General features: G+C 62.5%; 111 protein-coding genes, 3 tRNA genes, 1 pseudogene and 1 riboswitch (2 of these 116 only partly in view). Of the genes and pseudogenes, 57 read left to right on the top strand and 58 right to left on the bottom strand.

Annotation, left to right across the window (positions count from 1 at the left end; all coding sequences use genetic code 11):
* Window positions 1–1,750 carry the 5' portion of an acyl-CoA dehydrogenase C-terminal domain-containing protein gene (locus A3AY_RS0102265; protein ID WP_018324054.1) on the bottom strand. 47 nt of this gene lie to the left of the window's left edge, so the window shows 1,750 of its 1,797 coding nt (coding positions 1–1,750); its start codon is at window positions 1,748–1,750; its stop codon lies off the left edge, out of view.
* 410 nt (window positions 1,751–2,160) lie between these two features.
* On the opposite strand from A3AY_RS0102265, the gene A3AY_RS0102255 reads away from it, so the two are divergent.
* From A3AY_RS0102255 to A3AY_RS0102235, 5 genes are all read left to right on the top strand, one after another.
* Window positions 2,161–6,108, top strand: coding sequence for a peptidoglycan-binding protein (locus tag A3AY_RS0102255; protein WP_018324053.1), 3,948 nt, complete (start codon window positions 2,161–2,163; stop codon window positions 6,106–6,108).
* Between the two features lie 302 nt (window positions 6,109–6,410).
* Complete coding sequence (locus A3AY_RS0102250) at window positions 6,411–7,337, top strand: sulfite exporter TauE/SafE family protein (protein ID WP_026203031.1); 927 nt, start codon at window positions 6,411–6,413, stop codon at window positions 7,335–7,337.
* Window positions 7,337–8,125, top strand: a complete 789-nt coding sequence (locus A3AY_RS0102245) for a TIGR02186 family protein (RefSeq protein WP_018324051.1) — start codon at window positions 7,337–7,339, stop codon at window positions 8,123–8,125. The genes A3AY_RS0102250 and A3AY_RS0102245 overlap by 1 nt, the downstream gene beginning before the upstream one ends.
* Before the next feature lie 85 nt (window positions 8,126–8,210).
* On the top strand, window positions 8,211–8,447 hold the full coding sequence (locus A3AY_RS0102240) for an Lrp/AsnC ligand binding domain-containing protein (protein ID WP_018324050.1): 237 nt from the start codon (window positions 8,211–8,213) through the stop codon (window positions 8,445–8,447).
* 273 nt (window positions 8,448–8,720) lie between these two features.
* Window positions 8,721–9,284 carry a dihydrofolate reductase family protein gene (locus tag A3AY_RS0102235; RefSeq protein ID WP_018324049.1) on the top strand — a complete coding sequence of 188 codons (564 nt, stop codon included), beginning with the start codon at window positions 8,721–8,723 and terminating at the stop codon, window positions 9,282–9,284.
* Window positions 9,285–9,361: 77 nt separating this feature from the next.
* Here the strand turns inward: A3AY_RS0102235 and pdeM are convergent, their stop codons facing one another.
* Both pdeM and A3AY_RS0102225 read right to left on the bottom strand, forming a co-directional pair.
* Window positions 9,362–10,087: a ligase-associated DNA damage response endonuclease PdeM gene (pdeM, locus tag A3AY_RS0102230; RefSeq protein ID WP_018324048.1), complete on the bottom strand. Its 726-nt coding sequence runs from the start codon at window positions 10,085–10,087 to the stop codon at window positions 9,362–9,364.
* 61 nt (window positions 10,088–10,148) lie between these two features.
* Complete coding sequence (locus A3AY_RS0102225) at window positions 10,149–12,689, bottom strand: ligase-associated DNA damage response DEXH box helicase (RefSeq protein WP_018324047.1); 2,541 nt, start codon at window positions 12,687–12,689, stop codon at window positions 10,149–10,151.
* A 176-nt stretch (window positions 12,690–12,865) separates the two neighbouring features.
* Here A3AY_RS0102225 and A3AY_RS0102220 point away from each other — a divergent pair, with 176 nt between their 5' ends.
* Window positions 12,866–13,069, top strand: a complete 204-nt coding sequence (locus tag A3AY_RS0102220; protein WP_018324046.1) for a hypothetical protein — start codon at window positions 12,866–12,868, stop codon at window positions 13,067–13,069.
* Between the two features lie 33 nt (window positions 13,070–13,102).
* Here A3AY_RS0102220 and A3AY_RS0102215 read toward each other — a convergent pair whose 3' ends face one another.
* Entirely contained in the window at window positions 13,103–13,744 is a 642-nt protein-coding gene (locus tag A3AY_RS0102215; RefSeq protein ID WP_018324045.1) for a YitT family protein, read from the bottom strand.
* A gap of 143 nt (window positions 13,745–13,887) precedes the next feature.
* Here A3AY_RS0102215 and A3AY_RS0102210 point away from each other — a divergent pair, with 143 nt between their 5' ends.
* The gene (locus A3AY_RS0102210; RefSeq protein WP_018324044.1) at window positions 13,888–14,388 is read left to right on the top strand and encodes an RrF2 family transcriptional regulator; all 501 of its coding nucleotides are present in this window, start codon (window positions 13,888–13,890) and stop codon (window positions 14,386–14,388) included.
* A 22-nt stretch (window positions 14,389–14,410) separates the two neighbouring features.
* Entirely contained in the window at window positions 14,411–14,872 is a 462-nt protein-coding gene (locus tag A3AY_RS0102205; RefSeq protein WP_018324043.1) for a carboxymuconolactone decarboxylase family protein, read from the top strand.
* A 189-nt stretch (window positions 14,873–15,061) separates the two neighbouring features.
* Here A3AY_RS0102205 and A3AY_RS0102200 read toward each other — a convergent pair whose 3' ends face one another.
* Entirely contained in the window at window positions 15,062–16,066 is a 1,005-nt protein-coding gene (locus A3AY_RS0102200) for a Tim44 domain-containing protein (RefSeq protein ID WP_026203029.1), read from the bottom strand.
* Between the two features lie 194 nt (window positions 16,067–16,260).
* Here A3AY_RS0102200 and A3AY_RS37325 point away from each other — a divergent pair.
* Window positions 16,261–16,359, top strand: a pseudogene (locus tag A3AY_RS37325) (manganese-binding transcriptional regulator MntR); the annotation flags it as partial.
* A 14-nt stretch (window positions 16,360–16,373) separates the two neighbouring features.
* On the opposite strand, the gene A3AY_RS0102195 reads toward A3AY_RS37325, so the two are convergent.
* Both A3AY_RS0102195 and A3AY_RS38865 read right to left on the bottom strand, forming a co-directional pair.
* Window positions 16,374–17,252, bottom strand: a complete 879-nt coding sequence (locus A3AY_RS0102195) for a DMT family transporter (RefSeq protein WP_018324041.1) — start codon at window positions 17,250–17,252, stop codon at window positions 16,374–16,376.
* A 196-nt stretch (window positions 17,253–17,448) separates the two neighbouring features.
* Window positions 17,449–17,649: a hypothetical protein gene (locus tag A3AY_RS38865; RefSeq protein WP_154663238.1), complete on the bottom strand. Its 201-nt coding sequence runs from the start codon at window positions 17,647–17,649 to the stop codon at window positions 17,449–17,451.
* Here A3AY_RS38865 and A3AY_RS0102190 point away from each other — a divergent pair.
* From A3AY_RS0102190 to A3AY_RS0102180, 3 genes are read left to right on the top strand one after another with little or no spacing between them, the layout of a single operon-like run.
* Window positions 17,640–18,305, top strand: a complete 666-nt coding sequence (locus A3AY_RS0102190) for a S24 family peptidase (protein ID WP_018324040.1) — start codon at window positions 17,640–17,642, stop codon at window positions 18,303–18,305. The genes A3AY_RS38865 and A3AY_RS0102190 overlap by 10 nt on opposite strands.
* Window positions 18,306–18,318: 13 nt before the next feature.
* Window positions 18,319–19,155 carry a thermonuclease family protein gene (locus tag A3AY_RS34365; protein WP_018324039.1) on the top strand — a complete coding sequence of 279 codons (837 nt, stop codon included), beginning with the start codon at window positions 18,319–18,321 and terminating at the stop codon, window positions 19,153–19,155.
* 52 nt (window positions 19,156–19,207) lie between these two features.
* A complete protein-coding gene (locus A3AY_RS0102180; protein WP_018324038.1) occupies window positions 19,208–19,618 on the top strand; it encodes a tellurite resistance TerB family protein in 411 nt (136 codons plus the stop codon).
* An 18-nt stretch (window positions 19,619–19,636) separates the two neighbouring features.
* On the opposite strand, the gene A3AY_RS0102175 is transcribed toward A3AY_RS0102180, so the two are convergent.
* Window positions 19,637–20,515, bottom strand: coding sequence for a transporter substrate-binding domain-containing protein (locus tag A3AY_RS0102175; protein WP_018324037.1), 879 nt, complete (start codon window positions 20,513–20,515; stop codon window positions 19,637–19,639).
* Between the two features lie 83 nt (window positions 20,516–20,598).
* On the opposite strand from A3AY_RS0102175, the gene A3AY_RS0102170 reads away from it, so the two are divergent.
* Together A3AY_RS0102170 and A3AY_RS0102165 are read left to right on the top strand one after the other, a co-directional pair.
* Window positions 20,599–22,494: a glycosyltransferase family 2 protein gene (locus A3AY_RS0102170; protein WP_234913015.1), complete on the top strand. Its 1,896-nt coding sequence runs from the start codon at window positions 20,599–20,601 to the stop codon at window positions 22,492–22,494.
* A gap of 132 nt (window positions 22,495–22,626) precedes the next feature.
* Window positions 22,627–22,896: a hypothetical protein gene (locus tag A3AY_RS0102165; RefSeq protein ID WP_018324035.1), complete on the top strand. Its 270-nt coding sequence runs from the start codon at window positions 22,627–22,629 to the stop codon at window positions 22,894–22,896.
* Window positions 22,897–22,992: 96 nt separating this feature from the next.
* Here the strand turns inward: A3AY_RS0102165 and A3AY_RS0102160 are convergent.
* A tRNA-Gly gene (locus tag A3AY_RS0102160) sits at window positions 22,993–23,066 on the bottom strand.
* A gap of 67 nt (window positions 23,067–23,133) precedes the next feature.
* Window positions 23,134–24,231 carry a 2'-deoxycytidine 5'-triphosphate deaminase gene (locus tag A3AY_RS0102155; protein ID WP_018324034.1) on the bottom strand — a complete coding sequence of 366 codons (1,098 nt, stop codon included), beginning with the start codon at window positions 24,229–24,231 and terminating at the stop codon, window positions 23,134–23,136.
* 107 nt (window positions 24,232–24,338) lie between these two features.
* A riboswitch (SAM riboswitch) is annotated at window positions 24,339–24,417 on the top strand.
* 45 nt (window positions 24,418–24,462) lie between these two features.
* Here A3AY_RS0102155 and A3AY_RS0102150 point away from each other — a divergent pair.
* Window positions 24,463–25,647: an O-succinylhomoserine sulfhydrylase gene (locus A3AY_RS0102150; protein ID WP_018324033.1), complete on the top strand. Its 1,185-nt coding sequence runs from the start codon at window positions 24,463–24,465 to the stop codon at window positions 25,645–25,647.
* A gap of 50 nt (window positions 25,648–25,697) precedes the next feature.
* Here A3AY_RS0102150 and A3AY_RS0102145 read toward each other — a convergent pair whose 3' ends face one another.
* Window positions 25,698–26,294 (bottom strand): CDP-alcohol phosphatidyltransferase family protein, encoded by a 597-nt coding sequence (locus A3AY_RS0102145; RefSeq protein ID WP_018324032.1) that lies wholly within the window; start codon window positions 26,292–26,294, stop codon window positions 25,698–25,700.
* Window positions 26,295–26,389: 95 nt separating this feature from the next.
* Here A3AY_RS0102145 and apaG point away from each other — a divergent pair, with 95 nt between their 5' ends.
* Window positions 26,390–26,782, top strand: coding sequence for a Co2+/Mg2+ efflux protein ApaG (gene apaG, locus A3AY_RS0102140; protein WP_018324031.1), 393 nt, complete (start codon window positions 26,390–26,392; stop codon window positions 26,780–26,782).
* Window positions 26,783–26,894: 112 nt separating this feature from the next.
* On the opposite strand, the gene A3AY_RS0102135 is transcribed toward apaG, so the two are convergent.
* The 3 genes from A3AY_RS0102135 to A3AY_RS0102125 form a co-directional block, all read right to left on the bottom strand.
* The gene (locus A3AY_RS0102135) at window positions 26,895–27,884 is read right to left on the bottom strand and encodes an Hsp33 family molecular chaperone (protein ID WP_018324030.1); all 990 of its coding nucleotides are present in this window, start codon (window positions 27,882–27,884) and stop codon (window positions 26,895–26,897) included.
* 283 nt (window positions 27,885–28,167) lie between these two features.
* Entirely contained in the window at window positions 28,168–29,079 is a 912-nt protein-coding gene (gene argF, locus A3AY_RS0102130) for an ornithine carbamoyltransferase (protein ID WP_018324029.1), read from the bottom strand.
* Between the two features lie 46 nt (window positions 29,080–29,125).
* A complete protein-coding gene (locus A3AY_RS0102125) occupies window positions 29,126–30,325 on the bottom strand; it encodes an aspartate aminotransferase family protein (RefSeq protein ID WP_018324028.1) in 1,200 nt (399 codons plus the stop codon).
* A gap of 429 nt (window positions 30,326–30,754) precedes the next feature.
* Here A3AY_RS0102125 and A3AY_RS0102120 point away from each other — a divergent pair, with 429 nt between their 5' ends.
* A complete protein-coding gene (locus A3AY_RS0102120) occupies window positions 30,755–31,279 on the top strand; it encodes a GcrA family cell cycle regulator (RefSeq protein WP_018324026.1) in 525 nt (174 codons plus the stop codon).
* Between the two features lie 69 nt (window positions 31,280–31,348).
* Here A3AY_RS0102120 and phoB read toward each other — a convergent pair whose 3' ends face one another.
* The 7 genes from phoB to phoR form a co-directional block, all read right to left on the bottom strand.
* A complete protein-coding gene (gene phoB / locus A3AY_RS0102115) occupies window positions 31,349–32,032 on the bottom strand; it encodes a phosphate regulon transcriptional regulator PhoB (protein WP_018324025.1) in 684 nt (227 codons plus the stop codon).
* 105 nt (window positions 32,033–32,137) lie between these two features.
* Entirely contained in the window at window positions 32,138–32,848 is a 711-nt protein-coding gene (gene phoU / locus A3AY_RS0102110) for a phosphate signaling complex protein PhoU (RefSeq protein WP_018324024.1), read from the bottom strand.
* 75 nt (window positions 32,849–32,923) lie between these two features.
* Entirely contained in the window at window positions 32,924–33,739 is an 816-nt protein-coding gene (gene pstB, locus A3AY_RS0102105; RefSeq protein WP_018324023.1) for a phosphate ABC transporter ATP-binding protein PstB, read from the bottom strand.
* Between the two features lie 12 nt (window positions 33,740–33,751).
* Window positions 33,752–35,074, bottom strand: a complete 1,323-nt coding sequence (gene pstA / locus A3AY_RS0102100) for a phosphate ABC transporter permease PstA (protein ID WP_018324022.1) — start codon at window positions 35,072–35,074, stop codon at window positions 33,752–33,754.
* Window positions 35,071–36,555 (bottom strand): phosphate ABC transporter permease subunit PstC, encoded by a 1,485-nt coding sequence (gene pstC / locus A3AY_RS0102095; protein WP_026203025.1) that lies wholly within the window; start codon window positions 36,553–36,555, stop codon window positions 35,071–35,073. Before pstC ends, pstA begins: the two co-directional genes overlap by 4 nt.
* Window positions 36,556–36,656: 101 nt before the next feature.
* Window positions 36,657–37,691, bottom strand: coding sequence for a substrate-binding domain-containing protein (locus A3AY_RS0102090; protein WP_018324020.1), 1,035 nt, complete (start codon window positions 37,689–37,691; stop codon window positions 36,657–36,659).
* Window positions 37,692–37,885: 194 nt separating this feature from the next.
* Entirely contained in the window at window positions 37,886–39,145 is a 1,260-nt protein-coding gene (gene phoR, locus A3AY_RS0102085) for a phosphate regulon sensor histidine kinase PhoR (protein ID WP_026203024.1), read from the bottom strand.
* 106 nt (window positions 39,146–39,251) lie between these two features.
* On the opposite strand from phoR, the gene ppk2 reads away from it, so the two are divergent.
* Window positions 39,252–40,154: a polyphosphate kinase 2 gene (gene ppk2 / locus A3AY_RS0102080; protein ID WP_040668060.1), complete on the top strand. Its 903-nt coding sequence runs from the start codon at window positions 39,252–39,254 to the stop codon at window positions 40,152–40,154.
* A 31-nt stretch (window positions 40,155–40,185) separates the two neighbouring features.
* Here ppk2 and A3AY_RS0102075 read toward each other — a convergent pair whose 3' ends face one another.
* Complete coding sequence (locus tag A3AY_RS0102075; protein WP_018324017.1) at window positions 40,186–41,331, bottom strand: hypothetical protein; 1,146 nt, start codon at window positions 41,329–41,331, stop codon at window positions 40,186–40,188.
* Window positions 41,331–41,483 (bottom strand): hypothetical protein, encoded by a 153-nt coding sequence (locus tag A3AY_RS38860; RefSeq protein WP_154663237.1) that lies wholly within the window; start codon window positions 41,481–41,483, stop codon window positions 41,331–41,333. The genes A3AY_RS0102075 and A3AY_RS38860 overlap by 1 nt, the downstream gene beginning before the upstream one ends.
* Window positions 41,484–41,720: 237 nt before the next feature.
* Here A3AY_RS38860 and A3AY_RS0102065 point away from each other — a divergent pair, with 237 nt between their 5' ends.
* The 4 genes from A3AY_RS0102065 (at window position 41,721) to A3AY_RS0102050 (ending at window position 43,614) form a co-directional block, all read left to right on the top strand.
* Window positions 41,721–42,680 carry an NAD(P)H-dependent flavin oxidoreductase gene (locus tag A3AY_RS0102065; protein WP_018324015.1) on the top strand — a complete coding sequence of 320 codons (960 nt, stop codon included), beginning with the start codon at window positions 41,721–41,723 and terminating at the stop codon, window positions 42,678–42,680.
* A 124-nt stretch (window positions 42,681–42,804) separates the two neighbouring features.
* Window positions 42,805–42,880 (top strand) — tRNA-Thr (locus A3AY_RS0102060).
* 190 nt (window positions 42,881–43,070) lie between these two features.
* A complete protein-coding gene (locus tag A3AY_RS39585; protein WP_018324014.1) occupies window positions 43,071–43,232 on the top strand; it encodes a hypothetical protein in 162 nt (53 codons plus the stop codon).
* 193 nt (window positions 43,233–43,425) lie between these two features.
* Window positions 43,426–43,614, top strand: a complete 189-nt coding sequence (locus tag A3AY_RS0102050; protein ID WP_018324013.1) for a hypothetical protein — start codon at window positions 43,426–43,428, stop codon at window positions 43,612–43,614.
* A 42-nt stretch (window positions 43,615–43,656) separates the two neighbouring features.
* Here A3AY_RS0102050 and A3AY_RS0102045 read toward each other — a convergent pair whose 3' ends face one another.
* From A3AY_RS0102045 to A3AY_RS0102035, 3 genes are all read right to left on the bottom strand, one after another.
* A complete protein-coding gene (locus A3AY_RS0102045) occupies window positions 43,657–44,484 on the bottom strand; it encodes a bifunctional allantoicase/(S)-ureidoglycine aminohydrolase (protein WP_018324012.1) in 828 nt (275 codons plus the stop codon).
* A 192-nt stretch (window positions 44,485–44,676) separates the two neighbouring features.
* Complete coding sequence (locus tag A3AY_RS0102040) at window positions 44,677–45,831, bottom strand: AI-2E family transporter (RefSeq protein ID WP_018324011.1); 1,155 nt, start codon at window positions 45,829–45,831, stop codon at window positions 44,677–44,679.
* Window positions 45,832–45,986: 155 nt separating this feature from the next.
* A complete protein-coding gene (locus tag A3AY_RS0102035) occupies window positions 45,987–47,198 on the bottom strand; it encodes an MFS transporter (RefSeq protein ID WP_018324010.1) in 1,212 nt (403 codons plus the stop codon).
* A 400-nt stretch (window positions 47,199–47,598) separates the two neighbouring features.
* On the opposite strand from A3AY_RS0102035, the gene A3AY_RS0102030 reads away from it, so the two are divergent.
* From A3AY_RS0102030 to A3AY_RS0102020, 3 genes are all read left to right on the top strand, one after another.
* On the top strand, window positions 47,599–49,299 hold the full coding sequence (locus A3AY_RS0102030; protein WP_018324008.1) for a long-chain fatty acid--CoA ligase: 1,701 nt from the start codon (window positions 47,599–47,601) through the stop codon (window positions 49,297–49,299).
* A gap of 123 nt (window positions 49,300–49,422) precedes the next feature.
* The gene (gene pgi / locus A3AY_RS0102025) at window positions 49,423–51,063 is read left to right on the top strand and encodes a glucose-6-phosphate isomerase (RefSeq protein WP_018324007.1); all 1,641 of its coding nucleotides are present in this window, start codon (window positions 49,423–49,425) and stop codon (window positions 51,061–51,063) included.
* Window positions 51,064–51,205: 142 nt separating this feature from the next.
* Complete coding sequence (locus A3AY_RS0102020) at window positions 51,206–51,448, top strand: DUF6894 family protein (protein ID WP_018324006.1); 243 nt, start codon at window positions 51,206–51,208, stop codon at window positions 51,446–51,448.
* A gap of 52 nt (window positions 51,449–51,500) precedes the next feature.
* Here A3AY_RS0102020 and A3AY_RS0102015 read toward each other — a convergent pair whose 3' ends face one another.
* Window positions 51,501–52,388 carry a LysR family transcriptional regulator gene (locus A3AY_RS0102015; protein WP_026203021.1) on the bottom strand — a complete coding sequence of 296 codons (888 nt, stop codon included), beginning with the start codon at window positions 52,386–52,388 and terminating at the stop codon, window positions 51,501–51,503.
* Between the two features lie 129 nt (window positions 52,389–52,517).
* On the opposite strand from A3AY_RS0102015, the gene A3AY_RS0102010 reads away from it, so the two are divergent.
* Entirely contained in the window at window positions 52,518–52,871 is a 354-nt protein-coding gene (locus tag A3AY_RS0102010) for an antibiotic biosynthesis monooxygenase (RefSeq protein ID WP_018324004.1), read from the top strand.
* 198 nt (window positions 52,872–53,069) lie between these two features.
* Window positions 53,070–54,116, top strand: a complete 1,047-nt coding sequence (locus A3AY_RS0102005) for a glycosyltransferase family 4 protein (protein ID WP_018324003.1) — start codon at window positions 53,070–53,072, stop codon at window positions 54,114–54,116.
* Window positions 54,117–54,232: 116 nt separating this feature from the next.
* Here A3AY_RS0102005 and A3AY_RS0102000 read toward each other — a convergent pair whose 3' ends face one another.
* The 7 genes from A3AY_RS0102000 to A3AY_RS0101965 form a co-directional block, all read right to left on the bottom strand.
* The gene (locus A3AY_RS0102000; protein WP_018324002.1) at window positions 54,233–55,159 is read right to left on the bottom strand and encodes a carbohydrate kinase family protein; all 927 of its coding nucleotides are present in this window, start codon (window positions 55,157–55,159) and stop codon (window positions 54,233–54,235) included.
* Between the two features lie 73 nt (window positions 55,160–55,232).
* Window positions 55,233–55,931: an orotate phosphoribosyltransferase gene (locus tag A3AY_RS0101995; RefSeq protein WP_018324001.1), complete on the bottom strand. Its 699-nt coding sequence runs from the start codon at window positions 55,929–55,931 to the stop codon at window positions 55,233–55,235.
* A gap of 182 nt (window positions 55,932–56,113) precedes the next feature.
* Complete coding sequence (gene pyrC / locus A3AY_RS0101985) at window positions 56,114–57,157, bottom strand: dihydroorotase (protein WP_026203020.1); 1,044 nt, start codon at window positions 57,155–57,157, stop codon at window positions 56,114–56,116.
* A 124-nt stretch (window positions 57,158–57,281) separates the two neighbouring features.
* The gene (locus A3AY_RS0101980) at window positions 57,282–57,911 is read right to left on the bottom strand and encodes a nucleoside triphosphate hydrolase (RefSeq protein WP_026203019.1); all 630 of its coding nucleotides are present in this window, start codon (window positions 57,909–57,911) and stop codon (window positions 57,282–57,284) included.
* Between the two features lie 2 nt (window positions 57,912–57,913).
* Window positions 57,914–58,696 carry an ATP-binding cassette domain-containing protein gene (locus tag A3AY_RS0101975; RefSeq protein WP_018323997.1) on the bottom strand — a complete coding sequence of 261 codons (783 nt, stop codon included), beginning with the start codon at window positions 58,694–58,696 and terminating at the stop codon, window positions 57,914–57,916.
* Window positions 58,696–59,778, bottom strand: a complete 1,083-nt coding sequence (locus A3AY_RS0101970) for an ABC transporter permease (protein ID WP_018323996.1) — start codon at window positions 59,776–59,778, stop codon at window positions 58,696–58,698. The genes A3AY_RS0101975 and A3AY_RS0101970 overlap by 1 nt, the downstream gene beginning before the upstream one ends.
* A 195-nt stretch (window positions 59,779–59,973) precedes the next feature.
* Complete coding sequence (locus tag A3AY_RS0101965) at window positions 59,974–60,999, bottom strand: sugar ABC transporter substrate-binding protein (RefSeq protein ID WP_018323995.1); 1,026 nt, start codon at window positions 60,997–60,999, stop codon at window positions 59,974–59,976.
* A 304-nt stretch (window positions 61,000–61,303) separates the two neighbouring features.
* Between A3AY_RS0101965 and A3AY_RS0101960 the strand changes: the two genes are divergently transcribed.
* Together A3AY_RS0101960 and A3AY_RS0101955 are read left to right on the top strand one after the other, a co-directional pair.
* Window positions 61,304–62,536: an ROK family transcriptional regulator gene (locus A3AY_RS0101960; protein WP_018323994.1), complete on the top strand. Its 1,233-nt coding sequence runs from the start codon at window positions 61,304–61,306 to the stop codon at window positions 62,534–62,536.
* A complete protein-coding gene (locus A3AY_RS0101955) occupies window positions 62,536–62,964 on the top strand; it encodes an RbsD/FucU family protein (RefSeq protein WP_018323993.1) in 429 nt (142 codons plus the stop codon). The genes A3AY_RS0101960 and A3AY_RS0101955 overlap by 1 nt, the downstream gene beginning before the upstream one ends.
* A 72-nt stretch (window positions 62,965–63,036) precedes the next feature.
* On the opposite strand, the gene A3AY_RS0101950 is transcribed toward A3AY_RS0101955, so the two are convergent.
* Window positions 63,037–63,435, bottom strand: coding sequence for a DoxX family protein (locus A3AY_RS0101950; RefSeq protein WP_018323992.1), 399 nt, complete (start codon window positions 63,433–63,435; stop codon window positions 63,037–63,039).
* A 279-nt stretch (window positions 63,436–63,714) separates the two neighbouring features.
* On the opposite strand from A3AY_RS0101950, the gene A3AY_RS0101945 reads away from it, so the two are divergent.
* Together A3AY_RS0101945 and A3AY_RS0101940 are read left to right on the top strand one after the other, a co-directional pair.
* Window positions 63,715–64,419 carry a Crp/Fnr family transcriptional regulator gene (locus tag A3AY_RS0101945; protein ID WP_018323991.1) on the top strand — a complete coding sequence of 235 codons (705 nt, stop codon included), beginning with the start codon at window positions 63,715–63,717 and terminating at the stop codon, window positions 64,417–64,419.
* A gap of 4 nt (window positions 64,420–64,423) precedes the next feature.
* Window positions 64,424–66,280: a CHASE2 domain-containing protein gene (locus A3AY_RS0101940; RefSeq protein WP_018323990.1), complete on the top strand. Its 1,857-nt coding sequence runs from the start codon at window positions 64,424–64,426 to the stop codon at window positions 66,278–66,280.
* A 9-nt stretch (window positions 66,281–66,289) separates the two neighbouring features.
* Here A3AY_RS0101940 and A3AY_RS0101935 read toward each other — a convergent pair whose 3' ends face one another.
* The gene (locus A3AY_RS0101935) at window positions 66,290–66,910 is read right to left on the bottom strand and encodes a FecR family protein (RefSeq protein WP_026203016.1); all 621 of its coding nucleotides are present in this window, start codon (window positions 66,908–66,910) and stop codon (window positions 66,290–66,292) included.
* A 219-nt stretch (window positions 66,911–67,129) separates the two neighbouring features.
* Between A3AY_RS0101935 and A3AY_RS37320 the strand changes: the two genes are divergently transcribed.
* On the top strand, window positions 67,130–68,020 hold the full coding sequence (locus tag A3AY_RS37320; protein WP_018323988.1) for a tetratricopeptide repeat protein: 891 nt from the start codon (window positions 67,130–67,132) through the stop codon (window positions 68,018–68,020).
* 135 nt (window positions 68,021–68,155) lie between these two features.
* On the opposite strand, the gene A3AY_RS0101920 is transcribed toward A3AY_RS37320, so the two are convergent.
* Genes A3AY_RS0101920 through pxpB form a run of 3 tightly spaced genes read right to left on the bottom strand, consistent with a single transcriptional unit; the run spans window position 68,156 to window position 70,852 of the window.
* Window positions 68,156–69,190: a proline racemase family protein gene (locus A3AY_RS0101920; RefSeq protein ID WP_018323986.1), complete on the bottom strand. Its 1,035-nt coding sequence runs from the start codon at window positions 69,188–69,190 to the stop codon at window positions 68,156–68,158.
* A gap of 22 nt (window positions 69,191–69,212) precedes the next feature.
* On the bottom strand, window positions 69,213–70,190 hold the full coding sequence (locus A3AY_RS0101915; RefSeq protein ID WP_018323985.1) for a 5-oxoprolinase subunit C family protein: 978 nt from the start codon (window positions 70,188–70,190) through the stop codon (window positions 69,213–69,215).
* Window positions 70,187–70,852, bottom strand: a complete 666-nt coding sequence (pxpB, locus tag A3AY_RS0101910; RefSeq protein ID WP_040667987.1) for a 5-oxoprolinase subunit PxpB — start codon at window positions 70,850–70,852, stop codon at window positions 70,187–70,189. Before pxpB ends, A3AY_RS0101915 begins: the two co-directional genes overlap by 4 nt.
* A 217-nt stretch (window positions 70,853–71,069) precedes the next feature.
* Here pxpB and A3AY_RS0101905 point away from each other — a divergent pair, with 217 nt between their 5' ends.
* The 4 genes from A3AY_RS0101905 (at window position 71,070) to spdA (ending at window position 73,611) form a co-directional block, all read left to right on the top strand.
* Complete coding sequence (locus tag A3AY_RS0101905) at window positions 71,070–71,843, top strand: LamB/YcsF family protein (protein WP_018323983.1); 774 nt, start codon at window positions 71,070–71,072, stop codon at window positions 71,841–71,843.
* A 23-nt stretch (window positions 71,844–71,866) separates the two neighbouring features.
* The gene (locus tag A3AY_RS0101900) at window positions 71,867–72,310 is read left to right on the top strand and encodes an acetyl-CoA carboxylase biotin carboxyl carrier protein (RefSeq protein WP_018323982.1); all 444 of its coding nucleotides are present in this window, start codon (window positions 71,867–71,869) and stop codon (window positions 72,308–72,310) included.
* 4 nt (window positions 72,311–72,314) lie between these two features.
* The gene (locus A3AY_RS0101895; protein ID WP_018323981.1) at window positions 72,315–72,710 is read left to right on the top strand and encodes a hypothetical protein; all 396 of its coding nucleotides are present in this window, start codon (window positions 72,315–72,317) and stop codon (window positions 72,708–72,710) included.
* Window positions 72,711–72,804: 94 nt separating this feature from the next.
* The gene (gene spdA / locus A3AY_RS0101890) at window positions 72,805–73,611 is read left to right on the top strand and encodes a 2', 3'cyclic nucleotide phosphodiesterase SpdA (RefSeq protein WP_018323980.1); all 807 of its coding nucleotides are present in this window, start codon (window positions 72,805–72,807) and stop codon (window positions 73,609–73,611) included.
* Between the two features lie 59 nt (window positions 73,612–73,670).
* Here the strand turns inward: spdA and A3AY_RS0101885 are convergent, their stop codons facing one another.
* Window positions 73,671–74,039, bottom strand: a complete 369-nt coding sequence (locus A3AY_RS0101885; RefSeq protein ID WP_018323979.1) for an HVO_A0114 family putative DNA-binding protein — start codon at window positions 74,037–74,039, stop codon at window positions 73,671–73,673.
* A complete protein-coding gene (locus A3AY_RS0101880; RefSeq protein ID WP_018323978.1) occupies window positions 74,036–74,326 on the bottom strand; it encodes a toxin-antitoxin system TumE family protein in 291 nt (96 codons plus the stop codon). Before A3AY_RS0101880 ends, A3AY_RS0101885 begins: the two co-directional genes overlap by 4 nt.
* Window positions 74,327–74,484: 158 nt before the next feature.
* Between A3AY_RS0101880 and A3AY_RS0101875 the strand changes: the two genes are divergently transcribed.
* The 6 genes from A3AY_RS0101875 (at window position 74,485) to A3AY_RS0101850 (ending at window position 82,115) form a co-directional block, all read left to right on the top strand.
* Entirely contained in the window at window positions 74,485–74,799 is a 315-nt protein-coding gene (locus A3AY_RS0101875; RefSeq protein ID WP_018323977.1) for a YkgJ family cysteine cluster protein, read from the top strand.
* 176 nt (window positions 74,800–74,975) lie between these two features.
* Entirely contained in the window at window positions 74,976–78,671 is a 3,696-nt protein-coding gene (putA, locus tag A3AY_RS0101870) for a trifunctional transcriptional regulator/proline dehydrogenase/L-glutamate gamma-semialdehyde dehydrogenase (RefSeq protein ID WP_018323976.1), read from the top strand.
* Between the two features lie 252 nt (window positions 78,672–78,923).
* Window positions 78,924–79,508 (top strand): IMPACT family protein, encoded by a 585-nt coding sequence (locus A3AY_RS0101865; protein WP_018323975.1) that lies wholly within the window; start codon window positions 78,924–78,926, stop codon window positions 79,506–79,508.
* A 191-nt stretch (window positions 79,509–79,699) separates the two neighbouring features.
* Complete coding sequence (locus A3AY_RS0101860) at window positions 79,700–80,686, top strand: aldo/keto reductase (protein ID WP_018323974.1); 987 nt, start codon at window positions 79,700–79,702, stop codon at window positions 80,684–80,686.
* 58 nt (window positions 80,687–80,744) lie between these two features.
* Window positions 80,745–81,173 (top strand): DUF1810 domain-containing protein, encoded by a 429-nt coding sequence (locus A3AY_RS0101855; RefSeq protein ID WP_040668054.1) that lies wholly within the window; start codon window positions 80,745–80,747, stop codon window positions 81,171–81,173.
* Between the two features lie 33 nt (window positions 81,174–81,206).
* Window positions 81,207–82,115, top strand: a complete 909-nt coding sequence (locus A3AY_RS0101850) for an SDR family oxidoreductase (RefSeq protein ID WP_018323972.1) — start codon at window positions 81,207–81,209, stop codon at window positions 82,113–82,115.
* Window positions 82,116–82,162: 47 nt separating this feature from the next.
* On the opposite strand, the gene glf is transcribed toward A3AY_RS0101850, so the two are convergent.
* Window positions 82,163–83,320 (bottom strand): UDP-galactopyranose mutase, encoded by a 1,158-nt coding sequence (gene glf / locus A3AY_RS0101845; RefSeq protein ID WP_018323971.1) that lies wholly within the window; start codon window positions 83,318–83,320, stop codon window positions 82,163–82,165.
* A 13-nt stretch (window positions 83,321–83,333) separates the two neighbouring features.
* Complete coding sequence (locus tag A3AY_RS0101840; protein WP_018323970.1) at window positions 83,334–85,379, bottom strand: O-linked N-acetylglucosamine transferase, SPINDLY family protein; 2,046 nt, start codon at window positions 85,377–85,379, stop codon at window positions 83,334–83,336.
* 143 nt (window positions 85,380–85,522) lie between these two features.
* Between A3AY_RS0101840 and A3AY_RS38855 the strand changes: the two genes are divergently transcribed.
* Window positions 85,523–85,849, top strand: coding sequence for a hypothetical protein (locus A3AY_RS38855; protein ID WP_154663236.1), 327 nt, complete (start codon window positions 85,523–85,525; stop codon window positions 85,847–85,849).
* Here the strand turns inward: A3AY_RS38855 and A3AY_RS0101835 are convergent.
* The 3 genes from A3AY_RS0101835 to A3AY_RS0101825 all read right to left on the bottom strand — a co-directional run bounded on the left by A3AY_RS0101835 (window position 85,820) and on the right by A3AY_RS0101825 (window position 89,871).
* Window positions 85,820–85,896 (bottom strand) — tRNA-Arg (locus A3AY_RS0101835). The genes A3AY_RS38855 and A3AY_RS0101835 overlap by 30 nt on opposite strands.
* Before the next feature lie 196 nt (window positions 85,897–86,092).
* Window positions 86,093–87,574: a sensor histidine kinase gene (locus tag A3AY_RS0101830; RefSeq protein ID WP_018323969.1), complete on the bottom strand. Its 1,482-nt coding sequence runs from the start codon at window positions 87,572–87,574 to the stop codon at window positions 86,093–86,095.
* A 290-nt stretch (window positions 87,575–87,864) separates the two neighbouring features.
* On the bottom strand, window positions 87,865–89,871 hold the full coding sequence (locus tag A3AY_RS0101825) for a methyl-accepting chemotaxis protein (protein ID WP_018323968.1): 2,007 nt from the start codon (window positions 89,869–89,871) through the stop codon (window positions 87,865–87,867).
* A gap of 418 nt (window positions 89,872–90,289) precedes the next feature.
* Here A3AY_RS0101825 and rpmH point away from each other — a divergent pair, with 418 nt between their 5' ends.
* From rpmH to A3AY_RS0101795, 6 genes are all read left to right on the top strand, one after another.
* Window positions 90,290–90,427 (top strand): 50S ribosomal protein L34, encoded by a 138-nt coding sequence (gene rpmH, locus A3AY_RS0101820; protein ID WP_018323967.1) that lies wholly within the window; start codon window positions 90,290–90,292, stop codon window positions 90,425–90,427.
* A gap of 32 nt (window positions 90,428–90,459) precedes the next feature.
* Window positions 90,460–90,858: a ribonuclease P protein component gene (rnpA, locus tag A3AY_RS0101815; RefSeq protein ID WP_018323966.1), complete on the top strand. Its 399-nt coding sequence runs from the start codon at window positions 90,460–90,462 to the stop codon at window positions 90,856–90,858.
* Window positions 90,848–92,644, top strand: coding sequence for a membrane protein insertase YidC (gene yidC, locus A3AY_RS0101810; protein ID WP_018323965.1), 1,797 nt, complete (start codon window positions 90,848–90,850; stop codon window positions 92,642–92,644). Before rnpA ends, yidC begins: the two co-directional genes overlap by 11 nt.
* A 293-nt stretch (window positions 92,645–92,937) precedes the next feature.
* Complete coding sequence (locus A3AY_RS0101805) at window positions 92,938–93,852, top strand: DMT family transporter (protein WP_018323964.1); 915 nt, start codon at window positions 92,938–92,940, stop codon at window positions 93,850–93,852.
* Window positions 93,853–93,934: 82 nt separating this feature from the next.
* A complete protein-coding gene (gene yihA / locus A3AY_RS0101800; protein ID WP_018323963.1) occupies window positions 93,935–94,588 on the top strand; it encodes a ribosome biogenesis GTP-binding protein YihA/YsxC in 654 nt (217 codons plus the stop codon).
* 100 nt (window positions 94,589–94,688) lie between these two features.
* Window positions 94,689–95,228 carry a DUF1269 domain-containing protein gene (locus A3AY_RS0101795; RefSeq protein WP_018323962.1) on the top strand — a complete coding sequence of 180 codons (540 nt, stop codon included), beginning with the start codon at window positions 94,689–94,691 and terminating at the stop codon, window positions 95,226–95,228.
* A 7-nt stretch (window positions 95,229–95,235) separates the two neighbouring features.
* On the opposite strand, the gene msrB is transcribed toward A3AY_RS0101795, so the two are convergent.
* The 4 genes from msrB to A3AY_RS0101775 all read right to left on the bottom strand — a co-directional run bounded on the left by msrB (window position 95,236) and on the right by A3AY_RS0101775 (window position 98,088).
* Entirely contained in the window at window positions 95,236–95,736 is a 501-nt protein-coding gene (gene msrB, locus A3AY_RS0101790; RefSeq protein ID WP_018323961.1) for a peptide-methionine (R)-S-oxide reductase MsrB, read from the bottom strand.
* A 290-nt stretch (window positions 95,737–96,026) separates the two neighbouring features.
* Window positions 96,027–96,584, bottom strand: a complete 558-nt coding sequence (locus A3AY_RS0101785; RefSeq protein ID WP_018323960.1) for a fasciclin domain-containing protein — start codon at window positions 96,582–96,584, stop codon at window positions 96,027–96,029.
* Window positions 96,585–96,832: 248 nt separating this feature from the next.
* Complete coding sequence (locus tag A3AY_RS0101780) at window positions 96,833–97,552, bottom strand: anti-sigma factor (protein WP_018323959.1); 720 nt, start codon at window positions 97,550–97,552, stop codon at window positions 96,833–96,835.
* On the bottom strand, window positions 97,549–98,088 hold the full coding sequence (locus A3AY_RS0101775; protein ID WP_018323958.1) for a sigma-70 family RNA polymerase sigma factor: 540 nt from the start codon (window positions 98,086–98,088) through the stop codon (window positions 97,549–97,551). The genes A3AY_RS0101780 and A3AY_RS0101775 overlap by 4 nt, the downstream gene beginning before the upstream one ends.
* Window positions 98,089–98,272: 184 nt before the next feature.
* On the opposite strand from A3AY_RS0101775, the gene argB reads away from it, so the two are divergent.
* On the top strand, window positions 98,273–99,160 hold the full coding sequence (gene argB / locus A3AY_RS0101770) for an acetylglutamate kinase (protein WP_018323957.1): 888 nt from the start codon (window positions 98,273–98,275) through the stop codon (window positions 99,158–99,160).
* Window positions 99,161–99,374: 214 nt separating this feature from the next.
* Here the strand turns inward: argB and A3AY_RS0101765 are convergent, their stop codons facing one another.
* The 3 genes from A3AY_RS0101765 to A3AY_RS34355 form a co-directional block, all read right to left on the bottom strand.
* Window positions 99,375–100,145 (bottom strand): isocitrate lyase/PEP mutase family protein, encoded by a 771-nt coding sequence (locus A3AY_RS0101765; RefSeq protein WP_018323956.1) that lies wholly within the window; start codon window positions 100,143–100,145, stop codon window positions 99,375–99,377.
* Between the two features lie 94 nt (window positions 100,146–100,239).
* Window positions 100,240–101,154, bottom strand: a complete 915-nt coding sequence (locus A3AY_RS0101760) for an EamA family transporter (protein WP_018323955.1) — start codon at window positions 101,152–101,154, stop codon at window positions 100,240–100,242.
* 61 nt (window positions 101,155–101,215) lie between these two features.
* Complete coding sequence (locus A3AY_RS34355) at window positions 101,216–102,007, bottom strand: sterol desaturase family protein (RefSeq protein WP_018323954.1); 792 nt, start codon at window positions 102,005–102,007, stop codon at window positions 101,216–101,218.
* A gap of 134 nt (window positions 102,008–102,141) precedes the next feature.
* On the opposite strand from A3AY_RS34355, the gene A3AY_RS0101750 reads away from it, so the two are divergent.
* Both A3AY_RS0101750 and A3AY_RS0101745 read left to right on the top strand, forming a co-directional pair.
* Entirely contained in the window at window positions 102,142–102,855 is a 714-nt protein-coding gene (locus A3AY_RS0101750) for a pyrimidine 5'-nucleotidase (RefSeq protein ID WP_018323953.1), read from the top strand.
* Window positions 102,856–102,993: 138 nt separating this feature from the next.
* Entirely contained in the window at window positions 102,994–103,515 is a 522-nt protein-coding gene (locus A3AY_RS0101745; RefSeq protein ID WP_162709226.1) for a CREC-EF hand family protein, read from the top strand.
* Here A3AY_RS0101745 and A3AY_RS34350 read toward each other — a convergent pair.
* Both A3AY_RS34350 and A3AY_RS0101735 read right to left on the bottom strand, forming a co-directional pair.
* A complete protein-coding gene (locus tag A3AY_RS34350; RefSeq protein WP_018323951.1) occupies window positions 103,499–103,750 on the bottom strand; it encodes a hypothetical protein in 252 nt (83 codons plus the stop codon). The two genes, A3AY_RS0101745 and A3AY_RS34350, sit on opposite strands and share 17 nt — an antisense overlap.
* Window positions 103,751–103,816: 66 nt before the next feature.
* Complete coding sequence (locus A3AY_RS0101735; protein WP_018323950.1) at window positions 103,817–104,716, bottom strand: LOG family protein; 900 nt, start codon at window positions 104,714–104,716, stop codon at window positions 103,817–103,819.
* A 205-nt stretch (window positions 104,717–104,921) separates the two neighbouring features.
* On the opposite strand from A3AY_RS0101735, the gene dapD reads away from it, so the two are divergent.
* Both dapD and A3AY_RS0101720 read left to right on the top strand, forming a co-directional pair.
* The gene (gene dapD / locus A3AY_RS0101725; protein WP_018323948.1) at window positions 104,922–105,782 is read left to right on the top strand and encodes a 2,3,4,5-tetrahydropyridine-2,6-dicarboxylate N-succinyltransferase; all 861 of its coding nucleotides are present in this window, start codon (window positions 104,922–104,924) and stop codon (window positions 105,780–105,782) included.
* Window positions 105,783–105,785: 3 nt separating this feature from the next.
* Window positions 105,786–106,145: a DUF805 domain-containing protein gene (locus tag A3AY_RS0101720; RefSeq protein WP_018323947.1), complete on the top strand. Its 360-nt coding sequence runs from the start codon at window positions 105,786–105,788 to the stop codon at window positions 106,143–106,145.
* Window positions 106,146–106,162: 17 nt separating this feature from the next.
* Here A3AY_RS0101720 and A3AY_RS0101715 read toward each other — a convergent pair whose 3' ends face one another.
* From A3AY_RS0101715 to A3AY_RS0101705, 3 genes are all read right to left on the bottom strand, one after another.
* Window positions 106,163–107,311: a GAF domain-containing sensor histidine kinase gene (locus tag A3AY_RS0101715; protein WP_018323946.1), complete on the bottom strand. Its 1,149-nt coding sequence runs from the start codon at window positions 107,309–107,311 to the stop codon at window positions 106,163–106,165.
* A gap of 155 nt (window positions 107,312–107,466) precedes the next feature.
* A complete protein-coding gene (locus A3AY_RS0101710; protein ID WP_018323945.1) occupies window positions 107,467–108,792 on the bottom strand; it encodes a sensor histidine kinase in 1,326 nt (441 codons plus the stop codon).
* 26 nt (window positions 108,793–108,818) lie between these two features.
* Entirely contained in the window at window positions 108,819–109,481 is a 663-nt protein-coding gene (locus A3AY_RS0101705) for a response regulator transcription factor (RefSeq protein WP_026203014.1), read from the bottom strand.
* Between the two features lie 284 nt (window positions 109,482–109,765).
* On the opposite strand from A3AY_RS0101705, the gene A3AY_RS38850 reads away from it, so the two are divergent.
* From A3AY_RS38850 to dapE, 3 genes are all read left to right on the top strand, one after another.
* Window positions 109,766–109,924, top strand: coding sequence for a hypothetical protein (locus tag A3AY_RS38850; RefSeq protein ID WP_018323943.1), 159 nt, complete (start codon window positions 109,766–109,768; stop codon window positions 109,922–109,924).
* A gap of 305 nt (window positions 109,925–110,229) precedes the next feature.
* Window positions 110,230–111,336 (top strand): cyclic nucleotide-gated ion channel, encoded by a 1,107-nt coding sequence (locus A3AY_RS0101695; protein WP_018323942.1) that lies wholly within the window; start codon window positions 110,230–110,232, stop codon window positions 111,334–111,336.
* Between the two features lie 852 nt (window positions 111,337–112,188).
* Window positions 112,189–112,430, top strand: partial view of a succinyl-diaminopimelate desuccinylase gene (gene dapE / locus A3AY_RS0101690; RefSeq protein WP_018323941.1) — the 5' portion only. 952 nt of this gene lie beyond the right edge of the window; only the first 242 of its 1,194 coding nucleotides appear in the window; it begins with the start codon at window positions 112,189–112,191; its stop codon lies off the right edge, out of view.

The following is a 112,430-nucleotide window of genomic DNA, read 5'->3' as shown; positions in this document are numbered from 1 at the left end:
CGATGCGGGCCTTGCGCAGGGCGGTTTCCGGCATGATGCGCTCCATGAAGAATTTGGCCGTGACGAGCTTGTTCTTCAGGTAGGCTTCGCGGGCCGTGTCGCCGGCGGCGAGTTTCTCCTGCGCGGTCTTGGCGATCTTCGCCCACATGTAGCCGAGAACGACGAGGCCGAAGAGGTGCATGTAGTCGGTCGAGCCGGCGCCGGCATTGTCGGGCTTGGCCATGGCATTGCCCATGAACCACATGGTCGCCGCCTGCAGGTCGTTCAAGCCCTTCTTCAGGCCCTTGGTGTAGGTTACGAGTCTCTCGTCGGCGCGGTTTTCCTCGCAGAAATCGCCGATTTCCTTGAACAGCGCGGTGATCGCCCGGCCGCCGTTCAGCGCCAGCTTGCGGCCGACGAGGTCGAGCGCCTGGATGCCGTTGGCGCCTTCGTAGATCATGGCGATGCGGGCATCGCGAACGTACTGGCTCATGCCGTGTTCTTCGATATAGCCGTGGCCGCCGAAGACCTGCTGGGCCATGACGGCATGGTCGAAGCCCTTGTCGGTCAAGACGCCCTTGAGGATCGGCGTCATCAGGCCGAGGATGTCGTCGGCGGTCTGGCGATCCTTTTCGTTGTCGCTGCGATGGGCGATGTCGGATTTCAGCGCCGTCCACAGCGTGAAGGCACGGCCGGCCTCATTGAAGGCCTTGATGGTCATCAGGACGCGGCGGATGTCGGGGTGGACGATGATCGGGTCGGCCTTCTTCTCCGGTGCCTTGGCGCCCGACAGCGCGCGGCCCTGGATGCGGTCGCGGGCATAGTCGGCGGCATTCTGGTAGGCGACCTCAGCGATCGACAGGCCCTGCATGCCGACGCCGAGGCGGGCCTCGTTCATCATCACGAACATGGCGTTCAGGCCCTTGTTCTCCGCGCCGATGAGATAGCCGGTCGCCTCGTCATAGTTCATGACGCAGGTCGAGTTGCCGTGAATGCCCATCTTGTGCTCGATCGCACCGCAGGAGACGCTGTTGCGGCCACCGACGGAGCCGTCGGCTTCGACATGGAATTTCGGTACGATGAACAGCGAGATGCCCTTCACCCCCTCCGGCGCACCCTCGATGCGGGCAAGCACGAGGTGGACGATGTTGTCCGACATGTCATGTTCGCCGGCGGAGATGAAGATCTTCTGGCCGGAAATCTTGTAGGAACCGTCGTCCTGCGGCACAGCCTTGGTGCGCAGCAGCCCGAGGTCGGTGCCGCAATGGGGCTCGGTGAGGTTCATCGTGCCGGTCCACTCGCCCGTCACCATCTTTGGCAGATAGGTCTGTTTCTGGTCGTCGGTGCCATGCACGAGGATCGCGGCGATCGCGCCCTGGGTCAGGCCGGGATACATGGTCAGCGCCATGTTGGCCGAGGACATATATTCGCCGACGGCGGTGTGCAGCGTGTAGGGCAGGCCCTGGCCGCCGAATTCCTCCGGTACCGCAAGGCCAAGCCAGCCGCCCTCGCGGTAAAGATCGAAAGCCTGCTTGAAGCCCTTCGGCGTCGTCACCGTCGCGTCGTCGTTGCGCTTGCAGCCTTCCTGGTCGCCGGAGAGGTTGACCGGAAACAGCACTTCCTCGGCGAGTTTCGCGGCTTCGCCGACGATCGCCTCGATCATGTCCGGCGTCGCATCGGCAAAACCGGGAAGGTTGTTGTAGCGCTCGATGCCAAGGACGTCGTTGAGAATGAAAAGCGTGTCTTCTACCGGGGCCTTATAGCTGGGCATGTCTCGTGTTCCTCACCTGTAACCGTGTCGCGGGGCAAGCCTCTCCTGGGCGCGCGCACCATGTCATTTTCAGCATGCTACAAAACTTTGACGTTTGCGTAAACGTCAAAGTTGATGAAAGCGACAACTTTGCCCTCGAACCTGCCGATGGCCGGAATCGGCATGTGTCGAAATCGCCCGTGCGGAATCCTCCCGGGGTCAGCATGCGCCGAAATCGTTAAAAAAATTTCAGCCTGGTTAACGGCTTATTTACTACGTTTGCCGAAAGTGGTGCTGAGATGGTCAAAGCTGCAACAGTCCTGTCTTCGCGTCGTTGCCGCCTTGTCCGAGTTCGGTACCGGAGTATCCGAAGGGGACATGCCCTCCTGAAGCCGGATTCCGATCAAGGCCGATGAAAGAGGCGAAGAACGATGAACGGATCGCGATCAAATTCCCCACGTCCTGGCGCCCAGCCCCATGGCGACAGGTCGTCCCTTGACGCGCTGAACCGCACGATCGAGGGGCTGGAAGCGCGGATCGAAGGCTTGATGGGAACCGCCGCGCGTGATCCGCGCAGCCGAACTGATACTGCGCCGGCCCGTCACGACCCGATCGCGGAGATCATGCAGCGCCAGCGCACGCTGTCGGCAACCCGCGAGCGCGACATTCTCCGCGACCGCGGAGCGCAAACGCGCGGCTATGACGACCGCCGTGAAGCCCAATCCCCGATCTCATCGGAACGCGACGTGCCGGTTGCGCCGCATTTCAGCGAAGGACTGCGCAGCGAGCAGTTTCGCCGCGAGCCATTGCGGAGCGAACCATTGCGGAGCGAACCATTGCGGAGCGAACCATTGCGCAGCGAACCCAGGCGTTCGGAGCGCCAGGACACGCCGCGCCAGGAATTCCCGCGCCGGGAACCGACGCGAAGCGAGCCGCAGCGCCCGGATCCGGCCACGGCGGAGATTGCACAGGCGCTGGTCGGCCTGCGCCAGGAATTGAAAAGGGACATCGCCGACGGGCTTTCCCGCGAAATGAGTGCGCTGCGCGCCGAAATCCGTGGCATCGCCACCGATGTGGCGCAGGACCAATCGATGGCGGGGGATATCCGCAGCGACCTGCAGAAGCTTTCCGACAGCATCAGCCAGCTCGGCCGGCAGGCCTCCCCCTCGCAGGCCGACGCCCTCAAGGTCGAGTTCGACGAACTGCGCGCCATGATCGACGGCCTTGCCCGAGAAGACAGCGTGCGCCGCATGGAAAGCCGCTGGACCGGCGTCGAAGACCGGATGAATGCCTTCGATTCGAACCGCGACGATGAACTTGTGGCGCTCGCCTACCGGCTCGACGACATCAAGTCGCAGATCGGCGCGATGAACAGCAGTCCGGCGCTGCATGCGCTGGAGGACAAGCTGGTGTCGGTTGCCCAGGCGATCGAGATGATCGGCCGTCATATGCAGCCGGACGACCGCCGCCTCGCCTCGCAATTTGCCGATCTCGATGCGCGTCTCGATGAAATCAGCCGTGCCATCGTTGCAAGTGGCCGCACCGTCGCCCCAGACAGTGCCGGCGTCAACCGCGTCGAAGGTCGTCTTGCCGACCTTTCGCGGCAGATCGACAGCCTGCAGCACCCATCCGACAACGGCATCGGGATCCGCATCGAGGCGCTGGCCGCGCGCGTCGAGGAACTGGCGAACGAGGAAGCCGCAGTGCGCCTCGAAGAACGGCTCGACCAGCTGTCGCTGATGCTGGAGGGCTCGCAGAAGGTCTCCGCCCAGCCGGACCTGACGGGCTATCTCGCCGATATTTCCCGCAAGATCGACGCGCTCGACCAGGGTACCGTCAACGAAGCGCTCGCAGAGCGTCTCGACGATCTCGCCCGCCGCATCGACCAGTTGGACGCGTCATCCGCGGGCTATGGCGGCGAAGACCGTTTCGCCCGGCTTGAAGGCCAGCTTTCGGATATCGCCATCCGCCTCGAGGAAACCCATGCGGCTCCCTACGACGACAGCGAGATCCTGCGCAGCCTGCAGGACCAGATCGCCAATCTGTCGAGCCTCGTCAGCCAGCCGCGAGACATGGCCCCGGTGACCGTCCCTGCCGAATTCGAAGGCCGGATGAGTGCGCTCGAGGACTATCTGGCGACCAGCGACGAATACATCATCGAGGCCGCCCGCCAGGCGGCCGAGGCCGTCATGGAGGCCTATGCCAAGAGTGGCGCCGCCCACACGGCGTCGGGCGGAATGGACATGGCGGCAATCTCGGCGCTCGCCGACGATCTCAAGGTTCTCGAAGACATGAGCCGTTCGAGCGAGGAGCGCACCGCACGCACCTTCGACGCGCTGCACGAGACGCTTGTCCATATCGCCGAGAAGCTGGAACGGCTGGAAGAACGCGGGTTTGAACTTCAAGAACCCCCTCGCGCCTTCGGGACACGAGGGCAGGACAGCCAGCCGCAAATGCCGAAGGCGGCGCAACCGGTTTTCGCGACGGAGGACGAGCCTTTCACCGAGGCTGACTTTGGCCACCGGTACGAGGAACTGAAGCGCGACATGCAAGGGCTCGCCGCGGAAGCCGAGCCGGCGATCCTGTCGCGTGAAGAGGTCGCGGAGGCTGTTCAGATCGTTGCGGAACAGGCCAGCGTGCACCAGGATGACGTGAAGGCGGCGGCACCGGCCGCAAAGACCGGCCTTCTCGCCGGCCTTACCAAGCGGTTTGCCGGCAAGCGCAGAGAACCGGCGCGCGCGGCGGAACGCCAGATGGTCGACCCGACACCGTCGATCGACGCCGCAGAGGTGATCGAGCCGGACATGGCCAATCAATTGCTGGAGCCAGGCTCCGGCGTGCCGGATGTCAAGAAGATCCTGGAGCGCGTGCGGGCCGGGCAGGCCGGTCGCAATGAGCAGCCGGGCGAAGTGGACAAGTCCGATTTCATCGCCGCCGCGCGCCGCGCAGCCCAGCTCGCCGCCGAAGAGGCCGAGGCGCTGAACCGCGGCAAGAGCGGTGCTGCTGCCTCTCCAATCGGCGGCACCCTTTCCCGTCATCGCCGCCCCATCCTGATGGCGGTCGGCGCCGTGCTCCTGGCGATCATGTCCTATCCGCTGGTCAACACGCTGATCGGCGGCGATCGGGCACCGATGGAAGCGCCGGTCGCCGCCATCGAGCAGCCGGCAACGAGCGAGCAGGCAGACACCGCCAGCCTCGCGACGGTACCGCAGGTGAGCGAAGCCGGCTCGGACGGCGCCGACGGCGATGCCGTGCCGCTGGACACGCTGCAGCCGCAGACCGACAAGAACACGGCCGCACATAAGGCGGCAACCGAGCCGCAGATGGCGGAGCCGGATACCGCCACACCGCAGACCACCCTGCCGGAGACGAAGCTGCCGGATACCATCCAGGCAAAGCCGGAGACGGCTGCCGCGGCTTCGCAGATGCCTGCTACTTCGGCAGCGGCGACGTCCGCGGAGGCGACCACCGCAAAGGTAGAGACTTCCCCGGCTGAGACCGTGGCGGCACCCGCAGGCACGGCGATCGTCGTTGCCGCCGAGGTGAAGCCGGAGGCGCTTTCCGAAGCCGCCAGCAAGGGCGATCCGCTGGCGTTCTTCGAGGTCGGCGCTGTCTATACCGAGGGGCGCGGCGTCAAGATCGACCTGGCCGAGGCGGCGAAGTGGTACCAGCGCGCCGCCGACGCGGGTGTCGTTCCGGCCGAATACCGGCTGGCAAGCCTTTATGAAAAGGGCACCGGCGTTGCCCGCGACCTGCCCAAGGCGCGCACGCTCTACCAGCGGGCCGCCGAAAAAGGCAATGCCAGCGCCATGCACAATCTGGCGGTCATGCTGGCGAGCAGCGGCGATGCGGCTCCGGACTTTGCCGGCGCCGGAAAATGGTTCGCCATGGCGGCCGATCGGGGCATCCGCGACAGCCAGTTCAACCTGGCCATCCTCTATGCGCGCGGCAACGGCGTGAAGCAGGATCTGGAAGAGTCCTACAAGTGGTTCGCCATTGCTGCCCGTGACGGCGATAGCGATGCCGGCCAGAAGCGTGACGAGGTGGCCAAGGCCCTGAGCGCGGACCAGCTGAAGAGCGCCAAGGCGAAATTCGAGGCCTGGAAGCAGACGCCGCTCGACGCCGAGGCCAACTCGGTCGATGTGCCCGATGCCTGGGTCGGCAAGGGCGTGAAGACCGCCTCGATCGACATGAAGAAGGCGCTGCGCAACATCCAGGCCATCCTCAACAACAACGGGTTCGATGCTGGAAAGCCGGACGGCGAGATGGGCAAGAAGACCATCGCCGCCATCAAGGCCTTCCAGAAATCGCTCGGCCAGGAACCGACCGGCGAGATCACCGATGCGCTGGTAAAGGAACTGCTGAAGCGAAACGGCTGACGTTGCCTACCCCATACGGACAGAGGGGCGCCGCTTTGACCGGCAGAGTTTCCAGAACGGCGTCTGTGGCCGCAATAATGCCGCAGACCAACCGGACAAGGAGGCCTGCAACGGGTTAGGTCTAAGACCTTGCAGAAGGTTGACAGGTCCAGCCCCGGGGCGCATGACGGAAAGACGTTGAATTCGCAATTTCGAATTGGTTTTCAGGCCTGTTCCATTCCAAATCTCCCGTGGTGAATCACTTGCCACTCTGACGTTTTCGCCCGCCATGCGGGCTATAGGCATATTTAGAGGTCCTGGCCGTGACGGTGTATCTGCCCATCGCAGAGTTGTCGGTGAACATTCTGATCATCCTCGGCATGGGCGCGGCCGTCGGCTTCCTGTCCGGCATGTTCGGCGTCGGCGGTGGCTTCCTGATCACGCCGCTCTTGATCTTCTACAATATCCCGCCCGTCGTCGCGGTCGCCACCGGTGCAAACCAGGTCGTCGCCTCCTCGATTTCCGGCGCCATTACCCATTTTCGGCGCGGCACCATCGACATCAAGCTCGGGACGGTGCTGCTCTGCGGCGGTCTGGCCGGCGCCACCCTCGGTGTCTGGCTTTTTTCGCTCCTGAGGCGCATAGGCCAGCTCGATCTGGTCATTTCGCTCGCCTATGTGATCTTGCTGGGCACCGTCGGCACCCTGATGCTCTGGGAAAGCATCATCGCCCTGCGCCGTGCTTCGAAAAACGAGACGGTGACGCTGCGCAAGCCGGGCCAGCACAACTGGATCCACGGGCTGCCGCTGAAGATGCGGTTCAAGAAATCCAAGATCTATCTCAGTGTCATCCCGGTCGCCACGCTCGGCTTCTGCATCGGCATCCTGACCTCGGTGATGGGGGTTGGCGGCGGGTTTATCATGGTGCCGGCGATGATCTATCTGCTGCGCATCCCCACCAATGTCGTCGTCGGCACCTCGCTGTTCCAGATCATCTTCGTTTCCGCCTATACGGTGATCGTCCAGGCAACCGCCAACTACACGGTCGATATCGTGCTCGCCTTCGTGCTGATGATCGCCGGCGTGATCGGTGCGCAATACGGCGTGCGCGTCGGCCAGAAGCTGCGCGGCGAGCAGTTGCGGGCCCTGCTCGCGCTCCTGGTTCTTGCGGTCGGCATTCGCCTTGCCATCGAACTCGTCATCCCGCCGAAGGAAATCTATTCGATCGTTTCAGCGGGGCGCGGCTTCTGATGCGGATCCTCGGTCGAATTTTCCTTTTGGGACTGTTTTTTGCCGCGCCGCTCACGGCGCACGCGGAGCCTATGGATTTCACCGAGAAGCTCGACATCGGCATCTCAACCGACGAGATTTCGATCACCTCGGATTTTCGAGGCGCGGATCTGACGATCTTCGGCGCCATCGACGGCTTCAATGCCAATCTCCTGGCGCAGGGAAAATACAATATCGTCGTGGCCCTCGAGGGACCGAAGGAAAACACCACGGTGCGCAAGAAGCAGCGCGTCTTCGGCATCTGGATCAACACCAATTCGATGACCTTCGAACTGGTGCCGGAATCCTATTCGCTGTCGAGCACGCGCGACATTGACACGATCGCGCCACCCGGCGGCATGAACAACATGGGGATCGGCGTCAATCACATGCCGCTGACCCCGATCGGCTATATCGGCGACGGAAGCAATCTCACCGAGTTCCGCGACGCCTTCCGGCGCCTGAGGGAAACGACGGGTGTCTACCAGCGCGATCCGGGCGGCGTGCAGTTCATCAGCTCCAGCCTTTTCAAGGCTTCGGTGCGGCTGCCGGCGGACGTGCCGAACGGCGTGCACATCGTGCGCGCCTATCTCTTCCGCGACGGCGTTTTCGTTGCCGCCAAAGCCTTGCCGTTGCGCGTCGTCAAGACGGGCCTCGAGCAGGCGATTACCCGCGCCGCGCATGAATCGCCACTTTTCTACGGCATTACGGCCGTGCTTCTCGCCGTCGTCACCGGCTGGCTGGCAAGCATCGTCTTCCGCCGTGATTGACACGGGTTTGCCGCAGCGGAAAAACAGGCTATTGCGGTCGAGAAGCATCGAAAGGCCACCAGTTGGCCGATGAATGGAGTGTCCCATGAAGCCGATTTTCGTCCAGCTGCAATGTGCACCCGGCAAGACCTACGAGGTCGCCGACGCGATCTACAAGAAAGAGATCGTTTCGGAGATGTATTCGACCAGCGGCGATTACGACCTGTTGATCAAGGTGTATGTCGAGGAAGGCGAGGACATCGGCAAGTTCATCAACGACAACATCGCCACCGTCCCGGGCATTAGCCGGTCGCTGACGACACTGACGTTCAACGCGTTCTGACCGGCGGCGGTCCGGCCGCGCCCCACGTTTTCGGCATGTTCTCTTCGGAATGATCTGCACCGTTGCATGCAGGCACTCGCGCGCACGCTACATAGGATGCCGGCGCGCAATTTTCCTATTTGCAAACGTATGGCACCGCCCGCTTTGAAGCACTCAAACCGTGCGTGCGGTTGCGCGATGTGCCGAGTGGAAAAACTGCTTGCATATCACAATCGGATTTCCTAATCTCAAACCAGTTGCAAAACGATATTGGTCGCTGGAGGAGAAAGTGTGATGGGCAAGGTTGTCGTCTGGAATCTGATGTCGCTCGACGGCTATTTCGAAGGTGCAAGGAAGTGGGACCTGGATTTCCACCTGCTTGTCTGGGGCCCGGAGCTGGAAGCGCTGAGCAAGGAGATCGGCGGCAAGGCCGAGGCGCTGGTTTTTGGCCGCGTGACCTACGAGGGCATGAAGGCCTATTGGACGACCACGGAGGATGAGACCGAGATCAAGACCTTCATGAACGCACTGCCGAAGCTCGTTGGGTCGCGCACCCTGGAAACCGCGGACTGGAACAACAGCCGCGTCGTCACCGACGTCCCCGCCGAACTCAAGCGGCTGAAACAGGCTTCGGACAAGAACATCTACATTTTCGGCAGTGCCGAACTTGTAGCCTCGCTCTTGCCGGATGGCGTGATCGACGAAATCATGGTCTGCGTCGTGCCGGTTCTGCTCGGCCAGGGAACGCCGCTCTTCAAGCTTGCCGACGAGCGCACGTCGCTCAAGCTGCTCGAATCCCGCCCGCTGCAGTCCGGTGGCGTTATCCTGCGGTATCAGACGGAGAAATCTGCGGCTTGAAAGAGTCTATCTTGTCCTGGTGACACGCGCCTGATGCCTTGCTTCGAGCCGCGAAAAGGCGTCTTCTAAAAGGCGGCTCACCCCACCAAATTTGCAAACTTCACCGAATAGATCCGATCCCGCCCGAGCATATGGGCGACGAGGCTCTGGCGCTCGAACAGGCCGTGCATGGCCTTGTGGCGCAGGTCGAGACCGCCGGTGGTAACGCCGAAGGCCGGCATGATCAGGCGCCTGCCATCGGTGGCGAAACAGGCGCGGCGGACCCGCTTTTCCCGACGCGTGACGGTCGCCGCCGGATGGAGATGGCCGGCGATCTCGCCAGCCGAAGCATCCTTTGCCGGCTCATGACGGAAGACCAGACCGGCATAATAGAGTTCGTCGGCAGACGCGCCGGGCAGGCCGACCGTGCCATCGGGATCATGGTTGCCGTTGATCCAGATCCATTCGCGGCCGCGCGCCATCGTCTCGATCATCTGACGGAAAACCTCCGGCATCAGGGCCGAGCCGACGCGGTCGTGGAAATTGTCGCCGAGGCTGATCACCGTCTTCGGGTTGTGACGGCAGATGACGGCGTCAAGGATACGCAGCGTCGCCAGTGTGTCATAAGGCGGCAAGAGCATGCCGCGCCGGGCAAAGGCCGAGCCTTTTTCCAGATGCAGGTCGGAAACGACGAGGATGTCGAAATCGGGCAGGTAGAGACCGCCGAGCGGGTCGCAGATTGCGGCCACGCCGTTGATGACGGTGCGGGCGGACAGCGCCGGATTGTCCGGCAGGGCGGCGATGGCGTGGGCTATGCGGTGCATGTGGTTCCGGCTTGTCGGTTACAGTCAATGCCTTTCTAGGGTCTGCAGTGACCTTTGCGCGTCAACTGACGCGCGGCACTGTCGCCACCACCTCGCCAAACAGTTCGTCAGCGGCTTCGGCAAGCAGGAAATCCTGCGCGTCGCCGCCGACCGCTTCCCTGCCGATTTCGAGCATGACCGGCACGGCCAGCGGCGAAATCTGCGTCAGCGGGCGATGGGTGATGTGGCCCTTGATTCGCGACAGCATATCGCCAAGCCGCTCGATTTCCAAAAGTCCGGTGGAGGCGTCGTTGCGGGTGGCTTCGAGCAGGATGTGGTCGGGCTCATGGCTGCGCAAAACGTCGTAGATGAGGTCGGCCGACACCGTCACCTGCCGTCCGCTCTTTTCCTTGCCCGGATGGCGCTGGTCGATCAGGCCGGCGATGACCGCGCAGCTGCGGAAGGTGCGCTTCAGGAGGAAGCTCTCATTGAGCCAGGCCTCAAGGTCGTCGCCGAGCATGTCCTCGTCGAACAGGTGCGCAAGCGACGGACGCTTGTTCCGGAAGGCCGCACCGAGGTCCTCCAACCCCCAGACACCCAGCGAATAGTCGGTAGCGACGAAGCCGAGCGGCTTCAGCCCAGCCCGGTCGAGCCGCCGCGTCAGGAGCATGCCGAGCGTCTGATGCGCGAGCCGCCCCTCGAAGGCGTAGATCACCATGTAATGGCGACTGCCGCGCGGAAAGGTCTCGATCAGCAGTTCGTCCTCCTTCGGCAGCATGGAGAGATCCTTCTGCAGCGACAGCCAGTCGCGCACCTGGTCCGGCAGGCTCGCATGGCGGGCCGGGTCGGCCAGCATCTTGCGGACCTGCTGGGCGAGGTAGGTGGTGAGCGGAAACTTGCCTCCGGCGTATGAAGGAACCTTGGGGTCGAGCGTATAGCCCTGAGATACCAGACATTCGTTTTCACGGATGCCTTCGAAGCGCAGCACCTTGCCGGAAAACAGGAAGGTGTCGCCGGGCGACAGCATTTCGAGAAAATATTCCTCTACCTTGCCGAGCGGCATGCCGCCGCGCCCGAGCGCGCCGCGGGCGTTGCGCCTGACCATGCGGACATTGAGCATCGGCGATTCGATGATGGTGCCGACGTTGAGACGATATTGCTGGACGATCAGCGGGTTGGAAACCCGCCACAGGCCTTCCTTGGTTTTGCGGATCTTGGCGTATCGTTCGTAGCTGCGCAGCGCATAGCCGCCGGTGGCGACGAAATCGACGACGCGCTCGAAGGCTTCCCAGGTGAGATCGGCGTAAGGCGAGGCGCTGGTGATTTCCGTGTAGAGCGCGAGGGGATCGAACGGAGCGGCGCAGGCCATCCCGAGCACGTGCTGGGCAAGCACGTCGAGAGCCCCCTTGCCGACCGGCGGGGTGTCCTGTGCGCCGATATAATTGGCGTCGAGGGCTGCCTGGCACTCCATCACCTCGAAGCGGTTGGCCGGCACCAGGATCGCGCGGCTCGGCTCGTCCATGCGGTGGTTGGCGCGGCCGATACGCTGGGCAAGGCGCGAGGCGCCCTTCGGCGCGCCGACATGGATGACCATGTCGACGTCGCCCCAGTCGATGCCGAGATCGAGCGTCGAGGTGGCGACGACGGCGCGCAGCCGGTTTTCCGCCATCGCCGCCTCGACCCTGCGCCGTTGGGCGACGTCGAGCGAACCGTGATGAAGGGCGATCGGCAGATTATCATCGTTGATCGTCCAGAGTTCCTGGAACACCCGCTCCGCCTGGCTGCGGGTGTTGACGAAGAGCAGAGTGGTCTTCGTTTCACCGATCGCGCGGTAGATGTCGCCGATGGCGTAGGCTGCGGAATGGCCGGCCCAGGGGACGTGCTCCTCGGTGCGCAGGATCGAAATCTGTGGCCGGGCGCCGCCGGTCACGGTGATCAGCCCGGCGTGATTGTTTTCGCCCGCTTTCTGGGCGCTAAGCCACCGTTGCAGGTCCATCGGATCGGCGACTGTGGCGGAAAGGCCGATAGCCTGCAGCCCGGGCGCGAGCTTCCGGAGACGCGCAAGCCCAAGCGACAGGAGATGGCCGCGCTTGGAGGTGACGAGCGAGTGCAGCTCGTCGAGCACCACATATTTCAGATCCTTGAAGAAGCGCTCGGCTTCGCCATTGGCGAGAAGCAGCGCCACCTGCTCCGGCGTCGTCAGCAGAATATCCGGCGGATTGAGCTTCTGGCGCTGGCGCTTGGCTTGCGGCGTGTCGCCGGTGCGGTTTTCGATGCGCACCGGCAGCCCCATCTCGCCGACCGGCTTCATCAGGTTGCGCTCGATGTCGACCGCGAGCGCCTTCAGGGGCGAGATGTAGAGCGTGTGGATGCCGGTGAAGGCCGAGCCCGGCGGAATTTTTCCGCGCTCCGTCAGCGATACCAGCGACGGAAGAAATCCGGCGAGCGTCTTGCCGGCCCCGGTCGGCGCGATCAGGAGCATGCTTTCGCCGCCCTGCGCACGGGAGAGAAGCTCCAGCTGATGCGCGCGCGGCTGCCAGCCCTTGTCTGCGAACCAGCGCAGAAAGGGCGGGGGAAGGGAGAGAGAGGTTTCTGCGCGCGAGGCGGAATCGATCTGGTTCACGCGAACAAATGTAGATCAAATAGCGAGGATTTGAAGAGCGCGGGTTTCCGGACCACATTTGCCGCGCGAGCCGGGGGATGACCGTTGCCGCAATTAAGGAGCTGACACGAGCGAGGGAACACTTCCGCTCTCGTCGCATTGGTACTATTCTTGCAAAGACCAGAAAGGAGAGGGGCATGCCGTTATCAGCACCTGGTGAAACCGTCATTCCACCCGACGAGCACATCCTGACCGTGCAGGAGGCACTCGAGCCGCTCTATCAAAAGCTCGAGCAGGAAGTCGAAACCAAGTTGGTGGAAGCCGCAGTCGATGCGGGTTGGTCTCCTTTTGATGCGCTGAATGCCATCGACCAGCTGAAAAAGCATGATGGTTTGCAATGACGCCGTCGAACGACTGAAACTCGGGCGTCTCCCTCACATCGCGATATAGCGGTCCTTGCGGTGGTTCACGGCCAGCGTGATGTTCATCACCAGCGCGCCTGCGATCGAGCACGCGATGATATAGGGGCTGGCGAGGAGGCACGAGCAGGCGACGATGGCGCAGTCGAAGCCGAGTTGGACAAAACCGGCGCGCCAGCCGAAGCGGTCTTGGAGATACAGCGCCAGAATGCCGATGCCGCCGAGGCTGCCGCGGTGGCGGAAGAGCGCCAGCAGTCCCGCGCCGATGACAAGGCCGCCGAACAGCGCCCCGATGAGCGGATCGACATGGGTGAGGCCAAGCGCCCGCGGCAGGACTTCCGACAGGGTTGCGGTGATGGCGACGGCGGCGAAGGTCTTCAGCATGAAGACAAGTCCCATGCGACGAAAGGCGAGATAGTAGAAGGGCAGGTTTGCGGCGAAGAAGCAGGCACCGAAGCTGAAGCCCGTCGCATAGTGAATGAGAAAGGCGATGCCCGGAACGCCGCCGGTCAAAAGGCCTGCGCTGGACAGAAGCGTGATGCCGAGCGCTGCAAGCATGCTGCCGGAGACGACGCCCTGCACGTCGTCAGCAATAGAGTGCCGTTCGGCGCTCGATGTCATCAGTGCCGCGAAGGCGGATTTCGTCGGTGTTGCCATCAGTTCTGCCGTGTCCCTTGCCTTTGGAAATTCCCTTCTACCCTCCGCTTTGCCAAACGCAAGCGCAGGGGCCGCATCTAGGTGGTTGACAAACACGATAATCATGGATAAAAAAGATCCATGATTATCGGAGGGAGCGAGCAGTGAAACTGGGTGAGGGTGTCGAGCAGGCTATTCACAGCGTTGCGATGCTGTCGAGCCTTTCCGAGGGCGGGGTGCTCTCGGCTGCGGCGATCGCCGAGTTTCATGGGGTCTCGACCAGCTATCTCTTGAAGCATCTGCAGGCGCTCTCGGGCGCCGGCATTCTCGATACGGTGCCGGGGCCGAAAGGTGGCTACCGGCTGGCAAGGAAGCCGGCCGACATCACGTTGCTCGACATCGTGCTTTCCGTCGAAGGGCCGGCGCCGGCATTCCGCTGCAGCGAAATCCGGCAGCGCGGGCCGAACCCGTTGCCGAGCCGGTATTTCGCCAAGCCCTGCGGCATCTCAGCCGCCATGCTGAAGGCCGAGCAGGTCTACAGGGCCGAGCTGGCAAAGACCACGATTGCCGATCTCGGACGCACCTTGGCCGAGGTCGACGATGGCGGGATCGCAGCCCGGGGCTGCGCCTTCCTTGAAATCCATGAACGCAAAACGGCTCGCTGAGCCATCACAAAGGAGAACACCGATGCAGACTCGTCTCGATATGACCAAAGCCTCGCCGGAAGCCTTCAAGGCCGTGCTCGCGCTTGAAAATTTCGTCCAGAACTCCGGGCTGGAGCGCCGCTTCATCCACCTGATCAAGCTGCGCGCGTCGCAGATCAATGGCTGCGCCTACTGCGTCGACATGCACGTCAAGGAATCCCGTCATGACGGTCTGAGCGAACAGTGGATCAACCTGATGTGCGTCTGGCGGGAATCACCGGTCTACGACGCACGCGAACGGGCACTGCTGGGCTGGGTCGACGCGGTAACCAACATTGCCCAGACCGGCGCTCCCGATGATGCCTATGAAACTCTGAAGGCGCATTTCTCGAGCGAGGAGATCGCCAAGATCACGGTGGCGATCGGCACGATCAATGTCTGGAACCGCATTGCCGTCGGCTTCCGCTCGCAGCATCCGATCGACAAGCCGGCAAAGGCTGCCTGAGAAAAGCTCCCTCGCCTTGGCTCCGCTCCTTTTCGGCCTTTGAAAATGGAACGGCGCGCGCCTGCGGGCGCAATGCGGCGCAGGCGGGGGTCGGATCAGGCGCTGGCCGCCTGCATGGCCGGCCGGGAAAAGCGGTTCCCGGCCAATGCCCAGTCGAGGAGAAGCCGGCGGAAGCGTTAAATCCAGCGCTTAGGCCGCCATGCCCTGGATGGCCGAGACCTGCCAGTCGCCGCCGCGCTTGCGCAGGAAGGTCCAGAGTTCGACGGCTTCGGTCGGATGGTCCGGATCGCCCTCGACGACGCGGCCGGTGGCGCGGTCGCGCGTCACATCGATGCTTTCGTAGCGCATGGCAACCGTCGCGTAATCGGCGTCGTCCTCACGCCAGGCTTCCGCCACGTCGCCCTGCACCAGATGCACGTCGCTGACCTCGTTCTTCAGGCCCTTGGTGGCATTGTCGCTCAGTTCCTCGGCGAGCCAGGACATCGCCTCCGGCGTCGTCAGCTTGCGCAGCGCCGCATAATCCTCTGTGGCATAAGCCGCCTGCACCTGCTTCAGCATCGTCTCGAACTGGTCGAGATCCTGCTGGCCGACGCCGATTTCGTCTGCAGGTCGGGACGCGGCCCGCGCCGGCTCCTGCCGCGCCGCGCCGCCGATCTGCGGGATTTTGAAAGGCATGCCGGCGCCAAAGCCGTTGCCCGACGGGCCGGAATAACCCGTGGCACCGTCACGCGGCGAATAGCCGGCGGCGGCCGGTTCGTTGCGGCGGCCGAAGAAGCGCATCGCCAGCATGACGGCGCCGAAGATCAGGCCGACCTGCAGCAACAGGCCGAGGAAACCGGCAGCGCCGCCAAGGCCGTTGCCCATCAGCATGCCGATCAGGCCGCCGAGCGCGAGGCCACCGAGCAGCGACCGACCGAAACCGCCAAACAGGCCGGGGCGCTGGGCAGCGGGGCGGGTCTGGCCCATGGTCTGCTGGCCGGTCGCCTGGCCGGGCGTCTGCTGCGGCGTCATCGTCCGGTTGATCGGCGCGGCGTCGCCCGGCGCCGTGCGGGTGATCGGCGGCGTCGAAAACGTCCGTGTGCCGCGACTGCCGAAGCCGCCGCCGGCGCGGCGCGCCTCGGCGAGATCCACCGCTGTCAACATCACCATCGAAGCGACTGCGATCGTCGCGAGAGCCCGTCCAACCTTGAACATCATACCCATCCTGTTGTCTCTTCCCGGCGCGCCAGGCGCGCTTGTGAGGGACATATGGGGACCTCCCACCCGGAATTGAAGTCTTTTGCCACACAGTTCACGGTAAAGCGGCGGGAAGACGCGTCCCGAATTGCCGCTTTTTCGGCCTCCTGGCAAAATCCCCGCCGCCGGTCACCTTGCGACAATGGCCTGCTTGCCGGGTGGGCGTCAGCCCGGAAACCGCCCGCATAGATGCCGAGGGCATCGAACACCATGTCAGCGGCGAAACGCTCGAGGCATTTCGCCGTTTCATCCCGCCAAGAACTGATCAGCCCACGGTCAACCGGCGCCCGAAGCGTTCGCCCAAAATGATGATCATGCCGGCGGAGAAGATCAGCGCGGCGCCGATGAAAACCTGGAAGGCCGGGATATCGCCCCAGATCAGGAAACCAAGCGCGAAAGCCCAGATCAGCGAGGAATATTCGAATGGCGCCAGCACCGAAACCGGCGCTCGGCGCATGCCTTCGAACAGCGCATATTGGGCGATGCCGGCGATCAGCCCGGTTGCCACCATCAGCGCGACATCGGCAAGGCTCGGCGGCACCCAGGTGACAGTAACTGCAAGGCCGGTGAACAGGATGAAGAAGCCGCTGGATATGGTCATCTGCACCAGCGTCACCTCCTCCAGCGCGGTCTTGCGCAGGAGCACCGTCGAAAAGGCCCAGAACATCGCCGCCAGCAGCGCCAGCCAGACCGGCAGCGAGAGTTTCAGGCCGGTGCCGAACGGGTCGGTGGCGACCAGCACGCCGATGAAGCCGACGACGACGGCGATCCAGCGCAAGGGGGGCACGTCCTCCTTCAGGATCGGCACCGCCAGGATGGTGATCAGGATCGGCGCGGCATAATAGAGCGTCGTCAGTTCCGCCAGCCCCAGATCACGCGCCGCCGTGTAGTAGCAAAGCCAGGCCGCCAGCAAAAGCAGATTGCGCAGGATCATGGGCCTGAGAACCGGCGAACGGAGAGAACGGCGCAGCAAAGGACCACGCCCAACGGCCACGCACAGCGCAAAAATCGTCACGCTGCGGACGAACAAAATCTGCCAGACGGGCAGCGCCACCACCAGCCATTTGACCGAGGCATCCTGCAGCGTGAACAGGAAATAGGAAAAGATCGTCAGCAGAATGCCGGAAAGGACGGAGGTGTTCACGGAAAGCTCCCGATGCACGGCGGAGCGTGCGGCTGCCCAGTGATAGCCCGGCCCGGTGCGGCGGGAAAGAGAAGCCTATGGTCAGGTCTGTGGCGAAAAATGGGGGTCGCCTGGTGACCGCCTACTTGGGCTCCTAAACAATGTTCTAAACACCTAGCGCCAAACCAAGAGAAAGGGCTCCGACCTTCCCCCAGCCTCACGGTTTCCACGGATCCAGGCGGCGATCCTGCGTTTCGATCGTGTGATTGTGGTGAAACGGCGCAGTTGCAGGATTATTTTCCTTGAATACTTTACTAAAGGCCGCGGTTTCGCTAATGTTCCTGCCAGACGGCAGGAAGCAAACAGCAGAGAAAGCGTCACGCTTCACCGCCCGCAGGATGCGCAACGATGTTTTCACATGACCGGATCTGGGGCGCGATCGATGCGCTCGCCGAGCGTCACCAGCTATCGCCTTCGGGTCTCGCCCGGCGGGCCGGGCTCGATCCGACGTCGTTCAACAAGTCCAAGCGGCACTCTGCTGATGGACGCGAACGCTGGCCGTCGACGGAATCGATTGCCAAGGTCCTCGATGCCACCGGCTCGACAATCACCCAGTTCATGGAATTCCTGCGCCCGGGACCGGCGTCCGGCTCGCTGCCTGAAGGCGCGTTTCCGCCGCAAACCGGCTCTATCCCCCTGCTCGGCTTCGCCCAGGCGGGCGCCGGCGGCTTTTTCGACGATGGCGGCTTTCCGGCCGGCCAGGGTTGGGACGTGGTCGAGTTTCCGGCCGCACCGGGCGCCAGGGCCGGGGTCTATGCGTTGGAAATCCAGGGCGACAGCATGCTGCCGCTCTATCGCGACGGCGACGTGCTGATCGTCGAACCCGGCGCGCAGATCCGCCGCGGCGACCGCGTCGTGGTCAAAACGACCGAGGGCGAGGTCATGGCCAAGGTTCTGGTGCGCCAGACCGCCCGCAGCATCGAGCTGCTTTCGCTCAACCCGGAGCATCCGAACCGCACATTCGAGCTCAGCGAGGTCGACTGGATAGCCCGTATCATCTGGGCCAGCCAATAGGACAGTTTTCCTGATGAAGCGGCACCTCACCACCATCGCCGGCGGATTGCTTGGCATTTTTCTGACGGTCGCGCTTCTCAAAAGCGGCGCGTCGGTCATTCAGGGACAACAAAGCGCGGCCACTCCCGAATTCACGCTTGAAACACCCGAGCTCAGCGATGTGCCGGATCTGGGCGGTGTGGAAACAGGTACTGCGGAAACGGACGTTGGCGAAGCGGTGCCGATCGATCCCGCAGAAAACGGCACTGTCGATCCCTTGAGCACGCCCGTGCGCGACATCGCACCGGAACAATTCGGCTTGCCTGAGGAGGTGACGGCAAAGCCGCTCGAGCGCATCGAGGCCCGCCAGTCGCTGTCCGATCCCGTGGCAAAACCCGAACCCATCCCCTCCGTCCTTCGCCATCCGGTAGCTCTCTCGGCGGGGCTGATCCAGTTCGATGGCGACCGCCTGCTGCAGCTTGACGGGCTGGTCTCGCAGACAGCCGATCGGACCTGCGACGCCAACGGCAAGAGCTGGCCCTGCGGCCTTGTGGCGCGCACCGCATTCCGCAACTTCCTTCGGGCCCGCGCGCTGTTGTGCAACGTCCCGAAAAACGGCTGGCAGGGCACGCTGACCACCACCTGCACCGTCAACAGCATCGATCCCGCAGTCTGGCTCGCCGAAAACGGCTGGGCGGAGGCATCGGCGGGATCACCGCTCGAGACCAGGGTGGAAGCGGCAAAACAATCTCGTCTCGGCATTTTCGGCGACGATCCCCGCGCCGTCGGCGCAGCGCAAGCCCCGCTTGATGAAGCGACGACGCCGCAGGAGCCGCCACTCGATACCGATATGCTTCAACCGGACTTGTAAGAAGCAGCCCCGGTCCATACCTCTTTGCCTAGTCCCAGCAGCACGGATCATCATGCCCGAAAACCTCAGTCCCCAGGAAGCTCTCATCTATGTGATGGTGATGATGTCGGCGGTCGACAAGACCATGACCGATAACGAACTGGAGGGCATCGGCCGGCTGGCTCGCGTCCTGCCGGTCTTTGACGGCTTCGATCATGACCGGCTGGTGCATGTGGCGCGGGAATGCGGGGCTCTGCTCGACGGCGCGGAAGGACTGGACATCGCGCTTGAAGTCGTGCGCGAGGCGCTCCCGCCCCGCCTCTACGATACGGCCTATGCCGTCGCCGTGGAGCTTGCCGCCACCGATCATTCCGTTCCGAACGAGGAAATCCGGCTGCTGCAGCTTCTTCGGGACCGGCTGGGGCTCGACAAGCTCACCTGCGCCGCCATCGAGCGCAGCGCCATTGCCCGCTTCCGCAAATAACCGGCAGAGAGACAGCGATCAATAAATGCCGGCGGGAAAATACCGCAGATAGATTTCATTGAGACGGCCCTTGCGCGAGAGTTCGAGCAGAGCGTGATCGATCGCCTGCGTGAGGGCCGGGTCGCCCCTGCGGTTCATGATCGTCAGCCCCTCCCCCAGGAAACGCTGCGAGAAATAAGCGCCCTTCAGAAGCGTACAGCAATTGGCAGCGTCATTGCCCGCGGTCCAGAAGGACAGTTGCATGCCATCGGAGAAGACCGCAGCAACAGCCCCGCCCTTCAGCGCCGCGAGCATCGCATCGCGGGTGGGAAATGACTTGACCTCGAGCGCCGGAAAAAACGCCTTCAGCATCGCTTCGTGCGTCGTCCCGGATACCGCACCGACCGGCTTGCCGCCGAGCGCGCTGACGACAAGATCGCCGCCCATGGCCTGCCGACTGGCCGCAAAACGGGCGGGCAGCTTCATGAAAGCGCGGGAAAATGCGAATCGCTGGCGAAGCTCGGGGCTGATGCCAATCCCCGCGATGATTGCCTCTCCCTGGCCGCCTTCGAGCGCGGGCTGCAGCTCCGCGAAAGTCACGGCCTGGATCTGACATTTGGCCTCGATCTCCAGTTCCCGGCAGATTTCCCGCACCAGATCGACATGGAAGCCTGAAAGCTTGCCCGACTGGTCGATGAAGTTGAACGGCGGGAAATCCACGGTCGTCAGAAAGCGCAGGCGGGCCAGGCCGCTCAGATCCGGTTTCGCGATCCGCTCGCGCGCGTCAAACAACAAAGGCAGGTCGTGGACGCCGGCTGCCCGTGAAAGGCCCGAAAAAGCTGCAATCAGCAGCACACACAACGTGAAAATCCCATTGAATTTTAGAAGTGCACGGAGCGCGCGTATCACTATGATCATTCCCGGGATCAGATAAGGGGATATTGCCGCCAGGCGGCGACGGGGATTGCATGCGTCTGGAAGATTATCCGGACAATTCCGGAATGGCTACCGCAAATCAAGCACCGGCCAGACGAACGCCGTCGGCCGCAACGGCGCAACTGTTCTCTCTGGCTTTGAAACGGGAAGGCCGCCTGTTGCTGCAGATGGGCATCGGCAAGCCCTTGATTGCGCAGGCCATGCTGCTGGCCGAAGAGCACGGAACGACCGTCGAGGAGGAACTTCTCGCCTCCGGCGATATCAATGAGGCCATCTATTTCGCAGCTCTGGCCGAAAGGCTCGGGCTCGACTTCATGCCGGCTATCGACCCGAACCGGGTGCAGGATATTGCGGGGTTGGATACGCAGATCATCAGGCCGGAAATGCTGCGTATTCATCACGCAAGCCGCCCGCCGATCACCGTGATCGTTCCTTCGCTTTCCCGGCTGGACGAGATGGCGGCGCTTCTTGAACGGACGCCACCGCTGCGCCAGTCGATCGCCGTCTCGACCCCTTCCGCCGTGCGCAATGCGGCCTGGCAGGCCGGGCGCCTGCGCCGGGTAACGGCGACGACGCAGGCGCTTTTCGAAACGACCCCGCTTCACAGCGCCCGCATCACCTTCTGGGGTAAGCAGGGGTTTTATGCCGGCGTCCTGCTCGGCGCGCTGGTCGCAGCCGCGATCACACTGCCGATCGTCAGCCTCCTGATGCTGCATATCGTCCTGACGCTGTTCTACCTGGCCAATTTTCTCATACGGTTCTATGCGCTCGGCTGCGCCTTCCTGCAGCAGCGCTCCGGGCGAAGCCCCCCCATGGAGGACGAGCCGGTCGGTCCGCTGCCCGTCTATTCGGTGCTGGTCGCACTCTACAAGGAAGAAAGCGTGGCCGCACAGTTGATCGCAGCGCTGGACCGGCTCGACTGGCCACGCTCGCGCCTCGATATCAAGCTGATCTGCGAGGAGGATGACACGGAGACGATCGCCGCATTGCGCGCCCTGCCGCTCGCGCCCGAATACGAGATCGTGCTTGTGCCCGTGCACCTGCCACGCACCAAGCCGAAGGCCTTGAGCTACGCCCTGCCCGGCGTTCGCGGCACCTTCGTCACCGTCTATGACGCGGAAGACCGCCCGCATCCGGGCCAGTTGCGCGAGGCCCATGCTGCGTTCATGGCGGCACCGGAGCGCGTGATCTGCCTGCAGGCGCCCTTGATCGTCACCAATGCCCGGCAATCCTGGCTGAGCGCGCTGTTTGCGGTGGAATATGCCGGGCTGTTTCGCGGGCTGTTGCCGATGCTGTCCCTGACTGGCCTGCCGCTGCCGCTTGGCGGGACATCCAACCATTTTCGGACCGCGGAACTGCGGCACATCGGCGGCTGGGATCCATACAACATGACCGAGGATGCGGACCTTGGCATGCGCCTGCATCGCCTGGGCTATCGCTCCCGTGTCATCTTCAAGCCCACCTTCGAGGAAGCGCCGGTGACGCTGCCGGTCTGGCTCGGCCAGCGGACGCGCTGGTTCAAGGGCTGGCTGCAGACCTGGCTCGTGCTGATGCGCAAACCTGCGCAACTTGGCAGGGAAACGGGCTGGCCGTCCTTTGCCGTATTTCAGGTTCTGATCGCAGGCATGCTTCTATCCTCGCTCTGCCACCCCATCGTCATCGGATTTCTCGTCTATCTGACATGGATGATGCTCCAGGAGAGCACGCATGTGGACAACTGGCTCGCCTTCTGGCTGTTTGCCTGCGATATCATCAATATCTTCGGCAGTTATGCCGTCTTCATTGCGCTCGGGCGCAACCGCATGGGAGCGAGCGAAAGACGGGCGGTGGGCAGGCATTGGGTCTACGTGCCGTTCTACTGGCTGATCATGTCACTGGCCGCCTGGAGAGCTCTGCTGGAACTCAGGACCAATCCGTTCTCCTGGAGCAAGACGCCACATGGCCCCGTCGGCGAGGCATAGAACGAAAAGCGGGCGCAGACGGCGGAAATCGTACCCGAAGGCTGATGAATCAGCGCGTTCCGCATTGACGGATCCCGGCATGAAGGAACAAATTAGTCATTCCTTATGTTCTAGCGTAAAAAGGAGGATACGATGAAAATCGACCCTGATATCGCTATGGCGCACTATGCCTGGAAGATAAAAGCGAACGGCCGGCGGGCCATCCGAAGGGTCACCACGCTCCCGGAACTGCACGACACCCTGCAGACACTGAACCTGCCGGGAATTGCCCCGCCGGAATGGGTCATCAAGGACGCGTGGCGCGATCAGCGTGCCGGCCACGGCCGCTACGTCCACAACGAAGGCGGCAGGGATGAATGGTCACTCATCTGGACGAAAGTCGACGATGGGCCGGAACTGTAACGCTGAACGTTTCGAACAGGATGTAGGCGCCAGGGCGGGCGCCTGCAAAGCCGGCCCCTTCCCACTGAGAACCCCTCAAAGCCCTGGGAAAAGCGGTGGAGCGGGTAGCGGGAATCGAACCCGCACGATCAGCTTGGGAAGCTGACAAGCTACCACTACATCATACCCGCATCGGCTTAGGAGGTTTCCACCAAGCGCTGCCGGCTGTCAAGGTGGCTTCGGATTTTAGGGGCGCCTTTATTCCGAGCGGAAATGCTTGGACAGCTTCAGGCCCTGCGCCTGGTAATTGGAGCCGAGACCGAGACCATAAAGGCCTTCGGGCCGCTCCATCATGTGCTCGTAGACCAGCCGGCCGACGATCTGGCCATGCTCCAGGATGAAAGGGACCTCGTGGCTGCGGACTTCGAGCACGGCGCGGCTGCCCGTTCCGCCGGCAAAGGCGTGGCCGAAGCCGGGGTCGAAGAAGCCGGCATAATGGACGCGGAATTCGCCGACCAGCGGATCGAACGGCGTCATTTCCGCGGCATAGAGCGGCGGCACATGCACCGCCTCACGCGAGACGAGAATGTAGAATTCGTCGGGATCGAGGATCAGTTCGTCGCGGCCGCGACTATAGAGCGGCTCCCAGAAATCGAAGATGCCGTGCTCGGCCTTCTTGTCGACATCGACGACAGCGGTGTGGTGCTTGCCGCGATAGCCGATCAGGCCGTCAGCGCCGGTTCCCTTGAGGTCGATGGAAAGCGCGATGCCGCCGCCGGAGACGTTCGGCTTTTCGCTGGCAACCAGCACATCGCTTTCATGCAGCGCCAAAACCTCGGCTTCGCTGAGCAGCGCGTGGCCGATGCGGAAACGGATCTGCGACAAGCGCGAGCCGCGCCGCACGATCACCGGGAAGGTGCGCGGGCTGATTTCGAGGTAAAGCGGGCCGGAATAGCCGGCGGGAATCTTGTCGAATTCCTGGGCGCGATCCGCGATAACGCGGGTGAAGATATCCAGCCGGCCGGTCGAACTCTTCGGATTGGCCGAGGCCGACATGTCGGCAGGCAGGTCGACGCTTTCCATCAGCGGCACGATGTAGACGCAGCCGGTCTCGAGCACGGCCCCCTCGGAGAGATCGATGACATGCAGTTTCAGCCGGTCAAGCTTGTCAGCCACGAGATGGCTGGGGCCCGGCAGGAAGCTGGCGCGCACGCGAAAGGCTTTCGAGCCCAGACGCAGGTCGAGGCTTGCCGGCTGGATCTGGTCGATATCCAGCGCACCCTCGCTTTTCAAACGCCCCGTCTCAAACAGCGCCGCTATGGCGCGATCCGCTAGAATGCCTGTTGCCCTCGTCATCCCGTGTTCCTTTTTGCCGCAAGCGGCACGTCATAAACCAAATTGTCCCTGTGACATATCTTCTTGTTCAAGGGAATTGACGCAAGCATGCTTGCGCAGTATTTGAAGAATTATCCCGTGGTGATTTGGCCGGTCGGCTTGCAGCCACGTTAAACAAATAGCTAAAAAGGCCGGGTTCGAAACCGGCTTGCTTTTGCGGCCGGTTTTTTTGTTTGTGAAAGCGACGATCCGATGAGCAAAAACTGGCGCCCGGCAACACAGCTCGTTCATGGCGGCACGACCCGTTCGAACCACGGCGAAACCTCAGAAGCCATCTTCCTGACCCAGGGCTTCGTTTATGACAGCTCGGAAGCCGCCGAGGCGCGCTTCAAGGGCGAGACCGACGGCTTCATCTACGCCCGCTACGGCAGCCCGACCAACGACATGTTCGAACAGCGCATGTGCATGCTGGAAGGCGCAGAGGACGCGCGCGCCACGGCATCCGGCATGGCGGCAGTTTCGGCCGCTATTCTCTGCCAGCTCAAGGCCGGCGACCATATCGTCGCCGCCCGCGCCCTGTTCGGCTCCTGCCGCTGGGTGGTGGAGACGCTGGCGCCGAAATACGGCATCGAATGCACGCTGATCGACGGGCGCTTCCTCGAAAACTGGGAAAAGGCGGTCAAGCCGAACACCAAGGTGTTCTTCCTCGAGAGCCCGACCAATCCGACCCTGGAAGTGGTCGATATCGCCGGTGTTGCCAGGATCGCCAATGCGATCGGCGCCAAGGTGGTGGTCGACAACGTCTTTGCGACGCCGCTTCTGCAGAAGCCGCTGGAACTCGGCGCGCATATCGTCGTCTATTCCGCCACCAAGCACATCGACGGCCAAGGCCGCTGCCTCGGCGGCGTTATCCTCTCCGACAAGGAATGGATCAACGAACACCTGCACGATTATTTCCGCCACACCGGCCCGGCGCTGTCGCCGTTCAATGCCTGGACGCTGCTGAAGGGCATCGAGACCCTGCCGCTGCGCGTGCGCCAGCAGAGCGAGAACGCTTCGCGGGTCGCCGACTTCCTTGCCGAGCAGCCGCAGGTCGCCCGCGTGATCTATCCCGGCCGCAAGGATCATCCGCAGGCCGATATCATTTCCCGGCAGATGAAGGGCGGCTCGACGCTGGTGTGCTTCGAACTGAAGGGCGGCAAGGAAGCCGCCTTCGCGCTGCAGAATGCGCTCGACGTCGTGCTGATTTCCAACAATCTCGGCGACAGCAAGAGTCTGATCACCCATCCGGCGACGACGACGCACAAGAACCTGTCGGAGGAAGCCCGCGCCGAACTCGGCATTTCGCCGGGCACCGTGCGCTTCTCGGCCGGCATCGAAGACAGCGAAGACCTGATTGAGGATTTCGCCCGGGCGCTGAAAACCATCAGGGCCTGATTTCCGGCTTTTGTTGCGAACGCCCGCATCCGGCCGGATGCGGGCGTTTTTCATGCCTGCGTTTCAGCCCTGAAACGCGCCCGCGCCAACATGACGCGCGACAGCGCCGTGTAGAAGCAGACAAGGGAAAAGCCGATGGCGATCTCCGAAAACCAGTGCGGCAACAGGCAGAAGCCGAGGAAGACAAGACCGGTAGTGAAACAGAGCGATTTCACGCGCCGCGCCTCCGTGGCGAGGCCACCCTTCCCGGCCATGACGGCAAAGGCGAGACAGCTCGCGCCATTGATATAAAGAGACAGAAGCAGCAATCCGCCCGCTGCGCCGTTTTCATAGGGATCGGCCAGGATGAAGGCGAAGGGGATGAGGCCGTAGAAGGCGAAATCGAGGACGATATCGAGGAAGTCGCCGAAATCCGTGCGGTCAGTCGCACGTGCGACGGCGCCGTCCAGCCCATCACAGATCCGGCTTGCGCCGATCAGAACGAAGCCCCAGGCGAAAGCGTCGAGAACGATGGCAAGGGCGGCGGCCAATCCGAGCAGGAAGCCCGTGACCGCCACCGTGTTCGCGCCGATGCCGCGGCGCGCCAACGCCTGGCCGGCGTGATCGAGCCGGGGACCAAGTCGCCGCCTGAAGTGACCGTCGAGCATGCTGTGCCCTATCCTAACAGTTTACGCTGTCCATTATTCTTGACGAAACCATCTTGCTGTAGAATATCGCCGATAGACTTGAAAAGGGTTTGCATATGTACCGCGCGCTAACTCGCGATATCGAGGTGACCGTAGAGCCTTATTATCTGGAGGAGCAGTCCGATCCGGAGGACAGCCGCTATGTATGGGGCTACCGGATCCTGATCTCCAATTTTTCCGGCAAGACCGTGCGGCTGATGACGCGCTACTGGCACATTACCGACGAAAACGGCCAGGTAGACGAAGTCAACGGGCCGGGCGTCATCGGCGAGCAACCGGTTCTCAATCCCGGCGACACCTATGAATATTCGTCGGGCTGCCCGCTGGACACACCGTCGGGCGTGATGTTCGGCCATTATTCGATGGAAACACCGGATGGCGACATCTTCACGGTCGACATCCCCGCCTTTTCGCTGGATTCACCCGGCCAGGCCCGGACGTTGAACTAGAGCAGTCCCGTTCTTCTGCGAGAACGGAAATGCTCCGTCTCCTTGTCTCGACGCAATTCCGGCCGGCAAATCGTTTCGCACTGTTCCTGGGATTTGCTCCAGCCGCAGCCTGTTACTGCGGCTTCACTTCCGTTGCCTCGAAACGATAGGTCGTCGAGCAGAACTCGCACGTGACCGATACCATTCCGTCTTCGACCGCGTGATCGAGATCCTCCTGACTGAGGCTCGCCAGCACGTCGCGCAGCTTCTCTCGCGAACAGCTGCACCTGTCGTAAACGGCCTGGGGCGGATAGACCTTGACGCCGCGCTCATGGAACAGCCGGTAGAGCAACCGCTCGGTACCGACCGTCGGATCGGTCAGCTCATCGGCGTCGATGGTCTGGACCATGACGCTTGCCTCGTCCCAGAGATCATCGACTTCGAAGGCATTTTCACCGTTGTCGCCATCACCACCGTGAAGGTCCGCCTGGCGCATGCGCTCCGGCGCTTCCGGGAGGAACTGCGCAACCATGCCGCCCGCCCGCCACCGATGCCGCGGCTTGCCGTTCTCGTCGCGGTCGAGCAGTTCGGCGACGCCGAGGCGCACCTTGGTCGGGATCTGCTCCGACTGGCGGAAGTAGACGCCCGCGATTTCCTCGAGCGAAGCACCGTCGAGCGGCACGATGCCCTGATAACGCTGCGTATGCGCGCCCTGGTCGATGGTGAAGGCGAGAATGCCTTCCCCCAGCAGATGCTCCGGCTTGGTGAGGCCATTCTCTTCGGCGAGCGACAGGGCTTCCTCATCGTAGCGGGCATAGGCGCGCACCCGGTCGGGGGTCGAGAAGTCGGCTACGACCAGATCAACCGGACCGTTGCTTTTCGTCTGGACGATCAGCTTGCCATCGAATTTCAGCGACGTGCCGAGCAGCACCGTCAGCACCACCGTTTCGGCAACGAGACGGGCGACCGGCAGCGGATAATTGTGACGTTCGAGAATGGCGTCGAGCATCGGGCCGAGCTGGACGGCACGCCCGCGCACATCGAGGCCCTCCACCTGAAACGGCACGACATGATCGTCGCCGGCGAAATCGAATTGGCCGAGGCCTGGCATGGCTTCCGTCATCACTCTGCTCCTTAGCCCTCGGACATCGACCAGCCACAAAGGCCGGAGCCTATGACGACGCGATGTCCGATGCTCTTATTGATCCTGCGCAGGTCCGTTTTGTCCAGATCAGTGCTGAAAAAACGGCTGCTCGCTCTTCTCCACGCCACTGCGGATGAAAGAACGGAGGTTGGACTTCTGAACGCAGATCACCGGGCGAGGAGGCCTAAGCCCCCGCCGGTCACCCTATTGCAGCTTAGATCGTGTGCCGTGGTCCGGTTTTCAATATGTGCGGCGCAGATGCTCAGAGCGCGCCGAGGCACCAGGCCAGAACCGATTTTTGCGCATGCAGGCGGTTTTCCGCCTCGTCGAAGACGACCGACTGCTTGCCGTCGATCACGTCGTCCGTCACCTCCTCGCCGCGATGGGCGGGAAGGCAATGCATGAACAGCGCATCCTTGTCGGCCTTCGCCATCAGCGCTGCATTGACCTGGAACGGCTGGAATACATTGTGGCCACGCGCCCGATGCTCCTGATTCATCGACACCCAGGTGTCGGTGACGACGCAATGGGCACCTGCGACCGCCTGCTCGGCCTCGTGATAGAGCTTGATGTCGCCGCCATTATTGCGGGCCCAGTTGAGGATCCTGTCGTCCGGCTCGGAACCCAGCGGCACGGCCATGTTCATCCGATAGCCGAAACGCGCGGACCCTTCGACGAAGGAATGCAACACATTGTTGCCATCGCCGGTCCAGGCAATAGTCTTGCCCTTCACCGGACCTGCATGCTCCTCGAAGGTCATGATATCGGCCATGATCTGGCAGGGATGCGTCGTGTCCGTCAGGCCGTTGATCACCGGCACGGTCGCGTGCTCGGCCAGTTCCAGCAGGCGCGTGTGATCGGTCGTGCGGATCATGATGGCATCGACATAGCGCGACAGCACCTTGGCCGTGTCGCCGATGGTTTCGGCGCGGCCGAGCTGCATCTCGGTGCCGGAGAGGAACAAAGTCTCGCCGCCGAGCTGGCGCATGCCGACATCGAAGGAGACGCGCGTGCGGGTCGACGGTTTTTCGAAGATCATCGCCAGCATCTTGCCGGCAAGCGGTTTTTCCGCCGTGCCGGCCTTGGTGGCGGCCTTGCGGACCCGGGCATCGTCGATGATCGTCCGCAGGTCGCCTGTCGTCATGGCAGAAAGATCGAGAAAGTGTCTGGCCATTCTATTTCAAAGTCCTGTGTTTTCAGCTTGGGAAGGGGAACGTCGCTCAGGCCGAGGCCTTTCGTCGTTCCACCGTCAGCTGTTCGGCCGCGCGCTCGAGCCGCGACAGGCCTTCGCGGGCTTCTTCCGCCGTCGTCACCAGCGGCGGCAGCAGGCGGATGACGTTTTCACCGGCAGGCACGGCCAGGAGCCGCTCGGCGCGGATCGCCTTGAGCAGGTCCGCGGACGGTACCCTGGCCTTGATGCCGAGCATCAGGCCATCGCCGCGGATTTCCTCAATGATATCAGGGAACCGATCGGCAAGCGAGGCCAGCCCCTGGCGGAATACCAGCGCCACGTCGCGGACATGCTGCAGGAAGCCGTCGGCCAGCACGACGTCGAGGACGGCATTGCCGACGGCCATCGCCAGCGGATTGCCGCCATAGGTCGAGCCATGCGTACCAGCGACCATGCCCGACGCAGCCTCCGCCGTTGCAAGGCAGGCGCCGAGCGGGAAACCGCCGCCGATGCCCTTGGCAACCGCCATGATATCCGGCGTGATGCCTGCCCATTCGTAGGCAAACAGCTTGCCGGTCCGGCCGATGCCGCACTGGACCTCGTCGAGGATCAGAAGCAGGCCGTATTCGTCGCAGAGCGAGCGCAGTTCCTGCAGGAACTCCTTGGAGACCGTGCGAATGCCGCCCTCGCCCTGGATCGGCTCGATCAGGATCGCCGCGGTTTCCTCGGTGATGGCCCCCTTCACCGCGGGCATATCATTGAATGGCACCTGGTAGAAGCCCGGCGCCTTCGGGCCGAAGCCTTCGAGATACTTTGCCTGGCCGCCGGCGGCGATCGTCGCCAGCGTCCGGCCATGGAAGGCGCCTTCGAAGGTAATGATATGGAACTTTTCCGGGTGACCCTTGGAGAAGTGGTAGCGCCGCGCCGTCTTGATGGCGCATTCCAGTGCTTCCGCACCCGAATTGGTGAAAAACACCTTGTCGGCGAAGGTCGCCTCGGTCAGCCGGCGGCTGAGGCTTTCCTGTCCGGGAACCTCATAGAGATTGGAGAGATGCCAGACCTTGTCGGCCTGATCCTTCAGCGCCGAAACGAGGTGCGGATGGGCATGGCCGAGCGAGTTGACCGCAACGCCGGCGGCAAAATCGAGATAGCGGGTGCCATCCTCCGCAACCAGCCAGACGCCTTCGCCGCGCTCGAACCTTAGGGGCGCGCGGGCATATGTGTCGTAGAGCGGCGTGGCATCGGCCATGGCGCATGTCTCCTCAATCATCAAGTGATTGTTTCGGTTGGCTCAGCTCGGACTGTGGCCAGCCCTTAAAAAATCAAAATGCCGCCTCGCGGCGGCAAAATCACTATCTTCATTTCGCACCGCAATGTCAACAAAAGCCGGACATTTGCGGCAATTCGCGCCAACATCGCGGCATAGATTTTTTTGATCGGACACTCTTGCAAAAATGCCACGCACACCAAGCAAGTTGGGGAAAACTCGAAAATCGATTCGCTCGGATTCCTGGGACTCTTGTCAGCGAGTCCCCCTACCTCTACCTTAACAAACAATTACTAGAACGCATGCGGCGGACCTAGTCACCAAAAGAGTTATCGCGTTTCAACCTCGGCGCCTGTCCGGGGGTCGGTGGAGGATTCGACCATCACCAACGCTGTGAATGGAGAAAAGACCATGAACTGGACTGACGAGCGGGTCGAGAAACTCAAGAAGTTGTGGTCAGAAGGATTGAGCGCGAGCCAGATCGCCGCGCAGCTCGGCGGCGTCAGCCGAAACGCAGTCATCGGCAAGGTGCACCGGCTTTGCCTGCCCGGCCGCGCCAAGGCCGGCGGAAGTACGACGACCGCCACCCGCACCAAGCGTCCGGCAACGTCTGCGCCGCGTGCGCCGAACTATGCTGCGCGCATCGCCACCCGCACCGTGACGCGCACCACCGGCGCCACCGTCATGAAGGAAGAAATGGAAATCGACGCCGTCGAGGATCAGGACGTCGCGCCGGTCAGCAACGTGGTGGTGCCGATGTCCCGCCGCCTGGCGCTGACACAGCTCACCGACCGCACCTGCAAGTGGCCGATCGGCGATCCGATGAAGGACGAGTTTCATTTCTGCGGCAATGACTCGCCCGACACGTCGCCCTATTGCACCTTCCACGCAAAGCTGGCCTACCAGCCGTCCGGCGAGCGCCGCCGGGCTCGGTGAAGGCCGCGGACTACCGAACATGAAAAAGGGGCCAGCAGGCCCCTTTTTCATGTGTCACTCAATATACAATCAGCTCTCCAGGGAATAGCCGGCGCCGCGCACGGTGCGGATCACGTCCTGCATGTTGGAGAAGTTGAGCGCCTTGCGCAGACGACCGACATGCACGTCGACAGTGCGCTCGTCGACATAGATGTCGTGACCCCAGACGCCATCCAACAACTGAGAGCGCGAAAAGACGCGGCCGGGCGAGGCCATGAAGAATTCCAGCAGCCGGAACTCGGTCGGCCCAAGGCGGACTTCGCGGGTCTTGCGGTGGACGCGGTGGGTTTCGCGGTCGAGTTCGATATCGCCGCATTTCAGCAGCGTCGACAGCACCTCCGGCTTGGCGCGGCGCAGCATCGCCTTCACCCGGGCCATCAGCTCCGGCGTCGAGAACGGCTTGACCACATAATCGTCGGCACCGGTGGCAAGACCGCGAACCCGCTCGCTCTCTTCGCCGCGCGCCGTCAGCATGATGATCGGCAGGCGCTCGGTTTCGGAACGCTGGCGAAGCCGGCGGCACAACTCGATGCCGGAAACGCCCGGCAACATCCAATCGAGGATCAGGAGGTCCGGCAGGCGCTCCTGCAGGCGGATTTCGGCTTCGTCGCCGCGGTTAATCGTATCGACCTCAAACCCTTCGGCCTCGAGATTGTAGCGCAGGAGAACGCTCAGCGCCTCCTCGTCTTCGACAACGGCAATTCTTGGCAGCATGCGGTCTCAACTCCTTGACACCTTGCGCTCAACGCAAGGGGCTCGCCCGGCGGTCCAGAAGGCCGGCCGGGCAGTCAAATGTAAGAATTCACTTACGACGGCAGATCAATTGCCGATCGCGCCGACGGTGTTGGCAGTATCATCCTTCGGACGTTCACCAACCGGCTGGGCGCCAGTGGCCATATAGTAGATCGTCTCGGCGATGTTGGTGGCATGGTCGCCGATGCGCTCGATGTTCTTGGCGCAGAACAGGAGATGCGTGCACGGCGTGATGTTGCGCGGATCTTCCATCATGTAGGTCAGGAGTTCGCGAAACAGCGACGTGTAGATCGCATCGATCTCGTTGTCCCGCTCGCGGATGCTGTTGGCCTTTTCCGGCGAACGCGACGCATAGACGTCCAGTACTTCCTTGAGCTGCATCAGCGCAAGCTCGGCCAGGTGCTCCAGACCGCGGGCGAGCTGGCGCGGCAGGCTCGCGCTGGAAACCGCGATCACCCGCTTTGCCGTGTTCTTGCCGAGATCGCCGACGCGCTCGAGGTCGGCAGCGATGCGGATGGAACCCATGATCTCGCGTAGGTCGGCCGCCATCGGCTGGCGCTTGGCGATGGTGACGATCGCCTTCTCGCCGATCTGACGCTCGGCCTCGTCGAGGATGGTATCGTCAGAGATGACCTTCTGAGCAAGCGCAAGGTCGGCATTGACCAGCGCGCGCACGGATTCGGCGACCATCTGTTCGGCAAGGCCGCCCATCTCGGAAATGCGCCGTGTCAGGTATTTCAGGTCTTCGTCGTAGACGGAAACAATGTGCGTGGACATGATTGTTTTTCCTTCGTCACAATCCGGTTTCAAGGGCGCTGCCGTCTCACAATGGGAAACGGCGAGGACATATCGTCAGCCGAAGCGGCCCATGATGTAGTCCTGGGTGCGCTGGTCGTCCGGATTGGTGAACATCTTGTCGGTGTCGTTTTCCTCGACCAGATTGCCGAGATGGAACATGGCGGTGCGTTGCGAAACGCGTGCCGCCTGCTGCATCGAGTGGGTAACGATGACGATGGTGAAATTGGTGCGCAACTCGTGGATCAGTTCCTCGACCTTGGCGGTCGCGATCGGGTCGAGAGCCGAGCACGGCTCGTCCATCAGGATCACCTCAGGGCTGACGGCAACGGCGCGCGCAATGCACAGGCGCTGCTGCTGACCACCGGAGAGGCCGGTCCCCGGTTCATGCAGGCGGTCCTTCACCTCGTTCCAGAGGCCTGCCTTCTGCAGGCTCTGTTCGACGATCTGGTCGAAATCGGCCTTGGAGCGTGCCAGGCCATGGATCTTCGGGCCATAGGAGACGTTCTCGTAGATCGACTTCGGGAAGGGGTTCGGCTTCTGGAAGACCATGCCGACGCGGGCGCGCAGTTCGACGACGTCGATGGCCGGATCGTAGATATCCTCCTCGTCGAGCGTGATCTTGCCGGTCACACGGCAATTGTCGATCGTGTCGTTCATGCGGTTCAAGGTGCGCAGGAAGGTCGACTTGCCGCAGCCGGACGGGCCGATCAGAGCCGTTACCGTGTTTTCACGAACGTTGAGGTTCACGTCGAAAAGCGCTCGCTTCTCGCCGTAATAGACCGAAACGTCCTTGCCGATCATCTTGAAGGGAACAGCGTTCATTTTCTGATCCAGCGCCTTTTCAACTGCTGCTTCTGACATCATGTTCATGTTCTTACCTCACTACCAGCGACGCTCAAAGCGACGCCGCAACAGGATTGCGCCAAGGTTCATAACCACGAGGAAAATCAACAGAATGATGATCGCGCCCGAGGTCCGTTCGACAAATGCACGTTCGGCTTCATTGGCCCACATGTAGATCTGCACGGGCAACGCGGTAGACGGTTCCATCGGCGAACCGGGGAAATCGACAACGAAGGCCACCATGCCGATCAAGAGCAGCGGCGCCGTTTCGCCGAGCGCGTGCGCCAGACCGATGATCGTGCCGGTCAGCACGCCCGGCATGGCAAGCGGCAACACATGGTGGAAGATCGTCTGCATCTTCGAAGCGCCGAGACCAAGGGCAGCCGATCGGATCGACGGGGGCACCGCCTTCAGTGCCGCGCGGGTGGCGATGATGATCGTCGGCAGGGTCATCAATGTCAGGACGAGACCACCGACCAGCGCCGCCGAGCGCGGCATTCCGGCGAAATTGATGAAGATCGACAGGCCGAGCAGGCCGTAGACGATCGAGGGGACGGCAGCGAGGTTGTTGATGTTGACCTCGATGAGGTCCGTCAGCCGGTTCTTCGGCGCGAACTCTTCGAGGTAGATGGATGCGGCGACGCCGATCGGCAGCGCCAGGACAAGCACGATCAGCATCATGTAGAGCGAGCCGAGGGCTGCCACACCGATGCCGGCCGCTTCCGGTCGGCTCGATGCGCCGAAGGTGAAGATGCCCGTGTTGAAATCCTTCGTCATCGCGCCGCTGTCGGTCAGCGTCTTCATCCAGCCGATCTGCTGGTCGTTTACCTTGCGCTTGGATTCCTCGACTGCGAGATCGATCTGACCCTTGTTGGCGCTGTCGATGTTGCCTTCGGCAAGCAGCGACACGTTTACGGTCGTGCCGATCACCGAAGGATTGGCGATGACGATGTCACGCAGTTGCATGCGGGCGCTTGCGGACACCATTTCCGTGGCCTTCTTGACCTCGGCCCGGTTCTTCGGATCGATGCCGAGCGCCTTGACGAGGGCATCGCGCACCAGCAGCGGATAGTTGGCCGTCATCAGCTTGGACGGGTTTGCCGCGCGCTCGTTCTTCGGATCGATAACCTTTTCGGCAAACTCGATCGGCAGCGTGATCGTCGTCTGCTGAAAGGCCGTGTAGCCGTTCGAAATGACCGTCCAGAGAAGGACGAACAGGAAGAACAGGCCGGTCATGATCGCCACCATGCCATAGGCACGGAAGCGGCGCTCGGCGGCATAGCGGCGCTTGATGCCGATATCGCGTCTGGCTGCTGTGGGGCGCACGAAGGCGGGGGACGAAGAGGAAACGATCTCGGTCATTCGTACTGTTCCCGATATTTGCGCACAATGTAGAGTGCATAGATGTTGAGGCAGAGCGTGATGCAGAACAGCGTGATCCCGAGCGCGAAAGCCACCAGCGTCTGCGGCGAGTTGAACTCAAGGTCGCCGGTCAGCTGATTGACGATCTTGACGGTGACCGTCGTCATCGCCTCGAAGGGATTGAGTTGCATGCGCGCGGCAACGCCGGCGGCAAGCACCACGATCATGGTTTCACCGACGGCACGCGATGCGGTCAGAAGCAAGGCACCGACGATGCCCGGCAGCGCCGCCGGCAGGACGACCTTCTTGATCGTTTCCGACCGGGTGGCACCCAGCCCGAGCGAACCGTCGCGCAGGGCTCGCGGCACCTGGGTGATGATGTCGTCCGACAGCGAGGACACGAACGGGATCAGCATGATGCCCATGACGATACCGGCCGTAAGCACGCTCTGTGCCTGAATGAAGGAGACGTAGTTGCCCGTAATAAGACCATTCATCTGGGCGGAAATATCGCGCAGAAACGGTCCGACCGTGACCAGGGCGAAGAAGCCGTAGACGATGGTCGGGATGCCGGCGAGGATTTCCAGCAGCGGCTTGGCGATCGAGCGGACGGCAGGCCGGGCATATTCGGACATGTAGATCGCCGCGAAGAGGCCGATCGGCACGGCAAACAGCATCGCCACGAAAGCGATGTAGAGGGTGCCTGCCAGAAGCGGCAGCAGGCCGAACTGACCCTGCGTCGCCTCGCTGCCGGCTGCGGCGAAACGCGGATCCCAGACCGTACCGAAAAAGAAGCTGGCCGGCGAAACCGAATTGAAGAAGCGGATCGCTTCCGACAGCATCGAACCGACGATGCCGATCGTCGTCAGGATGGCGATTGACGAGGCGAGCATCAGGGTCCAGAGCATGACGCGCTCGACCTGATTGCGGGCGCGGAACGGCGCGGAGATGCCACGCAGCGCGAAGACGGCACCGGCAGCGGCGATCAGGAGAACCACGACCGCCATCAAGACGCGACTTGTCGCAGTCATCTGATTGAACTGCGCGGCGGATTTGATCATGTAGGCTTCGCCCTCGCCGGCGAGTGGAACACCTTTTGCGGCCAACACGTCGCGTAGATTGGCGGAGCCGTTGTTGAGCGCGGCCAATTCCGCATCATCCAGCAGATTCAAACCGTTGGCAACGGACTTCACCTGGCCGAGCGCGAGTTCGGCGGTTGCCGCACCCTGGCTGAGCACCGTTTCCGGGAGTGCGTTGCGCAGGCCGCTATCGATATAAGCGGGTGCAGCAATCGCCCAGACGGCAAGAACGATCACCGCAGGGATGATCGCGCAGATCGCTGCATAGGTGCCATGGTATCCAGGAAGGGAATGGAGAACCGAAAGCTTGCCGTTCGAGGTGGCAATAGCCCGGGAGCGTCCAGCGAGATACGCCGCAAACCCGACAATCATAATAAGCAAAAGAATAAGAGATGTGTTCATCTGCATGTCCCCCCGGCTTTGACAATCACTGAAAGCCGGCAAATCCGAACGCGGGAGGTCCGCCACGGCAAAGTCTGCCGTGGCGGATATTGCTCAGCTTATTAGAGCATGTTGCCGGCGGAGAAAGCCTTGCGGCCTTCTTCGCGCTCGGCGTCCGGAGCCGAAACCAGGCCATAAGCGGCGAGCGGGCTGTCCGGGCCGATCATCTGGTCGTCAAGGAAGAACTCGACATATTCCTTGAGGCCCGGGATGACGCCGAGATGTGCCTTCTTGACGTAGAAGAACAGCGGGCGGGAAACCGGATATTCGCCGGAAGCGATGGTCTCGACCGAAGGAACGATGCCGTTGACGGTGGCGACCTTCAGCTTGTCAGCGTTGTTTTCAAAGAAGGCGAGACCGAAGACGCCGATGCCGTTCTTGTTGGAAGCGATGCGGGCAAGCGTTTCGGTGTAGTCCCCGTCGATGTCGACAGCCAGGCCGTCCTTGCGGACTGCGACGCATGCCTTGGCGGCGGCCTTTTCATCGGCGATGAGGCCCTTGATGACGTCCTTGGCGCCGGCTTCCTTGCAGCCTTCAGCAAGAATCTTCTCTTCGAAAACTTCACGCGTGCCGTGCTTTTCGCCCGGGATGTAAGCGGCGATTTCAACGTCCGGAAGGTCCTTGTTGACTTCCGACCACTTCTTGTACGGGTTGGCAACGAGCTTGCCGTCAACGACGATTTCGGCGGCCAGAGCGAGGTAGAGGTCCTTCGGGACCAGCTTCAGCTCGGCATTGCCAGCGTCGGTTGCGAAGACGATGCCGTCATAACCGATCTTGACTTCCTGGATCTCGGTGACGCCGGCTGCCTTGCAGGTCTCGAGTTCGCTGTCCTTGATCTTGCGCGAAGCGTTGGCGATGTCGATCGTTTCCGGGCCAACGCCCTTGCAGAATTCCTTCAGGCCGCCACCGGTGCCGCCCGATTCAACGATCGGCGTCTTGAAGTCGGGGAAGGTTTCGCCGAAGGTTTCAGCAACGATCTTTGCGTAAGGCAGAACCGTCGAGGAACCGGCAACCTGGATCTGGTCGCGGGCAATCGCAACGCCTGCAAAAGCGGCGGATGCAACCAAAGCTGCAACAGTGAGTTTCAAGGCTTTCATCAGAATTCTCCCAGAATGGGCTTGTGTGGGTGCGCTTTTCATCAGCGCTCGCTTTCGCCGTGTCGATCGGCCGCCCTAGTTAGCGCCCGATGGCCTCACCTTTTATGTCAATTTCACGAAACATTTGTGACAGCCTAAGTTACTGAATTAACTTCATTAAGACGATTTGTAACTTTTCCGGCGGCCGGTTTGTGTCAAAACCTCACGGTAAACACGGTGCCCTTGCCGATTTCCGACTGGACGAGCAATCTGGCGCGGTGCCGGGTGAGGATGTGCTTGACGATGGCAAGCCCAAGCCCGGTGCCTTTTTTCGACCGGCTGGCTTCTACGTTAACCCGGTAGAATCGTTCAGTAAGACGCGGAACGTGCTCTGCAGGAATGCCAGGCCCGTAATCCCGGACGGACACTTCAGCCGGCGCGTCGCCGCCACCGGAGAGGGTCACTTCGACCATTTTCCCCTCCTGGCCGTATTTGCAGGCGTTTTCGATCAGATTTTCGAAAACCTCGGTCAGTTCGTCGCGATCGCCCTGAACAACGACCGGATCATCCGGCACGACCAGCGAAATCTTTACACCGACATCTTCTGCCAGCGGCGATAGCGCATCCCGCACATGACCGAGCAGCGGCGCGAGGTCAACCGCCTCGTCCGGCGCAATGTGGGATTTGAGTTCCAGCCGCGACAGCGAAAGCAGATCATCGACAAGGCGGCTCATTCGCGTCGCCTGCTCGTGCATGATGCCGAGGAATTTCTCGTGCGCCTTGGCATCGTTGCGCGCCGGCCCCTGCAGCGTCTCGATGAAGCCGCGCAGCGAGGCAAGTGGCGTTCTCAGTTCATGGCTGGCATTGGCAACGAAATCGGAGCGCATCCGGTCGATGCGGCGTGCCTGCGATATGTCGCGATAAGACAGAATAAAGAGCCGCTCGTTCGGCGATCCGATCTCGGCTGGCGCGACGCGCACGATATAGACCGATTCCGACGGGAACCGCTCGGAATGTTCGATCTGGTTTACCTTGCCGGTGGCGATCGTCTCCCGGACCATGTCGAGAATCCCGGGAGAGCGAACCCGTGCCGAAAGATCGGTGTTGGCCGGGATCGTGCCGAAGGCCTTTTCGGCCGCATGGTTCTGCAGAACCACGGTTTCGTCGGGCGCGACCACGAGGATCGGCGTGTCGAGCGCATTGAAGGCCGCAGCCAGCATGCTAAGATCCGTTTCCTCGGCCACGGCCTCGGGCACGGGGACGGCGGGCGGCGTGGTGTCGGTCGAACGGCTGAAAAGCGCCGCCATCCAGACTATCCAGAACAGCAGCACGGCGACCGTGTGAATGCCGGCCAATACGAGCGCCGCCGCGACGATGGCCGACAGGCCGATGATCCACTTCTCCGCGCGGGCCCTGTCCTTCAGGCGCTCCCAGACTGTCTTTGTCTCTTCCAAAATACTCTCTCTTACCGGCATGCAATCAGCCGGTGATATCGGAGGTTCATGACAATGATTTTCACGGCATGCTTGAATTCGCAATTCAATTGTGGCCTCCTCCCATGAAATCGGCGACCGGCCGAAAATGCAGCGGGGGGAACCAATCGTGGCGGGAATCGAGAAAACGCAGCCGGTCAAACTCGTCGTCAACGGCAAGGAGCGGCTTTTCGACATCGACAACCCCGAACTGCCGAGTTGGATCGACAAGGAGGCGCTGGCCTCTGGCGGCTTTCCCTACGACAAGAAATTCGACGGCGGCGACTATGACGCAGCGCTGAAGAAACTGCAGATCGAACTCGTCAAGGTTCAGTTCTGGCAGCAGGCGACGGGCAAGCGCGTGATGGCGATCTTCGAGGGTCGCGATGCCGCCGGAAAGGGTGGTGCGATCTACGCGACGCGATCCTACATGAACCCTCGCTCCGCTCGCGTCGTCGCACTGACCAAGCCGACCGAGACGGAACGGGGGCAATGGTATTATCAGCGCTACATCACGCATTTTCCAACCGCCGGCGAGTTCGTCATGTTCGACCGCTCCTGGTACAATCGGGGCGGCGTCGAGCCGGTCATGGGTTTCTGCACGCCCGAGCAGAACAAGCGGTTTCTCAAACAAACGCCACGGTTCGAGGGGCTTATCACCGGCGACGGTATTCACCTTTTCAAATTCTGGCTGGATATCGGCCGCGAGATGCAGTTGAAGCGGTTCCACGACCGGCGGCACGATCCGCTGAAGGTGTGGAAGCTCTCGCCGATGGATATCGCCGCGCTGACGAAATGGGACCTCTACACCGAAGCGCGCAACCAGATGCTCGAGGAAACCCATACCGAACATGCGCCCTGGACGATCGTCCACTCCAACGACAAGCGCCGCGCCCGACTCGACATCATTCGTCACATGCTGAAGACGCTCGACTATGACGGCAAGGACGAGAACGCGATCGGCGAGATCGACGGCAAGATTCTCGGTTCTGGACCAGGCTTCGTGAAGTAGCGGTTCGCCGCTTCTTCACCGGCCACGGCGATCATTGCCCGGGAAGAATGCGAACGGCGAACAGGTCGAGGCTGTTGCCGGTACCCGCCAGGTCGCTGTTGATCAGCATATGCCCGGGAGCGCTCGGCGCCAGGCTGCGGTCGAACGTCACCTTGAACAGCATGTCGCTGGTTTCCTCGTTCACCGTGAAGCGATGACGGCCACAGTCGCCCAGCGAGGAGAAGTCGCATTCGACGGAAAACTGCGTCTGCTTGCCCGCATCGGCGCGAACGCTGAGCGCCACGGTCGACGTCTTGCCGGAAATCTGCCCGAGCACCGAAGCCGGGATTTCGATCCGGACGTTTCCGTCAGCCTCGGCGGTCGCGGAGGTGATGCGCAAGCGCTGACCGCTCTCGTCGCTGACAGCGTCAGCCGACGCACGGCTGCCCGCCGTGACCTTGCCTGCGTCGGCAGGCTTGAACACCTCGACCCAGTCGCCGGAGAAACCCGACTGGGCACCGAGCGTCCTCAGCCCCTCGCCGCCGTCGAAATCCTCGGACAGTACGGTCGAGGGCGGATTGGCAACGCTGGTATCGCGCTCGGCGGCCGATTTCAGAAGGCCGCTGGTTTGCGCCCACCAGGCCGCCGTCCCGATCGCGGCAACGAGGGTCGCCACAACCATGACGAAGGACAGCAAGCGGTCGCGCTTGCGCCGGCGGGGCTTTGGCAACTCGGCGGCTGCCGCGGCTTTCTTGCCCCGCTTGCCGGCGGCCGGCGCGACGGAGGCTGCCTCCGTCGCACGGCTTGCCTCGCGGCGATCGGGACGCACGCCGGCAAGCCCGTCATCGACAACGGGGCTTGCGGCCTCGCTGGCGGCCCGTTCCGGCGGCATGTGAACCCTGTCGTCGAGCGCCGCCGACGGAGCCCCGTCATCGTCATGACGACCGGCATCCAGACGAACCGCGGGCGCCACGGACGCAGCCTTCAGCGCCGCACGTTCCTCCACTTCGATGGCATGGATGATCGCTTCGAGGCGATGGCGCTGCTGGGCGATCACATTCGGATCATGCACGTCCTGCTTCCTGAGGCCGGCCTCGAGCGCGTTTCGCGCCGACTGATAGATACGCGCGCGTGTTTCGGAATTCGCCCGGTCGGAGCGCTCCAGCGCATGTCTGATGGCAGTTTCCAGTCCGCTCACTATCCGTCCTTCTTGATGCAGACGACCGGCATCGGGCCGCGCTGCAGGGCATGCCGCACCGGAGCCGAAGCTCTCTGGCCGGCGGGCATGCCGATCAACATTGTCCCAAAAGCCTTGCGGTGCGGCAGCGCTTTCGTTCCTTGAGCATCCACCGTGGCTCCTGGAAAACAAGGCGCACTTTTGGATGTGTTAACAATTGGGTAACGGGTGACGTCGCGATCTGCAAGCCTCGCACGTCAAACTGACGGCCGGCGCCGGGGAAAACCCGGAGGATTTTGCCCGGCTTGCCGGATCGGGAGCGCTCAAGCACCCTTTGCAAAATCCATCCGCGCTGATAAAGTTCTTACGTTTACGAAAACGTCAAAAGCTTGAACCCCGGGAGCGAACTCTTGTCATTGCCAGCCCTTCTCAACGGCACCACGCGGCTGCCCGTCGTCGCAGCGCCCCTGTTCATCATCTCGCATCCAGCCCTGACGATTGCCCAGTGCAAGGCTGGCGTCGTCGGCTCGTTTCCCGCACTGAACGCCCGGCCGGAAGCGCAGCTGGATGAATGGCTGGCCGAGATCACGGAAGAACTTGCGGCGCACAACGCCCGCAATCCCGGCAAGCCGGCTGCCCCCTTCGCCGTCAATCAGATCGTCCACAAGTCCAACAAGCGGCTCGAGCACGACCTGATGCTGTGTGTCAAATACAAGGTCCCGATCGTGATTTCCTCGCTTGGCGCCGTGCCGGAAGTCAATGCGGCGATCCATTCCTATGGCGGCATCGTGCTGCATGACGTGATCAACAATCGCCACGCCAATTCCGCCATCCGCAAGGGCGCCGACGGCCTGATCGCGGTTGCCGCCGGCGCCGGCGGCCATGCCGGGACGCTCTCTCCCTTTGCCCTGGTCCAGGAGATTCGCACCTGGTTCGACGGGCCACTCCTGCTCTCGGGCGCGATTTCCACCGGCGGTGCCGTGCTTGCCGCACAGGCGATGGGCGCCGACATGGCCTATGTCGGCTCGGCCTTCATCGCAACCACGGAGGCGCGCGCCAGCGACGCCTACAAGCAGATGATCGTCGACAGCAGTGCCAATGACATCGTCTATTCCAACTTTTTCACCGGCATTCACGGCAACTACCTGAAACCCTCGATCGTCGCCGCCGGCATGGATCCGGAGCAGCTGCCGCAGGCCGATCCGTCGAAGATGGATTTCGCAACGGCCACAACCGGCGCCAAGGCCTGGAAGGATATCTGGGGCTGCGGCCAGGGCATCGGCGCCGTCACGGAGATAGGACCGGTTTCCGCATTGGTCGATCGCCTTGCCCGCGAATATGACGAAGCGCGCCAGAGAGTGTCGCTGTAAGACAGCACCTTTGCGTCGTCCCGAGGTTTTTTCCGGTTCTGCAAACTGATGGCTTGAAATCCCATCGGTTTGCAGGTATCAGCGCCTCACACATCGCTCCGCTGCATCGCGGATGCGTTTGCGGGCCGCTTTAGCTCAGGTGGTAGAGCACATCATTCGTAATGATGGGGTCGCAGGTTCGAGTCCTGCAAGCGGCACCATATTCTTCCAAAATATATATTATTTTCAATGCTTTATGGCCTCTCCTGGGGTCAGATATTCTATCGCGCCTTCTGTCGCTCTATTTTTCTTTCCCTCGGCTGGCCACACCGGTCGTTCAAGCCCGGCGCAAGCGACGCGGCGTAGCTTGTCCTCTCACCGGCATGAGGCCGGCCAGCGAAGGACAATGACATGTCGAACACGATCGAATACGCGCCCCTCCCGCAAGACGCAGCCATCGCCCTGTTCCTGCAGGAAGACAATGCCGACAGGCTGACCGACCTGCTTGTCGATGCGCTCGACGAAGCTCTCAGAATTCTGAAAGAAGAGCTGGTTTCCCGGCCGCTGAACTGACCTGCCACCGGCGGCATGACGAACCTTCGACGCAAGGATGCCATATCTACCCCGTATGACTCTCTCCCGTCATGCGGGGCTGCTACGCTACAATTTACTCGGGAAAACATGGTTAATTTTTTAACTATTTTCCGGTTAGCAGCGTGGGAGGTCAGCGGATCGGCCGTTGATTCGAGAACCGGGAGGACCACAGATGATTTTCAATCTGCTCAAGCCCAAGTGCGACGATACCGCCGATACCGGGACCTATGCCGACGGCGCTTTCGAGCTGCCGATCATCGAGATCAACTCCGCTCCCCGCCGGGTTCGCGGGCATATCGCGCATCAGCGGGACTATGGCAGCGACCGTGCCATCTCGCCGATCCCCGCCGGCCTTGCCTGACAATCCGGCAGGGGATCACCGCCCATACAGCGGCCTCATTCTTCAGACACGGGGCTTCAGCTTCATGTGGCGGTTGACGTCCTTGTAGAGCAGATAGCGGAACTTGCCGGGGCCGCCCGCATAACAGGCCTGCGGACAGAAGGCGCGCAGCCACATATAGTCGCCAGCCTCGACCTCTACCCAATCCTGATTGAGCCGGTAGACCGCCTTGCCCTCCAAAACGTAGAGGCCATGCTCCATGACATGGGTTTCGGCAAAGGGGATCACCGCGCCTGGTTCGAAGGTGACGATCGTCACATGCATGTCGTGTCGCAGGTCCGCGGTGTCGACGAAGCGCGTCGTCGCCCATTTGCCTTCCGTGCCCGGCATCGGATCAGGGGTGATATCCGCTTCGTTGAGGAACAATGCGGGTGGCACGTCGAGACCGTCGACGGCCTCGTAGATCTTGCGTATCCAGTGGAACCGCACCGGCTTGTCGCTGGCGTTGCGCACGGACCATGCGCTGGCCGGCGGAATGAAAGCGTAACCGCCGGGTGACATCAGGTGGGCCTTGCCGTCCAGCGTCACGGTCAGCTCGCCCTCGACGACGAACAGAACGCCCTCGGCGTCCGCATCCGGCTCCGGCCTGTCGCTGCCGCCTTTCGGAGCCACTTCCATGATGTATTGCGAGAAGGTCTCGGTAAAGCCGGAGAGCGGCCGCGACAGGACCCACGCCCGGGTGCCTTCCCAAAGCGGCAGGTAACTGGCGACGATATCCATCATCACGCCCTTGGGGATGATGGCATAGGCCTCGGTAAAGACGGCGCGGTCGGTAAGCAACTGCGTCTGCGGCGGAACGCCGCCCGTGGGGGCGTAGTAAGTGCGGTTCATCGGATTTCCTGGACTTTCAAGATGGATCAGCCTCTACGGCCGCAAGCGGCCGCAAGGAGCACGCAATCATTAGCGCAATGGAGCGCTGAGATCACGCGGCAATTCCCCCTTATGTTCGGATAGAGTTTCGCCAAAAACGGGGAAATCACCGTTAAACTGGCGACGCGATCGGGCAAGGCTGTGCGCTCGCCTCTATTTGATGATCTCGCTCGGCGGTGGCGGCTGGTTCGTCACCTCGTGCAACCATTCCCGCCAGATTGCCACCAAAAGCGCCATCAGCACCGGCCCGACGAAAAGCCCGAGGAACCCCATGGTCTTGACGCCGCCGACGAGGCCGAAGAAGGTCGGCAGGAAGGGGAGGCTGATCGGTCCGCCGACAAGCCTCGGGCGCAGGGTCTTGTCGACAATGAACAACTCTACGGTTCCCCAGGCGAACAGGGCGGCGGCGGCAAATGGCGAGCCACTGGCGAAGAGATAAACCGACACCAGGGTGAAACAGAGCGGCGCGCCGCCGGGAATCAGCGCCATGATGCCGGTGATGATGCCAAGGGTCACCGGCGAGGGAACCCCTGCCAGCCAATAGGCGACGCCAAGCACGATGCCTTCGCCGATGGCGATAACGCCCATGCCGGTGACGGTCGAACTGATGGTCAGCGGCACGATGCGCGACACGCGCTCCCAGCGCATCGGCAGGATACGTTCCCCGAGACGATCAAGCTGGACAACCAGTTTCTCGCCGTCGCGATAGACGAAAAACAGGGTGATCAGCATGAAAAGCAGAGTCAGCAACGACTGGAAGGCAGATGCGCCGACGACGAGCACGCCGCGGTAGATACTGCCGATATTGGAGCCACTGACGAGCTGAACCAGTTCGCCGACCGCGCCGGGATGGCCGACATATTTCGCCCATTGCGTTCCAAGCCAGACACCGGCGCCGGGAATTTGCGTCAGCCAGACCGGCACAGGCGCGCCGAATTTGTTGGTGGCGATGGTCCAGTCGACCCAGTCGCGGACTTCGTCGACGGCGTAGACCGCGGCCAGCGAAATCGGCGCGACGATGAAGGAGATCACCGCGATGATGGCAATGGTGGCTCCAAGCGTCCGGTTGCCGCCGATGGCCGCAAGCAGGCGGCGATAGATCGGCCAGGAGGCGAAGCCGATGACCAGCGCTGCCAGCACCGGCACCAGAAAGCCGTGGAAGAAATAGACGCCGGCGAGGAGGATAAAGACGAGCAGCCAGCGCGCGGCCGAAATCGGCCCGACAAGCGCCGAGCGTTCATGGGCCGGACGGCCAAAAAGACGCGGCTCCGACGGAAGCTCGCCCCGGTCACGATTGGTCAGTTGCAAGAAGCATTTCTCCACATGTCATCAAGATGACAGCAAAACTCACGGCTTGCCACATGTTTCCGATTTTTGCCGGCAACCCGGAAACGTGTGGCATAGATAAATATGACCGCAGGGTCAACACAAGCGGATGACAATCGAATTTCGGTGGAGAAGAACTACCGCAGCGCAACCCTTGCCGACGCCGAGCGGTCGAGGAAAACCGACGACAGGAAGATGCCGATGCCGGCAACCGACATCATGGCGCCGACGAGGCCGGTCGAGGTCCAGCCGTAGCCGGCCGAGATCGACAGGCCTCCGAGCCAGGCACCGAGCGCATTGGCAAGGTTGAAGGCCGAGTGGCTGGCCGCCGCAGCCAGCGTCTGGGCCTCACCCGCGACATCCATCAGTCGCGTCTGGATGCCAGGCACGACGGCGAAACCGCCGCCGATCAACAGCACGTTGATGACGGCCATCCAGGGCGTCGTCATCGTGAAGTAGAACAGCACATAGGCGGCGAGGTTAAACACGAGAGCGATGCCGATGGCGGGCAACAGCGACCAGTCGGCAAGCCGAGAGCCGACGATATTGCCGAGGATCATGCCGGCGCCGAAGACGGAGAGCATGATCGGGACATTGCCGAGCGCGACGCCGGCCACGTCCGTCAGCGCAGGCGTGATGTAGCTGAAAACCGCGAACATGCCGCCGCAGCCGATGGCGCAGATGCCGAGCGTCAGCCAGACCTGGGTCTTGCCGAGCGCACCAAGCTCCTTCAGCGGCGTCGCCGCCGGATTGGCGCGGTCCTTCGGCACGTGGAACCAGGTCAGCACGACGGTCAGCACGCTGATGGCGCCGACGATCGCAAAGGCGGCGCGCCAGCCGAGCGCCTGGCCGAACCAGGCGGCAAGCGGCGTTCCGACCAGGGTGGCGACGGTCAGCCCCATCATGACGCGACCGATGGCGCGCGCCCGCTGATGCGGCGCCGCCATCCCGGCGGCAACCAGTGCCGCCACGCCGAAATAGGCCCCATGCGGCAGGCCCGCGAGGAAGCGGGCGGCGACGAGCAGGCCGAAGCTGCCGGCGACGGCGCTGGCAAGGTTGCCGAGTGCAAACAGGCTCATCAAGGCAAGTAGGACATTGTGCCGGGAAAACCGGGCGGCCAGGACGGCGATCAGCGGCGCGCCGACGACGACGCCGATCGCATAGGCGCTGATCACGTGCCCCGCGTAGGGAACGGAAACGGAGAGATCGTCTGCGACCTGCGGCAGAAGACCCATGATGGCAAATTCGCCGGTGCCGATGCCGAAGCCGCCGACTGCCAGCGCAAGTTCCGCGCTGGAGACACCGCCCCAACGGGCTGCCGGTATAGAAGAGAGAGCATCATCTGACATGGGACGGCCTGTCCGGCGCCAAACGGCAGCCAAAGGATTTGGTTCTCGAAATGGAAAGCCCGGAGCGACTTGGGAGGAAAGCCTTGGCTTGTTGCAATGCAATATACCTTTTTGCACCTGCTCGCAAAACATTGCTGCAAGGCACCTGCCGCGAAATCTTGCCATGCACCGCCAAACCCTCGGTGATGTATTGACGTTTACGTTAAGGTTATATAATCCGGAATGTACTTGATGAGGCGAGACGAAAGCTTCATCCTCATCAATGTGGGCGATCTGGAGGGATCGTTCGCTCCTGCGCAGCGGAAGCCGATGACATTTTCGGACAGGGTTGCGTATGGAAAATGAAGACGGCGCGCGGCCGTCTTGCAGCGCGGCGGCAGTTGCATCAGGGAGAGAGACCATGCCGGACACATTGATTCAGACGCGCGGACCCCAGGCCGCCAAACCCTGGCTGCAGTCCTATCCGCCGGGCATGCCCGCAGAAATCACCCCTTTGCCCCACAACTCCATCGGCGAGCTCTTTGCGGAAGCCTGTGCGACATACGCCACGCGCCCCGCGTTCACCTGCATGGGCAAGACGCTGACCTTCGCCGAACTCGAGGCCGAGAGCAAAAAGATCGGCGCCTGGCTGCAATCCACCGGTCTGGCCAAGGGCGACCGCGTTGCCGTGATGATGCCGAACATTTTGCAGAATCCGGTGATCGTCTATGGCATCCTGCGCGCTGGCTTTGCCGTCGTGAACGTCAATCCGCTCTATACGCCGCGCGAACTCGAGCATCAACTGAAGGATGCCGGGGCCAAGGCGATCTTCGTGCTGGAAAACTTCGCCCATACGGTCGAGCAGGTGGCCGCGCGCACCGACCTTAAGCACATCGTCGTCGCGACCATGGGCGACCTTCTGGGGCTCAAGGGCCTGATCGTCAACATCGTCGTGCGCAAGGTCAAGAAACTCGTGCCGGAATGGTCGCTGCCCGGCCACCTGTCCTTCAAGGCGGTTTTGGCAAAGGGAAACAATGCGCTCCTGAACAAGGTCGATGTGAAACCGGGCGATGTCGCCTTCCTGCAATATACCGGCGGCACCACCGGCGTCTCCAAGGGCGCGACGCTTACCCATGCCAATCTTCTTGCGAATATGGCCCAGATGGGCCTGTGGCTCGAAACCGCCTTCCTCAACAAGAAGCGGCCGGATCACCTGGTGTTCCTCTGCGCCCTGCCGCTCTACCATATCTTCGCGCTCACAGTGAATTCACTGATGGGCCTGAAGACCGGCGGGCAGAATATCCTGATCCCCAATCCGCGCGACATCCCGGCCTTCGTCAAGGAATTGGCGAAGTACAAGGTCAACATCTTCCCGGGCCTGAATACGCTGTTCAACGCACTGATGAACAACGCCGAATTCCAGAAGCTCGATTTTTCCGATCTGGCGCTGACCTTCGGCGGCGGCATGGCGGTGCAGCGACCGGTTGCCGAACGCTGGGAAACGATGACGGGGTGCCCGATCAAGGAAGGCTACGGCCTTTCGGAGACATCGCCCGTCGCGACGGCCAACCGGCTGGACGCAGCCGAGTTCACCGGCACGATTGGCCTTCCCCTGCCCTCGACGGAGGTTGAAATCCGCGACGACGATGGCAACACCCTGCCGCTCGGCGAAATCGGCGAAATCTGCATCCGCGGCCCGCAGGTCATGGCCGGCTACTGGCAGCGGCCGAACGAAACCGCCAGCGCAATCTCGCCCGACGGCTTCTTCCGCACCGGCGATATCGGCTTCATGAACGCGCAAGGCCTGGTCAAGATCGTCGACCGCAAGAAGGACATGATCCTCGTCTCCGGCTTCAACGTCTTCCCCAACGAGATCGAGGAAGTGGCGATGACCCTTGCCGGCATTCTCGAATGCGCCGCAATCGGCGTGCCGGACGAGCACTCCGGCGAAGCGGTGAAGCTGTTTGTCGTCAAGAAGGACCCGAACCTTACCGAGGCGGACGTCAAGGCCCATTGCTCCGCCAACCTCACCAACTACAAGCGGCCGAAATTCGTCGAGTTCCGGACCGAACTGCCGAAGTCGAATGTCGGCAAGATCCTGCGCAAGGATTTGCGTGGCTAGGCAGGATTTAAATCCATTTAAAAAGCGCGGGCTTTTTTGCCGTTTGCGACGCGACAGGCTTGATTTGCGGTGGCCAAAGCGACTAGCTATCGCGACCTATCCGCGACGCAAGGAGCCCTCGCCATGAACGCGCCCGCCACCACCGCGCTTGTCAGCCAGCTGAAATCCACCGTCACCGACACCAAGGCAACCGATATCCGGGCGGCTTTCGCCAGCGATCCCGAGCGCTTCTCGCAATACAGCGTCACTCTCGACGACATGCTGTTCGATTATTCGAAATGCGCCGTCAACGAGAAGGTGCTGGACGGCCTCGAGGCACTCGCAAAAGCCGCGAAGGTCGCCGAAAAGCGCGATGCGATGTTTGCCGGAGAGGCGATCAACATCACCGAGGGCCGCGCCGTCCTGCATACGGCGCTGCGCAACCGCTCCAACACGCCGGTCCTGGTCGACGGCCGCGACGTGATGCCGGACGTGAACGCCGTGCTCGACGCCATGGGCGCCTTTTCCGACGGTATTCGCTCGGGCGCGCTGACGGGTGCGACGGGCAAGAAGATCACCGACGTCGTCAATATCGGCATCGGTGGTTCCGACCTCGGGCCGGTGATGGCGACGCTGGCGCTGGCGCCCGACCATGACGGCCCGCGGCTGCATTTCGTCTCCAATGTCGATGGCGCCCATATCGCCGATACGCTGAAGCTGCTCGATGCCGAGACCTCGCTGTTCATCGTCGCCTCCAAGACCTTCACTACCATCGAAACGATGACCAATGCGGCGACGGCCCGCGCCTTCATCGCCGAAACGCTCGGCGAGAAGGCGGTCGGCAAGCATTTCTGCGCCGTCTCCACCGCCCTCGACAAGGTCGCCGCCTTCGGCATCGACAGCGACCGGATCTTCGGCTTTTGGGACTGGGTGGGCGGGCGCTATTCGGTCTGGTCGGCGATCGGCCTGCCGCTGATGATCGCGATCGGCAAGGAGAATTTCGGCGAATTCCTCGCAGGTGCCCATTCGATCGACAACCATTTCCGCACGGCGCCCCTGCGCGAAAACATCCCGATGCTGCTCGGCCTTCTCGGCTTTTACCATCGCAACGTGCTCGACTATCCGACCCGCGCCATCCTGCCCTACGACCAGCGCCTGTCGCGCTTCCCGGCTTATCTGCAGCAGCTCGACATGGAATCGAACGGCAAGGGCGTGACACTCGACGGTACAGCCGTCGAGGGCAACTCCGGCCCGGTCGTCTGGGGCGAGCCGGGCACCAACGGCCAGCACGCCTTCTACCAACTGATCCACCAGGGCACGAGCGTCATCCCGGCGGAATTCATGATTGCCGCGAACGGCCACGAACCGCACCTGCGCCACCAGCACCAGTTGCTGATCGCCAATTGCCTGGCGCAGTCGGAAGCGCTGATGAAGGGCCGGACGCTCGAGGAAGCCAAGGCGCAGATGGCGGCCAAGGGGCAGGATGCCGCGTTCATCGAGCGCATTGCCCCGCACCGCGTCTTCACCGGCAACCGGCCGTCGCTGACGTTCGTCTACGATCAGATGACCCCTTTCACCTTCGGCCGCCTGATCGCGATCTACGAACACCGTGTCTTCGTCGAGGGTGCCTTGTTCAACATCAACTCCTTCGACCAGTGGGGCGTCGAGCTCGGCAAGGAACTGGCGACGGGCTTGCTGCCGGTCGTGGAAGGCAAGGAGAGCGCCGAGGGGCACGACAGTTCGACGGCCGGCCTCGTTGCGGCGCTGCTGAAGGCGGCGAACTAGTCTTCGCCACGGCCTCGACAGACATCGATGAATACAGGCTGAATGCGGAGTTCAGCCTGTATTCGGACACAATGCGATATCCCTGAAACTGCGTCCTCAAGCCGGAGAGACCTTCGGCGATGCAAGGGTTCGGGGCATTGGCGTGGAACACTATTTCTTCGATTTGCACTTCGGCGATGAACAGGTGGTCGATGAAGACGGCGTCGATCATTTCGATGTGGGATCAGCCGTGTATTACGGACAAAGAATCGCCGACAAGATCGGCCGCGATGCCGATTACAGATCGCTGAAGGTGCATGTGCGCGCTCCCGACGGCTGTATCCTGGCGATCGTCGCCGCATCCCCCGGGCGCGGTTACGAGCAAGTGGCGCTGATCGGCCGTTGACGGATCAAGCGAACCGAACTCGCAGCAGCTCGTTCATGCGTCCCAAGGCACGTCATGCGCGAAACAGGTTTTCGCCCATGAACTTAACGAACGCCTGTATTTTCGGCGCCATATGCCGGCTGGATGGCCATAGAATGCGAAACTCGCCAACGTCCTCTATATGATCGGCCAGAACCGAGACGAGCCTTCCCTCGGCGATCTGCCTGCGGATCGTGAACAGCGGCAGACAGGCAAGGCCAAGCCCCTGCTCGGCCATGCTGACCAGCGGCTCGAGCGTGCTCGCCATTGACGACACAGACAGTTCCAACCTTTCTTCATTCGGCTCGTGCTTCAGGGGCCACAGCTCAAGCTTCCCGGATGATGGGTACTTGTGGTGGAGACAGATATGGGTCGACAGGTCCTGTGGTTTCTGCGGAATTCCGAAGCGCGCGAAGTATTCCGAGGATCCGACGATGCGATGGGAAAACCTCCCCAAGGTCCGGGTCATCAGGCGGCTGTCGCTGGGTTCCCCCGTTCGTACCACGGCGTCAAAACCCTCTTCGATCACGTCGACCAGGCGATCCGTGAAATCAAGGTCGATGGAGACGTCCGGGAACGCGTGCATGAACTTCGTGATTGCCGGCATGAACAGCATTCCCGCGAGCGGCAGACTGACACGGAGGCGGCCGCGCGGCGCAGCAAGAGCTTGCGACAATTCCTGCTCGGCCGCTTCTAGCTCGGAAAAAATCCGGCGGCAGCGGTCGAGGAACATGGTTCCTTCCGCGGTAATCGCGATGCTGCGCGTACTGCGGTGAAACAGGCGGACGCCAAGCCTCTTCTCCAGGCGCGCCATTGCCTTGCCGACAGCGGACGAGGAGATGCCGAGCGCCTCGCCCGCCCGGGTAAAGCTGCGCGTTTCCGCCGCAACCATGAACACATTCAAGGCACCGAGGTTATCCAAGCGAAAGCTCCATTGCGGACATTTTTGTCCGTTATCAACGGAGTGATAGCCCGTTTTTTCGACCATTGCGACGATCTAGTTTTCGTCTCGGCGGTATTTTCCGCCTGATCTTTTTTTACTGGAGACAACGTGATTTTTCCCCACAAGGCCGAGTTTCAACTCGCTCCCGAACCGACCGTTTTCGTCGTCAACGTCATCCATGCCCATCCCGGCAAACAGGAAGAGGCATTTCAGATCATTCAGGATGTCGTGCACTATGTTGCCGAACGCAAAGCAGGCTTTCTCTGGAGCAACCTGTCAAAAAGCACGGACGGAAAAACCGTCGTGAACATCGAGGCAATTCAAAGTGCCGACGATGTCGACGAATTCTTCTCGGATCCGGTTTTCGCCGAAAAATTCAAATCTCTGAATGCCGTGTCGAAAAGCGAGTTTCATGTCTACCGGGTGGGAGAGCTCGTGCTTCCTGCCTTGGGCGCGGCTTAGGCTCGTATTGGCCCGGGCGCGGCTGGCCGCGCCCGGATGATCCGGTGGCAGTTCTGCGCAGGCGCCTCCATGCGACGGCGGCCAATCATCTGCTTGTCATCGAATCATGATCAAAGAACCCTGATGGCAGCCGCCAGGCGATTCGACCGTCAGCCAGTGCTCCGCAACATATCGCGGAGCCGCGTCCAGGGGCGCAGCATGGAAAAGACCGTTCTTGTTGTGACCGATGCCTGGCATCCGCAGGTCAACGGTGTCGTCCGCACCCTCGATGAACTTGCCCGATCGGTGCAGGAACAGGGGATCACCATCGACTTCCTGACACCGGAGCGGTTTACCACCTTTCCGCTGCCTTTCTATCCCGATATCCGGCTTGCACTTCCGACCCGGCGGCAGGTAGCGAAAGAGATCGATGCACTGGCGCCCGACTATATCCATATCGCTACGGAAGGGCCGCTCGGCCTCGTCGCGCGCGGCATCTGTCTGCGCAGGGGGCTGCCGTTCACGACGAGCTACCACACGCGCTTTCCCGAGTTCGTCAGCGCGCGATTGCCCATTCCGGAAGACTGGAGCTACTGGTGGCTGCGCCAGTTCCACAATTCCGGCAATGGCATGATGGTCGCCACCGCGTCGCTCGGTACGGAGATGGCTGCGCGCGGCTTTCACAACATCAAGCGGTGGACGCGTGGCATCGACACGGTTCTCTTCGACCCGACGCGCCGCCAGAACCTGCCCTTCCCCCGCCCGATCTTCCTGAACGTCGGACGGGTGGCGGTGGAAAAGAACCTTCCGGCTTTCCTCGACCTTGACCTGCCCGGCAGCAAGGTGGTCGTCGGCGATGGGCCGGACCTCGCCCACCTGCGGCAGAAATATCCGCACGTGCATTTCCTGGGGCGGCGCATGGGAACGGAACTTGCGACGATCTACGCGTCGGCGGACGTCTTCGTCTTCCCGAGCCGGGTCGATACCTTCGGCAACGTCATTCTGGAGGCGCTGGCGAGCGGCTGTCCCGTCGCCGCATTCCCGGTTACCGCACCGAGCGACATACTGGCAGACGGCGGCGGCGTTCTGTCCAGCGATCTGCGGCAAGCAGCCCTTGCCGCGCTCGCCTTGTCGCGGGAGGACGCCCGGCAAAAGGCGCTGACATTCAGCTGGAGCGAATGCGCGCGGCAGTTTCTCTCGAACCTTGCGGGCGTACCCCGCAGTGCCTTTGCCGGCCGCGGCGGGCGGTTGCGATCCGCATCGTAGGTCTGCCGGTATCTTTGTACTGCAGCCCGCCCACATGACGCCACTCGGCGCGCCGGCGCGCTATCACACCGATAGCCAGCAAGCGCTTGTTCATCCTCCCCCAAAGGGCCGGTGAATTAGAGGCCGATCTCGTAGCTCCAGGGCGGATTTGCACCGGCGCGCGACACGGTGACGGCGGCGGCCTTGGCACCAAGGGCCAGAGCATCACGCACGGCGCTTTCGCTCAAGTTCGCAACCTGTTGCTTGGTCAGCAGATTGTTCATCTTCAGCGAAGCAAGAATGCCCGCGTCGAACGTGTCGCCGGCGCCGACCGTATCGACGACGGTGACTTTTTCACCGGGCACCGAAACCTTGCCGCGCGCTGTATAGCCGTCGGCGCCGTCAGCGCCCTTGGTGATGACGATGAGCTTCGGGCCGCGCTGCAGCCATTTGCCGACCAGCTCCTCATGCGTGCCCGCCTCGCCGAACCAGTCGAGATCCTCGTCGGAGAACTTGACGATGTCGGACATGGCCGCCATGCGCAACATGCGGGCCTTGTGGGCTTCGGCGTCCTTGATGAAGCCGGGGCGGATATTGGGATCGAAGGAAATCACCCGCTTCTCGTGCTCGCGGGCCATCAGCGCCTCGTAAGTCGAGCCGCACGGTTCCGGGATCAGGCTGATGGCGCCGAAATGCAGCGCCTCGCAGAAATCGCCAAGCGCCGGCAGGTGGTCCTTTGTGATCATGCGGCCGGCGGTGTTTTCATCGAAGAAGGCGTAGGTCGCGGAGCCGTTCACCAGTTTCACGAAGGCGACCGTGGTGTGCAGCGGCAGCGTCGCGCTGGGGCCGAAATCAACCTTGCTGGATGTCAGTGTCTCGCGCAGCATATCGCCGAACATGTCGTCGGAGAGGCCCGTGAAGAAGCCGGTCTGGATGCCGAGGCGGCCGAGCGCGACCGCCGTGTTGAAGATCGCGCCGCCGGAATAGGGCGCGAAAGCCATCTCGCCTGCCGTCGTCTGACGCGGCAGCATGTCGATCAGGGCTTCTCCACAGCAAACGATCATGGCGATCTCCCTCCCTTCGGAAATTCAATTTCAATCGATTAAACCAAGACGGCTGAAAAGGCCAGTCCCGTTTTCAGGCGGTCGCGAGCGCGCTGACGCCGCCATTGCGGCCCGACCATTCGAGCGGCGCATTGAGGAAGGATTCGACTTCCGACAAGGTCTTCTCATCGAACAGTTTCTGCGCCTTGGCGACGGCAAGAACGTCGCGCCAGGTGGCGATATTGTGCAGCGTCACGCCCTTTTCCCGCATCGCGGCGCGGGCCTTGGGGAAGATATCGTAATAGAACAGCGCAATGCCGTGATCGACCACGCCGCCCGCGGCACGAATGGCGTCGATGAACGTGAACATCGAGCCGCCGGCCGTCGTCAGGTCCTCGATGACGAGCACGCGGGCACCATCGGGCATATGCCCTTCGATCTGGGCGTTGCGGCCATGCCCTTTCGGCGCCTTGCGCACATAGATCATCGGCAGAGCGAGGCGCTCGGCCAGCATCGCTGCGAAGGGAATGCCCGCCGTCTCGCCGCCGGCAATGACGTCGAACTGCTCGAAACCGGCCTCACGCAACACCGTCGCGGCGGCGAAATCCATCACAGTCGAGCGGATGCGCGGATAGGAGATCAGCTTGCGGCAATCGATATAGACCGGGCTCGCCATGCCCGAGGCGAGCTTGTAGGGCTCGTCGGCGCGGAAATGCACCGCCTTGATTTCCCAGAGCATCTTTGCGACCAGCTCGGCCATGACGGCCTTGTCGGGAAAGGATGTCTGGATCATCGGCGGCCTCCTTAGCCATTGGATTTTGTTACCCGCGCATAGCAGTTCGGGCCCGCGAAAGCCAGAGGCGGAAGACCTGGAACCGCCGGCCGCAGTGTTCGCCGCGATCAAGCCGTTCGCCCTTTTCAATCACCGGCCGGCGCCGGATCTCGGAATGAGGCCGATCAGCCCCAACCCGGAATTCAGCGCTCCGTGACGGCCCAGTGCAGCGGGAACATCGGATCGAAAACGGTAACAGTACCCGCTTCCGTCTCGATCTTCTTCGGGAACTCCACCGGGTCGGCCCGCTTGCGCAGTGTGATCTTCTCCTCGTTGACCGGCAGGCCGTACCAGGCAGGGCCGTTCAGCGACGCAAAGGCCTCCAGCTTGTCAAGCGCCTGCTCCTGTTCGAACACATGGGCAAGGCAACTCATCGTGTTGATCGAGGTATAGATGCCGGCGCAGCCGCAGGCGCATTCCTTCAAGGGATCGACATGCGGCGCGGAGTCCGTGCCGAGGAAGAAGCGCGGATCGCCCGAAGTGGCGGCGGCCCGCAGGGCGAGGCGATGAACCTCGCGCTTGGCAACCGGCAGGCAGTAATAATGCGGGCGGATGCCGCCGACGAGGATGGCGTTGCGGTTGATGATCAAGTGATGGGTAGTGATCGAACCGGCAAGATTGGCCTTCGACGACGTGATATAGTCGATGCCGTCCTTGGTAGTGACGTGTTCCATCGTCACCTTCAGCTCGGGCAGGCGGGCGCGCAAGGGATCAAGCACGGTTTCGATGAACACGGCTTCGCGGTCGAAGATATCGACGTCCGCCGACGTCACTTCGCCATGGACGCAGAGCGGCAGGCCGATTTTCGCCATGCGCTCCAGCACCGGCATGGCATTTTCGAAATTGCGCACGCCGCTTTGCGAATTGGTCGTGGCGCCGGCGGGGTAGAGCTTGACCGCCTTGATCAGCCCGCTCCTGTGCCCGGCTTCGACATCGTCGGGGTTCGTGCCTTCGGTCAGATACAGCGTCATCAGCGGCTCGAACCGGTCGCCTTTCGGCACGGCTGCCAGGATGCGCTCGCGGTAAGCGGCCGCGTCGGCGGTGGTGACGACGGGCGGGACCAGATTGGGCATGATGATGGCGCGGGCAAAGTGGCGGCTTGTATCGCCGATCACGCCCTTCAGCATGCCGCCGTCGCGCAGATGCAAATGCCAGTCGTCGGGACGGCGGATCGTAAGTTCGGTGATAGCGTGCGTGCTCATGACGAATATCTCCAGGCGCAATCTAAGGGCGCATGGTGCAAGGGCATGCGCTGACCGAGGGTTCGGATAGCATCATTATACGCGGGAAAACAACGACGGACTGCCCGCCTCAGGCCGTTTCGAAAATCTCGATGGCAATATCGGCCGGACGGGAATGGTCGATGATCCGCTTTCCGTTCGGCAGGTCGTTGCCGTAGAGCTTCCATTCGATGCCGGCGTCGTCGAGCCCGTAGTGAATCCAGCGCTGCCGCAGGCGCTCCTCCAGAACCTCGTAGGACGGGCCGACGAAGATCGTCAGGTCGAACATGCCGTCAAGCCGTGTCCAGGGCGCCTCGTCGAGCAGCAGGTAGTTGCCTTCCGCCAGGATGATGCGCGTCTCCGGCGCAACCACGCGCGCCGAGGCAATGGCGATCTCGCGGGAACGGTCGAACACCGGGACGAGCACTTCCTCGTCCGCCTTGCGCACCGCCTCAACGATGTCGATGAAGGCGCGGACGTCGAAGGTTTCCGGCGCGCCCTTGCGTTTCAGCAGGCCGCGTTCCTCCAGAATTCCATTATCCATGTGGAAGCCGTCCATCGGCAGGACGGCGGATTTTTCGCCGCGCCGCGTCAGCTCTTCCTGGAGCGCATCGGCAAGCGTGGATTTGCCGGCCCCGGGGGGGCCGGCAATGGCAACGATGAAGCGTGGCCGCTTCCCCGCTTTCTGGATGACGGCGTCGGCGATGGCCGCAAGCGTCATGGTCATGCGGCGAGCGCCTCGCGTGGCGGTTCCTTCGCGCCGGTCATGAAGGCAACGGCATCCGACATGGTGTATTCCTTCGGATTGATGACGCAGAGGCGTTTGCCAAGCCGGTGGATATGGATGCGGTCGGCCACCTCGAACACATGCGGCATGTTGTGCGAGATGAGCACGATCGGCAGGCCGCGCGCGCGCACATCGAGGATCAGTTCCAGAACGCGGCGGCTTTCCTTCACCCCGAGGGCTGCCGTCGGCTCATCGAGAATGATGAGCTTGGAGCCGAAGGCGGCGGCGCGGGCCACGGCCACCCCCTGGCGCTGGCCGCCGGACAGCGTTTCCACCGCCTGGTTGATGTTCTGGATCGTCATCAGGCCGAGTTCCGACAGTTTGTCGCGAGCGATCTTTTCCATCGCCGCATGATCGAGCATGCGGAAAATACTGCCGAGCGGCCCGGATTTGCGAATTTCCCGGCCGAGGAACATGTTGTCGGCGATCGACAGCGCCGGCGACAGGGCGAGGTTCTGGTAAACCGTCTCGATGCCCGCCTTGCGGGCCTCGATCGGCGAACGGAAGTTCACGACCTCGCCGTCGAGGCGGATTTCACCTTCGTCCGGATGGATCGCGCCGGAAATCGCCTTGATCATCGAGGACTTTCCGGCGCCGTTGTCGCCGATCACGGCCAGGATTTCGCCTTTGTAGAGATCGAAATCGGCATGGTCGAGTGCGGTGACGCGGCCGTAGCGCTTGACGATGCCACGCGCGGTGAGAATGGGTTCCTGAGCCATCAGCCTGCCACCTTTCTGATCCACTGGTCGATTGCAACGGCGGCGATGATCAGCACACCGATCAAGAGATAGGTCCATTGCGGGTCCGTGCCGATCAGGCGCAGGCCGAGCTGGAAGACGCCGACGATCAGCGCCCCGAACAGCATGCCCATGATCGAACCGCGGCCGCCGAAGAGCGAGATGCCGCCGATCACCACCGCGGTGATCGATTCGATATTGGCGAACTGGCCCGCCGTCGGCGACACCGAGCCGATACGGCCGATCAGGGTCCAACCGGCGAGCGCGCAGATCAGGCCCGAGAGGACATAGACCGACATCAGCATCTTCTTGACATTGACGCCTGAGAGTTCCGCGGCGTCCGGATCGTCACCGACCGCGTAGACGTGCCTGCCCCAGGCGGTTTTGTTCAGCACATACCACAGGATGCCGACGAGCAGCACCATCGTGACCACGCCGTAGGTAAACACGGCATTGCCGATCCGGATATTGGTGCCGAAGAACTGGAGGAGCGGCGCGGTGGTGCTGATGTCCTGGGAGCGGATCGTTTCGTTGGCGGAGTAAAGGAAGTTCGACGCCAGCACGATCTGCCACATGCCGAGCGTGACGATGAAGGGCGGCAGCTTCACGCGCGACACCAGCCAGCCGTTGACGGCACCGCAGAGCCCACCGACGGCAATGCCGCAGATCACCGCGATTTCCGGCGGAAAGCCGTAGCGGAAGGTAAATTGCCCCATCACCACGGACGAAAGCACCATGATCGCACCGACGGACAGGTCGATGCCGGCCGTCAGGATGACCAGGGTTTGCGCGGCGCCGACGATGCCGGTGATCGCCACCTGCTGCAGGATCAGCGTCAGGGAAAAGGCCGAGAAAAACTTCGAGCCGAGAACTGATCCGAAAACGATCAGCGAAAGGACCAGCACGATCAGCGGCACCGCCGCCGGCCTCTTGTGCAGAAAGTGCTGGGCCTTCTGCAAGGGTGTCTTGTCATGCGTATCAAAGGAAGCAACCTGCTTCGAGCTGCCACTCAGGACCTTTTCGAATTCCTGCGATGGCTGCGACGCTACTGTCGGTTCGCTCATGAAAATTTCCTCCCGCCTCTCAAAACCGTTCCCGTCGGTATGGGCTCCTCACCGCGCCCGCCTGCACCGCACGCCGGACAGGCGGCAGGGCAAGGGGAGAAGTGTGCTCACGGTTATGGCGTTTTGTCAAAATGACATCATAGCTTAAACGAAGGGCGGCCGAAGCCGCCCGTCGTCCCGTTCAGCGGCGGGGCATCAGCCCCAGCACTTTTCCGTGCCGGCCTTGGTGTCGATCGATTCAACGCCAGCGGCAGGCTTGTCCGTGACGAGCGACACGCCCGTGTCGAAAAAGTCCTTGCCTTCGGTCGGCTTCGGCTTTTCACCGGTGTCGGCGAATTTCTTGATCGCTTCGATGCCGAGCGACGCCATCAGCAGCGGATATTGCTGCGAGGTGGCGCCGATGACGCCATCGATGACGTTCTTGACGCCTGGGCAGCCGCCATCGACCGATACGATCAGCACGTCCTTTTCCTTGCCGACAGCCTTCAGTGCCTCGTAGGCGCCGGCAGCGGCTGGCTCGTTGATCGTGTGAACGACGTTGATGGACGGATCCTTCTGCAGAAGGTTTTCCATGGCGGTGCGGCCGCCTTCCTCATTGCCGTTGGTGACGTCGTGACCGACAATGCGCGCATCGTCTTCGTCACCGATCTTGTTCGGATCCTTCGGGTCGATGCCGAAGCCGATCATGAAGCCCTGGTCACGCAGAACGTCGACGGTCGGCTGGGAGGGCGTCAGATCGAGAAAGGCCACCTTGGCGTCCTTGGCCTTGTCGCCGAGGGTTGCCGCAGCCCACTGGCCGATCAACTTGCCGGCGAGAAGGTTGTCGGTTGCGAATGTTGCATCGGCGGCATCGGCAGGTTCAAGCGGCGTGTCCAGCGCGATCACGAGAACACCGGCGTCGCGCGCCTTCTGCACGGCCGGCACGATGCCCTTGGTGTCGGAAGCCGTCAACAGAATGCCCTTGGCGCCGTCGGCAATGCAGGTCTCGATCGCCGCGACCTGGCTTTCGCTGTCGCCGTCGATCTTGCCGGCATAGGACTTCAGCTCGACGCCGAGTTCTGCCGCCTTGGCGGTCGCGCCTTCCTTCATCTTGACGAAGAAGGGGTTGGTGTCGGTCTTGGTGATGAGGCAGGCCGAAACATCGGCGGCCTCGGCAGGTGCAGCAAAAACAACGCCGAGCGCAAGCGCGCCGAGAGCGGCGGAAACAATAGTCGTCTTCATGAAATCCTCCCAAGGATTGAAAAATTGAAACCGGTCTACCGGCTCGTCAGGCCTCGCCCGCCACAACATCTCCACTGCCGCAGTTGGCGCTTCCGGGCACAAAACAAACACCAAAACGAAACGCTGTCAATAAATAAATCAAATTGAATTATTAAAAATCTATGGCATTCTCTGCGCAGAAAACGTGCACGCGCTCGATATCGTTGCAGTGCGCGTTAAAGAGACAGAGCAACGGCGCAATGAGGAGAGACGTCCGGACGCCACGGTCTGGACGGAGCAGCGCGCCGGCGGGAGGAAACGGGGCATGATATCACGGACCGATTCCGGCGGTGCCTTGGCCGTTCCGGACGTTGTCGATCCCGGCGGCGGCGCCAACCTGACACGCGTCCGCGCCTATAACGAGCGCCTGGTCATGTCGCTGGTGCGCCGCCACGGCAGCTTGTCCAAAGCCGATATTGCCCGCCGCTCCGGTCTTTCGGCGCAGACGGTCACCGTCATCATGCGGGCCCTCGAGAAGGACCATCTCCTGACCCGCGGCGATCCGGTGCGCGGCCGCGTCGGGCAGCCCTCGATACCGATGCGGCTCAATCCGGATGCGGTCTATTCCTATGGCGTCAAGATCGGCCGGCGCAGCTGCGATCTCGTGCTGATGGATTTCGTCGGCAACATCCGCCTGCACCTGCACCAGATTCACGCCTATCCGATGCCGGAGGAAATCCTGACCTTCATCGTCGAAGGGATACCGAAGCTCGAAAAGATGCTGACCGAGGAGCAGCGCGGGCGCGTTGCCGGCATCGGCATCGCAACGCCCTTCCAGCTCTGGAGCTGGGCCGAGGAGACCGGCGCACCGAAGGATGCGATGGACACCTGGCACGGCTTCGATCTGCGCGAGGAGGTGGCCGCGCGCACGCACCATCCCGTGCTGTTGCAGAACGACGCCACCAGCGCCTGCGGAGCCGAGCTGATCTTCGGCGTCGGCACCTCCTATCCCGACTTCATCTATTTCTACATCGGTTCCTTCATCGGCGGCGGCATCGTCCTGAATTCCTCGCTGTTTTCCGGCCGCACCGGGACGGCAGGCGCCGTCGGGCCACTGCAGGTTTCCGACCGGAACGGCAAGCCGCAGCAGCTTCTGAAGATCGCGTCGATCTACGTTCTGGAAAATCTCCTGCGCGAGAAGGGCATCGACCCGAAACCGCTCTGGTATTCGGCCGATGAGTGGATCGACTTCGGCGAACCACTCGAGACCTGGATCCAGCTCACGGCGGCTGCCCTCGCCCAGGCGATCGTTTCCGCCGCCTCGATCATCGATTTCGGCGCGGCCGTCATCGATGGCGGCTTCCCCGGCTGGGTGCGCACGCGCATCGTCGCCGCCATCCGCAAGGCGGTCGGCGAGCTTGATCTCGAAGGGGTCATCATGCCAGACATCGTCGAAGGTGCGGTCGGCGCCCAGGCCCGCGCCATTGGCGGGGCCAGCCTCCCACTCTTTTCCCGCTATCTCAGCGATACCAACGTTCTTTTTAAGGAAACTGCCTGATGCTGAAAGGTCTGAACCCTATCCTGAGCCCGGAACTTCTGGCGACCCTGAGGGCAATGGGACACGGCGACGAAATCGCGCTGGTCGACGGCAACTATCCAGGGCTCGAACACGGCCGCCGGTTGATCCGTCTCGACGGGCATCATCTGATCCCGGTTCTCGACGCGATCCTCAGCGTCATGCCGATCGACGATTTCGTGCCGGAGGCGATCTTTCGCGCCACGGTCAAGCAGGACCGCGACACGCTCGATCCGGTGCATCGCGATATCATCGCCTGCTGCGCCAAGCATGAGCCCGATCGCGCGGTCACGCCACTGCTCGGGCCGGAATTCTATCCAAGGGTCAGGGCTGCACATACGGTCGTTCAGACTAGCGAGCCCCGCCTCTACGGCAATGTCATCCTGCGCAAGGGCGTTATCTACCCCTGACGCTTGCTCCCAAACAACAAAAAGGCCCGCCAGATGAATAATCCGGCGGGCCTTTTTGTTGGCGACCTGCGATCAGGCGGCAGCCGCTACACCGCGGCGGGCGTCAACCGAGAGCGAGCCCGGGCCGAAAGTGGCGACGAACAGGAAGCCACCTGCCATGGCGAGATTCTTCATGAAGTGGATGTCGTTGCCGGCGACCGAGAAGTCACCATGACCGATGAACGCTGAGGCGACGCAGAAAAGGGCCAGGAGGTAAGCGGCCGGACGGGTGAAGAAGCCGACGAGGATAGCGATGCCGCCGAGCAGTTCGACTGCCGTTACGAGAACGGCGGTAATCATGGGAACCGGCAGGCCTATGCTGCCGAAATAGCCGGCGGTACCGCCAAGCGCAGTGAGCTTGCCGTAGCCGGCTACGATGAAGATGATGGAAAGGAGGACACGCCCCACGAGGGCGACGACATTCTGCTGCATTGAAATAGACTCCGGTTTGGGTTCGTGGTTGTCGACAGATTTATCAGCAATTCCAAATTCATCCAGCCCGCGCCCACGAAACAGATCGTTCACAATAACGAGACAGCGAACACAGGTCGTCAACATTGCGTGATCGGCCTCAGCCGAGGGGCAGCAGCGACAAACAGCGTGTGCATATGACAACCATTCCAATTTCCCTGGTGTTTTTTGTTGCAACGCCGGGAAGACTGCGAGAAGAATTTCACAGGGGCAGACTTTTCGGGGGGACGGGGAAGCAAGATGAGTGAAATCAACAAGAGTCCCGCCTTCTGGCGCTCCTTTCCGATCTTCGAGGAATTCGACAAGGAAACGGTGGCTGCCGTCGCGGCCCTTGCGACCTACCGCAAGTGGACTGCCGGAACGGTGATCTTCCAGCGCGGCGACGAAGGCAATTACATGATTGCGGTGATCTCCGGCCGCATCAAGCTCTCGCTCATCACCCCACAGGGGCGGGAATTGCTTCTTCGCCACATCGAGGCTGGCGCACTGTTCGGCGAGATGGCCATTCTCGACGATCAGCCTCGCTCGGCCGACGCCACCGCGATCACCGTTACCGAAGGCTATGTCATCGGCAAGAAGGCCTTTCTCGACTTCATCACCCACACGCCGAACGCCGCCGAATCGATCATCCGCTATCTCTGCGCGCAATTGCGCGACACGACGGACCGGTTGGAAACGATCGCGCTTTATGATCTGCACTCCCGCGTGGCGCGTTTCTTCCTGGCGACGCTGAAACAGATCCACGGCAACGAACTGCCGGAAAGCGCAAATCTTCGCCTGACGCTCAGCCAGTCCGATATTGCCGGCATTCTTGGCGCCAGCCGCCCGAAGGTGAACCGCGCCATCCTGGCCCTCGAGGAATGCTCGGCCATCAAACGGGCCGATGGCGTCATTACCTGCCATATCGGGCGGCTGCAGAGGATCGCGGAACCCGAAGAGGAATAACACCTTGAAAAGCTTCCGCCTGCCCCGGGTCAGGCCGCTGTTTGCCGGAGCGGCTGCGAGCGTTCTGGGTGCGCTGTTCCTGCTCTTCTCCGCCGGACCGGTGCTTGAAACGCAGCGCGAGCTTTTCTTCGATTCGCTGACGCAATGGGTGCAGGCGCCTCAATCCGATCAGATCGTGGTCATCGACGTGGACCGGAAATCGCTGCAGCAGACCACGGCGAAGAGTTGGGGTCGCGGCGAAACGGCCGAGTTACTCTCCCGGTTGTCGGCGGCCGGTGCCAAGGCCGTCGCGGTCGATTTCATATTCAGCACGGCCTGCGATCCCGCGGAAAAATCCAACGCCGCGCTGACGCAGGCGATTTCGGCCGTGCCTTCCATTCTCGGCTTTCTGATTGCCGATGGCGGCCCCGAGCATCCGGCACCTGTTCCACCCGTTGCGGTCCGCCGTCCGGTTGCGATCCCCGACCTGTGGTTCATCGATGGCGCCGAAGCCTCGTGCCCGTTTCTGCAAAAAGCGTCGCGGTCGGCGGCAGCCGCCTTTCTCGTCGGCGACGAGGATGCCCGCATCCGCCGCGTGCAGGCCTTTTCGATCCTCGGCAACGATGCCTATCCGACGCTCGGGCTCGAGGCTGCACGCCTGGCCGAAGGCGGTCGCACGCCGATCCTCGGCGGGCAACCCGCCTGGCTGAAGCTCGAAGCCCGGCTGATCGAACTGGACGAGGATGGCAGCATGCGGTTTGCCGCAAGCTCGACGGCCACGATCGCTGCGCGGACGGTATCGGCGGGCGACGTGCTGAGCGGTGCCGTCGCCGACTCACGGTTCAAGGGCAAGACGGTGTTCATCGGCAGCAGCCTTCCCAATCTCGGCGGCCTGCGTTCCACGGCCTCGATGCCACTCGAACCTTCCGTGCAAATCCATGCCGACGTCGCCAATGCCGTGCTGACCGGCTTCATCCCCCGTCGCGATGCGCAACTTCCGCTCTATGAGGCGGCGCTGGGTTTGGTCGGCGGGCTGCTGGTCGCCCTGATTGCGACCCGCCTACGGCCGGTGACGTCGGCGCTCCTGGGGCTTCTGGCGATTTCCGCGACAATCGCGGCGGCCGCGGCGATCTATGCCGCCTCGGCCCTGCTGGTCGATGCCGTCGGCATCAGCCTTGCCCTCGTCTTCGTGCTCGCCGTCACCAGCGTGCTGCAATTTGCCCGGGTCAGGCGGGCAGAATCGGCGGCCCGCAGCAAGTTCTCGCAATACCTGCCGCAATCCGTCGTGGCCCGCTACATCGACAACCCGGATGACGACCGCGTCGCCGGCGAGGAGCGACCGGTGACGGCGCTTTTCACCGACATCGAGGGCTTTTCCACCCTGTCGCAGAAGCTTTCGCCGCGCGACCTCGTTACCCTGCTCGACACCTATTATGCCGAGGTGAACGGCCTCGTCGCCCGCTATGGCGGCATGGTCGACAAGGTGGTGGGGGACGCCGTGCATGCATTCTTCAACGCGCCGGAGGACCTCAAGGATCACGTCAACAAGGCGATCGACTGCGCCGAGGCGATCCGGGCGCTGACGGAGGAAATGCGCCGCCGGCCGGGCTTCGTCGACCATCAGTTCGGCCGCACGCGGATCGGTATCGAAACGGGGATCGCCGTGCTCGGCGAGGTCGGGGCCGGCGGCAAGCTGGATTATACCGCCCATGGCGACGCCATCAATCTCGCCGCCCGGCTCCAGGAAGCCAACAAGTTCCTCGGGACCGCCATCTGCATCGGCCCGGAAGCGGCCGTCCAGAGCGGCCGCAAGCTGCGCTCGCTCGGCATGCACGAAATCCGCGGCTTCGGCGAAATGGAGTTGTTCACCAGCGAGGCCTGAGGCAAGGCGTCAACGCGTCAGGCCGACGCTCGCATAAGCCTCGACGATTCTGGCTTCCTTCCAGACGACGGGCTGCGTCGGCGCATCGCCGGGCCTGGCGATCTCGATACCCTCACCGGCACCCACCAGCCGCTGGACACCGCCGCCATCGACAGACACCTGGCCGTGTTCGACAAACACGGCGAAAACACCGCGGTTCGGGCCGGCGAAGAATTTCGTGCCCCGCACGCCGATCATGCCGAAGGTGGTTCGCAAGGCGAGGTCGATCTTGGCAAGGCCTTCCGGCCGGTCGAAGACCATCTGCCCCATGCCGAGCTCCATCGTGCCGCCCTGGCCGGCGATGAAGCTGTCGACAAGCAGCTCCGTCTCGCTGCCGAGCAATATCCGGGTATCGGCGAGTTGCAGGTCGGCGAAGCTTTCGGCAGCGGTCCGGACAAAGTCGTTGTCCATGATCTGCGCGCCGGTCGCCAGTCCCTCTTCCTTCTCCGCGCGCTTCAGGTTGACCTTGCCGCGCACATCGGTTGCCTTGCCGATGACGGCGTTTGCACGCGCCGGAATGGCGAACAATCCGCCCATGGCCAAAGCGCAGCCGGCGACGAATGTCCGCCGTCCGATCCGGACGTGCCGCATCGGCATGTTCTCTCGCGTCATTGCCCTTGCTCCTTGTTCAAACAGGCCGGTTTTCGACGCAGCATCCGCGCGACAGGCTGGAAAAAGAGTGCCTGCCGGACACGCCTTTGGCCGGATCGTTTTCATTCTTCCTCCCCGGCGGCCTGAAACGCTGTTTCCCAAGGAACAGCCATGCGCCGGCTTGCTCCTTAGGGTGACACAAACGCCAGGGAGAACGCCATGAAAAACGAAACCAGCAAGCGCATTTCCGTGATCAACGCGATCCTGCTCACCGCCGTCAGCCTGCTTTCGATCGCAGCGATCGCCATTCCCTCCGCCCGCGCCGCCTCACCGATGCTGCCAGCGGACCAGTGTGATGCCGAGGCCGGCAGCGAACACGATCTGCAGCGCAACCTGTCCTTTCGCCCCGTGGCGACCGAGGATCTCCGCATCGGTATTGCTCTCTCGGCCTGCCGCGAAGCCTTCAACCAGGGCAGCGGCCCACGCCAGACCTTTCAACTCGCCCGCGTGCTCCATGCCGCAGGCCAGCACGCGCAAGCCTTCCAGATGCTCGCAAAAGCGTCCGAAGGCGGGCATGCGGCCGCGATGGTGAACTATGCCGTCATGCTTGGCGAAAAGGGGGATCACGACACCGCTTTCGCACTCTTTGAAAAAGCCGCCGCCACCGGGAACATCATGGCCGCGTACAATCTCGGCGTCGCCTATCGCGATGGCGTCGGCACGTCCGCCAATGGGTCGCTTGCCGCCCAGTGGTTCGAGCGGGCCTCGGTCGCCAGGGACAATCTCGGCGCCTTCAACCTCGCGGTCATTCTGGACGAGGGGACGCAGGTTCGCGAAGACGATCAAAAGGCCGCGCGGTTCTACAGGCTGGCGGCCGATCGCGGCAATGTCGATGCGATGGTCAATCTCGGCCTGATGCTGGAAAGCGGCGAAGGCATGCAGGCCGACCCGGTTGCCGCCGCCGCGATGTTCACGAAGGCTGCGGAAAAGGGCGACGCATTCGCCATGACGAAGATCACCAAGCCGGGCATCGATCCGGCAACGACAGCCAGCGTCGAGCCGAGCGAACAGGCAAACCTCGTTCTGGCAAAATCGGGCCGCGTCAAGTGAGGCAGCCGCATCCGAGAAACGGCTTGCGGCCTCCCCATGCCGTTCAGCCGCGCGCGGTCCGCTGGCCGGGCAAGGACCGGCCGGCGCAGCGCCTGTTCCTCGCCATCAAACCGTAAGCATAAGCTAACACATTCGTCAGCGGATTTCGCCGGCCTGCGGCCCCCAGGTATCGGTCAGGGCAAATCCTTCGGCCAGCGGATCGAACGGATCAAGCGCCACCTGATGCAGCCCGAAGGTCCAGCCGCGACCGGAAATCGTCGGGATGATCGCCGGACGGCCCGCCACTTCAGTAACGCTTTCCAGGCCCACCTCGAATTCCGAACCGATGATCGAACGCGACGTGAAGACGTCGCCGACCTTCGCCAGCCCCCGCGCGTGAAGCGTCGCGAGATTGGCGGAGCTGCCGGTGCCACAGGGCGAGCGGTCGACCCGCCCCGGCCACATCGTCGTGCAGGTGCGCACCGTGCCATCGGCTTCGGTGTCGCGGAACATCACATAGGCGACGCCCTTGATCTCCGGAATTTCCGGGTGGACGACCGGAATCGTGCGGTTGACGAGGTCCTTCAGCATCATGCCGGCCTCGACGATCCGGCGGGCGTTTGCCTTTTCGATCGTCGTGCCGATCTGAGCGACATCGACCAGCGCATAGAAGACGCCGCCGAAGCAGAGGTCCATTTTTATCCGGCCCCAGTCGGGCGTATCGACCTCGACATCCAACTCATGCACGAAGGAGGGAACCATGGTGAGCTTGACGCGCTCGCAACGGCCGTCGCGGCAGGTGGCCGTCGCTTTGACCAGGCCGGCGGCGGTATCGAGCATCACCACCGTCTCCGGTTCCTTCATCTCGACAATGCCGGATTCCAACAGCGCCGTCGTCACGCAGATCGAGTTCGAGCCGGACATGGCATGCGCCTGATCCGCCTGCAGGATAATGAACCCCGCATCCGCCTCCGGCCGCTTTGCCGGCACCAGGAGATTGACGGAGCCGATCGATCCCGAGCGCGGCTCGAGGCAGAGAAACCGCCGCAGGCTGTCATCGACGGTATTGATGTGGTTCAGCTGTTCGGCGATCGAGTTGCCCGGGATTTTCGGCACGCCGCCGATCGCCACCTTACCGATCTCGCCTTCGCAATGAACATCCAGCAGCTGGATCGTACGCTTCCATCTCATCATTCTGCTCCAGTGTCGAAAATCAGTTCCAGCCGCGCATCAGCGCCGCGTCTGCGGCAAGCGCGGCCATGAAGGTGCGTTGTTGCCTCAGTGCTGCCACCGCCGTGTCACGATCGGTGAGCTCGAAGCGCAGCCGTGCGCCGACCGGCGACTGCGCGAGCTTCCACAAATCCGCCTCGATGACATTGGCGATCTTCGGATAGCCCCCGCAGGTATTCGCCTCGGCAAGCTGGATGATCGGCTGGCCGTTCGGCGGCACCTGCACCGTGCCGGGCATGATACCATGCGAAAGGAGTTCCAATTTGCGGGTCAGCGTCAGTTCCGGGCCGCTCAGGCGATAACCCATGCGGTTGGCGTCATTGGTGATCAGCCAATCGGTTTCATGAAATTTCGAGCGTGCTTCACCGGTGAAGACAGCATATTCGGCGCTCGGCAGGACGCGCAAGACGATGGCTTCGTCCTCTGCCGCTGCAGGCGCGCGCAGCACCGATACATCAGCGCCGTAACCACCCTCCATCCGCGACATTCTACGAGACGTCCCGCCAAGCGCCAGCCTGTCGCCTCGGTGCAACCCGCGGCCCTCAAATCCGCCGAAAACGCTCTTGAGATCGGTGGAACGCGAGCCAAGCACCAGCGGCACGTCGATACCGCCCTGAAAGGCGATGACGGCGCGGGCGCCGGCGCGCGGCAGGCCGAGCGTCAGCACCTCGCCCGCCTTGGCGTTCATAACCCACCAGTCGGGAACCTGCCGATCATCGAGCTTTGCCGGGCAATCGGCCCCCGCCACGGCAAAGACCGTATCGGTCTCGAACCGCAACCGGAAGGGAAACAGCGCCACCTCGATGCCGGCCGCGCCCTCGTCGTTTCCGACGAGCAGGTTGGCAATTTCGAGCGCCGGGGCGTCCATCATGCCGGAGCGCCCGACGCCGGCATCGAGGTAGCCGGTGCGCCCGAGATCCTGCACGGAATTGACCGCGCCGGTCGACAGGATCTCGATCATGGCTGAACCTCGATCACACGGAAGCGGATGCGGTCGCCCGGCTTGCAGGCGCACGGTGGATCGCGCAGCGGATCGAACAGCGGCACCTTTGTCTTGCCGATGATGTGCCAGCCGGAGGGGGCCGTGCAGGGCATGATGCCGGCCTGCGCGCCGCCGATGATCACCGAGCCGACCTTCACCTTCATCCGCGGCACGGCCCGGCGGGGCATGGCGAGCTGCGGATCAAGCCCGGAGAGATAGACGAAACCCGGCATCGCGCCGACGGCCGCCACCGAGTAGACCGCTTCCGAATGCCGGCGCACCACCTCTTCGACGGTCAGCCCGGCATTGTCCGCAAGCGCCGCCAGATCCTCGCCGTCCGGCCCGCCATAGACCACCGGGATATCGACATCGCGGCCCGAGACCGCGTCCGGCACCACCGTCTTCCAGATGTGCAGAAGCTGCTGTTCTACCTCGCCGGGCGGGATCGCCAGCGGGTCGAAGACGATCATCAGATTGTTCATGCCGGGCACGGTCTCGGCCACGCCGTCGACCTTCAGCATCCATGCCGCCACCGCCCAGATTCTCGATTGGATATCATCCGAAAAAACCGGACCGGCAGCGTCGAGCAAAATAGCGCCTGCGCCTTGCGAGCTCAATCTGGGAGAAACAACGTCTGTCACCTGAAAAATCCGCCGAGGAACCTTGTCGCTTTCTCTGATATATCAGCTTGCGGGTCTTGCCTAGCCGCTATCGCATTCTTTGGCGTCGATCTGACTGCAGCCCTGACGACACGTCAATCATCCTTTGCGACCACACGAAGGCGCATCCTGTCATTTCCCTTACCCTCGACATAGGCTAAGATCGGTTTTCCTCAACTCATCAGGAAGCGGAAAAGCCTTGAACACCAAACGCTTGAGCGTGGATCTGAACTCCGACATGGCCGAAGGATTCGGCGCCTACCGGATGGGCGACGACGATGCAATCCTGAAGGTCGTCACTTCGGCGAACATCGCCTGCGGCTTTCATGGCGGCGATCCGGAGATCATGGCAAGGACATTCGCCCTGGCGAAGGAGCGCGGCGTCGCTGTCGGCGCCCATCCCGGCTTTCCCGACCTCTGGGGTTTCGGCCGCCGCAACATCCCCTTCTCCGCCGGCGAGATCGAGCGCCTCGTCGCCTACCAGATCGGCGCGGCGCAGGCGATGTCGGCCTATGCAGGCCATCCCATCACCCATGTGAAGGCGCATGGCGCGCTCGGCAACCTGACCCAGCAGAACGCCGAGGTGGCAATGGCCGTCAACCGCGCCATCAAGGCCGTCGACCCCTCGCTCGTCTGCCTCGTCATCGCGCTCGGCCACCAGCAGCGACAGGCGAACGAGATGGGACTGAAGACTGCATCCGAAATCTTTGCCGACCGGGCCTATACGGAGGAAGGTTATCTCGTCGACCGCAAGATCGCCGGCTCGGTGATCCACGACCCTGCCGAGGCCGCCGCCCGCGCCGTTCGCATGGTCCGCATGAGTGCCATCGAGACGATCAGCGGCAAGAGCATCAGAACCCCGATCGACTCGATCTGCGTTCACAGCGACACGCCGGCCGCGGTCATGATTGCAGCGACCGTCCGCCTCGGCCTCGAGGCCGAGGGCATCGCGGTGAAGAACTTCCTTTCCTGATCCCTGCCAAAAACGAGACATTCATGGACCTCGACCTGATCGAACGGCTGATGCGCCTTCTGGAAAATTCCAGCGTCAACGAGCTGGAATTGACGGAAAACGGTACGCGCATCCGCCTGTCGAAGACCGTTGCAGCCCCTCCGCCCAACCGCTCCAGCGCCGTCGCTTCGTCGGCCGGAGCCCGTACGGAGGCGACCGCGTCCGCCGCCGCGGCAGGGTCGAAGGAACATGTCATCGTCGCCGGTTTGCCCGGCACCTTCTATCGCTCGCCGCTGCCGGGCGAACCGGCCTTCGTGGAGGTCGGCGCCCTTGTCGAAGACGGCCGCAAGCTTGCCATCATCGAAGCCATGAAGATGATGAACCCGGTCGAAGCCGACTGCTCTGGCCGGATCACTGCAATCCATGTCGCAGACGGCGGCGCAGTCACAGCGGGCATGCCGCTGATGACGATCGAAAAGACGGCGTGAGCCGATGAACAGCAACGACATTCAGAGCGTGATCGCCTTGATGGAGCGGCACGGCGTTGCCACGTTCGATTACGAACATGGAACCACCCAGCTTCATTTGACGGTTGGCGCCGATGCGCAAGACGCCGCGCCGGCATCGCCTGACCCGGCTGCGATGGCGGATCCGGAGACGATCCGCTCACCCGGCGTCGGCATCGTTCTCTATGCTCATCCTGCAAATGCCGGCCCAGTGCCGGCGCTGCCGCGAAAGGCCGCAAAAGGCGAGGTCGTCGCCTACATCAAGACGGGCCTGACCCTGCGCGCCGTTCTTGCCACGAAAGACTGCCGCCTCCAACGCGCGCTCGTCGCAGACGGGACCGGTGTCGGCTATGGCGAAGCGCTGCTTGAAGTCGCGCCGTGATCGAATGATCCCAATTATGTTGCTTGACGCCCAGGCTTCCCGCGGCCAGCCTGACGGCATTCATTAGTGTTTTCTTTGCAATGGACGCGCCGCGATGACGAAGCTGATCGTCTTCACCGACCTGCACATGGTGCCCAAGGGCACATCGATCATCGGGCTTGATCCGTTCCAGCGGCTGTCGGCCGGCATTGCGCACGTCAACCGCTACCATCCCGACGCGGACCGGGTGATCGTCATGGGCGACCTGGCGCACCAGGCCGACCGGCCGTCCTATGAGCGGCTGAAAGCCCTGCTCGACCAACTGATTCCGCCGCTCGCCATCACCATCGGCAATCACGACCGGCGCGACATCTTTCTCGACGTCTTTTCCACCTGTGCCCGCGACGAGGACGGCTTCGTGCAGCAGGCGATCGATTTCCCCGATTGCCGCGTCGTCATCCTTGATACGCTGTTTGCGCCGCCCTACGACTACCCGCGCAGTCACGCCGGCTTCCTCTGTACCAGGCGCCTCGCCTGGCTCGACCGCCAGTTGGAAACGGCCGGCGACCTGCCGGTACTGCTCTTCATGCACCATCCGCCGCACGCGACCGGCTTTACCGGCATGGACCTGATCCGCCTGATCAACGAGGTGGACTTCTACGACCTGGTGAAGCGTCGCGGCAATGTGCTGCATCTCTTCGCCGGCCATGTGCACCGGACGATTTCCGGATCCAGCAGGGGCATACCCTTTTCCGTCTTCAAGAGCCCGGTGCACCAGCAGCCGATGCCCTTCGACGCGCCGGACGCCTCCCTCTCCGTCGACGAACCCGCCGCCTACGGCATCGCCGTCATGACCGACACCGGGGTGCTGGTACATACCGAGGATTACGAGATCGCGGTACGGGATGCAGCAGTGGCTTAGCGCCGCGCGTCAAATGCTCTCAGCAGTCGATCCGAGACCGATCGCGGACGTCCGTCGGATCAAGCTGCTGCTCTGAGATCGAAGTTCGCGTGGATCACGTCGTAGGGAACGCACACCTTGCCGTCTTCGCTATGTCCGACGATGCCCCAATCTGCAAGCGCTGTAATGTCGTCATGAACGCGCTTCACATCCCGTTCGATGGACCTCGCCAGTCCACGTATGCTGGACGGCCCGATTTTCTGAAGGTGCTCGATCAGCTCCCATCTTTTCGGAGTGATGATCGTGAATAATTGGGCAGGCGAGGAAAAGGTAAAAACCGCGACCGGCTCGGACGGCTGCCCCGTCCGCATTGCGGTAGATGCTCGCTCGAACGCCTCATCGAATGCTGCCTCCGTATCCGAACGGATCTGGATTAAAGCCTCTCTCATTGCTGCTGCCTCCTTTTGACAATTTCCTTCCGAAAATCGGAAAGAAGTGCGTCAGTGCTGGTAAACGCGTAAGGGTATTCCATGCCGTCGAGGTGGCAATGATCCCCCTTGCCGCGTTCATTGTCGAAACCGACAATTCGATTTCCGTTCCGGCCATAAAAGAGCCTGTACTTGAACAGGTGCGCGCTGCCGGGAACCGGCTCCGGAACCTTCCAGATGACGATCTCCATGATCGAACCATCGGGAAAAACAAGCTTCGAGCGTTCAATCAGCGCTGCCGAAATCATGTTGTCATTTATGACATCGGACAGCCGGCGTTGTCAATCACGCCAACGCTTCAAACGACCAAACCCTCGCGGATCGAACAAGCCGCGACTGGTTCGGCAGCCGGCTATGTCTCCCTATCCTATTCCGCTCGCACGGAATTTCAGCTACCCTACGCGCCATGACCCTCATCGTTCCCACCGAAGATTTCGATTGCCAGAGTTGCGGCGCCTGTTGCAGCTATTCCGAGGAGTGGCCGCGATTTTCGCTGGAAACGGACGAGGAACTGGAACGGATTCCCGCCGAATATGTCTCCGCAGATCTCGGCGGCATGCGCTGCGAGGACAATCGCTGTTCGGCACTTGAGGGAAAGCTCGGCATCCATGTCGGCTGCCGGATCTACGCCGTGCGACCGATCGTCTGCCGCACCTGCATGCCTGGCGACGACGAATGTCTGATGGCCCGCCACAAGCTGTCGCAGAAAGTCATGCTCTGACTTCGGATCGTCCGGCATGTTTTTGGTTATGCCGTACAGTACACGGTAGATATAGCCTAAATTAGGGAAACATTCGTTTCTGACGACATTTAACCGGATGGATATCCGGAAACCTCTGCCTTATTTTGCACGCAGGATTGGAAGGCGCGCCGCGCCAGTTCAGAGGGACGAGATCGATGAGCCAGCCGCAGAAAACTCCGCAGACCAAGGCCGCCCCCCTGCCCTTCGAAAACTTCGCGCCGCCGATCGCCACGCAGACGACGCTGCGCCAGGCAATCACCGCCGCCTACCGCCGGCCGGAAACCGAGTGCCTGCCGCCGCTGGTCGATGCCGCGACGCTCTCTGACGATATCCGCGCCCGCGCCAGGGCCACCGCGGCCAAGCTGATCACGGCACTGCGCGCCAAGCACAAGGGTTCCGGCGTCGAGGGGCTGGTGCATGAGTATTCGTTGTCGAGCCAGGAAGGGGTGGCGCTGATGTGCCTGGCCGAGGCGCTGCTTCGCATTCCCGACACCGCCACCCGCGACGCGCTGATCCGCGACAAGATCGCCGACGGCGACTGGCGCTCGCACATCGGCGGCGGCCGCTCCCTCTTCGTCAACGCGGCTACCTGGGGCCTCGTCGTCACCGGCAAGCTGACGGCCACCGTCAACGACCGCAGCCTGTCCGCCGCCCTCACCCGCTTGATTGCGAGGGCCGGCGAGCCGGTGATCCGCCGCGGCGTCGACATGGCGATGCGGATGATGGGCGAGCAGTTCGTCACCGGCGAAACCATCGAGGAGGCGCTGAAGCGCTCGCGGCCGCTCGAAGCCCGCGGCTTCCGCTATTCCTACGACATGCTCGGCGAGGCCGCGACCACCGCCGCCGACGCCAAGCGCTACTATGCCGATTACGAAAATGCCATCCACGCGATCGGCAAGGCCTCGAACGGCCGCGGCATCTATGAAGGCCCCGGCATCTCGATCAAGCTGTCCGCCCTGCATCCGCGCTATTCGCGCGCGCAAGCCGCCCGCGTCATGACCGAGCTGCTGCCGAGGGTGAAGGCCCTGGCGCTGATCGCCAAGCGCTACGATATCGGCCTCAACATCGACGCCGAGGAGGCCGATCGGCTCGAGCTTTCGCTCGACCTGCTCGAAGCGCTGCGCCTCGATCCGGACCTTTCCGGCTGGAACGGGGTCGGCTTCGTCGTCCAGGCCTATGGGAAGCGCTGCCCCTTCGTGCTTGATTTCGTCATCGATCTGGCCCGCCGCTCGGGCCACCGCATCATGGTGCGCCTCGTCAAGGGCGCCTATTGGGACGCCGAGATCAAGCGGGCGCAGCTCGACGGGCTCGAAGGCTTCCCGGTCTATACCCGCAAGGTCTTTACCGACGTTTCCTATATCGCCTGCGCCCGCAAGCTGCTGAGTGCCAAGGACGTCATCTTCCCGCAATTCGCCACCCACAATGCGCAATCGCTGGCGACGATCTACGAAATGGCCGGGCCCAATTTCAAGGTCGGCGATTATGAGTTCCAGTGCCTGCACGGCATGGGCGAGCCGCTTTATGACGAGGTAGTCGGCAAGGCCAATCTCGATCGTCCGGCCCGCATCTATGCGCCGGTCGGCACGCATGAGACGCTGCTTGCCTATCTTGTTCGCCGCCTGCTCGAAAATGGCGCCAATTCCTCCTTCGTCAACCGCATCGCCGATCCGGCCGTGTCGATCGACGAGCTGATCGCCGATCCGGTCGATATTGTCAGCGCCATGCCGTTGATGGGTGCGCCACATGACCAGATCAAGCTGCCGTCCGACCTTTATGGCGGGCGTCGCAATTCCGCCGGTCTCGACCTCTCCAACGAGGCGTCGCTGGCGATGCTTTCCGAGGCGCTGAAGGAAAGTGCCGCGATCGCGTGGGAAGCCGCGCCGCAGCTCGGATCGCAGACTCTGCGCGGCGAGAGCCGGTCCGTGCTCAATCCCGGCGACCACCGCGACGCCGTCGGCTCGGTCATCGAAACCGCCGAGGACGATGCCCGTCGCGCCGTCGCCGTCGCCCTTGCCGAAGGCGCCAAATGGAGCGCCGTTTCGCCGGTCGAGCGGGCCCAGCGCCTCGTGCGCGCCGCCGACCTGATGCAGGCGCGCATGCCGACGCTGCTCGGGCTGATCGTCCGTGAAGCCGGCAAGTCGCTGCCGAACGCGATTGCCGAAGTGCGCGAGGCGATCGATTTCCTGCGCTATTACGCCGAACAGGCAAGCCGCACGCTCGGACCGGCGCATCAGGCGCTCGGACCGATCGTCTGCATCAGCCCGTGGAACTTCCCGCTGGCGATCTTCACCGGCCAGATCGCCGCCGCCCTCGTCGCTGGCAATCCCGTCCTGGCAAAGCCCGCCGAGGAAACGCCGCTGATCGCGGCTGAAGGCGTGCGCATCCTGCACGAGGCCGGCATCCCGTTGGAAGCCCTGCAGTTGCTTCCCGGCGACGGCCGCGTCGGTGCCGCCCTCGTTGGTGCCGAAAATATTGCCGGCGTGATGTTCACCGGCTCGACGGAAGTTGCCCGGCTCATTCAGGCGGGGCTTGCCGATCGCCTGTCACCATCCGGCCGGCCGATCCCGCTGATTGCCGAAACCGGCGGCCAGAACGCCATGATCGTCGACAGTTCCGCGCTTGCCGAACAGGTCGTCGGCGACGTCATCGCCTCGGCTTTCGACAGCGCCGGCCAGCGCTGCTCGGCGCTGCGCGTGCTCTGCCTGCAGGACGATGTTGCCGACCGCGTGCTGACCATGCTGAAGGGCGCGCTGCACGAACTCGATATCGGCCGCACGGACCGGCTCGCCGTCGATGTCGGGCCGGTGATCACGGCGGAAGCCAAAGGCATCATCGAGAAGCACATCGAGGCGATGCGCGGACTGGGCGCCAAGGTCGAGCAGATCGGGCTTTCCCCGGCCACTGCCGAGGGTACCTTCGTGCCGCCGACGATCATCGAGCTGAAGCAGCTTTCCGACCTGAAGCGCGAGGTCTTCGGTCCCGTCCTGCACGTGCTGCGCTACGAGCGGGATGATCTCGACCGGCTGATCGACGATATCAACGCCACCGGCTACGGCCTCACCTTCGGCCTGCACACCCGCCTCGACGAGACGATCGCCCACGTCACCTCGCGTGTGAAGGCCGGCAATCTCTATGTCAACCGCAACATCATCGGCGCCGTCGTCGGCGTGCAGCCCTTCGGCGGGCGCGGCCTCTCCGGCACCGGACCGAAGGCCGGCGGCCCGCTCTATCTCGGCCGCCTCGTCACGGTCCCGCCGGTGCCGCCGCAGCACAGCTCGGTGCATACGGATCCGGTGCTGCTCGATTTCGCCAAGTGGCTGGATGGCAAGGGGCTGAAAGCACAAGCGCAGGCAACCCGCGAAACCGGCAGCCAGTCGGCGCTGGGGCTTACGACCGAACTGACGGGGCCTGTCGGCGAGCGCAACCTCTATGCGCTGCATGCACGCGGCCGTATCCTGCTCGTGCCGGAGACCGAAGACGGCCTCTACCGCCAGCTTGCCGCCACGCTTGCCACCGGCAACCATGCCGTCATTGATAGCGCATCAGGCCTCAAGGGCGCACTCAACGCTCTTCCAGCCACGGTCTCGGCCCGGATTTCCTTCACCGCGGACTGGAAGGCGGACGTGCCTTTCGCCGGGGCACTGATCGAAGGCAATGCCGAGCGTATCCGGACGGTCAACAAGCAGATCGCCGCCCTGCCCGGCCCGCTGGTCCTCGTCCAGGCCGCATCAAGGGAAGAGCTCGCCCGCAATCCGGACGCCTATTGCCTGAACTGGCTCTTGGAAGAAGTCTCGACCAGCATCAACACGGCAGCCGCCGGCGGCAATGCGAGCCTGATGTCGATCGGGTAGGACGGGGCGAAGTGTTTCAGAGCATCGGATGCTCAAGGAGAGTTACCCCCTCTGTCACTTCGTGACATCTCCCCCTCAAGGGGGGAGATTGTCTCCCCAAGTCGGTCCCAAGTCAGGCGTTCGCAAAAACGCCAATCCGTTTTGGAGCGCCGGACGGGAACCGCGCACTCCCGATCTCCCCCCTTGAGGGTGAGATGTCGCGAAGTGACAGAGGGGGTTCCTTGCTCCATGCTTCCCTGCAATAACGCAACAATGTACACCCTGAAAGACACAGCAACCCACACGCAGGAAATCAAGAAGAGCCGCTTCCTGGCCATCTGCGGCCCCGTCGGGAACGCGGACGAAGCCAGGGATTTCATCGCGCGCCATTCCGACCCGACGGCGACCCACAATTGCTGGGCGTTCCGCATCGGCCAGACCTATCGCTTCAACGATGGCGGCGAGCCGAGCGGTACCGCCGGAAAGCCGATCCTGCAGGCGATCGACGGCCAGTCGCTCGATCATGTCGCGGCCCTTGTCGTACGCTGGTTCGGCGGCACCCTGCTCGGCAGCGGCGGCCTCATCCGCGCCTATGGCGGCACGGCGGCCCTGTGCCTGCGCGCGGCGGAGAAGACGGAGGTCATCGCGACCGTCAGCGGTACGGTCGGCTGCGCATTTTCCGATCTGTCATTGATCAAGGCAAGACTTGCCGGCATGGGCGTAACGATCACGGGCGAGACCTTTACGGGCACCGGCGCCAACCTTGGCCTGCAAATCCCCAAGCACGCCTGCGAAGCCGTCGCGGCGGCAATCCTCGATCTCAGCCGCGGCCGGGCGGCTCTTAATTTGGAAGATTGATTTTCGGCTCGGCGCAAAACTCTATAACACTTTGAAAACAAGAACGATTTTTCTCGAAATCGCGCATTCCCCGAAAGTTTGAGTACTGGCTCCTCCGTCACATTCGGAATAAAAACAAAAGGTAAAGCAAGAAACCCCGGTTTGGTTTGGCCGGATTGAGGGGCGCGCCGCCGCCCGGCGAGGAATCACACATGAAAAGCAGAACTCTTGGGCGCACCGGCGCCACTATTTCCGAAATCGGCTTCGGCGCGTGGCAAATCGGCGGCGCCTGGGGCGATGTTTCGGAGGAAGACGGCAAGCGGGCGCTGAATGCCGCGCTCGATGCCGGCGTCACCTTCATCGACACGGCCGACGTTTACGGCGACGGCCGCTCGGAAAAGATCATCGCCTCGGTGCTCAAGGAACGCGGCGGGAACAAGCCCTTCGTCGCCACCAAGGCCGGTCGCCGGCTGAACCCCCACGTCGCCGATGGTTATACCGGCGCCAATATCGAAGCCTTCATCGACCGCAGCCTTGCCAATCTCGGCGTCGAGACGCTCGACCTCGTCCAGCTGCATTGCCCGCCGACGGAGGTCTTCTACCGGCCGGAACTGTTCGGCGCACTCGATGGTCTGGTCGCCAAGGGCAAGATCCGCAATTATGGCGTCTCCGTCTCCACCGTCGAAGAGGGGTTGAAGGCGATCGAATATCCCGGCGTCGCGACGACCCAGATCATCTACAACATCTTCCGCCAGCGCCCGCACGACCTGTTCTTCGAACAGGCGCAGAAGAAGAATGTCGGCATCATCGTCCGTGTGCCGCTGGCCTCCGGGCTCCTTTCCGGCAAGATCACCGCCAATACCAAATTTGCCGATGACGACCATCGCAAGTTCAACCGCCACGGCGAGTTCTTCGATGTCGGCGAGACCTTCGCCGGCGTGCCGCTCGAGGTCGCGCTCGAGGCCGTCGAGCAGGTGCGGCCGCTGGTGCCGCAGGGTGTTTCCATGGCGCAGTTCGCGCTCGCCTGGATTCTCCAGAGCCCTGCCGTCTCGGTCGTCATCCCCGGTGCCCGCAACGCGGCGCAGGCCAAGGCGAATGCCGCTGCCAGCGACGTTCCCGAACTTCCCGAGGAAACGATGGCGGAACTCGCCGACGTTTATGAGCGTTTGATCAAGGTTCACGTTCACCAGAAGTGGTGACGATCTGAGCCGCGCCGGGAGTTCGGCGCGGCCCTCCCGGATGGTCGAGGTGCAGCCAATGAACGATCCCTATCGTCTGTCCCGCTTCGTCGAGGCGCAGGAACCAGTCTATGAAACGGTCCTTCGCGAACTGGAACACGGCCGCAAGGAAAGCCACTGGATGTGGTTCATCTTTCCGCAGATCGCCGGCCTCGGCCATTCACCGACCGCCCAGCGGTTCGCCATTTCGTCCCTGGATGAAGCCCGCGCCTATCTGGCGCATCCGCTGCTCGGCAGCCGTCTCATCCAGTGCACCCGCACCGTTAACGCCGTGCGCGACCGCACTGCGCACCAGATCTTCGGCTCGCCGGACGATATGAAGCTGCGCTCGTCGATGACGCTGTTTCGCGAAGCGGCAAGCGATCCAGAGCCGTTCACGACCGCGATCGACCGCTATTTCGACGGTGAAGCCGACCAGCGGACGCTCGACATTGTTGCGCAGTCCTAAGATCCGCGGGAGACATGTCAGAGGAGGGAAACCATGCAGCTCAAGGGAAAGGTGGCGCTGGTCGCCGGCGCGACGCGGGGCGGCGGGCGCGGCATTGCCGTGGAACTCGGGGCGGCGGGCGCCACTGTCTACGTCACCGGCCGGACGACGCGGACAGAACAATCCGAGTATCGCCGGCCGGAGACGATCGAGGAAACCGCCGAACTGGTGACGGCGGCAGGCGGTAAAGGCATCCCGGTCCAGGTCGATCACCTCGACGCAGCCGCGGTAAAGCGGCTTGTCGAGCGCATCGGCCATGAACAGGCGCGGCTCGACATTCTCGTCAACGACATCTGGGGCGGCGAGAACCTCTTCGAATGGAACAAGCCGGTCTGGGACCACAATCTCGAAAACGGCTTGAAAATGCTGCGTCTGGGCATCGATACGCATCTCATCACCGCCCACCACGCGCTGCCGCTGATGATCGAGCAGCCGGGTGGGCTGCTGGTCGAGGTGACCGACGGCACTGCCGCATACAATGCCAGCCACTACAGGCTGTCGCCCTTCTACGATCTTGCCAAGGTGGCAGCCAATCGCATGGCGTTCGCCCATGCCAAGGATCTTGCCGCATACCACGCAACCGCCATTTCCATCACTCCCGGCTGGATGCGCTCGGAGATGATGCTGGGGCATTATCAGGTCAGCGAGGACAACTGGCGCGACGCGACGCGGATACAGCCGCATTTCGTCATCTCGGAAACACCCCGCTTCCTCGGCCGTGCCGTCGCTGCCCTCGCCGCAGATCCGGACAGGGCGCGCTGGAGCGGCCAGTCGGTCTCAAGCGGCGGCCTCGCCCAAGTCTACGGCTTCACCGACCTCGACGGCTCGCGCCCGGACTGCTGGCGCTACATGGACGAGGTGATGGATCTGGGCAAGCCCGCGGACGCGACCGGCTATCGATGAGGAGCCGCTGGCATCCGCTGAAGACAGGATCAAAACACTCTTGCCCGTCAAACCGGCGAATGCAGAAACGCGGGCATTGGCGCGCTCTCCGCCAAACGGGAAAGATAGAGCCGTGCCGTGTCGAGAGCCTCGCGAATGGTCACATCCATATCGAGATAACGGTAAGTACCCAGCCGCCCGACGAAGGTGACGGAGGCTTCCTGCTCGGCGCGCGCGACATAGTCGGCAAGCTGCTCCTTCTCCTTGACCAGGCGTATCGGATAGTAGGCGATGTCTTCAGGGCCACAGACGCGGGCGGTTTCCCGATAGCAGACTGAACCGGCGTGCTCCTCCCAGGGAGAGAAATGCTTGTGTTCGGTGATCCGCGTGTGGGGCACTGAGACATCGCCATAATTCATGACTGCGCAGCCCTGATAATCGCCCTCATAGGTAAAGCGCTCGAAATCGAGCGTGCGATAGCCTAGCCGGCCGAACTCGTAGTTGAAATAGCCGTCGAGCGGGCCGGAATAAAAGACATGCTTGAAGTCTTTTCCTTCGGCACGGTCAAAATGCGTGCCGAGTTTTACCGTGATGTTGGGATGATCGAGGATACGTTCGACCATCCGGGTATAGCCGTTTTCAGGCATGCCCTGATATTTGTGGAAGAAATAGTTGTCGTCATAGTTGAAGCGCACGGGAAGCCGCTTCAGGATGGAAGCCGGCAATTCCGTTGGCGAGCAACCCCACTGCTTTTGCGTATAGCCTTTGAAAAAGGCCTCATACAGGTCTTCTCCAACAAAACGCAGAGCTTGCTCCTCAAACGTTTTTGGCTCGCTGATGGATTTGTCGGCCTGCTCTTCGATAAAGGCGCGCGCCTCGTCCGGCCTGAAATTCTTGCCGAAAAACTGGTTGATCGTATGGAGGTTGACGGGCAGGGAATAGACTTGGCCATTGCTCGTCGTCTTGACCCGGTTCTTGTACGGCATGAAAGTCTGAAAGCTGTTCACATAGTTCCAGACCTCGGTGTCGTCCGTGTGGAAAATATGCGGCCCGTAGACGTGGACCATCACCCCGGTCTCCTGGTCGCGCTCCGTATGGCAGTTGCCAGCGATATGATCGCGGGTGTCAAAGATCTCGACCTGGTGGCCCGCCTTTGCCAGGTCACGCCCGATGACGGCGCCCGACAGGCCAGCCCCCACAACGGCAATTTTTCCGTTCGCGCGCATTCCAAACCAGTCCTTAAGCCGTCGGATCCGTCCACAAGCGGCCATCGCGTGCAAGCGGCGCATACTCGTTCCATTTGGCCAGTTTTTCGAGATAGCGGCGCCGGTAGGCGCGATCGTCCTCGAAGTCGACGTTCGCCGACACAATTTCGGTGCCGATTTCGTAATAGACGTCGAGATTGTGCAGGTCCGGCACCGGCGTTTCCCCACGTTCAGCTTCACCCTGCATCTGCCAGAACAGTTGCTCGAGGCGGCGTGCGAGCGCGGGAATATCGCGCAGCGCGCAGGTCTCGCGCTGGCGCTGCAGCGATTCCCTCACCGACGCGAGGCTCTTGCGGTCACGCTCGAAGGCGATGGCCCGGCGTACGTAGTCGTCCGGCGTGCTGCAGATCAGTTCCGGGACGCCGGCGGCCGAAATGATGCTGCCGCAGAAACGCGCGGCGAAGCTTTTCCCGGTCATCGTCACGATCGGCAATCCCATGGTGACCGCGTCCGCCGCGGTGGAATGCGCGCCATAGGGAAAAGTGTCGAGGAAGAGGTCGGCCAGGCCGATGCGCGCAAGATGGTTCGGATTGTCCGCCTTGGGTGCAAAGATGAGCCGCTCGGCCGCCACGCCGCTTTGCGCGGCCGCCTGGCGTAGCCGCTGGTTGACGTCCGCGTCCCCTCCCAGCAGCCACAGCACGCTGCCGGGCGTCTCCGAAAGGATTGCCATCCAGCGGGCAAAACAGCTGGCGTTGATTTTCTGCATGCCGTTGAAGCACGCATAGACGAAGGCATCCTCCGGCAGACCGGCCTGCGTCCGGCTTGGCGGCGCGGCAATCAGCCGCTTGCGGTCGATCGGCTGGTTGCAGGCAATCCTCAGCACCTTTTCGGAATAGTAGATCTCGTTCTCCGGCGGGACGATGTGCCCGTCGGCGATCATGTACTGATGGAACGGGCTGCCCATGGAACCCGGATAGCCGCAGAAATTGACGATGACCGGTGCCGGCCGATAGGCGAAGATCTTCGTCCGTGCATGCTTGGTGTAGCCGTTGACGTCGACGAGGATGTCGATTTCGTCGGCAACGATTTGCGCTGCCGCCTCGAGGTCGTCGACCGCGGCGATATCGCGCCAGCAATCGACCGCGCTCTTGATCCGCTCTTGCGTTGCGTCGTTGGACCGGGGATCGCCGCAATAGTAAGCAAATATTTCGACGCTGCTCTTGTCATGCAGTTCCAGAACTTCGCTGAGCGCAAAGCCGACCGCGTGCTCGCGCAGATCCGAGGACAGATAGCCGACGCGCAAGCGCTGCCCGGTTCCCGATTTCTGCCGCAGCGGCTTGCGCTGGAAGCCACTGAGATCCGGCCTCCCGACCAGCGATTTGTTGTAACGGTAGGCCTTGGCGAGCTGGAACAGCGGGTCGTCGGCATAGCAACCGAGCGTCAGGGGCGACATCGCATCCAGCAACTGGCGGGTCGAGACGTGGTCCGATGCGACCAGGACCGGCCACTTGCACTGCCGCTGCCGTAGCGACGTCCAGTGCTGGCCCGCCTCGGTCTTGTCGGGCCGCAACTCGATCGCCTGCCACAGGGCGGTTTCCGCCTCTTCCATCTGGCCCGAGCTTTCTAGAACGCGGCCGATGTGCTGGAGCATCATCAGACGGTGGCTGACCTGTCCGGGGGTGATCTCGGCCGTCGCCTCGATAAAGCTGCGCCACTGCTGGACTGCCTGGCCGGTCAGGCCGCAATCCTCCAGCGCACGGCCAAGATTGACATGTGCCTGCCCGAAGCGCGGCTCGATCTTCAAGCAGGCGCGCAACGCATGGATCGAGCCGGCAACATCGCCCATCTGCCGCAGGGTGACCGAATAGTTGAAATAAGCGAGATGCAGGAGGGCATTGGCATCGTTGAACGCGATCCAGGTCTTGTAGAGCTCGGCTGCCTGCGGCCTTTGCCCGGCAGCGTTCAGGCTTTCCGCGATCTGAAACAACTCGGCGAGCGACAGCTGTTGGGTTCGCGCCCGTTCCAGCACGCTGGCGAGGGGCGAAACGCGGTCTGAGGCGAAAGCATTATTGATGAGCATGGATATCTCGCAAACAGGCGGCCTGGCGGCTGGCGTCTATCCGCAGAACTACTATCGGCACTAGCTTGCGTTGGGCTTGTCGCTTTGCAGCTGGCTCCTGCGAGCCATGTCTACGTACATCATCAATCCGACGGGACGCTTGAATGGTCGATGCCGGTGACGGCGCTCAACCAGACGGGCACGCAATCGCAAGCCTCGCCACCACGCAAGTCGCGGCACTGAGCTCCACGCAGATCGCAGCCCTGACCACCGAGGCGATTGGTCGAGAAGCCAAAGACGCTCGAACAGTGGCCGCCTGCGGACGCTGGCGCGCCACTGGTTCCAAGACCAGTGCCCTCGACCACGCTTCCCCGCCAGACAGCGGCGCGCAACTCAGGCAAAGCCACTTACGGCAAGCTTTCGCCTATACATTAAACTCTTGTTGTTGCTTGAAAAAAAAATGGCGCACCCGAAGAGATTCGAACTCCTGACCCCCAGATTCGTAGTCTGGTGCTCTATCCAGCTGAGCTACGGGTGCGTGGCACTGCGGTGATCACCGCTTGCGTGGCGATCCTCTAAAACGTCCAACCGGGGAATGCAAGCGAATTTCCGCAAAAAGACTCTTTTTTGCGTCGCAATATGCCTATCTCTTTGAAAAAGCAGGCAGATCTTCTTTGAGAGCTGTCATTGCCCTGTCATTTTCAACCGGTGAGCGCCCAAGGCCCCCGTTGCGATCAGGGCCGGGTCTTGGAGCGGAACGCATCGAGCGGCACCGGCCGATCCGGCAGCTCGATGCGAAAGAGCGTTCCAGGCGTCGGCTTTTCGACGAGCGCGATGGTGCCGCCATGGGCAAGCACCAGTTCGCGGGCGATCGCCAGTCCGAGCCCCGTGCCGCCAGAGCGGGCCGAGCCGCGGAAGGCCGCGAACAGGTTTTCCCGTGCCTTCGGCGGCATGCCTGGACCGGTATCATCCACAGAGATGCTGACGACGCTGCCGGTGCGCATTGCCGCAACGGTGATGACCCGCGGGGAACCTGCCTCGCCCGGATCATTCATCAGCGCCTGCACGGCGTTGCGGCAAATATTGTGGACGATACGGAACAGCTGCTCGCTGTCGGCATCGACCTGCAGATCGTCGGCGATCTGGATGCGAAAATCGATGCCGGTATTCGGGTCGATCGCCAGCATTTCGGCGACGTCGCTGACCAGCAGCCGAAGCCTGACGAAACGCCGGTGCGGCGCCGGCTCGGTGGTGCGGCCGTAAGAGAGCACCTCGGTCGTATAGCCGACGGCGCGGTCGATGGTGCGCAACAGCGTCGGGGCGAAGCGCTTGACGATCGGATCGTCGACATCGGCCAGCCGGTCCGAGATCAATTGCGCCGACGACAGGATGTTGCGCATGTCATGGTTGATCTTCGACACGGCAAGGCCGAGATCGGCGAGGTTCTTCTGCTGCTTCAGGGTCTTCTGCAACTGCCGCTGCATGGCCGCCAGGTGCTGGCCGGCAACCGACAGCTCGTCTTCGCCCGGCGCCGGCTCAAGCACGCGGGCGGGATCGGCAGGGTCGGCCGAAAACTCCTGCATGTTGGCGGTCATCCGCCGGATCGGCGCAATCATCAGGCGGCGAATCGCGAGGAAAATCAGCGTGGCGGTGAACAGCGAAATCGCCAGCGAGAGAAAAAACACGTTGCGGGAATATATCAGCATCGCCTTGCGCAGGCTCTGATCCTCCATCACCACCTCGATGATCGCGTCGCTGTCACCCACGGGCCCGTAGATCCGCACCACCTTGTCGCCGCCGAACAGCAGCGTGTCGAAGGCGTCGCGGATGGCGGCAAGCGGCGTCATCGCCGCGACGTCATACTGTGCATCGACTTCCGGCGGCATGTCCTCGGCGGCGATCAGCCGCGATTCATCCTTGCGCCTGAGCACGATCGCCTTGGTCCCCGTCGCCATCAGGGTTTCTTCCTGCAGCGGCCGCGAGAGCTGCACATCCTGGAGGCCGTCGACCACCACGCCGGCCGCAGCCGCCGTGTTGAGCCGGTCTTCCAGCCAGCGGATGCGCATGTTGGCGACGGAGGGCACGAAGATCAGCACTTCGGCGAGCATGACGAACGATACCGTGAGCAGCAGCAGCCTGCCGGAAAGCCCGCGAAAAAAGCCGGTCCGCCGTGGTGGCTTGTGGAAGGCTGTGGCCCCTGTCTTTTCTGCCGTCATGTTCTTTGCGCGTTCCCGCCTCGGCCAGGACGCCGCGGCAGCCGGATGACGGCCCGGGCGAACGGCTTACGTGTCAGAGCTTTATAATAGGCGATGCCCGCGCGTTTTCCAATCTCCGTCATGGTCGCAGGGGGCGCGGCGGCGCCAAATGCGGCTGCGACTGAGCTTGACGCGCTCCACCGATAATCGCGGCGAAAAACGTCGCCGTGGTCGAAACTGCACATGCAAAAATCCCGCGGCGATTGCGGATCGCCGCGGGACCATTGTTCAGCGCTTGGCAGGAAACCGGGTCAGAATTCTTCCCAGTTGTCCTTCGACACGGCGGCGCTCGCCGAACCGCCACCGAAGGCACGGGCGACGGTGCCGAGCATCTTGCGGGCCGGCGAGGCAACCGGACGGGCGTTTTCGCGCACCGGTGCGACGACCCTGGTCGGCGGGGAGTCGTTGAGCTTGAAGTGCGAGATCAGCCGGGCAAGGTTGTCGGTTTCGGCCGAGAGCTTGTGGGTCGCGGCGTTGGCTTCCTCCACCATGGCGGCGTTCTGCTGCGTCACCTGGTCCATCTGGTTGACGGCGATGCTGACTTCGCTGAGACCCGTCGACTGTTCGCGGGCGGCGGTGGCGATCGAGTGGATATGGTCGTTGATCTTCAGCACCCGCGTTTCGATCTGGCCGAGAACCTGGCCGGTCTCCTGCACGAGCTTGACGCCTGTTGCCACCTCCGAGCCGGATTTGGCGATCAGCGCCTTGATGTCCTTGGCTGCGCTTGCGGCGCGCTGTGCAAGCTCGCGAACCTCCTGCGCGACGACGGCAAAACCCTTGCCCGCATCGCCGGCACGCGCCGCCTCCACACCGGCATTGAGCGCCAGAAGATTGGTCTGGAAGGCGATCTCGTCGATGACGTTGGTGATCTGGCCGATTTCGCTGGAGGCCTGCTCGATGCGGCCCATGGCGTCGACCGCATTGCGGACCACTTCGCCGGACTGGGCCGCACTCTGCTTGGCCTCGGTGACCATGACGGTCGCCTCCTGGGCGCGATCGGTCGAGTTGCGGACGGCGACGGTGATTTCCTCCAGCGCCGCCGACGTCTCTTCGAGCGATGCTGCCTGCTGTTCGGTTCGCTTTGCCAGGTCGTCGGCGGCGGAGCGCAGTTCGATCGAGTTGCCGTTGATCGAATCGGTCGTGGTGCGGATCTCGCGCAGCGTGTTTTGCAGGGTCGACAGCGTATCGTTGACGTTCTGCTGCAGTTCGGCGAAGGCGCCGTGGAAGGTGCCGTTCATGTCCTGCGTCAGGTCGCCGGCGGCGAGGCTGGCGATGACGCGCCGCGTCTCGTTGATGCCGCTGTCGACGCTTGCGACCAGTTCGTTGACGCTTGCAGCGAAGCGATTGAGGTCGGCGTCGTCGTAGTCCTTGTTGATGCGCCGGGTGAAATCGCCGGCCGCGGCCGCGGCAACGACCACCGCGATGCTGGACTGCAGGTCGGCGCTCTTTTGGCGCAGCGCCGTTTCCTGGGCATTGAGTTCGCGCACGGCAAGACCGTTGCGCTTGAAGACTTCGACGGTAGCTGCCATTTCGCCGATCTCGTCCTTGCGGCCGGCAAAGGGCACGTCGGCGTCGAGATCGCCCTCGGCGAGCCGCTTCATCGTACCCGTCAGCCTGAGGATCGGCTGGCTCAGTTCCTTCGTGCCGATGTAGAAGGCGATGCCGAGGCCGGCAACAAGACCGATGGCGGCCGTCACGAGGACGATCAGGATCATCTGTCTTTCGATGGCGCCCAGGTCTTCCTGGATTGCCTCCAGCGCGGCGCGGTCCGCGTCCACGACAGCGTCGATCTCGGCCTGGAAGGCCTTGCGGTTGGCGCGGTTGAGTTCGTTGTTGCCCTGCTCGTTGGCAGCCTGGGGCGAGACTTCCTGGCTGAGCCGCGCCGTCTCCGTGCGGAAGGTGCGGAATTCGGCGGCACGCTTGACCACGGCCTCGAACGCCGGCAGTTCCTCCGGCGGCACCAGCGGCCGCCAGTCAGCGAGAAGCGTATCCATCTTGCCGAGATTCTTCATCAGGCCATCGGCGAAGGACTTGGATTTCTCGACCGTCGGGGCCGCATAGATGCCGCGCGATTCCATCACCACCGCGGTCACGAGGCGGTTCAGGCGCTCGCCGTTGAAGGCACGATCCGAGGCATTGTCGAACTGGACGAGCCTTGCGTTGTATTGCGTGATCACCGTCAGCGCCATGCCCGTCACGGCCAGCGTGATCAGGCTCATCACGCCGACGATGAGATAGATCTTACCTCGAATTTTCATGCGTACCTGTCTCCTCGCAACCTGCAAAAGGCCTGAAAGTGGCAACTTGCAGGCTTGGTTATATGCGGAGACACTAAGTCAAGGATGATTAACGAAGCACTTCCTGGAACCAGTAGAATTGTGGGGGTTCCGGCTTAGGGGTTTCTTCAGCTTCTTATATTAATAAATTCTAATCTTCAATCTGGCATTGAATCCACCGACGCAGATCGCGTGGGGCCCGGCGCGATCAGGAACGCCTGAAAACGCGCAAATCCCAGCTTTTCTGCGCCGGCAATTGACTTTCGCGCGTCTTTGCTCTTATAAGCCGCCCCACGTCCGGACAAGTCCCCTTGCCCCGTGCAAAGCCGTGGCCGGAACGTAACGCTCCCTTGCTTAAAAGCAAACCCAAGAAGGGCCGCACACCGCGGTATTAAAATAAATGTCGAAGCGTACCTATCAACCGTCCAAGCTTGTTCGCAAGCGCCGTCACGGCTTCCGTGCACGTATCGCCACCAAAGGTGGCCGCAAGGTTATCGTTGCCCGCCGGGCACGTGGCCGCAAGCGTCTGTCGGCTTAAGCCGATCGGGCCCGAGGAAAGAATGCGGGCACATGACGTCAAATAATCCAAAATCGACTGTCGGGCGGCTGAAAAGCCGGCCGCAGTTTCTTGCTGTGCGCAAAGGGGAGCAGCGGAAAGGCCCGTTGTTCCTGCTCGAGGTTCTCGATCGCGGCGAACCGGAGAGCCAGCCCCGCTGCGGCTTCACTGTCACCAAGAAGCACGGCAATGCCGTGGAACGCAACCGGATGCGCAGGCGCCTGAAAGAGGCGGTGCGGCTGTGTGCCGGGTTTGCAATGAAGCCCGGACACGACTATGTGATTGTCGCCAGACGCGACCTCCTCAACGCTCCCTTCGAGCGGCTGGTGGGAGGGCTCCGCGAGCGGATCGAAAACAAGCAGAAAATTCACGGCCGCAGCCGGCCGGCTTCAGGAAAGAATGATGGAAAATAACCGCAATTACTTCGTGGCGATTGCCCTGTCGGTGCTCATCCTGATCGCCTGGCAGTTTGTCTACATCAATCCGAAGATAGAGAAGGAGCGAATTGCGGCGGAGCAGACCCAGGCCAATCCGGCAGCCGGCAACCAGACCACGGCAGGACAGACAGCTACCGGACAGACAACGACCGGGCAGACCCCGGCCGGCGCGGTACCTGGCGGCAACGAGAACCGGGAACAGGCGATCGCCAAATCGGCCCGCGTGACCATCGACACGCCGGCACTCAGCGGCTCGATCAACCTGACCGGCGCCCGCCTCGACGACCTGAAGCTCAAGGAATATCACGAGACCGTCGACGACAAGAGCCCGATCATCACGCTCTTCAGCCCGGCCGACAGCAAGGACGGCTATTTTACCGAACTCGGCTATATCGGCAATGAGGCGAGCGGCACGGTTCCCGGTCCGGCGACCGTCTGGTCGGTCAAGAGCGGCGAAAAGCTGACGCCCGCAACACCAGTGGTGCTGACCTTCACCAACGAGAAGGGCGTGGACTTCACCCGCACCATCTCGGTGGACGAGCATTTCATGTTCCAGATCACCGATACCATCAACAACGGCAGCGGCGCTCCGGTTTCGCTGTCCTCCTATGGCCGCGTCACCCGCTTCAACAAGCCGACGACGCCGAGCATCTACGTGCTTCATGAAGGCTTCATCGGCGTGATCGGCGAGCATGGCCTGAACGAAGTGGCCTATGGCAAGGTCGAGGACGAAGCACCGATCCAGCCCGGCAAGACCACGACCGGCTGGCTCGGCATCACTGACAAATACTGGGCGGCCACGATCGTGCCGCCGCAGGCGACGCCATACGAAGCGAAGTTCGCGCATTTCCCCGACGGGCGTCCGCGCTACCAGGCCGACTACAAGCAGGATGCAATCACGATCGCTCCTGGCCAATCGACCGATCTCAAGGCCCTGGTTTTCGCCGGCGCCAAGCAGGTTCCGTTGGTCGATGGCTACGAGAAGTCCTATTCCATTCCGCAGTTCGATCTCTTGATCGACTGGGGCTGGTTCTACTTCATCACCAAGCCGATGTTCAAACTGATGGATTTCTTCTTCCGTTATTTCGGCAATTTCGGCGTTGCGATCCTTCTGACCACCATCGTCGTCAAGGCGCTGTTCTTCCCGCTTGCCTCGAAGCAGTACGCTTCGATGGCGAACATGAAGAAGGTTCAGCCGAAGATGGAGGAACTGAAGAAGAAGCACGGCGACGATCGGATGGCGCTGCAGCAGGCGATGATGCAGCTCTACAAGGAGGAAAAGATCAACCCGATCGCCGGCTGCTGGCCGATCCTGTTGCAGATCCCGGTGTTCTTCGCGCTCTACAAGGTGATCTACGTCACCATCGAGATGCGCCACGCGCCGTTCTTCGGCTGGATCCAGGACCTGTCCGCGCCGGATCCGACCTCGATCTTCAACCTGTTCGGCCTCCTTCCGTTCGAAGTGCCGCACATGCTTCTGATCGGCGTCTGGCCACTGATCATGGGTGTCACCATGTTCCTGCAGATGCGCATGAACCCGACGCCGCCGGATCCGACCCAGGCGATGCTGTTCACCTGGATGCCGGTGGTCTTCACCTTCATGCTTGCGAGCTTCCCGGCCGGCCTGGTCATCTACTGGGCCTGGAACAACACCCTGTCGATCGCCCAGCAGGCGGTCATCATGAGGCGCCACGGCGTCAAGGTCGAACTGTTCGACAACCTCAAGGGCCTGTTCTCCAGGAAACCCAAACCGGCCGAATAGGCCGGCGTGAATTGCGTGGAAAGGCTCCGGATCGCCTCCGGAGCCTTTGCCTTTCTGGTTGCTGGAAGCTCAGGCTGCCTTTGTGGGATCCGCAGTAACGCTCGCCGACCGACTTCGCGCACTGCTTCTGGACGCGATTGCAGCGCGCTGACAGTCGCGCTTGGTATCGGTTCGACACAGCTCGCGGCCTTTCCCTGACGCATGAAGTTTGCGACAACAGCGTGTCGCGCCTGTCGGCGTCCGCGCCGCAAATCGCGTCTACACTTCCAGCCGTCTCCAACCGGATTCCTGCCATGTCGCAACCTTCCGCCTTGCCGCAATCCGTCGCCGCAGGATCACAAAACCCGGTTCACGGCTCACTGCTGTTGCTCGGCTCGGCCGTCGTCTGGAGCTTCGGCGGCACGCTGGCGCGGTTCCTTGCGGTCGAGGGCTGGACCATCGTCTTCTGGCGGTCGCTGTTTGCGGCCCTCTTTCTCCTCGGCTTCATGCTTCTGCGCGATGGCCCGCGCGGCACAGCGACCCTCTTCCGCAACATGGGCCTGCCGGGCATCGCCGTCGGTCTCTGCTTCGCCATTGCCTCGACCTCGTTCATCCTGGCACTTGCCTACACTACGGTCGCCAATGTGGTGCTGATTCAGGCGGGCGTACCGCTGATCGCCGCGCTCATCAGTTGGCTCGTCTTCCGCGAGCGTATCTCGCGCCTCACATGGCTCGCCATCGCAGCCGTGATCGGCGGTGTCGCCATCATGGTTTCGGATTCGATGAGCGGCGCCGTCTCGCCGATCGGCGATGCGCTTGCCATGCTCATCGCCTTCGTCTTTGCGCTCGCCACCGTGATTACCCGCCGCTACGCCCATGTCCGCATGACGCCGGCCGCCTGCTTCGGCACCATCGTAGCCGGCACGGTCGCGGCGGTCATGTCCTCCGGCCTTACGGTCACCCTGCCCGAGCTCGGCATCCTCGTGACCTTCGGCGCGCTCAATTTCGGCCTGGGCCTGGCGCTGTTCGTCACCGGCGCACGGCTCATCCCGTCCGCGCTCGCCGCCCTTTTGGGAACGGCTGAAACCGTTCTAGCGCCACTCTGGGTCGCCCTGATCCACGGCGAGATCCCGAGCTCGAATGCCATACTCGGCGGAACGATCGTGCTCACCGCCCTTCTCTCCTATCTCAGCGTCGAGCTGTGGCGGCAGAGAAGAGCGCTTGGCTGAGCAAAGGCGCCAAGCGCGCAACTCTCCTTGACTTGACGGCGCAAAACCGCGAAGTCGTGAGCGAGACCAAGGACAGGACGCCATGACAGACATCAAGCCGCAGGACGACAAGCCCCTCTTCGGGCGGCCATGGATATTCATTCGCGGCGTGCCGTCGATGAAGTTCCTGCCGCCGGAAGGTCCGCTGGAGATCGCCTTTGCCGGCCGCTCCAATGTCGGCAAGTCGTCGCTGATCAACGCGCTGGTCGGGCAGAAGGGTCTCGCCCGCACCTCCAACACCCCGGGCCGCACCCAGGAACTCAACTATTTCGTACCTGACGGCTACTCCGGCGAAGCCGGCGACTTGCCTCCGATGGCGCTCGTCGACATGCCCGGCTACGGCTATGCGCAGGCGCCGAAGGAACATGTCGACGCCTGGACCAAGCTGGTCTTCGACTATCTGCGCGGCCGCTCGACGCTGAAGCGCGTCTATGTGCTGATCGACAGCCGCCACGGCATCAAGAAGAACGACGAGGACGTGCTCTCCCTGCTCGACAAGGCGGCGGTGTCCTACCAGATCGTCCTGACCAAAACCGACAAGATCAAGGAGCCGGCGGTTCCAAGGCTGATTGCCGAGACGCTGGAAAGGATCCGGAAAAGACCGGCCGCCTTCCCGGAAGTCCTCTCCACCTCCTCGGACAAGGGCAACGGCCTCGAGGAACTGCGCGGCGCCATCCGGACCGCAATCGCCAGCTAACCGGGCTGTCACACTACCCCGACACCAAATGTGCTCTATCTCCCCGCGGGGATTGCCGTTCGGCAACCCCAGAGACGTCACGCGTTGAGGGAGAAACAACATGTCTGATCTGATTGTCATCGGCTTCGACAACATGGAAGAAGCCGACAAGGTGCTTCTGAAGCTGAACACGCTGAAGAAGGAATACCTCATCGACCTCGAGGATGCCGTCGTCGTCGTGCGTGACGAAACCGGCAAGGTTCACCTGAAGCAGAGCGTCAATCTGGCCACGATCGGCGCCACCTCCGGCCTTTTGAGCGGTTCGCTGTGGGGTGGCCTCGTCGGCCTGCTATTCCTCAACCCGCTTGCCGGTTTTGCCATCGGCGGCGCTATTGGTGCCGGCACCGGCGCTCTTTCGGGCTCGCTGGCCGACTACGGCATCGATGACGACTTCATCAAGTCCCTGAGCGAGACCATTCCCAACAATTCCTCGGCGCTGTTCGTACTCGTGCGCAAGGTGCAGCCGGAAAAAGTGCTGGGGGAATTTTCCGGCCTGCGCGGCAAGGTTCTCAAGACCTCTCTCGCGCCGGAGCAGGAAGCGAGGCTACAGGCAGCGCTCTCAGGGACCCAGCCGCAATCGCCGACACCGGGCACCTTCTGACGCGAATTCAGGCGGCCGTCGCCGGCGCAAACGTCATCGCCATGCCGTTGATGCAGTGGCGCATGCCGGTCGGCGGCGGGCCGTCGTTGAAGATATGGCCGAGATGCCCGCCGCAGCGGCGGCAATGGCACTCGGTGCGCGTCATGAACAGCGAGGTGTCCTCGCGCGTGCCGATGGCGTTCGGCAGCGCCTCCCAGAAACTCGGCCAGCCGGTGCCACTGTCATATTTCGCTTCGGAGGAATAGACCGGCAGATCGCAACCGGCGCAATGGAAGATGCCCTTGCGCTTCTCGGTGTTGAGCGCGCTGGTAAAAGGCCGCTCGGTGTCCTCGTGGCGCAGGATGCGGTACTGCTCGTCCGTCAGGATCGCCTTCCATTCCGCGTCGGTCTTTGTCACCTCGAATGTTTCGCCCGTTTCCGAAGCAACGCTGTTTCGCGTGAAGCCGCGAAAGGCGGCGGCGGCGAGGACAGCGGTGCCGGAAAGAAGAAAGAAGCCGCGGCGTGTCATGATCGTTCTCCCGTCTGCCGGATGTGCCGGCAATGCTTTGCTGTGAACCTAATGTTCCCGGCTGCGGACGGCAAAACAAATGCCGATCAATCCCGCGTGAGGAAACGCTTGAACATGAAAAAGGCCACCGGAAAGCACCGGTGGCCCGTGGGTCTTTCAGACGAACAACGAAGGCTGTCGTCCTTGAATTGCTGCATGTTCTGAAACATGCAGCAGGCCGGAAGAGACGGGTTCCCGGCCCGGAGCCGAAATGCCGTCGAAGACGCATCCGGCTGCCAATCCGCAAACGATCAACCCTTCGGCAGCAGCACCTTGTCGATGACGTGAATCACGCCGTTCGACTGCTTGACGTCGGCGATCGTGACGGTTGCCACGCCGCCGGTTTCGTCGGTGAGCGTGATCTTGCCGCCATCGGCCTTGGCCTTCAGCACGCAGCCGCCGACCGTCTTGACGTCATGCGTGCCGCCATCGTCCATCACCATCTTGCCGATGGCATCGGACATCGCATTGGCCGATACCACGTGGCAGGTCAGCACCTTGGTCAGCATGTCCTTGCTTTCCGGCTTCAGGAGCGTGTCGACGGTGCCGGCAGGCAGCGCGTCAAAAGCCGAATTGACCGGAGCAAACACCGTGAACGGCCCGGCGCCCTGAAGCGTCTCGACCAGACCGGCAGCCTTGACGGCTGCGACCAGCGTCGTGTGATCCTTCGAATTCACCGCATTTTCGATGATATTCTTGTTGTCGTACATCGGCGCGCCGCCGACCGACGGATTTCCGGCATGGGCGGCAAAGGCGCCGGCAGCCAGTATCGAAGCAACGGTCACTGTCCTCAGCATGGACTTGAACATCTCTATTCCTTCCTGTTGATCTCGCGGACCCGGCTTGCGGGTCTCTCCCAATTTTCTGGAGTTCATGTTCTCTGCGCAGAGGACAAAGCGAGTAACGGCAGCCCTGACAAAAGAGTTTCAGGAAAATTCGGAAATTTCCAACAGACTGAAATAAAAATGTTTTTTCAAATATCAGTAGCGCACGACGAAAAATGCTGCGCAGCGGGGCGCAGCATTTGGTCAGCTATGACTGACATTCGAAAACAGTCTCAGGGAAGACGCGTCTTGCCCGCAGCAACCACAGGTCCCGTTGCTTTGCCCGTCGGCGAGCCGCCGAGCGGCTCGACGCTCAGGGCGAGCGTGACGCCCTCGCCCACCTTCGCGCGCAGTTCCGGCGCGATGACGATCTCGCCTTCGCCCGTCTGCGGCAGGACGCCGAGCGACTTGGCCGGGTTGTCGCCCTCGATCAGCCAGACCTCCAGCGACTTGGCCTCCGCCTGCCGGGCGGCAACCGGCGTCACCGTCAGCGCCCCGGTGGCAGCGTCGTACTGCGCCAGAAGGTTGATCGCCGCGCTGCCCTCGCCCGCCAGTTCGGCCACCAGCGGTCGCCTCTTTTCGCTCACCGGCTCCAGAATGCCGGAGGCAAAGGTGGCGATCGTGACGAGACCGGCGACGGAAGCCAGCGTCAAAATCCGCCAGAAGGCCAGCGAGCTCCACAATCCACCGCCCGCAACAGCCGGCTGATCGGCAAAGATCCGCCGCTCGATGGCGGTGAAGACCTGCGGCGATGGCGGCAGCGGATCATAGCTCTCGTCGAAGGTGGAGAGATTGCTCTGCCAGTGCTTGACCATGGCTGCGAAGGCGCGGTCGAGCACCATGCGGGCCTCGACCTTTCGGCGGTCGTCGGCAGAAAGAACACCAAGCACATATTCGCCCGCGATCACCTGGTCGCGACGGGAATCACCGCTTTCGGGGTCCTGTGTGGTCATCGCTCCATGCACTCTCTCAGTTTGAGGAGGCTGCGGCGCAGCCATGTTCGCATCGTGTTCAGCGGAACGCCGAAAAGACCGGCGAGTTCCTGGTAGCTCAGCCCTTCGACATAGGCCTTGCGCACCGCGTCCGCGCGGTCTGCTTCAAGCTCGCCCATGCACTTGTCGATTTTGCGGCCCTCCGCCGCGTTGACGGCGGATTTTTCCGGATCGGGCGCAGAATCGGCCAGATCATAAGCCTCGTCAATCGCGTTTGCCACAGGCTTTCGCGCCCTCAGCTGATCGATCGCATGATTGCGCGCGATTGCCGAAAGCCAGGACATCGGATTGGTCTCGCCGGCGGCGTAGCGGCCGGCGCGCTGCCAGATCTTGATGTAGATTTCCTGCAGCGCCTCTTCCGCTTCGGCCCTGTCCCTCAAGATACGCACGCAAATGGCAAAAAGTTTCGGGCTGGTCTGCCTGTAGAGCGCCGAGAACGCCGCACGGTCCCGCAGCGCAACCCGGCCGATCAGCGTGGAAATATCGTCACTGGCCATGAAAGCTTCCGGTCCTCGCCCCTGTGGCGGCGTAGATAGGGCGGAAACCCGGGGATAAAAAGGGAGGCCACAGATAAAGACGGCCAGCCAAACCAATGTCACATTGGCTTTATCTTTCGCGCGGACATTCCCTCGGCCGGAAACTTGCGCTAAACAGCACCCGGCTTTTTCCAGAGGTATTCCCATGTCCGCATCAGAGAGCGAAATCCAGGCCGATCTTCTCGCCAAGGCCCTGCCCTATATGCAGCGCTACGAGAACAAGACGATCGTCGTCAAATATGGCGGCCACGCCATGGGCAATCCCGAGCTCGGCAAAGCCTTTGCCGCGGATATCGCGCTGCTGAAGCAGTCGGGCGTCAACCCGATCGTCGTCCATGGCGGCGGCCCGCAGATCGGTGCGATGCTGACGAAGATGGGCATCGAATCGAAATTCGAGGGCGGCCTGCGCGTCACCGACGCCAAGACCGTCGAGATCGTCGAAATGGTGCTCGCCGGCTCGATCAACAAGGAAATCGTCGCGCTGATCAACCAGACCGGCGAATGGGCGATCGGCCTCTGCGGCAAGGACGGCAACATGGTCTTTGCCGAAAAGGCCAAGAAGACCATCAAGGACCCGGATTCCAACATCGAGCGCGTCCTCGATCTCGGTTTCGTCGGCGAGATCGTCGAAGTCGACCGCACGCTGCTCGACCTGCTCGCCCGCTCGGAGATGATCCCGGTCATCGCCCCGGTCGCTCCCGGCCGCGACGGCCATACCTACAACATCAACGCCGACACCTTTGCCGGCGCCATTGCCGGGTCGCTCAACGCCACCCGCCTGCTCTTCCTCACCGATGTTCCCGGCGTACTCGACAAGAAGGGTGAACTGATCAAGGAACTCTCCGTCGCCGAAGCGCATGCGCTGATCAAGGACGGCACGATTTCCGGCGGCATGATCCCCAAGGTCGAAACCTGCATCGAGGCACTCGCCCGAGGCGTCGAAGGCGTCGTCATCCTCAACGGCAAGACCGCGCATTCGGTGCTGCTGGAGATCTTCACGGAGCATGGTGCGGGAACCCTGATCGTTCCGTGAAGGTAGAGCAACTTCGGCCCTGCCGGAAATCTCTTCCATCAGATGCCGGGCCGTCCGTGGCAGGCGCACCCCCCGCCGCCGTCATCCTCGCCCTTTTGGCGGGGATCCAGCCCACCTCCTTCGGATCAAAAGACTCTCTGACCCGAAGGACTTGGGCTTGCTGGATTCCTGTAACGAGCACAGGGAATGAAGGAACACCAAGCGATACGCAGCGTCAGCCTTGCTGATAGACCTTCGCCGCCTCGCCCTTCAGCCATTCGATCATCGCCCGGTACGGCCCCGGCCCATAGCTCACACGGGCAACGCCCAATCCGGCAAGCGTGCGCACTTCCGGCACGCCCGGCCGCATCATGATGTTGACCGGCAGCGCGACGGCCTCGCAGACGCGGCCGATCAGGTCCGGGTTCGACAGGCCCGGCACGAAGAAGCCGCTGGCGCCGGCCTCGGCATTGGCCGCCGCCCGCTCGATCGCCTCGTCCACCAGGGGGGCGTGGCGGACGGGATCGGAGAGCTTCAGGAACAGATCGGTGCGCGCATTGATGAAGAAGGGCACGCCCTTCTGCTCGGCCGTCGCGCGGATCGCCTTGATGCGCGCCGCTTGTGCCTCGAGCGTGTGCAGCCCGCTGCCGCCGACCACCTGGTCCTCGAAATTGATGCCGACGGCACCGACGTCGATCACCCGCCCGACATTCAGCGCGACCTCGGCGGCATCCTCGGCATAGCCGCCTTCGAAATCGATCGACACCGGCAGGTCGGTCGCCGCGACGATGGCGCGGGCGATATCGACGAGCTGCAGCAGCGGAAACTCCTGGCCGTCGCCATAACCGTTGGCAGCCGCCACCGACCAGCTTCCGGTCGCCAGCGCCTTGGCGCCGGCTTCTGCAACGGCCTTGGCGCTGCCGGCATCCCAGATATTGTAGAGCACCACCGGATCACCCTTGCGGTGCAGTTGCGCGAACGCCTTTGCCTTCTCCACCTGGTTCATCGTTTTTCCTCCGAAAACAATCCCAGTGAACGTCATGCCGCAAAAGCCGCCACCTGCGCCAGAGGTGACCGCCAGATTTCGCGGGTCTGTTCGGTCAAACCACCAGCAGCATGACGACGCCGAGTACGATGAGCAGGCAGCCGATCACCTCCAGCCGGTTGATCCATTCGCGAAAGATGAAGACGGCGGAGGCGAAGGTGAACAGCATTTCGACCTGCGCCACCACCTTGACGATTGCCGCCTGCTGCAGCGTCATCGCCATGAACCAGCCGAACGACGCCGAGGCACCGGCAAAGCCGACCAGCAGACCCGGCCGCCAGGCGGTGATCACGCGCTTCAGTTCCTCCGGTTCGCGGACGAGAATCCACGCAAGCATCGTCAAGGTCTGCAGCAAGATGACAAAGCCCAGCGTAAAGCTCGCCTGCACGACGAAATCCGGCGCAGGCAGGCTCGGCGCGAGCGCCAGCGAGGCTGAGCGGTAGGACACCGCCGACAGGCCGAAAAAGGTGCCGGACAACAGTCCGATACCGGCCGTGCGGGTAAAGACCGAGGTCACCAGCGATTTGACGCTGAGCGGCGTGCGCGCCACCGAAATGATCATCACGCCGATGACCGAGATGGCAATGGCGATCAGCGTGCCCTGGCTTGCCGCCTCGCCGAGAAAGATCAGCCCGAACAACGCCGCCTGCGCCGGCTCGGTGCGCGAATAGGCGGTTCCGACCGCAAAATTGCGGAAGGAGAACAGGTGTACCAGAAGGAAGGTGGCAGTGATCTGCGCGAACCCACCGATCACTGCCCAGAGAAAGAACTGCCCATCCGGAACAGGCAGCGGCCGGTCGAAGCCGCGCCAGAGAATCGCGAGATAGGCGAACGCAAAGGGCAGGCCGTAACCGAAGCGCACGAAGGTCGCCCCGGTCGTGCCCATGACGCCTTTAAGGTGCTTCTGCATGGCGGAGCGGATGTTCTGCAGGAACGCCGCCGCGATTGTGATGAGGATCCAGGTTTGCATGCCATGCCGGCTAGCATGCAGGGCAGGAGATTGCCAAGGACAGCGGCCGGCTAAATGCGCCTCAGGCAGAGTTTTCCTGTGCCGCCGGCGTGGGCGCGGTCTGTCTGAAGGTCAATGAGGGCGCCTCATCCTCGAATTTCTTCACGCGCTGGTCGTAATCGGGCGAAACCGTACCGAGGACCCGGTCCCAGAATGAGAAATAGTTGCCGTAATTGTACCGGAATCCCGAATGGTGCTGGTCATGGAAGGTCGTGCACAACAACGGCGACGGGTACCGCGCGGTCGATGAGGCGAGATACTCGAATCCGCAATGGCCTAACATGCCGTTGAAATGCTCGAACAGCCTGTGCCCCACCAGAATGGCCGGCGGGAACGGCACGACGAAGACGATGACGGCCGAAAAACTCTGCAGCAGGAAATTGTCCAGAACATCTTCCGAATAGGTGCTCCAGATCGTCGGCGCGACACTTTTGTGATGAAGGGCATGCAGCGGGTAGAGCCACTTGGTGTGCAGCAGCCTGTGCATGAAATAGAACCAGGTGTCGTAAAGGAACATGACGAGGATAAAGAGCGGCAGCGCCGCCCACCAGTTGAAGGCCCATGGCGCAGGCGCCCAGCCCTTTTGCTGGGCGTAGAGGCCGATCGTCACCGGCAGGCAGGCGCTGAACATCGACGCCAGGCTCTGGCGGATTTCCGCCTTGCGGCGTTTGCCGGAACCGCGCCCCTTCTGGATCTTCCGCTGCGGATTGCGATCGTTGAGCCAGGTCAGGCCAAAGCCGAGGGCGAAATAGGTCACGACCGTCGTGGCGTAGAATCCGAGCAGAAACGCAAGGTAGAAGACCTCATCGGGCATCGGTATCAACGGCTCCCGAACCAAAATCGTCCCTGCTGGAAACGTGCCACATCCCATCCGCAATTCAAAGTGGAAATGCGAAAAGGGCACATAAAGCCCATTTCCTAGGCACTGTCGCCATGCGATAAGGCTCCATGACCCAGCTCGATCGCCTGCCGACCAAAGCCGACTTCGCCCATGTCACCGACTGGGTGTTCGACCTCGACAACACGCTCTATCCGCACCACGTCAATCTGTTTTCGCAGATCGACCGCAACATGACCGCCTTCGTCGCCACCTTGCTGCGGCTGGATCCGGCCGCGGCCAAGACGTTGCAGAAGCAGTATTACCGCGATCACGGCACGACGCTGCAGGGCCTGATGATCCATCACGATATCGACCCCAATGATTTCCTCGAAAAGGCGCATGCGATCGACTATTCCGTCGTGCCGGCCGATCCGGCGCTCGGCGACGCGATCCGGGCGCTGCCCGGCCGCAAGTTCATCTTTACCAATGGCAGCGTCAAACATGCCGAGATGACGGCGCGGGCGCTCGGCATTCTCGATCATTTCGACGAAATTTTCGACATCGTTGCCGCCGACTACGTGCCGAAGCCGGCCGGCGATACCTATCACAAGTTCATGAGCCTGCACCGGGTCGACACGAACCATGCCGCCATGTTCGAGGACCTGCCGCGCAACCTCATCGTACCAAAGGCGCTCGGCATGAAGACGGTGCTGCTCGTGCCGCGCAATTTCGAATATGAATTCGCCGAGGCCTGGGAAAAGACAACCGATGGCGATGCCCAGGTCGACTACGTTACCGAGGATCTGACCGGCTTCCTGACGCGACTTGTTTCGGAAGTTTGACACCACGTAACAAAACACAATTCTGCCATGGAAAATCCTTTTTCCATCAAAGGGTTACATTACAAAAAATTAACTGGCGATCCGGCCTGATCCGCCTATCCTCCGTTCATGGACAATCTCATGGACAAGGATTTTGACATGCGGAAGAACAAGCTCATTCTCGGCGCCGTCGCAGCCAGCCTCGCGCTCACCAGCCTTGCCGCCCCCAGCTTCGCCGCCCGCGAGCGGCCGACGCGGGAGCAACGCGCGGAATGGATGATGAATCGGCTCGATACCAATGGCGACAAGAAGGTGTCGCTGGAGGAAATCCAGGCGCGCGCATCCGAAGCCTTCAAGAATTTCGATGCCGACGGTAACGGCCAGGTGACGCGCGACGAGATCAAGGCCAAGCGCCAGGCCTTCCGCGAGGCCCGCAAGGAATTGCGCGCCGCCATGGACAAGACGGGCGCGGACAGGACAGAGGCGATGGAGAAGCTGAAGGACACGCGCCCGGTGATGCTGCCCGGCATGCGCCCCCGCGTGTTCGCCATGGCAGACACGGACAAAAACGGTTCGCTCAGCCTTGCCGAGGTTTCCGAGCAGGCGGGTCGCATGTTCAAGCGCCGCGACAGGAATGGCGACGGTTTCATCGATGCGGCCGATTTCACCCGGAAGATCTGATGCCGAAGAGGCCGGCGCAAACCGCGCCGGCCTCTTCTCGTAACGCGCGACTTACGCCGCAGGCGTTGCTTGCGCCGCACCGCTTCGGCTCGTCTTCCGCTGCGGCCATGCCGCCCTGGGCGAACCCAGCGGAGAGACCCTGCAGCAACAGGACAATCGCAAACAGCGCCGAAATGGCGCTGAACTCAATCCGGTCCCTGACGATCTGCCGCACGACATGCATGAGGGCTCGCATGCCACAGACAGTGCCCCTGTCACTGCGACGAAATGTGAAATTCGCCGTGCCGGTGGCCGTCCGGTCCTACCGGACGCCGGATGCCATCGGCACCTGCTTGGGATCCATCGTCTGGTAGAACTTTGCGATGATCTCCCAGGCCTCGTCCGCCGTTTCGACAAACCGGATCAGGTCGACGTCGTTGGGGGCGATCGTACCGAATTCGGCCAGCGCCTCGAAATCGATGATCTTGCGCCAGAACTTCTCGCCGAACAGGATCAGCGGCACCAGCGCCAGACGACCGGTCTGCATCAGCGTGATCGTCTCGAACAGTTCGTCCAGCGTACCGAAGCCGCCGGGAAACACCACGACCGCCTTGGCACGCAGCAGGAAGTGCATCTTGCGGATGGCGAAATAGTGGAAGTTGAAGGAAAGCTCCGGCGTCACGAAGCGGTTCGGCGCCTGCTCGTGCGGCAGCACGATGTTGAGGCCGATCGAAGGCGCGCCGATTTCGGCGGCCCCGCGGTTTCCCGCCTCCATCACGCCCGGCCCGCCGCCGGTGACGACGACATATTCCGTGTAGCCCGACTCCGCCGAATGCTGCGAACAGAGCTGCGAAAACTTGCGTGCCTCCTCATAGTAGATCGAGGCGGCCGTCAGGTTCTTGCGCTGCGTCTCGTTCCTCGCCGCCCAGGCGTCGCCGCCGGGTTCGGGAATGCGCGCGCCGCCGAACATCACGATCGTCGAATTGATGCCCCGCTCGGAAAGGATCATCTCGGGCTTCAGCAGCTCGAGCTGCAGCCGCACCGGGCGCAGTTCCTCGCGGGAGAGAAAATCGTCGTCCGTATAGGCGAGCCGGTAGGAGGGCGACATCGATTGCGGCGTCTGCGGAACGCCCGCTGCCCGCGCCCGCGCCTGGCGGCTGTCGACCAGCGGATCCCAGACCCCGTCCTTGCGCCGCAAATTCCGCTTCTTCATTCTTGCCATGGCAAACTTTCCTGACGCAAACCGGCGGCCTTTCATCGCTGCCGGATGCTCCTTCGAATATTCCGTGCGCTACGGCTCAAATCACCGCAGCATTCCCGTGACATACACCTTCATCCATCGCCGACCGCAACCGAAAAGGCTTCAATTTTTCGGGATCATGCTCTAGAGCATGTTCACGATAGACGCCGAAGTTTAAGGAATTCCGATGAGCATCCAAGATCTCGCTTCCCTCCGCCAGACCATCGATACGGCTTTCGACAATCGCGACAGCATCACCACCTCGACCCGGGGCGAAGTCCGTGACGCCGTCGAAGCCGCGCTCAACCTGCTCGATGGCGGCAAGGTGCGGGTGGCCGAACGCGGCGAGGACGGCAACTGGACCGTCAATCAGTGGCTGAAGAAGGCCGTGCTGCTCTCCTTCCGGCTGAGCCCGATGGAAATCATCAAGGGCGGTCCTGGCGAAGCCGCCTGGTGGGACAAGGTACCCTCCAAGTTCGACGGCTGGAGCGTCAACGAATTTGAAAAGGCCGGCTTCCGCGCCGTGCCCAACGCCATCGTCCGCCGTTCGGCCTATATCGCGCCGAATGCGATCCTGATGCCGTCCTTCGTTAATCTCGGCGCCTATGTCGGCGAAGGCACGATGGTCGATACCTGGGCAACGGTCGGCTCCTGTGCCCAGATCGGCAAAAACGTCCACCTCTCCGGCGGCGTCGGTATCGGCGGCGTGCTCGAGCCGATGCAGGCCGGCCCGACCATCATCGAGGACAACTGCTTCATCGGCGCCCGCTCGGAAGTCGTCGAGGGCTGCATCGTGCGCGAGGGCTCGGTGCTCGGCATGGGCGTCTTCATCGGCAAGTCGACCAAGATCGTCGACCGCGCCACCGGCGAAGTCACCTATGGCGAAGTGCCGCCCTATTCGGTCGTCGTCGCCGGCTCGATGCCGTCGGGCAATGCCACCATGGCCAACGGCCAGCCGGCGCCGAACCTCTACTGCGCCGTTATCGTCAAGCGCGTCGACGAGAAGACCCGCTCCAAGACCGGCATCAACGAACTGCTGCGGGACTGATCGATGGCCGCGCAGGGGCAGCAGACCATGCCATGGCTGTTCTTCAGCCCCTCCGGCCGCCTGCCCCGTCTGCCCTATTTCCTGGGCTGGCTGTTCTGGGTGGCGGTCAGCGGCTTCGTTCTGACGCGCATGTTCGCCAATGAGGGGAACGACATCGCGCTGGCGCTCTGGACGCTGATCCTGGTCGTCAGCGGCCTTGTCTCGACCGCGTCGATCGTCATGCTGACGATCAAGCGCCTGCACGATATCGGCTATCCCGGCCCGCTCGCCATCTGCCTGTTCATTCCGGTGCTGAGCCCTGTCGTCTTCATCACGCTCTGTCTGTGGCCCGGCAAGCCCGAAGCCAATGAATACGGGCCCTGAACCCGGCGGCCTGATTATTATCGCAGCGGCATCTGGAAGGTGAAACAGGTTTCCTCCGGCGTGGAGGAAACCGAAAGCCTGGCATTGTGCGTTTTGGCGATTTCCGAAGCGATATAAAGCCCAAGACCCAGCCCCTCGAGATTGGCCTTGGCGGAAGCGCGAACGAAGGGTTTGAACAGATCCTTGAGCACCGCTTCGGGAATGGGCTCGCCGGCATTTGCGACCGTAAGCACGAAACAATTGTCCGCAATCGTGGAGCGCGCCCTGATGGGCGTCGCCGGGTCGCCATGCGTCAGGGCGTTGGCGATGAGATTGGACAGGAGCTGGCCGATCCGGCCCTCGTCGCAACGCACCAGCGCCTCGGCAAATTCCGCCTCGATCGCCCGCCCGGGATTGGCCATTCGCAATTCCGCAACCACCTGCTCCATCACCGGCTTCAGCGGAACCCGGTCCGCCTGCTCGACGGGAATGCCGCCGCCGAGCCGCCCGCGGGCGAAATCGAGCACATTGTCGATGAGGCCCGACATGCGCGTAATGCTGGATTGCATCAGCCCGAGCACCGCCTTGCCCTTCTCGTCCTCGACCGAACGCTGCAGCATGCGCGTGCCGGCATCGAGCGAAGCGAGCGGATTGCGCAGGTCATGACCGAGGACCGCGATGAACTGCTCGCGCAATTCACTGGCCTGCCGCTCCTGATCGATGCGGTCGTGAGTATCGAGGTGAAAGGCGATCAGATTGGCAAACAGCTCAAACATGCCGATGATTTCCGGCGTGTTCAGCCTGCGCGGCACCGTATCGATGGCGCAAAGCGTGCCGAAGAAGGAACCGTCCGCCAGCGTAATCGGCATGGAGATATAGCTCTGCAGGCCGTAGATCTCCGGCGTATGGTGACCGGCATACATCGGGTCGTCGGCGACGTTGTCGATGATCACGGCTTGCCGGTGTTCGCGGATCTCGTTGCAGATCGTCGTCTCGATCTTCAGTTCGCCGCCGGGCGCGAGCCCGAACGCGATTTCGTCGCGCACGCTGCAGGCGATCCACCGGTCTGCCGTCACCCGCGCCACCGCCGCAAAGCGCATGCCGGTTGTCTTGCAGATGACATCGAGGATGGTCGGCACGGCATTGATTTGCGCGATAGCGTCGATGGCAGCGATGGGATCGTTCAAAGCAAGCCTTTCCGATCGATTGTTTCCGGATCTCCCTTATGTCGGTGCAGCACCGCCAGGATACAAGCTTCTGCTTGCAAGACCCCGTGCGGCGCGGCATTGCGCGCGCTCTTTTGCCTTTTCAGGGGAATCTCTGGGCTAAATCGTCAAGCGGCTCACGCCGCCAGCTCACCAAACCGCATCACCACCTCGAAACCGTCCTTCCGGCCCGTTGCCGGTGACAGGATGTCGAAGCGGACATTCATCTGCTGCAGCAGCCGTTCGGCGATCGACAGGCCGAGGCCGGAACCGGGAGAGCCGGTGTTGCCGCGGCCGAACCGCTTGCGGATGGTTTCGAGTTCCCCCGGTGGGAGCGGCGCGGCCCCATTGACGATCCGCACCACGCCGCCCGTCTCGAGCCGGATATCCACCGGCTCCTCGGCGCGGCCGTGCAGCAGGGCGTTCTCGATCAGGTTGCGCAGCACGATGGCAAAGGCGTCCTCGCTGTAGGAGCCCTCGAGCCTCGCCCCCTCCTGCCGCTCGAACCGCAGCCTTGACGGGGCCTGATCGCCGCGCTGGAAATCGGTCAGCACCAGTTCGAGGACACGGGCCAGATCGACATTGGTGCTGCCCGCGCCGATTCCCGCCTCGGCGCGAGCCAGCTGCAGCAGCTTTTCCGCCGTATGGCCGAGATTGGTGAGCGAGGCCTCGACCTGCTGGGCCCGGCGCCTTTTCGGCCCGTCGAGTTCGGCGATCAGCATCTGCGTCTGCGCCAGGGCGCCGGCGATCGGCGTGCGCAGTTCATGGGCGCTGTTTGCCGTGAATTCGCGCTCGGCGTCGAAGGCCGCCTGCAGGCGGGTCAGCAGGTGGTTGACGGAGCGGGCGATCGGCTGCAGCTCGCGCGGCAGCATGCGCGATGGCACCGGCGCCATGTTGCCGCCGTCCTTCTCCTCGATCGCCCGGCGAAGGTCATCGACCGGCGCCAGCGCCCGGCGCACGATCAGCCAGATCAGGCTGATGCTGACGGGAATGAGCACCAGCACCGGCAGGAAAAGCGCCATGGCACCTTCGGTGACCGCCTCGTCGCGATTTGCCATCGCATCCGCCACCTGCACGAAGATCGTCCCGTCGGGGGCCTTGGCGGTATAGAACCGGTAAGTCTCGCTGGTCGAGAAACCCGGCTTCAACGGCACATCGAAGGGCGCGGCCGGTGCATCATGCGAGCGAATGAGGATCTGTCCGTCGGCGCCGCGCACCTGATAGACAAGATATTCCTCTCCGGGTTCATCGCTCTCGGATTCAATATGCCGCGGCGAGGCGCTCTCTTCGCGCCGTCGCAGGTCGTCGAGGACCAGCGGCACGAGCCGTTCGGCCGTTTCCTGGAGCGAGCCGTCGAAAATCTCCCCGAATTCCTCCTGCATGACGGACAGTCCGAGGCCGGCGGCAATCAACCAGAAGGCCGTTGTCGCGCCCGTCAGCCAGAGGATCAGCCGCCGCGTCATGCTCCTGCGGTTGGCCCTGTGCTGCGTCACGCCGGCGCCCCGATCCTGTAGCCGACGCCGCGCACGGTCACGACATGGTCCCGGCCGAGTTTCTTGCGCAGCCGGCTGACATAGACCTCGACGGTGTTGCTTTCGATCTCGGAGCCGAAGGCATAGAGCGCCTCCTCGATCTGCGCCTTCGAGATGATCGCGCCCGGCCGGGCAAGCAGCGTGTCGAGCACTGCCCATTCGCGGCCGGAAAGACCGATTTCCTCGCCGCCGGCAAAGACGCGCCGGTCGACCGGGCTGATCTTCACCTCGCCAACCTGGATCACCGGCGAAATATTGCCGCCATAACGGCGGATGACCGCGAGCATGCGGGCTGAGAGTTCGCCGAGATCGAAGGGTTTGACGAGGTAATCGTCGGCGCCGCTGTTCAAGCCTTCGATCCGGTCGGAAATCTGGTCATGCGCCGTGAGAATGATGACCGGCGTTGCCGTACCCGCCGCCCGCAGCTCCCTCAACAGGGCAATGCCACTGCCATCCGGCAGCCTGAGATCGAGAAGAATCAGCCCATAGGTAACGGTGCGCAGCGAGACGCGCGCATCCTCGAGCGTCTTCATCCAGTCGACGGCGTGATCGGCTGCCGCGACATGATCGCGAACGGCTTCCCCCAGAATGATGTTGTCCTCGACGAGCAGAACGCGCAAGCCGCTGGTCCTCGTTCCGATCAGCTGTACCGGCATCCTTATTCCCTCTTGGCCCGCGCCGTCAAACGGCTTTGACGGGCACGGCTCGGCACCCGCATCCCTTTTCCGGGCGCAGGTGCCTGCCGCCTCGCGCCCGCAACCTTCTTGGCCGGACATCTGGGCCGGCTTTCTGACAGGAACCTGAATGCGCGATCTGGCGCAGAACGACGACGCTGTGATCGCCGCCGTTCAGCCTCCTGTCAGGATTGACCGGCAGGCTGGCGGTGGACACTGGAGATTTCTGTTTGAAAGCGCGTCGAATTCACCTGGGACTGCTCTACGTCGCCATTCTCGTCCTCATCATTGCGACGATCCCGCTCGCCCAATTTGCCGGACGGCAGCCAATGACGGTCAACCACCAGCAATCGACAGCGCTCACGGTCCGTCTCAATCAAGGGATGTAGGTAGGTCAAGGGTCGTCGTGGCCACACTGCGGCAGTGCAAGACCGGACCTTAAGCGATCGCCGGCGCCAGCACCGCCCTGCGCGTTTAGTACGCGACCATAGAACACGACAGTGCCAACGACACCCCAATCTCCCCCCCGATGGACCCTTGAGGGGGAGATGCCCGGCAGGGCAGAGGGGGGTATTTTGCAGGCACCGCGGCGTACGGTGGCACGCGGCAGCGGAGCCTCTTCCCTGCCCTTTGCACTTGGCCTGAAGGCATTCTATTATTTTCGACAGCGTGGTCGGCCCCTCGGTGTGTATGAATGTCGGCACTGTCTTTCTCGAAAATTTCAGCACCGCTTGACGGACTGCTCGTCGCGGCCGGGCTGGTGGCCGTGGCTGCGCTCACCACACCGGACCTGACCGGACGAACCAGTTTCGCCTTGGAGCTCCTGCTCGCCAGCATCTGGGCGATCTACGTCCTGCAACTGATCGGGACGGTGATCATGCAGCGAACGCGCAACGTCCGCGACAGGATGCCTGCAATCGCCGTCGATGCGCTCGCCGTCTTGGTTCCTCTCGCCGCGTTCCTGCTCGACGACACGCGCGACCAGAGCCTCTACTGCGCCGTCTGGCTGCTAAAGCCGCTACGCGATTCGACATTCTTTCGCCTGATGGGGAGGGTTCTGACCAACGAGGCGCGCAACCTGATCGGCGTCACCTCGGTCTTCGGCATCCTTCTGTTCGGCGCGGCACTCATTGCCTATATCCTCGAGCGCGACGTCCAGCCGGACAGGTTCGGCAGCATCCCCCAGGCGATGTGGTGGGCGGTGGTGACGCTGTCGACTACCGGCTATGGCGATGTAATTCCGCAAAGCTTTGCCGGCCGCGTTCTTGCCGGGTTGGTAATGATGTGCGGGATCGGCATCTTTGCGCTGTGGGCCGGCCTCCTCGCCACCGGTTTCTACGAAGAGGTTCGCCGGCAGGACTTCGTGCGCAACTGGCAGCTGGTTGCGGCCGTGCCGCTGTTCCAGAAACTCGGCACAGCCGCGCTGGTCGAAGTCGTGCGCGCGCTGAGGCCGCGCGTCGTACCGGCCGGCACCGTCATCTGCCGCAAGGGCGACACCGGCGACCGGATGTTCTTCATCGTCGAGGGCCGCGTCAGCGTCGCGACGCCGAATCCGGTGGAGCTCGGTTCCGGCAGCTTCTTCGGCGAGATGGCGCTGATCAGCGGCGAGCCCCGCTCGGCGACCGTCAGCGCCATAACGGAGGTCTCGCTGCTGTCGCTGTACTCGGTGGATTTCCAGATGCTATCCAAAAGCAGCCCCGAGATCGCCGAAATCATCCGCAAGACCGCGCTCGAACGGCGCGGCGTGACGCCAGACCCCACCGCTCCCCCTATGGGAAAGGACACAAAATCAACATCCTAGCCAAAGGCGGAGGGTTAGATTTTGTTGGTGAGGGGATCCGTCCGCCTCCCCGCAGTTTCCCCGCTGATCCCCGCGCTTGAAACCTGTGCCATCATCATGCCGTTCCGTCATCGGCTACCCCGCGAGGCGTCGCGGCGAGGCGGGACCGGTGCCGGGTGAAGGAAGGACGTAAGCCTTTGCCCGGTGGACTGGCAGAAAATGGTTTCCCTCTCGTCTGAAACAGGACGGGGCGTGCCTGTGGGGCACACAAGGGACGATCGGCAAGGACGGCAACGTCCTTCGTGGCGCGGAGAGCCCCAAGAACAGCACGGACCCCGCGAATACCATCCCCGGAAGGGCGTCGCTCGCAGAGAAACCGGAGTTGCCCGTCGACCAACACTGAACGGGGCGCTGGAAGGCGTCATATAAATTACTTAGTCATCGGCACTTTCCAGCGCCCCGGCCAAGTAAACATGAAGCAAACCCACGGCGGACTTTTCCGGGCGGGGATAAAGGTGTTTGAACGAGATGCGATGGAAAGCAGACGCGCGACACGCTCCCTCTTCTCCCCCCCGCGGACCCACAAGGCGAGAAGGTGGCGCAAAGCGCCGGATGAGGGGAGCCACAAACGCCGAGCCAGCCGCCCCCTCATCGCCTCGCATACGCTCGGCACTTCTCCCCGCCGGGGAGAAGAGGGAGACCCACCTCCCGCTCGAGGGGGGTCGCCGCAAAGCGGCGGGTGAACCATTGCTTGACGCGAAAATCATCTGAATCCTGCACCGCGAGCCGACCCTCCCAAAGCAGAGAGTGACCCCGTGACAGTCCGGTGGGGATCGGCTACACCAAGCCCTATAAGACAACAGGCCTTTCTTGATGACCGTTACCGATCCCGTCGCCAACCTCGCCACCCTGATCCGCTGCCCCTCCGTAACCCCTTCAGAAGGCGGCGCCTTGAGCGCGCTCGAAGCCATGCTGAAGCCGCTCGGCTTTGCCGTCGACCGGGTGACGGCGACCGAGGACGGCACGCCGGACATCGAAAACCTCTATGCCCGCCTCGGCGCAGACGGACCGCACCTGATGTTTGCCGGCCATACCGACGTCGTGCCGGTCGGCGA

It is taken from the genome of Rhizobium giardinii bv. giardinii H152 (assembly GCF_000379605.1).
Lineage (GTDB): Bacteria > Pseudomonadota > Alphaproteobacteria > Rhizobiales > Rhizobiaceae > Pararhizobium > Pararhizobium giardinii.
Note: the sequence above shows the minus strand (reverse complement) of the source record. Positions and strands in the feature narration are given on the sequence as shown.

Coding starts and splice junctions, on each gene's coding strand:
- spdA (WP_018323980.1), top strand. CDS start 72,805: ATGACGAAGCTGATCGTCTTCACCGACCTGCACATGGTGCCCAAGGGC.
- A3AY_RS0101965 (WP_018323995.1), bottom strand. CDS start 60,999: ATGAAGACGACTATTGTTTCCGCCGCTCTCGGCGCGCTTGCGCTCGGC.
- A3AY_RS0102220 (WP_018324046.1), top strand. CDS start 12,866: ATGCCGTTATCAGCACCTGGTGAAACCGTCATTCCACCCGACGAGCAC.
- phoU (WP_018324024.1), bottom strand. CDS start 32,848: ATGTCCACGCACATTGTTTCCGTCTACGACGAAGACCTGAAATACCTG.
- A3AY_RS0101945 (WP_018323991.1), top strand. CDS start 63,715: ATGAGTGAAATCAACAAGAGTCCCGCCTTCTGGCGCTCCTTTCCGATC.
- A3AY_RS0102045 (WP_018324012.1), bottom strand. CDS start 44,484: ATGAACCGCACTTACTACGCCCCCACGGGCGGCGTTCCGCCGCAGACG.
- A3AY_RS0101885 (WP_018323979.1), bottom strand. CDS start 74,039: ATGAGAGAGGCTTTAATCCAGATCCGTTCGGATACGGAGGCAGCATTC.
- yidC (WP_018323965.1), top strand. CDS start 90,848: ATGGAAAATAACCGCAATTACTTCGTGGCGATTGCCCTGTCGGTGCTC.
- A3AY_RS0101780 (WP_018323959.1), bottom strand. CDS start 97,552: ATGACCACACAGGACCCCGAAAGCGGTGATTCCCGTCGCGACCAGGTG.
- A3AY_RS0101915 (WP_018323985.1), bottom strand. CDS start 70,190: ATGATCGAGATCCTGTCGACCGGCGCGGTCAATTCCGTGCAGGATCTC.
- pgi (WP_018324007.1), top strand. CDS start 49,423: ATGAACGCGCCCGCCACCACCGCGCTTGTCAGCCAGCTGAAATCCACC.
- A3AY_RS0101695 (WP_018323942.1), top strand. CDS start 110,230: ATGTCGGCACTGTCTTTCTCGAAAATTTCAGCACCGCTTGACGGACTG.
- A3AY_RS38855 (WP_154663236.1), top strand. CDS start 85,523: ATGGTCGATGCCGGTGACGGCGCTCAACCAGACGGGCACGCAATCGCA.
- A3AY_RS34350 (WP_018323951.1), bottom strand. CDS start 103,750: ATGCGAGCCCTCATGCATGTCGTGCGGCAGATCGTCAGGGACCGGATT.
- A3AY_RS0101880 (WP_018323978.1), bottom strand. CDS start 74,326: ATGATTTCGGCAGCGCTGATTGAACGCTCGAAGCTTGTTTTTCCCGAT.
- A3AY_RS0102120 (WP_018324026.1), top strand. CDS start 30,755: ATGAACTGGACTGACGAGCGGGTCGAGAAACTCAAGAAGTTGTGGTCA.
- A3AY_RS0101735 (WP_018323950.1), bottom strand. CDS start 104,716: ATGGCAAGAATGAAGAAGCGGAATTTGCGGCGCAAGGACGGGGTCTGG.
- A3AY_RS0101805 (WP_018323964.1), top strand. CDS start 92,938: ATGTCGCAACCTTCCGCCTTGCCGCAATCCGTCGCCGCAGGATCACAA.
- pstB (WP_018324023.1), bottom strand. CDS start 33,739: ATGAACATGATGTCAGAAGCAGCAGTTGAAAAGGCGCTGGATCAGAAA.
- A3AY_RS0102215 (WP_018324045.1), bottom strand. CDS start 13,744: ATGGCAACACCGACGAAATCCGCCTTCGCGGCACTGATGACATCGAGC.
- A3AY_RS0101900 (WP_018323982.1), top strand. CDS start 71,867: ATGGACCTCGACCTGATCGAACGGCTGATGCGCCTTCTGGAAAATTCC.
- A3AY_RS0101850 (WP_018323972.1), top strand. CDS start 81,207: ATGCAGCTCAAGGGAAAGGTGGCGCTGGTCGCCGGCGCGACGCGGGGC.
- A3AY_RS0102175 (WP_018324037.1), bottom strand. CDS start 20,515: ATGATCATAGTGATACGCGCGCTCCGTGCACTTCTAAAATTCAATGGG.
- phoB (WP_018324025.1), bottom strand. CDS start 32,032: ATGCTGCCAAGAATTGCCGTTGTCGAAGACGAGGAGGCGCTGAGCGTT.
- rnpA (WP_018323966.1), top strand. CDS start 90,460: ATGACGTCAAATAATCCAAAATCGACTGTCGGGCGGCTGAAAAGCCGG.
- A3AY_RS0102000 (WP_018324002.1), bottom strand. CDS start 55,159: ATGATCGTTTGCTGTGGAGAAGCCCTGATCGACATGCTGCCGCGTCAG.
- A3AY_RS0101995 (WP_018324001.1), bottom strand. CDS start 55,931: ATGATCCAGACATCCTTTCCCGACAAGGCCGTCATGGCCGAGCTGGTC.
- A3AY_RS0102035 (WP_018324010.1), bottom strand. CDS start 47,198: ATGTCAGATGATGCTCTCTCTTCTATACCGGCAGCCCGTTGGGGCGGT.
- A3AY_RS0101980 (WP_026203019.1), bottom strand. CDS start 57,911: ATGACGCTTGCGGCCATCGCCGACGCCGTCATCCAGAAAGCGGGGAAG.
- A3AY_RS0101955 (WP_018323993.1), top strand. CDS start 62,536: ATGCTGAAAGGTCTGAACCCTATCCTGAGCCCGGAACTTCTGGCGACC.
- A3AY_RS0101960 (WP_018323994.1), top strand. CDS start 61,304: ATGATATCACGGACCGATTCCGGCGGTGCCTTGGCCGTTCCGGACGTT.
- A3AY_RS0101855 (WP_040668054.1), top strand. CDS start 80,745: ATGAACGATCCCTATCGTCTGTCCCGCTTCGTCGAGGCGCAGGAACCA.
- argB (WP_018323957.1), top strand. CDS start 98,273: ATGTCCGCATCAGAGAGCGAAATCCAGGCCGATCTTCTCGCCAAGGCC.
- A3AY_RS0101710 (WP_018323945.1), bottom strand. CDS start 108,792: ATGACGCGGCGGCTGATCCTCTGGCTGACGGGCGCGACAACGGCCTTC.
- A3AY_RS0101720 (WP_018323947.1), top strand. CDS start 105,786: ATGGCCGCGCAGGGGCAGCAGACCATGCCATGGCTGTTCTTCAGCCCC.
- A3AY_RS0102125 (WP_018324028.1), bottom strand. CDS start 30,325: ATGGCCGATGCCACGCCGCTCTACGACACATATGCCCGCGCGCCCCTA.
- pdeM (WP_018324048.1), bottom strand. CDS start 10,087: ATGCACCGCATAGCCCACGCCATCGCCGCCCTGCCGGACAATCCGGCG.
- A3AY_RS0101920 (WP_018323986.1), bottom strand. CDS start 69,190: ATGAGATGGAAGCGTACGATCCAGCTGCTGGATGTTCATTGCGAAGGC.
- A3AY_RS0101895 (WP_018323981.1), top strand. CDS start 72,315: ATGAACAGCAACGACATTCAGAGCGTGATCGCCTTGATGGAGCGGCAC.
- putA (WP_018323976.1), top strand. CDS start 74,976: ATGAGCCAGCCGCAGAAAACTCCGCAGACCAAGGCCGCCCCCCTGCCC.
- phoR (WP_026203024.1), bottom strand. CDS start 39,145: ATGCCGGTAAGAGAGAGTATTTTGGAAGAGACAAAGACAGTCTGGGAG.
- A3AY_RS0101830 (WP_018323969.1), bottom strand. CDS start 87,574: ATGACGGCAGAAAAGACAGGGGCCACAGCCTTCCACAAGCCACCACGG.
- A3AY_RS0101825 (WP_018323968.1), bottom strand. CDS start 89,871: ATGAAAATTCGAGGTAAGATCTATCTCATCGTCGGCGTGATGAGCCTG.
- A3AY_RS0101950 (WP_018323992.1), bottom strand. CDS start 63,435: ATGCAGCAGAATGTCGTCGCCCTCGTGGGGCGTGTCCTCCTTTCCATC.
- A3AY_RS0102145 (WP_018324032.1), bottom strand. CDS start 26,294: ATGCTCGACGGTCACTTCAGGCGGCGACTTGGTCCCCGGCTCGATCAC.
- A3AY_RS39585 (WP_018324014.1), top strand. CDS start 43,071: ATGTCGAACACGATCGAATACGCGCCCCTCCCGCAAGACGCAGCCATC.
- A3AY_RS0101760 (WP_018323955.1), bottom strand. CDS start 101,154: ATGCAAACCTGGATCCTCATCACAATCGCGGCGGCGTTCCTGCAGAAC.
- glf (WP_018323971.1), bottom strand. CDS start 83,320: ATGCGCGCGAACGGAAAAATTGCCGTTGTGGGGGCTGGCCTGTCGGGC.
- A3AY_RS0102165 (WP_018324035.1), top strand. CDS start 22,627: ATGAAAATCGACCCTGATATCGCTATGGCGCACTATGCCTGGAAGATA.
- A3AY_RS0101775 (WP_018323958.1), bottom strand. CDS start 98,088: ATGGCCAGTGACGATATTTCCACGCTGATCGGCCGGGTTGCGCTGCGG.
- A3AY_RS37320 (WP_018323988.1), top strand. CDS start 67,130: ATGAAAAACGAAACCAGCAAGCGCATTTCCGTGATCAACGCGATCCTG.
- argF (WP_018324029.1), bottom strand. CDS start 29,079: ATGGCCAGACACTTTCTCGATCTTTCTGCCATGACGACAGGCGACCTG.
- A3AY_RS0101750 (WP_018323953.1), top strand. CDS start 102,142: ATGACCCAGCTCGATCGCCTGCCGACCAAAGCCGACTTCGCCCATGTC.
- A3AY_RS0101840 (WP_018323970.1), bottom strand. CDS start 85,379: ATGCTCATCAATAATGCTTTCGCCTCAGACCGCGTTTCGCCCCTCGCC.
- A3AY_RS0101970 (WP_018323996.1), bottom strand. CDS start 59,778: ATGAGCGAACCGACAGTAGCGTCGCAGCCATCGCAGGAATTCGAAAAG.
- dapD (WP_018323948.1), top strand. CDS start 104,922: ATGAGCATCCAAGATCTCGCTTCCCTCCGCCAGACCATCGATACGGCT.
- A3AY_RS0102180 (WP_018324038.1), top strand. CDS start 19,208: ATGCCCGAAAACCTCAGTCCCCAGGAAGCTCTCATCTATGTGATGGTG.
- A3AY_RS0102050 (WP_018324013.1), top strand. CDS start 43,426: ATGATTTTCAATCTGCTCAAGCCCAAGTGCGACGATACCGCCGATACC.
- A3AY_RS0101785 (WP_018323960.1), bottom strand. CDS start 96,584: ATGTTCAAGTCCATGCTGAGGACAGTGACCGTTGCTTCGATACTGGCT.
- A3AY_RS0101975 (WP_018323997.1), bottom strand. CDS start 58,696: ATGGCTCAGGAACCCATTCTCACCGCGCGTGGCATCGTCAAGCGCTAC.
- ppk2 (WP_040668060.1), top strand. CDS start 39,252: ATGCAGCGGGGGGAACCAATCGTGGCGGGAATCGAGAAAACGCAGCCG.
- A3AY_RS0102235 (WP_018324049.1), top strand. CDS start 8,721: ATGGGCAAGGTTGTCGTCTGGAATCTGATGTCGCTCGACGGCTATTTC.
- A3AY_RS0102240 (WP_018324050.1), top strand. CDS start 8,211: ATGAAGCCGATTTTCGTCCAGCTGCAATGTGCACCCGGCAAGACCTAC.
- A3AY_RS0102135 (WP_018324030.1), bottom strand. CDS start 27,884: ATGACGGAAGCCATGCCAGGCCTCGGCCAATTCGATTTCGCCGGCGAC.
- A3AY_RS0102170 (WP_234913015.1), top strand. CDS start 20,599: ATGGCTACCGCAAATCAAGCACCGGCCAGACGAACGCCGTCGGCCGCA.
- A3AY_RS0102205 (WP_018324043.1), top strand. CDS start 14,411: ATGCAGACTCGTCTCGATATGACCAAAGCCTCGCCGGAAGCCTTCAAG.
- A3AY_RS0102245 (WP_018324051.1), top strand. CDS start 7,337: ATGCGGATCCTCGGTCGAATTTTCCTTTTGGGACTGTTTTTTGCCGCG.
- A3AY_RS0101795 (WP_018323962.1), top strand. CDS start 94,689: ATGTCTGATCTGATTGTCATCGGCTTCGACAACATGGAAGAAGCCGAC.
- A3AY_RS0102200 (WP_026203029.1), bottom strand. CDS start 16,066: ATGTTCAAGGTTGGACGGGCTCTCGCGACGATCGCAGTCGCTTCGATG.
- msrB (WP_018323961.1), bottom strand. CDS start 95,736: ATGACACGCCGCGGCTTCTTTCTTCTTTCCGGCACCGCTGTCCTCGCC.
- A3AY_RS0102255 (WP_018324053.1), top strand. CDS start 2,161: ATGAACGGATCGCGATCAAATTCCCCACGTCCTGGCGCCCAGCCCCAT.
- A3AY_RS34355 (WP_018323954.1), bottom strand. CDS start 102,007: ATGCCCGATGAGGTCTTCTACCTTGCGTTTCTGCTCGGATTCTACGCC.
- A3AY_RS34365 (WP_018324039.1), top strand. CDS start 18,319: ATGAAGCGGCACCTCACCACCATCGCCGGCGGATTGCTTGGCATTTTT.
- A3AY_RS0101865 (WP_018323975.1), top strand. CDS start 78,924: ATGTACACCCTGAAAGACACAGCAACCCACACGCAGGAAATCAAGAAG.
- rpmH (WP_018323967.1), top strand. CDS start 90,290: ATGTCGAAGCGTACCTATCAACCGTCCAAGCTTGTTCGCAAGCGCCGT.
- A3AY_RS0102030 (WP_018324008.1), top strand. CDS start 47,599: ATGCCGGACACATTGATTCAGACGCGCGGACCCCAGGCCGCCAAACCC.
- A3AY_RS0102190 (WP_018324040.1), top strand. CDS start 17,640: ATGTTTTCACATGACCGGATCTGGGGCGCGATCGATGCGCTCGCCGAG.
- A3AY_RS0101765 (WP_018323956.1), bottom strand. CDS start 100,145: ATGAACCAGGTGGAGAAGGCAAAGGCGTTCGCGCAACTGCACCGCAAG.
- apaG (WP_018324031.1), top strand. CDS start 26,390: ATGTACCGCGCGCTAACTCGCGATATCGAGGTGACCGTAGAGCCTTAT.
- A3AY_RS0101875 (WP_018323977.1), top strand. CDS start 74,485: ATGACCCTCATCGTTCCCACCGAAGATTTCGATTGCCAGAGTTGCGGC.
- A3AY_RS0102090 (WP_018324020.1), bottom strand. CDS start 37,691: ATGAAAGCCTTGAAACTCACTGTTGCAGCTTTGGTTGCATCCGCCGCT.
- A3AY_RS0101935 (WP_026203016.1), bottom strand. CDS start 66,910: ATGCGGCACGTCCGGATCGGACGGCGGACATTCGTCGCCGGCTGCGCT.
- A3AY_RS0102155 (WP_018324034.1), bottom strand. CDS start 24,231: ATGACGAGGGCAACAGGCATTCTAGCGGATCGCGCCATAGCGGCGCTG.
- A3AY_RS0101860 (WP_018323974.1), top strand. CDS start 79,700: ATGAAAAGCAGAACTCTTGGGCGCACCGGCGCCACTATTTCCGAAATC.
- pstC (WP_026203025.1), bottom strand. CDS start 36,555: ATGAACACATCTCTTATTCTTTTGCTTATTATGATTGTCGGGTTTGCG.
- A3AY_RS0101745 (WP_162709226.1), top strand. CDS start 102,994: ATGCGGAAGAACAAGCTCATTCTCGGCGCCGTCGCAGCCAGCCTCGCG.
- A3AY_RS0102005 (WP_018324003.1), top strand. CDS start 53,070: ATGGAAAAGACCGTTCTTGTTGTGACCGATGCCTGGCATCCGCAGGTC.
- A3AY_RS0102150 (WP_018324033.1), top strand. CDS start 24,463: ATGAGCAAAAACTGGCGCCCGGCAACACAGCTCGTTCATGGCGGCACG.
- pstA (WP_018324022.1), bottom strand. CDS start 35,074: ATGACCGAGATCGTTTCCTCTTCGTCCCCCGCCTTCGTGCGCCCCACA.
- yihA (WP_018323963.1), top strand. CDS start 93,935: ATGACAGACATCAAGCCGCAGGACGACAAGCCCCTCTTCGGGCGGCCA.